This window comes from Micromonospora sp. AP08 (assembly GCF_008085935.1).
In the GTDB taxonomy this organism is placed as follows: Bacteria; Actinomycetota; Actinomycetes; order Mycobacteriales; family Micromonosporaceae; genus Micromonospora; species Micromonospora chersina.
The window spans coordinates 228,131-343,473 of the sequence record NZ_VSEZ01000001.1 but is presented as its reverse complement, the minus strand read 5'-3'; the positions used below and the strand labels follow the sequence as shown (position 1 = coordinate 343,473).

The following is a 115,343-nucleotide window of genomic DNA, read 5'->3' as shown; positions in this document are numbered from 1 at the left end:
ACATCCACAAATGGCAATAGAGGAATGCGCAATGTCGCTGGCCGTCACCCGCGTCCGGGCGTGTCGTCCTCGGGTGAGGGCTACGCCAGATAGGCCGTCCGCACCGGCTCGCCGAGCACCGCCTGAGCGGCGGGCACGTCTGCGAGGCGGGCGGCGAGGGTGGCAGTCGCGAGGCGCTCCGGCAGGGCGGTGCTGAACTTGAGCCCCTCCAGGGCCTTGTCGTTGACGTCCGGCAGGCAGACCCGTCCGGCAGCGTCCGCCATCGCCTCGCGCACTGTCTCCCGGTCCACGTCGGGACGCAGCCGGATTGAGGCGTCGTCGTACCGCTGGGTCGGGTCGGCCAGCTCACTCAGCGTGGAGATCAGCGTGGCGTTCGCGCGGAAGCCGGCCCACGTCCACCACCGCACCTCGCCGTCACGGTCCCGGACCACCAGCGTGCCCCCGGGGTGCACCAGCGAGGCGAACTCCTCGCGCAGACCAGCCAGCCGGCTGACGGCACGGCCGGTCAATGCGACCGGCGGATCGGCCCCGAGCAGCACGTCCCGCATGGCGCGGACCATCCGGTACGAGCGTCCCTGCGGCACTCCACCCGTCATCCAGAGCGCCTTGCCGCCGCCCTCCGCCGCCTCGACGAAACACCGGTGGCGCTTCCAGTCGATGTAGGTGACTCGCCAGCTCCGGCCCGCAAGCAGCAGTAGCCGCGGCCCCTGCACTTTCGCGGTGAGCAGCGCCGGATCGGTGCGACCGATCTCGGTACGCCCCGACAGCACGGTGAACTGGGGTGGTGCGGTGAATACCGCCAGCATGTCCATGAAGTGCCGCCGGCCGAAGCGGACTTCCGCCTCCGGTCCGATGAAGAGCATGCCCGAGTCCGAGTCGAGGTAGCCCCGGTCGAGAAGGTGACGCACGATGACGTCGGCGGTCTTGTCGAAGGGTGGCAGGTCGTTCCACTCGTGCCGCCAGAGCTGATCTCCGAACCGGTGCTGTTGCAGCGAGAGCGCGAGCACCTGCTGGGCGACGATGTGCCGTGGCTCGGGCGGCGGCACGACCTCCTCGACCCAGCCCTGAGCCCACAAGTGGAGCAGCCCGGCCGCCTGCAGGAGTCCGTCGCCGTCGAGCGCGAGGAAGAGGCAGTTCCGGGTGCTGCCGGGGCGACGGCCGGTCCGGCCGATCCGCTGCAGGAAGGCGGCGACGCTGCGGGGTGCGTCCACCTGGATCACCCGGTCGAGGTCTCCGACGTCGATGCCCAGCTCGAGAGTGCTGGTGGCGACGATGACGCAGTCTCGTTCCTGCGCGAACGCCTCCTCCGCGCGACGCCGCTCGTCGACCGAGAGCGAGGCGTGCGACAGGAACGTGGTGACGTCGAGCGCCCGTAGCCGCTGGCCGAGTTCCTCGACCAGTGCCCGGGACTCGCAGAACACCAGCCGCTTCTCGCCTCGGTGCAGTGCGGCGATCACCTTTGCGGCGTTGTGCACCGAGCCGACGTAGTCCAACTCGACCTCGCCTGCCGGTCGAGCGTTGGACGCGGCGGTGGCGGGTGCGGCATCGGGTGCGACGACGCGCGCCGGCCGCCGGTCGCGGCCGGATCCCTGCAACCAGGTCAGCAGTGCATCGGGATTGCCGACGGTCGCGGAGAGTCCGACTCGCTGGACCGGCCGGCCGGTGACCCGGCTGAGCCGCTCCAGTACGGCCAGGAGGTGCCAGCCCCGGTCGTCGCCGGCAAAGGCGTGCACTTCGTCCACCACCACGGCCCGAAGCCCGCGGAAGAACTCGTCGTGGTCGACGGTGCTGCTGACCAGCATCGACTCCAGGGACTCGGGGGTGGTCAGCAGGACGTCCGGTCGCTCCCGGAGGATCCGACGCCGCCGCGCCGTCGTCACGTCACCGTGCCAGAGGGCCGCTCGCCGCCCCAACCATCCGGTGTACGTCTCGAGCCGGGGCAGGAGGTTGTTCAGCAGGGCCTTGAGCGGGCACACGTAGAGCAGCGAGGTGCCCGACCAGTTCGCCCCCTCCATCCGAGAGAGCAGCGGGAACATCGCCGCCTCCGTCTTTCCGCCTGCGGTGGGGGCGAGGAGGAGGGCGTCCTCGCCGTCGAGCAGCGGCCGCACCGCCGCCTCCTGCAGGGGCCGCAGCCCCGGCCACTGCAGCGAGTTCACCACGTGGTGCAGGACGACCGGGTGCAGCAGTTCGGCGGACACCTAGACGTCCAGGGCGATCTCGTCGGCGCTGGTCGCGTTGCGCTCCACGTCGGTCATCTCAGCAGCGGAGAGGGTCAGCGCGTAGTGCTTTCGTGGGTCGAAGTCGGCGAACTGGTCGACCCGGTCGAGCACGTCCCCCACCAGCTTCTTGAGGAACAGCCGCGGTGCCACCCCGACCTTGCCACCCAGCCCTCCGGCGACCGCCCGCGCCAACTCCCCCAGGTACGCGTCGTCCACCAGGGCACTGACCCGCTCCGGCGCGGCGGACCCGTCCGCGTACAGGTCGCGCACCCGGCCACCCAGCTCGACCAGCGAGTCGACGGTGAACCCGGACAGCCGGATCTGCACGGCCCGCGGATTGTCGAAGCGCGGATCCGTGCTGAAGTCCACCGCGAGCCGCTGCGCGAGCGGGGCGAGCCGCTGCACACCCTGGGGCCCCTCGTAGAAGGCCGGGGTGCCGGTGATGACGAGGTAGAGCCCAGGGAAGCGGCCGGAGTGCACTTCGTCGATGAGCTGCCGCAGCGCGTTGAGCGCCTTGTCCCGAGCGTCGGAGCGCACCCGCTGCAGCGTCTCCACCTCGTCGAGGACCAGCAGCAGACCGGGGTGGCCGCTGTCACGCAGCACGGCGAGCAACCCTTGCAGGAAGCTGAGCGCCGCGAAGTGGTCGAGGTCCCCCCGTACGCCGGCGACCCGACGAGCCGACGCGGCGACGTGCGGCTGACCACCGAGCCAGGCCAGCACGGCGTCGGCCGTGGCCGGATCACCTCCGAGGCTCGCGGCGCGGTAACCACGCAGCGCGGCGGCGAAGGCGGGTGCGCTACGGCTGACCTCGGCCAACCGCTGGTCGAGCAGCACCCCCACCGCACGGTCCAGCGCCTCCGCGTCCTCGGGTGACACCTCCCCGGCCGCGAGGACGTCCTCTTCGAGGGCGTAGAACCAGCCGTCGACGACCGGCCGCAGCGCGCTCGGCGGGAACGTGGCGGTGGTCAGGCGCTCGGTCAGCCGTCGGTAGACGGTCTCCAGCTTGTGCAGCGGCGTCTCGTTCTCGGAGATCTGCACCTCGGCGGTGGCGAGGTTGGCCCGCTTGGCCCGCTCGGCGATCCAGCGCGTGAAGAACGTCTTGCCGGATCCGTACTCGCCGCGGATCGCCTTGAACACCGAGCCGCCCGCGGTGACCGTCTCCAGCTCCTCACCTACCGCGCCGGCGAACCGGTCCAGCCCGACGGCGAAGAGGTCCAGGCCCGCCGAGGGGACCGCTCCCCGCCGCAACGCGTCGATGACCTCGCGCCGCCGGGCCGGACTGACGCCGCTCACGCCACCCCTTCCGGCAAACCGAACTGGGTCCGCAGGAGCGCGACGTCGAGCCGGACGGTGCGTCCGTCGTCGATCACCGACAGCACGGGGTAGTTGTCGACGTTGAAGATGCGCTGCAGGGTGTTGACGAAGCCGACCGCTCGGGCCGGCAACTCCCCGGCCTGCTGCGCGAGCACGGCGGCGGACAGCACACCCTTCGCCTCAACGAGTGCCCGCATCGCTGCCGCGATCTTTACGCGGTCGACCTTACGGGGGGTCAGGCTGTGCTGCGCCTTGAAGAGTTCTGTCTCGAGCAGAGCAGTCACGAGATCGCCGCCGTCGGCCACCGGCGCCGCGGAAGCCGGCGCCACTTCCGGCATGTCGAACAACGCCGCCTCTCCCGCGACCACCGGCGCCTTGCGACGGGGTTTCACGGCGGGGACCGGAGCAGGCGCCGACTTGGCGACAGGTGTGCTCGCCTGCCACCACTCGGGTCGGCGTCCCTCGACCGGGGCCCAGCCCTGAGGAACGTCGGCGACGTTGGGCAGCAGGTAGGCCAGCAGTGGGATGGTCACTTCGGCCAACGAGGCCCCGCCGTGATAGCCGGCCTTGGTGGGACGGTAGCGCCGGAGCGGGTCCCAGAGCGCGATGATCCGGTTCCCCTCGGCCACCACCCGCGGACCGCTCAGTTCCACCTCGCCGGGGCCGGCAGGCCCGGGGCCGGTGCGGTGCCGGGTCGAAGCGGCGTCGGCGGCCTTGACGTACTCGCCGCCACGTTCGAGCACGTGGCCGTGGTCGCTGCTGATGACGACGGCCCGGCCGGAGGATCGGGCGAGGTCCAGCAGGCTCCGCAGGAAGCCGAGGTCGCCGAGCTGCCAGCCGGCCTCGTCGCCCTCCCGGCCGCGGGCCAGCGCGTCATCCACCGTGTTGATCACCACGGCGACCAGGCGCGCCGCGCTGGCAAGCGCCTCGCTGAGGTCACCGGCGAGCACCTCGCCGGCACCGCCCCGAGCCGGGCCCTTGTGGAAGATCCGTGCGTCGTCGCCCCACCGCCCCTTGTCGAACATCTGCCGCTCGGTGGCCTGGGTGCCGAGGCGCAGGGCACCCGCGAACAGCGAGGTCCGCGACACGGCCGTCAGGGTCGGCAGAGCAGCCACGATCCCCCGGCGGTGGCCGGCGCCCCCGCTAGCCACCGGGTCGTACTCGACCCAGTGCTGGGACAACTCGTCGGCCAGTTCGACCCCGACTGCCGCGCTCATCCCGTCGAGCACGACCAGCAAGACCGGCCGGTCCGCGCGGACCAGCGGATCGATGACCCGGGGAAGCAGGTTCTCGACCGTCAGGAGATCACCGTCGTTGCCCGGCCCGGCCGTGGCCCAGGCCGCGAGCCGATTCGCGAAGGCACCGTCGAGGTCCCGACGCCGCTGCTGCGCCCGCTCATGGACCGCACGGAAGGCGCGCCGCAGCTCGGGGTGGACGTCCTCGCCGGCCCAGACGTGGTTGAGCGCCAGGTCGACCCAGCCCCACTCGGCGATCTGCCGCTGCACCCCGTCGGCGACGCTGGCAGGCGGCTCGACCGTGGTCCCCAGCCACCGGACGAGCCGCTGGGCCATCCGGACCCGCCGGAGCCGCTCCGCCTCCGCCTCGGCCAACCGGTGCCCGGCCAGACTGTCGACCGCGATGTCCAGGGTCGGGTCGGCCGGGTCCGTCAGGCCGGCGAGGAGCGCCCGCGCGGCGTCGCCAACGCGCTGGGTGAAGCCCGTACGCAGGATGGGGCTGTGAGCGGCGCTGCCGGCGGCGTTGAACAGGATGAGCAGCTGCTCGGCCCGGTCCAGGACGGCATGCCCCTGCCGTCGGACGTCCGCATCGCGGTCGGCCAGCATCGCGCCGACCACCTGCACGGCCGCGTCGGCGAGCCCACGTACCGCGCCATCGTCGTCGAGGTTGCCGAAGTACTGGTCGACGCGTCCCTGGGCCCGCACAGCGTCGGGCGTGTCGGTGGTCCAGAGCGCATCGCAGACCAGACCCAGCGGCAGCGCGTCCGCGCCCCGGCCGGCAGCAACCAGGGCGAAGAGCGCCCGGGCGGGACGGCCGAACTGCTCGACCAGCCAGCGCCCCAGACCGTCGCGCTCCTCCTGCCGGAGCAGGCCGAACGCCTCCACCGCCCCAGGCTCGACGCTCCACCGCAGCAGGGTCGCCACGTCGAGGTCATCGGGGTCGTTCCCCCGCCGGTCCAGGCCGAGCCGCACGGCGGCCAGGTGCCGGAGGGCGATGTCCCGGGTCAGCACCTTGGTGGTGAGCCTGGGCCATCCGCCCGGCGGCATCGCGTCGAGCAGGGCAGGGCCGGCCCACCGCTCGCTCTCCAGAGCCGTGTCCGGCACCTGAGCACCGAACGCGTCGACGACCAGGTCCCAGGGCTCGACGGTGATCACCTGCTGCCGGAAGATGCGGCTGCGCACCCCGGAGCCGAGGCCGGTCCCGGGGATGTCGGTGAGCACCACCAGCACCTCGTCGCCACGTTCGGCGACGAGGTGCTCCCAGAGGGCGAGCGGCGAGACACAAGGCACGACGCGGGCCTGGCGGCCGCCGGGCAGTGGCAGCACCGGTTCGTGCGGCCAGGCCGGCTCCGCGCGGACCACCATGACGGGGTACGGGTCCCCGTTGCGGTGCCGGTCGAGCTGCTGCGCCACCTTCTGGGCCAGGGCCGCAGGGCTGATCCGCAGCGCCTGAGCGAGCGCGAGTGCCTGAGTCACGGCACGATTCTCCAGGTCACCTCGATATTGGCTCCGACGTGGTCGCGGGCAAACGCCCGCAACTGCTCTATAGCCCGGTCCATCTCGGCAGCCGGAACCGAGATCCGACCACTCGGCAGGTTGCCATCGCCCTTCGATACGTGCCGGAAGTCCTCGTCGGACCTGGAGCGGATCTCGGGCCGGTCGTCGATGATCTCGGGCGGGTAGACAGTCTGGGGTTTGCTGGTGGCGCGCTTGAGCAGCGCGGTGGCGTCCATCTGCGCGCGGCGCAGCGCCGGGGTCAGTGGTGCGGTCAGTTCGTCCGCCTGAGCAACCCGACGAAGCTCTGCGAGGATCGCCTCGGCCTCAGCCGCGTAAGGCTGCGGCAGGCCGGCGACGATCTCGAAGGTGTCCCAGGGGGCGGCGGCGAGCGCGGCTGCCACCTGGGCGGCGCTGCTGATGCTCTTGCCGGTCCGATCCGCCGGACCAGCCAACTCCGCCCGCGCGAGCCGTTCGACAGCTTCCTTCGCCGACCGCCCGGTCCCCAGGGCCTCAAGCAGATCGGCGGCAGCACGAGCCGTGGCGAAGCGGCCAGACTCCCGGTCGAGCCCCAGCCGGTTCGAGTGCTGCTCGAGCCGGTTCGCCAGCGTGTGCGCGGCCTCCCTGTGCCGGGACGCCGCGGTAGCCAGATCCCGACCGAAGAGCGCGACCAGTCTGCCCCGCCGCAGTGCGAGCGGCTGGAAGCCGAAGATCGCGGCAGCACGCGCCCGTGCCTCATCCCAGTCATCCTCGCTGGGCAGGCTCTCCTCGCGCAGGGTGTGGTCGGCGGTGAGCTTGCCCAGGTCCGGTGCCGGCATCACCTGGCTGCCGTGCAGGTAGAACGCCCGGTCGGTCTGCTCGGCGAAGGTCGCTACCACGAGTTGCGCGACGATGGGGTCCAGCCCGCGCGGCTTCGGCTCATCGATCCAGCGCAGCAGGTCCGCTACCCGCAGCTCGCCGGCGATGCCCTCGCTCGCGGCCTTGTGCTGGAAGTGCTGGACCCACTCCCCCTCGATGACGAACGCCGCCTCGTGCATCGTGCCGAGCTTCAGAGGATTGGCGATCCGGCGCATGGTCTGCCGGTGCGCCCGTTCCACCTCGACCCGCCCCTCCGGCGACTCGACCGCCCGCTGGACGTACCCGAAGACGGTCTTGACCTCGGGGAGCCGCACCGGCTCGCCCTTGCGGTCGGGGTCGAAGTCCGGGTGGGCCGGATACTGCTGGGTGAGCATCTGGTCGCCGATGCTGCGCAGCGCGTCGTCGAACGTCGCGCCCATCGGGAGCTTCGGCTCGAGCGCCCGGGTCAGCGAGTGGAGGTGGTCGTCGAAGCCGAGCTGCACGTCGGTCGGCTGCTTGGCGGCCAGCCCGTACGCCTGGCGCAGCACGCCCTGCATCTTGGCCAGCAGCGCGCTGCGCTGGTTGGTGAGCGCGGCGTGGGCGCGCCGCCGGTCGTCGGGGTTGAGGTGTTCGGCGTGGCTGTCGAAGCGCTGCCCTTCGAGCAGCTTGTCGATGATGACCAGCTTGCCCAGCTCGTTGCGGCGCTCGACGGTCAGCGCGGCCGGGATCCAGCAGACGGTACGGGCGTTGCTCCTGCTGAGCAGGTCCTGCACCCGCTGCCGGTCGTCGGCCGGCCCGTGGCTGCCGTCGTCGAACGGGTAGTCGACGATCATTCGCCAGCCGGACGGGTCGTTCGGATGGAACGCCTCGTCGCGGATGTCGTTGGGGTCGCGGACGTTGCCGTAGACCAGCTCGATGACGCGCCGGCTGCCCCGCCAGGTCAGCCCGGCCTCGGCGAAGAACGAGTCGCTCCACGGCACGCCGAGCTGCTTCCAGAGCAGCCGCTGGACGATGTGCTTGCGCGCGCCCTCGTTGTCGTAGTGCTTGGCGGTGGCGAGCACGCTGTCGACGTCGACGCCGACCAGCTCCAGCGACACCACCGGATCGTCACCTTCCCCGATACGGATCTCGGGGAACTGACCCGCCCAGTCGGCGAGCTTCCGGTTGACCTGGGCAACCTCGCCGCCCGGAATCGGGCTCGTGATGCTGCCGTGGTTGAGCGCGGAGAGACGCCGGCCGGTGAGGTTCCGCAGGGCCGGGACACTGGGGGCGAGGGCGGCCAGCAGCAGCGTCTTGATCAGCCGGTCGTCGCCGGTGAAGGCGCGGATGCGACCGGCTACCTCCGGGCTGAGCTGGTCTCCTCGGCGGGCGGCGTCGAGGTCTTCCTCGGCGAGCCCGTGCTGGCCCAGCAGGTGGGGACGCAGCTTCAGGTCGTACAGCTTCTGGGCCATCTCGAACTCGGCCTTGAGCTTCTCGGTGAAGGGCTGGTCGCCGCCGCTGCTGATCACGTCGTAGAGGTCGCCGAGCGGAACGAGCTGGCCCAGCCGCAGGGTCTCCCGCCGGTCGACCAGGAGCTGCCGCATGAGCTTGAGCGCGGTGCGGGACCGCTGCAGGGCGCTGGAGACGTGCACCAGGGTCGAGATGAAGGCCGGGCTGAACGGGTACGTAGACCGGAACGCGTCGATGTCGGCACCGCTGCCGGAGTCGCTGCCGAGCAGGGTGTCGAAGACCTCCCGGCGTACCTTGGTGGTGCTTTCGAAGGCGCACGAGATCGCCTGGCCGGCCTCGGCCGTGACGGGCTTGAGCAGGCGCCGGCGGGCGATCTCGGGGAGGTTCCGGTCCTCCAGCTTGATCACGTCGAACCGGCCGCTGGCCAGGTTGAGGGTGTCCTGGTAGCTCAGCTCGTTCGCGCCGACGACCTCCTCGCCGACCAGTTCCCGCAGGTCCCGCTGGCGGGCGATGAAGCTGATCACGGGGATCGGCCGGCGGGTGTCGCCGCCCTCGACGAAGTTGGTGATCTTCTGGATCTCGCGCGAGACGAACTGCTGGTCACCGATGGAGTTGGCCAGCCAGAGGATCAGCTCGTCGAGGAAGAGGATCAGGCCGTGGTAGCCGAGTTCCTTGGCGTGCCGGCTGATCTCGGTGAGGCCCCGGTCGAGCGAGATGAAGGCCTCGGCATCCTCGCGGGCGTTGCTGAAGAAGCCGACGTTCCAGCTGGTCAGCAGGTCGTTGACGAGCGTGCGGCGCAGCTCGTCGGAGTAGGCGCCAGCAAACGCCTGGTCCAAGCGCTCGGGCGCCCAAGTCTCGGTCTCGCCCCACTCGTCCTCGGCGTCCCCGCCGGGCAGGCCGGCGATGAACTGGGCGTCGCCGATCTTCTCCCGCAGGGAGGCGGCCTGCTCCAGCAGCGCGTCGGTGCGGTGGACCGCCGGGATCGGCGCCTCCGGGTGCAGTGCCCGCACCCGGTCGACGTAGCCGCCGAGCACCCGCTGCTCCAGGGAGCGGGCGTCGAGCAGGTGGTACGGGATGAGCAGGAACTTCCGCCCGTCCAGCCAGACGCTGTGCTTGGCCACCAGTGGCGCCAGCTCGTCCCGGCCGCGGGCGGCCGGCTCGCCGCGCAGCAGCGCGTGCAGCACCGCCATGAAGTGCGACTTACCGGAACCGAAGGAGCCGTGCAGGTACGCGGCCTTGGAGGCGTGCGCCTCGACCGCGGAGCGGATCAGCCCGAGCGCCTCGTCGAAGTTCGCCAGCAACCGATCCGTGACGACGTAGTCGCGGAGGGTGGCGTCGGCGTCGGCGACACTGTCGGAGAGCTTGAGCACGAAGTCGCTCACGCTCGTGCGCTCCGGGATGTCGATGAACTCCCGGAGCAGCGGCGCAGGGCTGGGCGAAGACATGCTGCATACCGTACCGATCAGCCCGACACCGGTTGGGGCAGGATCGCAGCGTGGAAGACAGGATGGGTCTGTTGGCGGATCCGGCGTAACCGGATATTGTGCCCAGTCAACGTATCGTGGGCAGGCAACGGCTGATCATGGGCTGGACAGCAGATACCTGGCGCGGTAGGACATCACTAGGCCCGCTCGCATCGCATGCCCTCCCGCCATCCACGGGGCGGCTGCGCGTCGCGTTCGTCTCCTGCACGGGCCTTGGCTCGGCATTCACGGAACCAGCGGCAATGAAGAGGTTGGCTGATGCACGTCGACAGGATCGAACGGTCCATCGGAAAGCTGATCGACGAAATCTCGAATGCCGAGATCCTGCTTCCCGAGATTCAGCGCGAATATGTCTGGAAGCCGACACAGGTCGCCAAGCTGATGGACTCCATCTACCGGGGCTACCCCTTCGGTTCCCTGCTGTTCTGGGAGACCGACGACGCCCCGGAGACCCGAGAGATGTTCGTCAACGGGCCCGAAGCGACGCCGTCGAAGCCCCCGCTCTTTCTCCTCGACGGCCAGCAGCGCCTGACGTCCCTGCACCGGGTATTCACTGATCACCCGGAGGCACAAGTCGTCTTCCATGTGGAGAACCAGAAGTTCCAGAACCAGAGCGCGGCCACCCAGCGCGACCCGAAGTGGGTCAAGGTGGCGGCCGTGCTCGATCCGAAGGCCAGCATGCTGCGGCTAACCAAGCGGCTGCTCGACGCGGGCTCCACGCTGGAGGACCACGAGATCGAGGATCGACTCAGCAAGATCAAGGAGCTGCGCAACCGCCGGTTCGTCATGGAGGTCCTCAAGGGCTTCCCGTACGAGGAGGTCGCGGAGATCTTCGTTCGGGTCAACAGCGGCGGTCGCCGGCTGGGCACCCTGGACCTGGCGATGGCCACCCTGTCCACGCGCTGGAAGGGGGTGCTGGCCGAACTGCAGAGCGAGTCGGAGCACTGGCTCCGCCGCGGCTACGGGCACATCGACGTCAACTTCCTGTCCCGGGCGCTGGCAGGCGTCGTCCTGGGACGTGGTCTGTCGGTGTGGTCCCACAGCAAGCTGCGGCAGACCAGCGACACGGATCTGGAGCGGGGTTGGGAGGTAGTCAAGCGCGGCCTTCGACGGTTGGTTCCGCTGCTGCAGACACACCTCCAATTGACCCGGTCTGACCCGCTGCCCTCGATGATCGTGCTGATTCCGGTAGTCGTGCTGCTCGGTGAGCGCATCGAGGACACCGTGGACCCGGAGACCTCGAACGGGATCATCTACTGGCTGCTGCTCGCCACCATCCGGACCCGCTACAGCGGTTCCACCGACACCAGGCTCAGCCAGGACATCCGCGCCGCCCGGCAGGCTGACCCGGTCCGCTCGCTGCTGGAAGGGCTCAACGTCGAGAGCTCCCGCGCCGAGGTCACCGAACGAGCGCTGCGCGGCCGGACGAAGGAAAGCCCCTACTTCTTCCTCAGCCTGCTAGTGGCCCTGGCCCGGGGTGCTCGCGACTGGTGGTACGGCAGCGACATTCTTCCTGGCACCGAGGACGCGCCGAAGCTCGAGCACCACCACGTTCATCCGCCATCCACTCTCGACGACCGTCGTTTCGACAAAGGCCTGGTCAATGATCTCGCCAACCTGGTGTTCATCTCCGCCCAGGCCAACAAGAAGATCAACGGCCGGAGCCCGGCAGAGTACTTCCCCAGCCTGAGTGACGACGAACTGCGGGCACACCTCGTGCCGCTCGACGAGCCGCTGCGGACTCCAGACGGCTACCAGCGGTTCCTCAACACGCGCCGGGCCCTCCTCGCGGAAGCGATGAACGCCCTCCTGGACCGCTTCCGGCCGCCATTCCTCGATGAGGGGCCTTCCGAGAACGCCGACCCGAGCGCCGGCCTGTCTCTCGACCTGGCCCTCTACGGCAGCCTCCGCGACGGTGGCCGGATCGTGTTCACCGCATCCGGCGACGGCATCTCCTGGACTGGCTGGGCCAGCATGGCCGAGCTGGACAGCGCCATCGAGTCCGCGCGGATCGCGGGCATCGACAGCGATGTGACGATTGCCGGCGAGTCCGTCCCGGTCGAGATGATCGAGGATTCGTTGCAGGTACACATCGGCCCGTTCCTGGTCACCGGAACGCCGGAGGAATGGCGGACGGTCTTTGACCGGGAGCTCGACACATCCCAGCCACTCTCCGCGCTTCCCCGGATCGAGGCGAAGCAGTGGGACGGCGAACCCATCAGATTCCCGATCACCAGCACTGACTGACCCGCGCACGCACTTCTCAGAAGGGGATTTGATGGCCAAGGCATGGATCGTGCGAGCCGGGCGTGACGACAGCTACGACGCACTCGCCCTCGACAAGAACCTGATCGCGGTCGGTTGGTCTGCTGCGGGAGACCTCACGACGACCACCAGCCCCAGCGAGATCCGCGAGCGGGTCCGGGCCGCCTACCCGGACGTCGAGCGGCGCGCGGCGGAGAACTACGCGATCCAACTGGTCGCGTTCCGGTCGAGGATGTCCGAGGGTGACATCGTGCTGTTCCTGCGACGGACCAGCCCCGATGTTGCCGTCGGCCGCGTGGTCGGGCCCTACGAGTACCGGACCGACCTGCCCTCGGGAATCCGCCATGTGCGGTCGGTGCATTGGTCCCGCACCGACCTTCCTCGGGCGTCGGTGGAGCACGAGGTGCTCGGTCTGCCGTCGCTGACGACCGTCTACCGGATCAACCAGGCCGACAGCGTCGCCCGACTCGAGCGACTTCTGGGCTTCGACACGCCAGCGACAACGCTTCCCGACGCTCCCGTCACCGCCGCTCCACCCGACCACGACGACGGCTCTGCACCGTTCACGAACCTCCGGCGAAACCTGAACTACGCACGTAGTCTTGCCACCGCCGGCCAACACCTGGACCAGCTCAAGGTGGGGGCGTTCGAGGTCTCGGACGTGTTCCGGGCGGCCTGGGTGCAGAGCGTCGCCGCGCTCGACCACTGGGTCCGCCAGGAGATCCGGGCCCGGATGCTCAAGTTGGTTGCCCAGCCCGCGGCGCAGAAGCCGAGAGCGTTCGCGGCTTTTCAGATCTCGCTCGGGCTGGTCGAGCAAGTCCAGCTCGGCACGAAGACGCTCGTGGAAGCCCTCGATCAGCAGCTACGCGACCAGGGTCACCTGGTTTACCAGAACCCGGACAAGATCCGGGAGGGCTTCGGTCTCGTCCACGATGTCAAGGGCTTCTGGGACCGGGTGGCGCGGGTGCTCACGGAACAGAGCGGAGACGGGGTCACCTTAACGGGCAAGGACGCGCAGGAGCAGCTCCGGCAGATCGTGCAGCGCCGCCACAAGATCGCCCACGAGTACGACGAGGATCCTGATGACCCCACTCGGAAGCGCCACATCGACGGGGCCGGCACCACGCGGACGATCGACTACATCGAGCAGGTAGCCGCCGCGATGCTGGACGTCCTCAACACGCCCGAGCCCGGCGCCGGGTGAGCCTTGGCCGCTTCGCCCACGATTCAAGTCTGATACCCGGAAGACTGCCGCCCTCCGCCTACCGCCACCCGGCGTGGTGGGCCAACGGTGACCGGTCGCACCAGCACAGCCGATCGTGGGGAGATGCGGGGTACACCGCACACCCCGACCTCGCCCGCGGAGTGGTCCGCTTCGTCCCCGAGCCGCGGAGGTCATACTGACGGAAGGCTCCTCAGATGCGCGGATGCGCTTCCTCGATCCGCTCCGCCCGCACGTACGACAGGAAGTCTGTCCGGTCCGCGGGATCGAGTGCCGCGAACGCGGCGTAGGCCAGTTTCCGTGCGTGCGGCGTCTCCGCAGCGAGCAATCCGATGATCGCCGCCCAGGCGAGGGAGACCAGGTGGAAGGCGCGGTCTTCGCGCAAAGCCGGGAGTCGGCTCAGCTGGTCCAGCCTGGTCGCGGCCTCGTCGTCCGCCCGGGCGCGGTCGACCAGTTCGAAGACGGCCTTGCCCCGGTACGGACCTCCCTGCGCGGCCAGGTTCGCCAACTCCTCGTTGCTCATCTGCCGTACCGGAGGGACCGGAAGCTGGGGCGGACGCGGCGCGGTCATGGATCGACTCCGAAAATTCTCGAATACTCTTCGCGGATCGCCTGGTTCAGGCGATCGACCGACTCCTGGTCCCCGATCGATCTAGCGTAGTCGATCTCCCGCTGATAGGCGCGGACCTCGTTCTCGTACCGAACGACCGGGTCCTCGAACCAGCCTCTCATACCGGCCCATCCCGCAGCGTGGTCGTCGTGCAGATGCTGCATCTCGTGCAGCAGCGCGCCGTAGGAGGCGTCGGGATCGATGATGAGGTGGCCCGGACTTCCCGGTCCGGGTGCCGGACCGTAGGCCAGAGCATCCGAGCGGAAGGTGATCTCGACCCCGAGGTCACGCGCCTCCTGGATGGCCGCCTCCCACTCCGCGGGGTGAGTCTGTCGGGCCGGGCCCCACTTGCGAAGCGGATCGGCATCGGCGTGAAGCAGGTGGTTGGCGCGGTCCACGGCAGTTGACGGCGCCGCACTACCGGGTGCCGAGCGCCGCACAAGGGCTTTGAGATCCGCGATGAGCTGTCGGAGGCGACGCAGGATGGGGGTCAGTCGCCGCAGGCTCTCGATCAGTGCGTGCAGCAGGCGGGTGATCCGGGCCGCCCACTTACCGGCAAGGGCGGTTACCTGCGTGACCACCCACGGGGTGGCCAGTCCCAACGTCAGTCCCTCTTCGGCGAGCCACTCCCACAGTCGCACCGCCAGCACCGACACGAATTCCGCGATGAGGTCACGAACCAGCCCTCGCACCATCGCAACCAGCAGTCCTGCGCCGGTGGTGACTTCCGCCATGGCGCTGGCAGCCCTGCTGAGCGCGGTCAGGGCAGCCAGGTGCCGGCTGTGGGTTTGCCGGTAGGCCTCGGCGGCAGCCCCGCTCCAGTCCGCCACCTGTCGGCCGACCCTGCCCTGGAGGTCGGTGCCCGCCTCTGCCGCAGCCTTGGCGATGTTCTGCCACGTCTGTGCGTAGGCCGTGATCTGATCAGGGTCGCCGGCCAGTTCGTCCAAGGCGTCGGACAGGGGCTTCACGTGCTCGATCAGCCAGCCCACACCCCACGCCACCAACTGCCCGAGCGGGTCGGTGACGACGGCGAGAGCGTCCATCGAGGTCGCGAATCCGCCGATCGCCACATCGATCCAGCCGCCGGAGGTGTAGCCGGCCATCAGCGCGTCGATGTCTTCAGCGATATAGATCCCGCTGAAGGCCGTCGTGCTGTCCTGGGGAGCGGCGATCAGCGGGGGTGCCTCACTCACCGCGTCGCACCACCGAACAGGCCTGCCGCATGATCGTCGCCCCGCTCGTACCGGTCGGAGACCGTACGCAGTCCGTCAGCCGCCCGCTGCAACGCGCGGACCGTCTCGCCGAGGCTGTCGGCGGTGGCATCCTGCAACGGATGAAGCAGGCTCGGGATCAGCTGACAAAGCCGGCCGTACGCATCACGCCCCAACTCGATCGACACCGCGGCGCGCCGGCACTCGTCGACGGCGTCGGCGGTCTCGTCGACCGCCGACGCGTGGGCCCGCAGCGAGCTGGTGTCGACCTCGAAGCCGGCGGTCACCACACACCACGTCGGCGTGATGAAGGACCATCATCCGACTCCTCGGGCGGCTCCGGAAACCGGCTGGCATAGCTGGCTACCACCGCCCGCCCGGTCTCGGAGTCAACGCCTACGGTCTGCGCCGCCACGTCGGCCACCGCGCCGGCGAGCCGAGCCTGCGCCCGGCGCATCGTCGCCATGATCTCTGCCGAGATCCGCGCGGCGGGCCAGTTCCGAACCCGCTCATCCAACCTCAGCTCGGTGACGACCCCGGAGGCGGCCACCGTTACCCTGACCGCGCCGTCGGCGCCCGCGGCGGAGGCGGTCAGGTCAGCCACCCTCCGCGACATCTCCTGAGTCTGGGCGGCACGTTCGCTCACCGAGGCAGCCCAGGAACTAACCCAGTCCTCGGCCGCGTCCGCGTCCATCACTGCTCTCTCCCTCCCCCGCGCAACGAGCCCGTTCGGGTACGTCAGCTCACTGAGCTACGCCGGCACGACGGACTCCGGTCGCCTCATCGCGGGGATGTGCGGGCCGTGGCCATTGCGATAGACCATGCGGAAGCCCAGGTGCTGCGCCAGCGGCGCCCAGCGGGTCGCCCGCACCAACTGTTCGACACTGTTGGCCTTGCGGGCGTTGGCGAGCCGGTCGACGAGAACCGTGTCGAACGCGGCTGACTCCACCCAGTCGATGGTCTTGGTGAACCCACACACCATCGTCGCTCCGGTCCGCTCCAGGATCTCGACGAGGGCAGCATCGGAGATGCGGAGAATGGTGCCGCAGTCGAAGTAGAGCTGCTTACCATCGCATCGATCCTGCATCCATTCGACCAGCTCGGTCAGATCGAGCTTCTGGTTCCGGGACAGGCACAAGGTGCCCGGGCCGCCGTCTATCGCGAAGATGCCGACGTTGTACGAGGCGTACTTCTTGGACAGCCACTGGTCGAGGTAGAAGCGCAGCTCGTCCGGTGTTGCGACATCCCGGTGGATGAAGCGGATCCGGTTCAATCGCTCGAGCATCTCCAACGTCGGTAACACCGAGCCGCGTTCGGTCAGGTCATCGCCCCACTGACCCTCCACGCAGAACACCCTGCCGGGCTTGTCCACGTCGCATCCCCTCGTACGTCATGGAGGATCCAACCTAGCGAATGCATCGACGTCGAGCCATCCCGAGGATTGTCAGATTTGACACTCAGCCTGCCCGTGCGGCTGAAGGCACCCCTCCCCTCAGGGTTCACACAGCGCCGTCCCGAACAGCTCGGCCCATGTCGCCGGCGAGTCATCACCGGACAGCAGACGAACCTTGCTTTCGGCGCAGATGTCCCGCCACAACGGATCCACCCTGCCGGAAACCACCAGCACGGCGATCGCCGAAACCTCGCGGACGGCCAGGCGATGCCGGTATTCGAGCACCTGGCCGAGGCCGAGGCGTAGCTGCTCCACGTCATTGCCGCCGACCACGCTCTTCACCTCGGCGATGAACTGCCGCCCCTCGGCGTCCCGCCACGCGAGATCCACCGGCACACCGTGCAGTCCGGCTCCGCCTCGCAGGCCACTGGCGGCGAGGTGGTCGATCACCAGTCGGCAGAGCCGGTCATGCTCGTCGACCCCGGCGCGGTACGCCTCCGCGTCGAACGATCGCTGCAGCGGCAGGTCGGCAGGCACGGTCACCCCGTTGTACGGGCGGTCGAAGCCTTGCACCGCGGCCGGCTCACTGCCAGTCTCGACCTCCGTCAGGCACTCGGCCGCCTGCCACGCCCGACCCACCACCTCGGGTCGGTAGCGACCCTCGAACGAGAACGGCCCGGCAGCCACCCAACAGGCCAGCAGCCGCAGTCCGGCGATCACCGGTGGCTGCCGCAGCAGCCAGAGCGCGGTGTCCAGGTCAGGGCAGCGGACGAGAAGCTTCTCCTCGGCGAGGGTTTTCGTGCCGTCCTCCAACACCTCGATGCCGTGCCGCTCCCACTCCTCCAGGTCGAGGATCCCGGCATCCATGGCGAGGCCCACCGGTGCGGCGTGCAACCGCAGCCATACCGCCTCACCCGACTCGTACAGCCCGAGGATCTCCAGTACTCCGACCGTCAGCCGCAGCACCGGTGCGCTGTCGTCCAGGCGCGACAGGATCCAGTACCTTCCGGCGGTGCTGGCCGCCTCGGGCACCACGGTACGAGCGACCCAGCCGGCGAGCGCCCAGGAACGGCGGCGGCTCTCGTCCAGCCCAGCCGACCAGGCATCATCGATGTCGACCGGCGACGGATCGACCGGTGCCGCGGCGGGCTCAGCGAAGACCCACGCGGCAAGGTCGGCAGGATCGAGGAGTTGCCAGAGCCGGGACCGACGGGACGCCAGCATCTCGGCCACCTCGTCCACGTCGGCGGCATTCCACCAGCTCTCGACGTCTGGTGTCTCCGTCGATTCGATCACCGTTTCCACCCCTCGAAGTCGTCGGGTCAGCGTGCCCGCCGGTGCCGGCGCACGTACGTGAAGCCGTCGCGAAGTGGCCGGTCGACGACCTCGGCGGCGCGGATCGCCTCGCGGTGCGCCTCGATCTGCTCCGCCGAGGCGTGCGCACCCGCCGGCAGCCGCCGTACGAAGCCGTCCACCCAGTGGTCACGGCGCGGCGATCGGGCCTCCTGCCGGTGGTCCGGGTGCGGGGCGAGGCTCACCACTTTCGGGACGTAGCGCAGGAGCTCGACGCGGGACTCACCGGCTCGCGGCGGATAGCTGGGCAACCCGTTGCGGTCCAGGCTTCCTCGTACCCTCCCGATTCGCCGCTCACGAATCAGGTCCTCCACAGCGGGATGGATGCGACCCACGCGGCTTTGCGGCAAGCCCAGCTCACGGCAGTTACGTACGAGCGCCTTCTCGGCCAGGATGGCGCTCCCGTCAGGGCTGAGATGGCCGAGCTTACGCAGCGTCCGCATGACCCATCCCGCGTCGGAGAGGTCGGGCACCCCGGCCCCCTGCTCCGCTCCCGGCGCAGTTTCCCGGACGACCACGCGGATGTCGTAGCGGTGCCGGTAGGTCAGTTCGTCGACCCGCTCGGGGCGAGGCAGTAGGTCGGTACCGGCCAGAATCGCATCGTCACCCGGACGCCAGGTGAAGCTGACCAGGGTCCCCGGAAGCAGACCCGGCGGCCACACCACGCCATGCAGCTCCCACCTTCCGCCAACATGCCGGATCAACACGTCGCTCTCAGCCCGCTCGTCCTGCTCGGCGTGACCCGGATGATGGACAGCAAGCCGGAGGCGGCTGTCAGCGGCGGGCGGTGTCGTCATTCCAGCGGGAATGGCGCACCAGCCCCCGTTGATCTGGGCCCGCCCTACCGCCGCCGTCCACCGAAGTTCCCCGGCTTTCGAACCCGCGGGACTCCACTGCCCAGCCTCGGCTAGCCGTGGCAGCTGAGCCCGCGACTCTGCCGTCTCACGCAGGTCCTCGGAGATCTCATCCGCCAGTGACTTCACCGCCTGCGCGCCACCGGTCTCACGCCCGGCTTCAAGAACGACCGCTGCCAGGCGTTGTGCCGCGGTCGAACCCCGATGTGGTCCGGGGCAGCGGTCAGCGTCGACGAAGGTCTTGCCAGATCGCGCGACCAGCGCAGCGAGCAGATCACGTGTGCGTTGCGACACCGGAAACCCCAAGGCATCGGGTACGAGCCCGGCAGCAACCACATACCTCACGACGGAAGCCGCCCGCTCGTCACGACAGGCAATGTGTACGTTCGACAGTTCGCCACCCAGGTCCAAGACACCACGACACGTCGCGTGGAGCCAGGCGTCATGCTCGTTGACCGCGTGGTCGGCCCCGGTGCCCAGTTCGCCGTACTCCGTCACCCAGGCGAACCCGAATCGCCCCTCGCCGCGGTACGCGAGGTCCACCACACCGATGACCCGCGCCAGGTCGGTCGGCACCTGCTTGAGCAGGTCGGGACAGAGGAAGGCGGCCCGCTCGTGCCCGCACCGCGCCAATTCCGTCGACGACACTCCTTCGACAGGGCGCGCATTCGGCGCGAGCGGCTCTGCTGCGGGCAGTTCCACCGCCGCCAGCCGGAACCGCACCGCTTCCCCGATCGACGACACACAACCAGCCCGGCGCTCGCAGTCACGCCGTTGCGGGCATCCTCTCCGGTGCTCCTCGATCGCTCGGTCGACGTGTCGTGCCAGGTCGGAATCGCTCTTGCGGACCGCCCGGGTCGCCTCGGCCAGGCAGTCTGATCGAAGCTTCGGCATTCCCCGTGCCCGATGGATTCGGGTGGCCTGAACTTGCAGGTCCTCCACCATCAGTTGGGCCTCGAGGCAGCGCGCGCTGGCCCGCGCATGTGTCTCGCCAGCCCGTCGCAGACGTGTCGAGACCTCCTTGCCGCGCCCGCTGCTCGGGTCGGCCTGAAGTGACCGGTACGCGCGCTCAGTCTCCGCCAGGATTTCATCAGCGCAGGCTGCCCACTGTTCGGCCACGGCCGGGTGCGCCAGCGCTTCGTCGTACTGCCAGCGGTTAACGTCGGCCATAGCTTCACGCGTGAAGTCCGCCTGGCTCAGTTTCCGCAGGCGCTTCACCTCGGCAGGCACTTCCGGCGCGACCGGCTTCTCATGCAGGCGCAGCCAGGCCCAGATGTCGGTGGCCGGCGGGTCAAGATCGACGAGACGTAGCCCCCGACGGCGAAGCACCTGGGCGAGCGCCGCGTCGAAGGTGCTGCCGGCAACGTCACAGACCACCTGCGTCGGCAAGGACTCCGGCCGCGAGTCAGCGGAGGCCTGCTCGCCCCGGACATGCCGGCGAGAGGCACGGAAGCTCTCGGACGCTTCCACGCGCCGGAGCGCCAACTCATCGCGGGTGCGGCTCAGCGTCTCGGGGGCCCGGCCGCCGGTCAGTTCGGCGATCCGGACCTCGATCTCGAGCAGCCCCTCCGCGTATCTGATGGCGGCGATGGAGGCGGGCTCACCGGCACGCCGGCGGTAGAGCTCCTGCTCGGACGGGGACAGCTCCTTCCCCTCGGCGACGGAACGGTGCAGCGCGGCGAGCCACACCATGTCCCGGGGCAGCGGGCTGGCCGGCCGGTGCGTCTCAGGCTGCGCTCTCGCTGAGGTTCCGGCGGCCTTCGCCTTCGGGGCCACGCTCTTACCGGATCCCACCGACCCGCCGTAACAATGACCGCAGAGCAGACGGGACCAGTCCCCACCGATGGTGACCACCGAGCTGGACATGTTGGTGCGCTGGCACCTCGAACAGCGGAAGGTCAGCGGCTTGTTGAGGGTGTACCGCTGCAGTTCCCCCAGCGTGGGGTGCACTTTCCTGATCTGGTACCCGGAGGGGGGCCGTGATGCCATGCTGCCTTCCACGACAACGAGACTTCTCACGTACGGGTGTCCCTGACCCGCCCCTCATGAGCAGGGCGGGTCAGGGGCCAGGAGCCGGTGGTTCAGTTGTCAGGCCACCGCAATCGAGGGTTTCAGTCCTTCTCGTCGCGTTTCTCGTCGTCCCCGCGCCAGCGGAGCCCTCGCTCGGCGATCCGGCTGGAGAGCTTGCCCGTCGCCCATTTGGCACGGCCGAGCGTGTCGTTGCCGAGGCGCACGGCAGCACCGACGCCGTCTGCCCCTGTCTCGAGCGCCTTGTCCCGCGCCTCCATGGCCGCGTCCGTCCATCGTCTCGCCTCCGATGACTGGCGAGCGCCCTCGATCCCGAGCCGCCCGTGGAACTCGACGATGGCGACCGAGACATGGTTGCTCGACTTCACCACAGCCGGGGAGTCCAGCGGATTCAGCAGCACCTTGGCGTTGGCTCTGCCCGCGGCCGCTTCCATGCGGGCCAGCAGGCGCAAGGTGCACCGGGAGATGAGTTCGAGCCGGTTCTGCCGGGCAGTCCTCAGCCCGAGGCGATGCCCGTCCAACTCCCCGGGCGACGCGTCCAGCACGCGATCGAGTTCGAGCACGGCGATCGCGTCCTGCAGCTGGAAGCAGCGGGCCAGGACAACGAGCCACTCCTGTCCCTTGGACTCTGCTTCCCTGGCCGCCTTGGCGAGATCACCGATCGTGGTCTTGCGCTCCAGCTTCTCCGCGAGCGCGTCGAGCTGACGCAGCGCGTACGCCTGGGTTTCTGCGATCGTCGCCGGCGCGCCCTGCACCTTTGACCACGTGACCTCGTCGACCCGGCCCCTCGCCTCTCGGATGGTCATGGCCTCCTCGAGGACGAAGCCCACGCCGATCATGCGGGCCAACACGGCGTCCTTCTGGGCGCGGAGCACATCGTCGACCTTCTCGTCGATCTTGGCGAGATAGTCGGTGATCTCTTTCATGCTCTGTTGCATCGCAAGCTGCGCCATGATCCCCGCTGCACCGGCCAGCAGCGCCGGATTGCCCGCGATCGCGCCGGGCCCCTTCGAGATCTGGAGCCACTTCTGGATCGAGCCCGGATCCCCCACCATCGCGTGGCTGACCCCTGGGGTCTTGGTCGGCATCAGACCGAACTTGTGGACAGTCTGCGCGGACTCCTTGGTCAGCTGCACCCAGCGACCCGAGTGGGCGGCGATCTCGGAACCCGCCTGTGCCGCTGCCGCCCCGGCACTGAGGACAGACCCGAGCCGAGGCAGTCCGAGGTCCGTCGACGGCAGTTCCTCAGCGACGAGGAAACGTTCGACGGCCGTCGGATCTCCGATGACCGCCAGTCCATCGCCGTCACTGATCAGCTGAATCTCGTTACCCATTGTCGGCTCCTGACGTACGGAAGGGGTAGGCAGCGACGCCCTCTGCTCTGTTCACTGCTTCGCCTTCCGGCCGCGGGTGGCCTTGGGCGGGCGCCACGAGGTCAAGGTCTCGTCGGTGAGGTGCAGGCGGTTGGTGGTTTCGGCGAGGAAGCCGGCGTAGATGTCCGCCGGCGAGGCACCCCACTCCGGGTCGAACTCGCCGTGCCACTGGCGTACCCAGGGCAGGATCTCGCGCAACCCCGCGACCAGCGGAAGCAGCCGGTCGGCGGCCCAGCCGTCCTCCTGCTCGCGCGCGACGATCAGGGTGGCGAGGGCCTGGGCCTGCTCGCGGTGGTCCCAGCCGGCCCAGCCGACCAGCAGGGACGGGTCACCGTCGCGGCTGGCACCCGGGTACGAGACGAACCGCTCCTTGGGCACGTCGAGCTTGCCCCGGTGCCGCCAGAAGCTGGTCTTGAGGAAGTCCGCCGAGGTGTACTTCGGCGGCACCGGGATCTGCTTGCGGAACTCCCGCTTCGCCGCCTCGTCAGGCAGCGCGTCCTCCTGCCGCTGCAGGTCCCACACGTGCTCCCAGTCGGCCCGCTTGGACAGGCCGGAGTCCTTGTAGCGCAGCGCGGCCAGGTGCGGCACGTGCTCGTCGGCGACCAGGTCGGCGATCACCTTGCCGAGATCCTGACCGGGCGCGTAGATGCCGGCGACGGTCAGCACGTCATCGTCGCGGCGCAGCTCGTCGGCGAGCTGGGCGGTGGTCAGCGGGCGCGGCTGTTCGAGGCCGTCGACGTGGTGGTACCACAGCTCCCGCGCCTCGCACCGGTCCAGCAGCCAGTCGCGCAGCGCCTTCGCCTGCATCGCGTCCCAGCCAGCCGTCTCCCAGGTGCGCTTGTTATCAGGCCGCTCGATCAACCCGATGTTGCGGTTGCCCTCGATGACCGCGATCCGCCCCTCCACGATCGCCCGGTACTCGTCCGACCAGTGCGCCGGTAGCTCGGTGATCGGCGTAGAACCGAAGTCCCGGAACCAGCGCGTCTCCACCTCGCCGTCCCTCATCATGCGGGCCAGCACGATCTCGAACGCCCGCTCCCCCAGCTTCAACTCCGGCGCAGAACCGGCCGGGGCAGTCAACTCCTCGTCCAGCAGCCCGTAGAGCGAGTAGACCTGCCAGTCCAACTCCTCCTGCAGCGCGATCATCCGCGCCCGGACCGAGCGCCACTCCCGCTCGGCGGCATGGAGCCGCTCGCGGGTGGGTACGCCAGAGGCAGCGACCGCAGCCGGAGTGAGCGTCGCGAGGCGCTGCGCCAGGCCGTCGATCTCCCGACTGAGTCCAAGGGGGTACGCCGACGGCAGCGGAAAGGCTTGTAGCTTGGCCGCAGCGAACTCGTAGAAGTCTCGCCACTTTTCGCCCTTGGAGTAACCACCGCCGGGTCCGCCCTTGTTATGGCTAACCTGCTTGAGCCAGAAGCAGGCGGTCGAGCTATTGAGCACCCCGAGCAGCCGCAGGTGATCGTCCTCCGACGCACCCTCCGAGAGCTTAATCACGGGCGCGGTCTGCTTGAACACCTTGTTGCCACGGTCCAGGACAAAGTGGTTGTGGGTTGCCACAAAAGCGAAGGAGATAGAGAGTGGAACGCGAAGCTTGCTGGCCGTTAGGCGGCCGTACTCACTCCAGCGAAGTCCGCCGCCAACCTTAGTTTTACCTCCAAACAGAATGCTGTTGGCGAGCACATTACGCGCCGGCCACAAATATTTGAGGACCGGGATATCTTGCTCCACAGCCACTGGACGAAAGTCGCTGTCGTATGGGAAGACCGCCACCTCGCCAAGGGCGATCCCCCAGTCTCGAAGCAGGTCTCCCTCGATCATCGGTCGAGTTCGACCAGAATCCAGGGAGCGCCGCCCTGCAGCCCTAGGAGGAAGGAGATAAATCTCATCGCCAAGCGTGAAGCATGTAATACCAACGGAGTCGGCCACGCTTCCCAGCGACACGAGCCCACGCCCTTCAATCGATTGCTGGACATCGCTCGCACCACCTCCACTAAGACTCCAGGGATGACTGGCCAACTTCCGACGCTCAAGATCGATTACACTTACCCACTGGCTTTCAGAGCCGGGCAGCTTGGTTTGCCGGGTGATCGCCTGCCAAACTTCGCCCTTGCTGGGATCAATCGGCACGCCGGGCTCCCCCCGGATGCCCATGACCGTGCGGATCGTGCCAGCCCGTCCTCGGTTGGTGTTGCGGCCGATGAGAATGACGGTCGGGGTGCCGTGTCCAGGGATGTACGAGCCGGATGTGTCGATAACGTGGGTCAGGTTAACGTCGACGGCGAACAGCTTTTCGATCATCTTCTTGCCGAACTCGCGCTTCATGAACGAGTTGGCCGTGATCTGCCCGACGTGCCCCGCACCCTTGCCCTCTCCGTCGCCTGGCTTGGCAAGCTGGAAGAATCGCTGAGCGAAGGGCACCGACAGGGCGTACTTGCCGGAGCACGCGTCGTACATCTCGCGGTAGGCCTCGTTGAGGCCCTTGTCCTTCACGGTGATGTAGGGCGGGTTGCCCACCACGACGTGGTAGCGGCCGGGGCTGAGGATGCCGGAGTACTCCTGCACGTCCTCGGTCGCATAGGCGAACTCGGTCATCGGGTCCTCGCCGAACAGCATGTCCTGCCGCCGCTTGATCAGCGAGTCGCCGACCGCTAGGTGCATCGGGAAGACGTACCCAGCCGAGTCGGGAAGGGCCTTGACGCCGCTGGCGCGGAGGGCGGCGACGAGGAGGCGGAAGCGGGCGATGGCCACCGCGAAGGGGTTGATGTCGACGCCATGGACGGCGTCGAGGGCGAGGCGCACTCGCTCGTGGGGGTCGCGGTTGGGGGCGTGCCGCTCCCATTCCTTCAGCAGGCGGTGGAAGGCTCCGAGGACGAAGTGGCCCGATCCGCAGGTCGGGTCGATCATCTTGACCACGTCGTGACCGAACTCTTCGATCGCCGGGGTGAGCGTCAGGTCGAGGATGAACTCCTCGACGAACTCCGGCGTCTGGAGCAGCGCGTAGGTCTTCTTGGCGTACTCAGAAAGGTCCTGATAGAGGTCGCCAAGGAACCGTGTGTCCCACAACTCGTCGCGGAACTTGTGCACCAGGTCGCCCTGCTCGGTGCGCCGGCGCCAGAAGCCGATCAGCTCCCTGGCCGCGTCGTGCGAGAGCGGGATCTGGTAGAGCGGGTTGTGCCGCTTGTCGAAGAGCGACTTGCCGGCCTGGGTGCTGGCGATGGAGTCAAAGCCGTGGTGCAGCCAGTCGCGCAGGGTCTTGTCGGGCTGGTCGCGGAAGAACTGCGCCTCGGCCTCCTCGGCGAGGACCAGGCGGTCCCCCGCACCGGCCAGGTAGGGGTCCGGCAGCAAGCCGTTGTCCTCGCAGAAGCGTACGAAGACGGTGCCGAGCACCCAGGCGACAGCCACCTGAGTGACCCGCTCGTCCCGCCAGGCCGCCCAGGTGGCGGCGGTACGCCCGACCTTGAAGGCGTGGTCATACTCGCCGCGCAGGCGGAGGCGCACCTCCTCGACCGACTCGGCCTGCTCCCGCAGGTCCTTTTCCAGGTTCTTGACCTGCTTCTGCAGGTCGGACAAGAGCAGCTTCCGGTCGATCACGCGAGAACTCTAGTCGTCCCGCTCACGGGACGCAGGTACCCGTAAGGCCCAATCTGCCTGACAGGTCGCTACCTACGGCTCCCGCATCCAGGTCTTCGGGTCAGTGACGAAGACGCCCTTGCCCTGCTGGCGTCGGATCACCCGCAGCGCTTCAAGACGGACGTATGCCAGCTGCACGGTTCCGTAGCTGACGCCGTAGTCGGCGCGAGTCTGTGCGACCGACGGCAGTCGGTCGCCTGGCTTCAGCTTCCCCGATTTGACGTCGGCCATCACGTCGGCGGCGATGCGGAGGTATTCGGCTGATTCGGGCATGTCACTCCTCGCGTGGCAACCCGAATTCGATCACAACTCGAATGGCTAAACAACGTGCTTTGACTTCCCTGTGTTCCCTAGTTATGTTGGAGCGGAACCGCTTCTCGCGTGGCAACGAGTTCGGTTCATCCCCCTGGTCGGGGCGGGTGCGCGTGCCCGTCCCGACCCACCGAACTGCTTCGCTGCCGTACCGCTGATCTCAAGCTGCGGCCGCGGAGCGGGCGGGTCGTCCGCGGCCAGCGTGCGGACGGCCCGCCCTTCCAGACCCGCCGCACCGACCCTCCGCGCTTCCGCCTGCCCCGGAAAGGACCGACGTGACCCAGGTGTATCGATCCGGCCAGCTCTACGGGACCGGCCTGCCGGCCCGGTTGACCCCGCACGAGGTGCGGAACCGCACGTTCGACCCGCGCCGCCGGGGCGTCGACCACGATCAAGTACGTGAGTTCCAGGCCCTGGTCGCCGACGAGCTGACCGACCTCCACCGGCGGGTACGCCTGCTCACCGAGGAGAACGACCGGCTGAAGCGGGCGCTGCGGGACTGGCAGACCATGCACGCCCGCGAGTGCCGGCCACCGAACCAGGGTCACTGGTAGCGGTGCGACCGCAACCGGGTGACCTGCTGCGGATCGACGGGCGCGCCTCGGTGCAGTTCGCCGGTGACCGCGCCCTGACCTTCCGCGTCGTCTCGGTCTGCCCCAAGCCGACGTACACCGGCTGGGTGTGGCTGACCGGCTACGTCATCGACCGGCGCGGCCAGGCGATCGACCGGCGCGAGATCTTCGTCCAGCTGGCCGGCCTCCACCGCGCCACCAGCACCCCGGCCCCGAGCCGCTCTCGCGTCTCCCGCCCCTATGCTTCCGCGCATGACCAAGGTGACGGCGGAGCAGCTCGCGACGGCTCGGGGCTGCGTGCTCGGGCTGATGCTCGGTGACGCGATCGGCGCGACCGGAGGAAACGTGCCTGCCAGCGGGACGCTACGAGCCACCAGCGCCGGCCAACTCGCCTGCTTCACCGTCGAGGGCATCATCCGAGCCAACATCCGAGGCACCCACAAGGGCATCTGTCATCCGCCCAGCGTGGTGCGGCACGCGTACACCAGGTGGGCGGCGCTGCAGGGCATCCCAGGGATCAAACGCTGGCAGGAGGAAGACTGGCCGGACGGCTGGCTCGCCCAGGTGCCGGCGCTGGCGGTCCGGCGAGGATCCGCGCCGGCCACGGTTTCCGCCCTGCAGGCCCAGCCGATCTGGGGCGCCGAAGACCTCACCTGGCACAGCACAGGGGCACACGCGCTCACCCGCATCCTGCCTGCGGGCCTCAACAGATGGTGGGGGCCCGAGCCGGGACGATTCGCGGCAGAGGTTGCCTCTACCACGCACGGGCCCGAGGCGGCAGACGCCGCCGCTCTGGGCGCAACAGTGGTGGCGAACCTCGTCAAAGGTCAGACCATCGATAAGGCGACGGAGCTGGCACAGCGGGAGTGTCAGTCGTTCACAAAGGTCATGACGGGGCTGCCGCTCTCGGCGGCCCTACACGCCGCACGGGACCAGCCACGGCAGCTCCAGGTCCTGACTCAGCTCGTGCCAGATTCCAGAGCCGCGTCGGCGTTGGCCGGAGCCGTCTACGTCGCCCTCTCCTATGCCGACCCCGCCCAGCTCCTCGACGCCCTGATGTTCGCGGCCTCCGTGCCGCACGGCAGGCACGTGGCCGTCGCTGCGGGGGCTTTCCTTGGCGCCGCGCACGGTGTCGAGGCCCTCCCCGTCGGCCTGGTCTCGCGACTGGAGCTGGCCTGGGTCGCCGACGTGCTCGCGCGGGACCTTCTCAGCGAGTTCCTGGACGGGCCGTCCGGCAGCGGCTACGACGACCCGCCCGATCCGCGGTGGTGGGACCGCTACCCCGGCTGGTAGCCAGGCAGCCGCCAGCGGGCACCGGTCAGCAGAATCTCGTCGGGCAGAGCCAGCCCGGCACGTTGAAGTCATCGTCATCGTTGTGCGGCCTCGACGGGAGCTGTCCGCCGTCGTTCCCGTAGGGGCGGCTGGTTCGCGGTGCCTGCTTGACCGTCACGACGATCAGACGGCCGACCCGGAGAGACTGGCCTGCGGAGGGAATACTGCCGACAGTGACCGAGCTGAACTCGTATGCCTGCTTCAGCCCCGCTCGGGCCTTGGTCTCCTCGGCTGGCTCCCAGCCGTCGATCAGGTACTTGTCCACGGGATCGCTTGCGTACTTCGGCGCCTGACCCTTCGCGTATCGGAACAAAACGAGTTCGCTCATCCCGGCGAGCGCCCCCTTCGGCTGCACCAGCGTGTCGGCCGGCTTGCCCTTGGACAGGCTGGGCATCTTGGGATGCGCGGTGAACCAGACGGCCTCCTCGTTCTTGAGCACCAGTACGGTGACCTCGGACCCTGGCGCGACCGGCGAGCCGGCGGGCGGCTCTGTCGCCACCACGGTCCAGTTCTTCTCGACGTACACGTGCCGATCGAGCGGCGAGGCGTCCTGCAGCGTCGAGCGCAGACCCGCGCCACGGATCAGGCTTGCGGCGGCGTAGGGCTCGCTCCCGACCGCATCGGGAACGATGGGAAGCGCGAAGGTGGATGGCGACGTCGACGGCGTTGGCGACGGAGCCGATGAGGTCGCCACCTGCAGCGCTGACGCGCGGGTCGTCTCCTGCTCCGCGAACACGGCGGGATAGACGGCTGCCCCGAATGCGACGGAGGCCAGCGCGACGAAGCCGGCACCGAGGGCCCTGGCAGTCGACGGTGCGTGTTCACTGCCGCGACGCAGCAGCCAGGTGGCAACCACCGACAGTCCCCAGACCGCCCCGATGACCGGCGCCAAGAACAACCCCACCAACACGGCCACCACTACCCAGGCAGCCCGACCCGGATCCTCGTTCTTCCCCACCAGAATTCGCCCCTCTTGCTGCCAGAACTCGGAACCGACCGAGCGCGGAGCAAGATCCTAATCGCGTGGCCTCCCGGAGCCCAGAGCTAAGTGAGGACGTTGCTGCGATGGGCGTTGACGACCCAGGCGTCCGGGAGGGCGATCCACTCGTTGTCGCCCACCCGCACCACGGCACCGTCCAGCTTGGGCAGCGTCGCCGGGTCCTCCATCGGGCAGAGCAACCACACGTCACCCGAACCAGCCCGCGCCATATCGGCCAGCTCGTAGAGCCGCTCCATCGCCCGGTACCGGGCCAGCACCGCCGCGTCGTGCAGCAGCACCGGCCCCGCGTCGGCGCTCAACTGCGCCCGCAGCGCCGGCACGGCCACCTGCCACGCCTGCTCGACGTACTCCCCCAGCTTGATGGCACCGCGGGAGCCCGGCTCGGCGATGTCGGCGCCGACCACGGTCTCCCAGGTGGGCTTCGGCTTCGCGTCGACCAGGCCGCGCAGCTCCCGCAGGAACACCGCCGCCACGCTGACCGGTCGGGCGTCGAAGCGCCGGACCAGTTCCTCGCGGGCCGGCGCGTACCGGTTGAGGCGTACCGTCAGTGCCCGGAACCCGCCCGCGGACCTGGCCCCCGTCAGCCGTTCCTCGGCCCGCATGGCCGCCGCCAGCTCCGGCGACTCCGCTGCCCACCGGCTCGGCGCGTTGGTGGCCGAGGGGCGCCGCTGGATGATCGACATCGAGGACGAGCCGGCGCGGGGCGGCGGCGCGAGATAGTGGCCGCGGTCCCAGCGCAGCTCGAAGCCCGCCTCGGCGAGCAGCCGGTCCAGCTTCGGGTGCGGTGGCAGGGGCGCCAGCTCGGGGAAGCGCGCCGAGACCCGCTGTTGCACAAGCTCCGGGCTGAGGGCGCGCTGATTCTCCGACGCCGGTGGCACCACGCCCGCCTGGGCGAGCCGCAGCGCCCGTACCGGGTCGAGGTCGCGCGGGTAGAGCTCCAGCCGCGCGGTGGCGGCGGCGCGCTCGGACGCCACCGCGGCGAGCAGGACCCGCCGCCGCTCGTCGATCACGTCGGCCGCGCCGCCGGGCGCGTTCACCGTGGCGAGGGTACGCATGACCGTGGCCGCGCTGGGCAGCACGTCGCTGGCGGCGAGCCGGTCGGCGGCCTTGCCGAGCGCGTCGGCGTAGTCGAGCAGCGCGGGCGCGGCCGGGGTGTCCGGCGCGTCGTCCTCGCCCGCCTCGAGGGCCACGAGGAGCCGGTCGCCGCGCGGGTGTGGCTTGCCGTCGATGTCGGCGCGGGCGTGCCGGCGCAGCAGCAGCCGCGGCTCCTCCTCGAGGGCGTCGATCTCGACGGCGGCCCGCACGGCGGCGACCGCGACGGCCAGCCGCAGATCGTCGCCGGTGCGGACCGAACCGCGGCTGGTCAGCAGCGCCGTGGCCAGCTCGGCGGCGCCCATCACCCGGCCGCCGTCGCGCAGCAGCTCGATGATCTGGGTACGCACGCTGCCCACCACGGGAAGGTCGTGCCAGCGCTTGCGCTGCTTGCCGAGGATCTGGGCGATCCGGCCGGGGGTCACGCCGACGGTGGTGGCCACCAGCGGCTGCTGCGGCCAGAGCGGCAGGGCCGGCAGCGCGCCGGACTCGTCGGGCAGGTTCAGCAGCAGCCGGGTCGCCTCGACCTCGGCGGTGTTGCGGCCGTTCTTCGCCGGCACGAGCAGGGTCGCGATCGCGTCGAGGCCGACGCGTACCAGCTCGGCGTCGCCGGTCCCGGCGGCGGTCTCCGTGGCCACCTCGGCGGTGGCCGCCTTGCGGGCGGCCGCCGAGGTCGGGATGGTCTCCCGCTCCCCCAGCCGGTTGCGCCACTCCTTGACCCGGCGTTGCAGCTCCTTGCGGGTCTTGGCGCCGAGACCGGGCAGCGTGGCGAACGTGTTGTTGCCCACGGCGAGCAGCTCACCGACGGTGCTGGCCTCCACCCGGTGCGCGGCGGAGACCGCCCGCGGCGTGAGACCGGCGGCCTCCAGGGCGGTCGCGCGGGTGGCCTTGGCGGCGGCCTCCTCGCGGGCCTGCTCGGCCGCCTTCTCGTCCGGCTCCTCGGCCTCGATCTCCGGGTGGTCGGAGCCGACCGGGGCGCTGGCGTCGGAGCGGCGGAACACCTGCTGCCAGGCGTCGCGCATGTCCTTGAGCGAGGCGAAGCGGCGCCGGTGGTCGCGGTGCAGGGCCTGGTGGAAGAACTCCACGAGCCCGTCGCGGACGGCCGGGTCGAACGCCTCGGCGGCCAGCACCGGCGGGCCCTCGGTGAGCTGCGGCTCGGTGCCGCCGTCGCCCCAGACCGGCAGCTCGCCGGAGGCCATCTCGTGCAGGGTGACGGCGAGGGCGTACCACTCGGCGTGCTTGTCGTAGACCTGGCGGCTGGCGGTGCCGAGGAACGGGTCCAGGTAGCGGGGGGTGCCGGCGGCGAGCTCCTTGACCGAGACCCCGGCCAGGGAGAAGTCGAAGAGCACGAGCTGGCGGGTGCGGTTGGGGCGGACCCGGATGGCGATGTTGTCCGGCTTGATGTCCCGGTGGTAGACGCCCTCGCCCTCCAGGTAGTCGAGCGCGCCGAACAGGTAGTCGCTGTAGGTCTCCAGCTCGTCGACGGTGAGCCGGCCCTCGTCGCGCAGCTTGCGGGCCAGCGTCAGCTCGCCGGCGTGTTCGAGGACGATCACCGTACGGTTGGCGACCTGCAGCGGCTCCGGCCGGGCCAGCCGGATCACCCGGGAGTCGGTGAGCGGCCGGAGCACCCGGGCCTCATGGGCGAGCCGGCCGGCCTTCTCGTCGGAGAGACCGACCTTGAGCACCTCATCCCGGCCGGTGCGCTCGTTGTGGGCGAGGAACGCCCGGCAGGTCGAGCCGGTTCCCAGCCGCTTCTTGATCTTCCATTCCGCGACCCGGTCCCCACCGCGGGCTTCCAGCGGGTCGGTCTCCTCCGGCTCGGGTTCCTCCGGTTGCACCGAGGCGGGCGGCGGTGCGGTCAGCTCGTTCTCGACCTCTTCGAGCATCTCGACGAAGTCGGCGACCGTGGTGAGGCGCTGGGCGGGCACCGGGGCGGTGGCCGCCTGGATCAGCTCGTCGGCGAACTCGCTGATTCCATCGGTCACCGACGAGGGAAGCAGGCCGTTGTCCCGGGCGATCCGGGACAGCAGTTCCTGGCGCTTCGCGGCCGGCGGCTGACCGGTGAGGATCAGGTACGCCAGGGCGCCCAGCCCGAAGACGTCCATGGCGACCGGGTCCGGCCGGGGCGCGGTCAGCTCCGGTGCCAGGTACGCCTCGGCGGAGCGCTCGATGTGCGAGGCGGCGTGCGAGGAGAGGGTGGCGGGGTCCCCACTGCTGCCCCCGGCCGAGTCGGCGGTGCGGGTGGCGGTCTGCCAGTCGCTGAGCTGCAACTGCGGGACCAGCCACGCCTCCTCTTCGCTGCCGCCACGGCGCTTCGGCCCCGGGGTGACCAGGACGCTGCGGGCGGATAGAGCACGGTGGTGCAGCCGGCGCCCGTGTGCGTACGCGACCGCCTCCGCGAGCTGCCGGATCATCGCCAGCCGGCTGAGCGGCTCCAGCTTGTCGCCGTACTGGGCGATGTAGTGGTCCAGCCGCATCGACCGGGGGTCGTGGCGGAAGATCAACGCCGGCCCGGCCTCGTGCGACTCCATCGAGTCGACCCGCACGATGCCCGGGTGGTTGACACCGTGCAGGACCGTCATCTCCCGCTTGGCGGCCCGCTCGATGCTCGCCCGCTCGGCCTGCACGGCGTTCCGCTCGACCAGGTAGATGCGGATGCGGCGGCGTTCCCGCTCCAGGTCACGGTGGCGGGCGTGGTGGTCCTGCCAGGTGGGGCCCAGGTCGAACGGCCGGGGCTCCAACTGCCACGACCCGACCTCGTAGTGCTTGCGGCTACGCGCGATGCCGACCGCCTCGAGCAGGTCGGGCAGGGCCGCGGACAGCTCCTTGGTGACCCGCTGCTTCTCGTCCTGCGGAGGGCGCGTCAGGAGTGCGGTGATGGTGGGCAGCTTGCCGGGCTGATGCCCGGGCGCCGGCTCGGGACCGTAGATGCCATGCAGGTGGTGGTCGGAAAGCTGGACGTTCAGGCCCGGCTTGGACAGGAACACGGCAGCCTGGACGAACGGGATCTTGACCGGCGATCCCTTGCGCTGGTTGGCGGCGACCTGGAGCAGGGACTTCAGCTTCTTCGCCTTGGCGTCGGCGAGGTGCAGCGGGTTGTCGAACGTCCGCGTACCGCCGGGATTGTGCAGGATCCAGTTGGAGCCGCTGGAGATCAGGCGGCCGGTCAGGCTCTTGATCTCGATCAGGTAGAGCCCGCCCGGTCCCGCCACCAGCAGGTCGACCTCGTAGGGGTGGCCGGTCTGGGCGGTGAAGGTGAAGTTCGACCATGCCCGGTAGGGCTCGCTGTCCGGCAGCAACGCCTGGACGTGTGCGAGCGCCTCCCGCTCGTGCGTGAACTGCGACGGGGTGATCGTCGTCCACCGGCCTTCCTGCATGACGGAGATCCTAGGCCCACTCCCCGGCGTCCCGGTGAAGCCAGGTCAGGGGCACGATCCTCGACCCCGATCCCGCCGCCCGCGCGGCTGCCGTCCGCCGCCGTGTCGACTTGTTAGCGTGGGACGGCGGAGCACCGGCGGGTGCCTCCGCACACCCCTCACCCGACCGCACGGCCGGCACCGCAACGGCCGGGCGACGCGCGGCTGCTCGACGGAGAGGGGTGCGATGACCGGGACGCCCGACGACGACGTCGGCTCGCGCGGCGGCGAGACGGACGACACCGGCCCGGCGGCCGACACCGGCGAGCCGGCGCCGAGCGGGCAGGTCCCGGACCGGCGGGAACAATGGCTCACCCGTGCCCGGGAACTCTGGGCGGTCATCTGGCGCGGGGCGAAGCGGTTGTGGACGGCGGTCCGGCCCATCCTGGACCAGATGCGGTGGCAGGAGGCGGAGGCCTCACCCGTGACGCTCGTCGACCGGCGGGTGGCGCCGACCCTGCTGGTGCCGGCGCTGGGGCAGGTGTACCACTTCGTCGTCCGGGCCACCTTCACCTGGTCGTCCGACAACGCGCGGCCGGAGCTCTTCGGCTGGTACGTCGACCAGTTCCAGCCCCAGGCAATGCAGCGGCTGCGGCGCCTCGCGGTCCGGTGCGCCGCGGAGATCCCGCCGGATCTCCCCCGGGCCTTCGCTCTCGCGCTGGACGATGCGATGACCGGCGACGACGCGCTCCCCTGGGGCTACGGGCGTGGCGAGGTCACGTTCACCTGTGAGCCCGACGTGTCGGTCTACCTGGATGAGCCGGTCCGCAAGCTGCTCCAGCCGTACTGGGACAAGCGCATCGCCCTGGAGTGGAAGCGCGACCTCGAGCGCCGGCGCGCGGAGTACGCCGAGGAACAGCGCGGACGCCGGCCGGCGGACGCACAGGACGGCAGCGCCGAGCCAGCGGAGGCACAGGACGGCAGCGCCAAGCCGGCGGACGCGCACGACGGCGACACCGGGCCAACGGACACGCAGGACGACGACACCGGGCCAGCGAAGGCGCAGGACGACAGCACCGGGCCGGCGGCCGGGATGCCGGAGGCGCTCCGGGAGGAGCGCCCGCCGCGCCAGCGGGAGGCCGGGGCGGGCGGCGCGCGGCGGCGGCCCGACTCCCCGGCGGAGCAGTTCTACCCGCTCGAACCCTTCCCGCAGCCGCCCGCTCCGCGTCCCGCCCCAGGCCAGCGGCCGGCGACGGGGCAGCCGGGCGAGACCACGCCGGCGCCGGGCAACCCGGACAGCCCGGGGCCGCCCGACGCCTGAGCCGGTCGATCCCTGACGCGGGTCAGGCGGCGAGCGACGCGTACCGGCCGGCGCGGTCGAGCAGGCTGTCGTGGGTGCCGGACTCGACGATCCGGCCGTGGTCGAGCACGGCGATCTGGTCGGCGTCGCGGACCGTGGAAAGGCGGTGCGCGATGGTGACCACGGTGCGACCCCGGGCCAGCTCGTCGAAGGCGCGCTGCACGGCGCGCTCGGTCTCGGTGTCCAGCGCGCTGGTCGCCTCGTCCAGCACCAGGATCCGCGGGTCGCGCAGCAGCGTGCGGGCGATGGCCAGGCGCTGCTTCTCGCCGCCGGAGAACCGGTGGCCGCGGGAGCCGACCACCGTGTCGTAGCCGTCGGGGAGCGCGGCGATCAGGTCGTGGATCTGCGCGGCGCGGGCGGCGGCCTCGATGTCGGCGTCGGTGGCGTCCGGCTTCGCGTACCGGAGGTTCTCCCGCACGGTGGCGTGCAGCAGGTAGGTCTCCTGGCTGACCACGCCCACGACGGCGGCCAGGTCGGCCAGGCGCACGTCGCGCAGGTCGACGCCGTCGACGGTGATCCGGCCGGCGTCGGGGTCGTGCAGCCGGCTGATCAGCGCGGCGAGGGTGCTCTTGCCGGAGCCGGTCTCCCCCACCAGGGCCAGGCTGGTGCCGGCCGGGACCTCCAGGTTGACGCCGGCCACGGCGGCGGTGTCGCTGCCCGGGTAGCTGAAGGTGACGTCGGAGAAGCACAGGTGGCCGCGGACCCGGGCCGGGTCGAGGGGCACCGGGCGCGCCGGGTCGGCCACCTCGACGGGCAGGTCCAGGTATTCGAAGATCCGGGCGAACAGCGCCATCGAGGCGGTCAGCGAGACGCCGACGTTGAGCAGGCCCATGAGCGGCCGGAACAGGGTGCCCTGGAGGGCGGTGAAGGCGACCAGGGTGCCGATGGTGAGCGTGCCGGCGGTGCCGGGCAGGCCGGCGCCGAGGTAGATGACGGCCGGGATGGCCGCGAAGATCACCGTCATCGAGGCCATCCGCCAGCGGCCGGCCAGCTCCGACCGCAGTTCCAGGTCGACCAGGCGGGCCGAGGACGCGGTGAACCGGTCGACCAGGGTCGCGCCGGCCCCGAGGGTCTTGGCCAGCTGCACGCCGCTGATCGACAGCCCCTCCTCGATGGTGACGTTGAGGTCGGCCAGCTCGCGCTGGCGGCGGGCGGTGATCTCCCGGCGCAGCCGGGCCACCCGCCGGGTCAGCCAGATGGCGGGCGGCAGCACGACCACCGAGACGAGGGTGAGCCGCCAGCTCAGCGCGACCATGGCGATGACCGTGGCGACCACGGTGGTGAGGTTGGCGGCGATCGACGTGGCCGTGGAGGTGACCACGGCCTGCATGCCGCCGATGTCGTTGGTGATCCGCGACTGCACCTCGCCGGTGCGGGTGCGCACGAAGAAGCCGATCGACTGGCGCTGGAGGTGGGTGAAGACGTCGGTGCGCAGCCGGTGCATGACCTCCTGCCCCACGCGGGTGGAGATCCAGGTCTGCGCCACGCCGAGCACGGCCGTCACGGCGGCCACCCCGACCATGCCCGCGACCAGCCAGGCCAGCAGGGTCAGATCCCGCTCCGGGAGGGCCCGGTCGATCACGGTACGCAGCAGGAACGGCGACGCCATCGCGATCACGGACGACGCCACGATGATCGCCACCACGGCCGCGAGGGGGCCGCGATGGTCGGTGAAGAGACCGCCGATCCGGCGCAGGGACACCTGGCGGGCCTGCGCCTTCTCGGCGGCGGTCACGGAGGTCCGGCCGCCACCGCGGCCGTCTCGGAATCCGTCCAAGGGGTGCTCGCTTCCGTCGGGGATATTGCTGAGGTTACCTCATCATGAGGTAGCAACAGCATGTGCTGCTACCGTATTCCGGTGACCGGCAGCGACGACGAGGAGAGCCTGGCCGAGACGTTCTGGGCGGTGGCCCGGCGGCTGCGCCACCAGTCCAGGCGCACCCTCGAGCCCTGGGAGATCAACCCGGGGCACGCCCGGGCGCTCGCCGTGCTCATGCGGCACGGCGCGGTACGGCTCAGCACGCTCGCCGAGCACCTGCGCATCGCGCCCCGCTCCGCCACCGAGGTCGTCGACGGCCTGGCGGAGCGCGGGCTGGTCGAGCGGCGGCCCGACCCGGTCGACCGGCGGGCCACGCTGGTCGCGCTCACCGGTGAGGGCGAACGGGTCGGCGAGGCCATCCGGGTGGCCCGGGCCGCCGAGGCGGAACGGTTCTTCGGCGCTCTCGACCCCGCGGACCGGACGGAGCTGACCCGGATCCTGCGCCGGTTACGCGACGACTGACGCGGCGGACCGGGCCGGTCGGCAGCGGGGCGGGAGGTCAGGTCAGCGCAGGCCGGCGGCGATGGCGTCGACGAGCAGTGCGCCGATGGTGCGGGCCAGGGTGGCCTTGGCCGCCGCCACGTCGAGGCCCATGGCGTCGCGCATCATCGCCCAGGCCGCCCAGGTGCAGGCCACGGTCAGCGCGTCCAGCAACTGCTCGCGCCCGGAACCCGCCTGCGCCAGCTCCGGCTCGAAGGCCAGCTCGGTCTCGTGGCGGACCCGGGCGATGGCCGCGTCGCGGTTGCGCCGCAGCTGCGGCGAGAACGGTTCCCGCAGCGCCGAGGCGCGCGCCGAGGGGGCCAGCACCTCCAGCATCTCGGCCCGCTGGTCGCAGAACTCCGCGATCCGCCTGGTGAGCGGCAGGTCCGGCGGGATCGGCCGCCAGAGCGCGTCCAGCCGCTCCCCGACCAGCCGCCCCGTCGCGGCGAACAGGGTTTCCATGTCCTTGAAGTTGGTCCACAGGGTGCGCAGCGACACCCCGGCGCGCTCGGCGATCCGCTCCCCGGTGGGCCGCAGGTCGCCCGCGTCGATGAGGGCCAGATGCGCCTCGACGATGGCGGCGCGGGTCCGCTCGGCCCGCGCCGACCGGCCGTCCACCCGCGCCGGCGCGTCGGCGTCCACCTCGATCATGCGACTGCCCCCTGTGCGTGGCTCCGTGGCCCGCGCGACCCGCCCGCCCCGGTGGCGTCGCGCCGGACGGCGCAACTCTACGTGCGCGCCGCCGGGCGGCCGTCATCGCGGTGACGGCCGCCCGGCCCGTGGCGCCGGTCAGGTGGTGGGGATGGCGTCCGCCGGCGGCGTGGCCGGCGGCTCGGTGAACTCGGCGACGGCGGCGTCGCCGTCGTCGGTGGTGTACGTCGGGCCGAAGTACGCCTGCGCGCCGTTCTGGACCTTGTTCAGCCGCACCCCGCTGTAGCCGGCGTGCACGTCGTCGCTGTAGCGGAACGGGGTGAGGCCCGGCCCGCGGAAGCCGCCCTTCTGCACGGCCTCGACCAACTTCTCCCGGGTCGGGTCCTTGCCGGCGGCGAGCAGCGCCTGCACGAAGGTGTACGCCATCGAGTAGCCGTAGATCGCGTTGCCGTCGACCGGGTTGGCCGAGTTGTACTGCTGGTGGATCTTGGTGAACTCCTGGATCCACGGGTTGGTCTTGTCGCCCACCATGGGCAGGTAGTTGTCGGCCACCATGCCCTCGAGGATCACCTTCTTGTCGCCGAGCTGGTTGGAGAGCGTGGTGTAGTCGGCGCCCACGTTGGACACCACCCACTGCGCCCGGAACCCCTGCCCGGCGGCCTGCCCCATCGCGAGGGCCGTGAAGCCCGGGATGCTCGCCGAGATCACCACCTGGCAGCCGGCCGCCTTGAGCGCCCCGATCGCCGGCCCGACCTGCTGGTTGGTGGTGGTGTAGGTCTGCTTCGCCGCCACCGCGCCGAGGACCTTCTCGACCCCGGCCAGGGAGTCCCGGCCGAAGTCGTCGTTCTGCCCGAAGTGGCAGACCTTGGCGCCGGGGAACTGCTGCTTGACCCAGGTGGCGAGGATCTTGCCCTCGACGGTGTAGTCGGGCTGCCAGCCGAAGGTGGTCGGGTACTTGTCGGGCTGGTTCCAGTTCCGGCTGCCGGAGGAGACGAAGAGGTCGGGCACCTTCTGCGTCTTGACGAACTCCAGCACGTTGGTGTGGGTGGGGGTGCCCAGCCCGCCGAGGAGCGCGAACACCTTGTCGTCGAGCACCAGCTTGCGGACCACGTTCTCGGTGTTGGCGGGGTTGTAGCCGTCGTCCATGACCTTGTAGACGATCTTCCGGCCGTTCACCCCGCCCTTGCTGTTGACGTGCTCGAAGTACGCCTTGGTGGCGGCGGAGATCTTCGAGTAGCCGGGTGCGGCGGGACCGGTGAGCGGCTGGTGGGTGCCGATGACGATCTCGGTGTCGGTGACGCCGGGGACGTTCTCGGCGGCCTGTTTCGCGTCGTCGGCGCAGGCCGGCACGGCGGCCAGCAGGGCGAGGCCGGTGGCGGCCGCGAGTATGCGGCGGGTGGTGGGGCGCATGGTTCTCCATTCCGGTGCGGCGGTGCGAACGGGCGGGTGGAACGGAAGGTGGTCAGTGCTCCGGCGCGCGGCGGCGGGCCCGCAGCCGGGCGGCGAGGGTGCGGAAGGCGCCGTGCAGGCCGCCCGGGGCGGCGAGCATGACGACGATGAGGATCAGGCCGAACACGGCCAGCGCGAGGTTGCCCTCCAGCCGCTGGGCCAGGCCGGACGGCAGGCTGAAGGTCTCGGTGAGCAGGCTCGGGAGGTCCTGGAGCGCGACCAGCAGCACCGCGCCCCAGACCGCGCCGGCGAGGCTGCCCAGCCCGCCGATCACGATCGCCATGAGCAGGAACAGCGACAGTTCCAGGGGGAACTTGCCGGGCGCGACGGTGGCGGTGAGCACGGCGTACACGCCGCCGCCGAGGCCGGCGCAGCCGGCGCTGACCACGAAGGCGAGCACCTGGGTGCGGGCGACGTGGATGCCGGCGAGCCGGGCGGCCACCTCGTCGTCGCGTACGGCGCGCAGCGACCGGCCGAACCGGCTGCGGACCAGGTTGGCCAGGAGCAGCACGGTCAGCAGCGCGGCGAGCAGCGCGATCCAGGCGAGCCACCGTTCCGGCTGGAAGTACGCGCCGAGGAACGCCGGCGGGGTCTCCGCCGGGAAGCGCAGCCCCTGCTCGCCGTTGAACACGTCGGTGAAGATCGTGCTGACGGCCGGCACCAGCGTGGCCACCGCGAGGGTCACGCCGGCCAGGTACGGCCCGCGCAGCCGGGCCGCCGCCAGCCCGATGACCAGCCCGGCCAGCGCGGTCGCCGCCAGGGCGGCCAGCAGCGACAGCGGCAGGATCCACCGCCCCTGGATCGCCCGCTCGTCGAATGCCCGCTGCACCAGCGCCACCGTGTACGCGCCGGTGGCCATGAGCGCCCCGTGCCCCAGGGAGAGCTGGCCGTTGAGCCCGACCAGCACGGTGTAGCCGGCGGTGACGCAGAGGAACGCGCAGACCCGGGCCACCTGGAGGTTCTGGTAGGGCGCGAGCTGGTTGGTGAGCAGGACGACCAGGGTGCCGGCGAGCACCGCGACGGCCAGGTGACGCAGCAGGGTCGACCCGCGCGCGCCGGCCGTGGCGGGCGCGCCGGGCAGCAGCCGGCGCAGCGGGGATGGCCCGGCGGGCCGGTCCACCCCGGACCGGGCGGTGGGGCGGGTGGCGGTCACACGTGCCTCGCTCTCGCGCTGGAGAAGAGCCCGCCGGGGCGGACCAGGAGGACGGCCAGCAGCAGCACCAGGACGGCCAGCGGGGTGGTGTCCGGGCCCAGGTAGCCGGTGACGTACGAGAGGATCAGGCCGACCAGCAGGCCGCCGACGACCGCGCCGGCCGGGCTGTCCAGGCCGCCGACCACGGCGGCGGTGAACGCGACGACGAAGACCAGGTCCATGGCGTGCGGGTGCAGCCCCAGCCCGGTGGGGACGACCAGCATGCCGGCGAGCGCGCCGACCGCGGCGGCGAGGGCCCAGCCGAGGGTGAGCATCCGGCCGACGTCGACGCCGAGCAGCCGGGACACCTCGGGGGCGAACGCGGCGGCCCGCATCCGCAGGCCGATCGGCGTGCGGGTGAACAGCAGCGCCAGCAGCACCACGACCACGAGCACCGCGCCGAGCACCCACAGGTCGTACGGGGAGAGCGCGGCGACCCCGCCGACGGTGAGCGCGTCGGTGTCGAACGGGGCGGGCGCCGGCCGGTAGCCGTTGCCGAACACCATGCCGAGCACCGCCTGGATGAGCAGCACCAGGCCGAGCGCCACGATGACCTCGTTGAGCGGGTTGGCGTGCCCCACGAAGCGCATGAGCACCCGTTCGACCAGCGCGCCCAGCAGCAGGCCGGCGAGCACGGCGGCACCCAGGCCCACCCAGTAGGAGCCGGTCGCGGACGCCACCGCGTAGCCGACGTACGCGGTGGCCACGGCCATCGCGCCCTGGGCGAAGTTGACCAGCCGGGCGGCTCGCCAGATGAGCACCAGGGCGAGGGCGAACGCGGCGTAGACCGCGCCCGTGGACAGCCCGCCGAAGGTGAGGAACAAGAACCGGTCCAATGCGGATCCTTCCTGCTCGCCGGGCCGTCAGAACCCGAGGTACGCGTGCCGGAGCCGGGCGTCGTCGCGCAGCCGCGCCGCCGGGGCGGCGGTCACCACCCGGCCCAGCGACATCACCACGCCCTGGTCGGCGACGGAGAGGGCGCTGCGCACGTTCTGCTCGACCAGCAGGACGGTGAGCCCGTCGTCGCAGAGCCGGCGCAGCAGCGCCATGATCTGCGCGGTCACCTTGGGGGCGAGGCCGAGCGACGGCTCGTCGAGCAGCAGCAGCCGGGGACGGGCGATCAGCGCCCGGCCGAGGGCGAGCATCTGCCGCTCCCCGCCGGAGAGCTGGTGCCCGGCGTGCCGCCGTCGGCGGGCCAGGGCCGGGAACAGCTCGTACACCTCGTCCTGGGCCCGCCGGGCGTCGGCCCGGTCGCGGCGCCAGAGCCCGCCGAGGCGCAGGTTCTCCTCGACGGTCAGCTCGGCCACCACGCCCCGGCCTTCGGGCACGTGCGCCAGGCCGCGCCGGACCAGGCGCTCGACGCGGACGCCGCGCAGCTCCGCGCCGTCGAAGCGGATCCGGCCGCCGGTGGGCCGCAGCAGACCCGACAGGGTACGCAGCAGTGTCGTCTTGCCGGCCCCGTTGGCGCCGAGCACGGCGGCGATGGTCCCGGCGGGCACCGCGAACGTCACGTCCCGCAGCACCGGCACCGGCCCGTAGCCGGCGCTGACGGCCTCGACCTCCAGTATCCCGGTCACGATCCGGCCCCCGCCGCCTCGGCCGGCACGTCGGCGCCCAGGTACGCCTCGGTGACCAGCGGGTCGTCGCGGACCTGGTCCGGGGTGCCGGCGGCGATGACCCGGCCGAAGTCGAGCACCACCAGCTCCTGGCAGACGGACATGACGAGGTCCATGTGGTGCTCGACGAGCATCACCGAGCAGGCGCCGCCGGCCCGCTCGGGCAGGGTGCGGACCAGCTCGGCCAGCTCGGCGACGTCGTCGGCCCCGAGCCCGCCAGCCGGCTCGTCGAGCAGGAGCAGCCGGGGCCGGGCGATCAGGGCGCGGGCCAGGGCGACCCGTTTGCGGACCGCGTACGGCAGGGTGGCGGGGGCCGCGCCGGCGTGCGCCGCCACCCCCAGCTCGGCGAGGAGGTCGTGGGCCTCCCGGCGCAGCCGTCGCTCGTCGCGGTCGCTGCGCGGCAGGCCGAACAGGGCGGTGGCGAAGCCGGCCCGGGCCGCGTGGCTGGCGCCGGCCACCACGTTCTCCAGCACGGTGAGCCCGGGGAACAGGCCGACGCCCTGGAGGGTGCGGGCGATGCCGAGCCGGGTCAGCCGGTGCGGGCGGGGCCGGAACGGCCGGCCGTCCAGGGTGAGCGATCCGCTGGTCGGCGGGACGAAGCCGCAGACCACGTTGAACAGGGTGGTCTTCCCGGCGCCGTTGGGGCCGATCACGCCGACGATCCGGCCGGGTGGGACCCGCAGCGAGACGTCGTCGAGGGCGACCAGCCCGCCGAACCGGACGCCGACGCCGTGTAGCGCCAGGTCGATGCCGTCCACGGGGGTGGGGGGTGGGCTCATCTTCACCTCGGGAGAGGACGCGGCGTCGGGGGTGCGCGGTGCGGCTCGGGCGAAGCGGGGAAACTTATTACACCGGGAGTGTACTTTTCGGCGAGGGTTCGTCAATGCCTCTCAAAGGCCACGGTGATATCGACGGGATCACGATTCCGCGGCGCGCGGGGAGTTGCACCCGCCGTGCAGGATCGGCGCGGCTCAGCCGGCGGCCGGGGCGGGCGCGCGCAGGGTGCGTACCTGGCCGGTGCGCGGCCCGCCGGGCAGCCAGTCGAAGCAGATCGGCAGCCCGTCGACCCGGGCGACCACCTCGGCCCGGCCCGCCGCGTCGACGGTCAGCACCTCGCCGGCGCCCCAGTCGGCCAGCCAGAGCCGCCCGTCGTGCCAGCGGGGCGACTCGCCGAAGGCGAGTCCGTCGACCAGGATCTCCGGTGCGCTCACGGCTGGCTCCTCAGCAGGTCGCGGGAGCGCCGGAGGAACTCCCGTTCGGCGGCGTTGTCGGTGCGCGCGATCGCCGCGTCGTACGCGGCCACGGCCTCCGCGGGCCGGTCGAGGCGGCGCAGCAGGTCGGCGCGGACCGCGTGCAGCACGTGGTAGCCGGCCAGGTCCAGCCGGTCGACCTCGGCGAGGGCGGCGGCCGGACCGGCCACCTCGGCCAGCGCCACCGCCCGGTTCAGCGCCACCACCGGCCCGGGCGCGTGCGCCACGAGGTGGTCGTAGAGGGCGAGGATCTGCCGCCAGTCGGTGTCCGTGGCGGTCGCCGCGTCGCTGTGCACCGCGTTGATCGCGGCCTGGATCTGGTACGGGCCGGGCCGGCCCCCGCCGCAGGCAGCGCCGCACGAGGGCCTGCCCCTCGACGATCAGCGCCCGGTCCCACCGGCCCCGGTCCTGCGCGCCCAGCGGCACGAGCGTGCCGTCCGGCGCGGTCCGGGCGGCCCGCCGCGCGTCGGTGAGCAGCATGAGCGCGAGTAGCCCGAGCACCTCCGGCTCGTCCGGCATCAGCTGCGCCAGCAGCCGGCCCAGCCGGATCGCCTCGTTACACAGCTCGTCCCGGACCAGCCGCTCCCCCGCGCTGGCGGTGTGCCCTTCGGTGAAGATCAGGTAGACCACGGCGAGCACGGCGCGCAGCCGGTCGGGCAGGTCGGCGTCCCGGGGCACCCGGTACGGGATGCCCGCGTCCCGGATCTTCGCCTTGGCCCGGACCAGGCGCTGCGCCATGGTCGGCTCCGGCACGAGGAAGGCCCGGGCGATCTCGGCGGTGCTCAACCCGCCGAGCAGGCGCAGGGTCAGCGCGACCCGGGCCGGGACGGCGAGCGCCGGGTGGCAGCAGGTGAAGATGAGGCGGAGCCGGTCGTCGCGCACGGGCCCCTCCTCGGCGGGCGGCTCGGGGGCGTACAGCAGGGCGGCCTGGGCGTGCCGGTCGGCGCGGGACGCCTCGCGGCGGCGTCGGTCGAACGCCCGGTTCCGGGCCGTGGTGATGATCCAGCCGGCCGGGCTGGGCGGTGGCCCGTTGACGGCCCACCGGTCGACCGCGATGGCGAACGCCTCCTGGACCGCCTCCTCGGCGAGGTCGATGTCGCCGAGCAGGCGGACCAGGACGGCGACCGCGCGGCCGTACTCCGCGCGGAAGGCCCGTTCGACGTCGGTCGGCCCGGTCATGCCTCGCCCTGGAACGGGCGCACCTCCACCGGCAGGGTGGTGGCCAGGGCGTACCGGCGGCCCCAGTCGAGCGCGGCGTCGAGGTCGGGCGCCGTGATGATGGTGAAGCCGCCCAGGTATTCCTTGCCCTCGGCGAACGGGCCGTCGGTGACGAGCACCTCGTCGCCCTTCGGGCGGAGCACGGTGGCGGTCTCCGGGGCGTGCAGCCCGTTGCCGAACACCCAGCAGCCGGCCTCCCGCAGCTCCCGGCCGATGGCGTCGACCTCGCGCATCACGCCGGCCAGGAACTCCGGGTCCGGCACGCCGCCGCCGGCCGGCTGGTACATGCTGATCAGGTACTGCTTCACGGGCTGCCCCCTCGTCCGGCGGCCGGTCTCTCCCGGCCCCTCCACCCTCCACACGAACCGGGAGCCCGCGGATCGACACGCCGGCCCGACAGATTTCCCGGACCCAGGTGTTGATCGACCGTCGCCAGCGCCCGACACTCGGGGCATGGCACGAACCGTGGCGGTTCCGCTCGCCCCCGGGGTCTGGCGCATCCCCACCGTCGGTCGCGCCATGGTCAACTCCTACGCCTTCGTCGACGACGACGGTTCGGTCACGCTTGTCGACTGCGGGGTGCGACGGGCCCCGGCCCGCATCGTGCGCGGGCTGGCGGCCATCGGCAAGACCCCCGCCGACGTGACCCGGATCGTCCTGACCCACGCGCACGCGGACCACGCCGGCGGAGCCGCGGAGCTGGCCCGGCGCACCGGCGCACCGGTCGCCGCGCATCGGGCCGACGTGCCGTACGCCGAGTCCGGCCGGGTGCCGCCACAGGGCGGCGGGAACACGGTCGGGCGTTTCCTCACCCGCCTGGCGGGCGGCCGGTTCCCGGCGGTCGCGGTGGCCCGGCCGCTGGCCGACGGCGATGTGCTCCCTGTCGGCGGCGGCCTGCGGGTGGTGCACACCCCGGGCCATTCCCCGGGGCACGTGTCGCTGCTGCACGAGCCGACGCGGGTGCTGGTCACCGGGGACGCGCTGTTCAACGTGGCCGGCGTGCGCTGGCCGGTGCGGTCGTTCTGCACCGATTTCCGGATGACCCAGCGGACCGCGCACGTGCTGGGCGAGCTGGACTACGACGTGGCTGCCTTCACCCACGGGCCCGAGGTCACCGACCGGGCCCGCGAGCAGGTCCGCGCCTTCCTCCGCCGCCTGGGCTGAGCCGCCGCCCCGTCACCGGGTCGCGCCCATCACCCTACCCACAGGACAAAGAAAATCTTCCATATGTCTATTGAAAAGTTTCTCCGTCCTGTGACCTAATGTTGACAGTTCCTTTCGTCACTCTCCCCAACCCCCAGGGAGGAAAGATGAACCGTCCCCTGCGATCGGCGCTGCGTACGGCCGCCACGGCCCTGCTCGCCACCGTCACCCTGGCCGCCTCGGCCGTCGTCGGCGCGACACCCGCCAGCGCCGCGCCGGCCGGTCTGCCCGGCATGGACGTCTCCAGCCATCAGGGCAACGTGAACTGGTCCGCCGCCTGGAACAACGGCGCCCGGTTCGCGTACGTGAAGGCGACCGAGGGCACGTCCTACACCAACCCGTACTTCGCCCAGCAGTACAACGGCTCCTACAACGTCGGGATGATCCGCGGGTCGTACCACTTCGCCCTGCCCGGCAACTCCAGCGGCGCCACCCAGGCCAACTACTTCGTGGACCACGGCGGCGGCTGGTCCAAGGACGGGAAGACGCTGCCCGGGGCGCTCGACATCGAGTACAACCCGTACGGCGCCACCTGCTACGGCCTGAGCCAGGCGTCGATGCGCAGCTGGATCGCGTCGTTCGTCAACCAGTACTACGCCCGGACCGGCCGGTGGGCCACCATCTACACCACCACCGACTGGTGGAGCACCTGCACCGGCAACACCTCGCAGTTCGCCGCGAACAACCCGCTGTGGATCGCGCGCTACTCCAGCAGCGTCGGCACGCTGCCGGCCGGCTGGGGGACGTACTCCTTCTGGCAGTGGTCCTCCTCGGGCGTCTTCCCGGGCGACCAGAACGTCTGGAACGGCACCCTGGACCGGCTCAAGGTCCTGGCCTGCAACGGACCCTGCTGACCCGCTCCGGTGGCGGGCGGTGCGTTTCGGCCGGCGTCCCTGACGCCGTGACCGGGCCGCCGCCCACCACCGGCGGCGTCCGTCCCCGACGAGGAGGCCCCGATGTCCGTCCCCGTTCCCCGCCGGGCCGTGCTGCGCGGCGCGGTCCTGCTCGGCGCCGCCGCCGGCGCCACCGCACTGACCCAGTTCGGCGCCGGCCGCGACGCCCGGGCCGTCGCCACCCGGATCGACCAGCCGACCATCGCCAACTGCGCGACCTGGGGCGCCCGCCCGCCGTCGTCGGCCGTGAGCGTGGTGCAGAGCCGGCCCAACAAGATCATCATTCACCACACCGCGTTCCCGAACACCACCGACTACAGCCTCGCGCAGGCCTACCGGAACTCCCGCGACATCCAGAACCTGCACATGGACACCAACGGCTGGCTCGACTCCGGGCAGCACTTCACCAACAGCCGCGGCGGCTACCTCACCGAGGGCCGCCACGGCAGCCTGTACGGGCTGTTGCACGGGCAGACCATGGTGCAGGGCGCGCACTGCGTCGGGCAGAACAGCCAGGCCATCGGCATCGAGAACGACGGCACCTACCTCGACGTGCAGCCCCCGCAGGCGCTCTGGGACAGCCTGGTGTGGTTCTGCGCCTTCACCTGCCAGCAGTACGGCATCCCGCCGACCGAGATCTACGGGCACAAGGACTTCAACTCCACACAGTGCCCCGGCCTGCTGCACGACCGACTCCCCGAGTTGCGCAGCACCGTGGCCGCCCGCCTCGGCGCCTGACCGGACCCTGGACACCTTCCGTTCGCCTCGGACGGAAGGTGTCCGGCGTTTCAGCGCTCGCTTATATAAGCTGGATCTGATAGAAAGAGGGGGTGCACGCCTTCGACGTCCTCGGGGACCCGGTGCGCCGCCGGATCCTGGAGCTGCTCGCCGAGGGTGAGCAGCCCGCCGGCACGGTCGGCGCGACCGTCCAGCGGGAGTTCGGCATCAGCCAGCCCGCCGTGTCGCAGCACCTGAAGGTGCTGCGGGAACACGGCTTCGCGACCGTGCGCGCCCAGGGCGCCCGCCGCCTCTACGCGGTGGACCCGGGCCCGCTGCGCGAGCTGGACGAGTGGCTCGCCGGCTTCCGCCGGTTCTGGACGCCGCCGCTGGCGGCGCTCGCCACCGAACTGGCCCGGGGCCGGCGCGAGCGGCGGCTGCGCGAGGGCAACTCCGAGGAGAGGAACGCACCATGATCGACGTGACCGGGCAGATCAGCGCCGTCGAGCGCCGGCTGGGCACCCGTACGCTCCCCGCCGGCGAGGCGCGGGTCATGACCATCAGCCAGACGTACGACGCGCCGGTGGAGGACGTCTGGGACGCCTGCACCAGCGCCGAGCGGATCCCCCGCTGGTTCCTGCCGATCTCCGGCGAGCTGAAGCTCGGCGGGCGCTACCAGCTGGAAGGCAACGCCGGGGGCACCGTCGAGCGCTGCGACCCGCCGCACAGCTTCGCCGCGACCTGGGAGTTCGGCGGGGAGGTGAGCTGGATCGAGGTGCGGCTCACCGAGGCCGGCGCCGGACGTACCCGGTTCGAGCTGGAGCACGTCGCGCACGTCGACGACGCGCGGTGGGCCGAGTACGGGCCGGGCGCCGTCGGCGTCGGCTGGGACGGGGCGCTGCTCGGGCTGGCCTCCCACCTCGCGGCCGACGGCTCCGGGATCACCCCGGACCAGGCCGTCGCGTGGATGGGCTCGGACGAGGGCCGCCGCTTCATGACGGAGGCCAGCGCCCGCTGGACCGAGGCGAGCATCGCCGCCGGCACCCCGGCCGACGAGGCCCGCGCCGCCGGCGACCGGACAACCGCCTTCTACACCGGCGCCCCGACCCCCTGACTCCCCCGCCGATCGTGCCCGTGCCGCCGACAGGCACGGGCACGATCGCGCGGTCACGCGGGGTGGAACTCGTGCACGACCTCGATGCGGCCGACGAGGTTCGCGTTGAGCAGCGGCACGTCCTCGGCGGGGATCCAGAGTTCGCGGATCTCCCGTCCGCCGACCTGCTGGACCGGGTAGCGGTCGGCGAAGTCGCGCCGCACCGCGAACCGGGTCACGTAGCCGACGCCGGACGCCGGGACGTTCCAGTCCCGGGCGATCAGGACGGCGTACTCCTCGGTGAGCACCGGGTAGAAGATCGGCTGGTCCGGGAGGCGGGGCGGCCACGCGCGCCAGCCGGACGCCTCCACCAGGGCCAGCTCCTCCGGCCCGGTCGGCCGCCACAGCGTGATGGTCTCCACCGCCTCCTCCTTCCACCTCGGGTCGGGGCAGGCTACCGGCGGCGGCCCGGGCGCCGCGAGGGGATTCGGAGGTGTGGCGGCCGAGCATGGCGCGGAGGGCCCTGCTGGGCGGGTGGAAGGGGTTCGACCATACTGGCCCGCCATGGACCTGGATGATTACCAGCGTGGCGCCCTCCGTACCGCCGCTCCGCGTGACAAGAGGAACGAGCTGCTCCACCTGGTGCTCGGGCTGGTCGGCGAATCGGGTGAGATCGCCGAGAAGTTCAAGAAGTGGGTCCGAGACCTCGACAGCGACGAGACGCGGATCGACCGGGCCGACATCGCCAAGGAACTCGGTGACGTGCTCTGGTACGTGGCGGTCCTCGCCGACTACCTCGACCTGTCGCTGGACGACATCGCGACGGCCAACCTGGCCAAGCTGGCCAGCCGCCAGGGTCGTGGCGTGCTGGGTGGCAGCGGCGACAACCGCTGAGCCGGGGTGATGCGGCAGCGCGCTGTCGGTGCCCTCCGGCAGACTGTCGATCATGGCGATCCGATCCGTTGCCGAGCTGACCGCCGCCGTCCACTCGGGAGCGCGGGTGAGATACCTGCACTTCTGGGGGCACCGCCCGCAGCGGGACGGCAGCGTCGGCGCCGGCTGCCTGAGCCAGTGGTGGCCCGCGCCTTTCACGGTGGACGACCGGACGTACGCCACCGCCGAGCACTGGATGATGTGGCACAAGGCCACCCTCTTCGGCGACGACCAGGTCGCCGAACGGGTCCTCGACGCCACGCACCCGCACCGGGCCAAGACGCTCGGCCGGCAGGTCCGCGGCTTCGACGAGGCGACCTGGGCGGCCCGCCGCTACGACATCGTGGTGGCCGGCAGCGTGGCCAAGTTCGGCCAGCACGAGGAGCTGGGCCGGTTCCTGCTCGGCACGGGCGAGCGCGTGCTGGTCGAGGCGAGCCCGCTGGACCGGGTCTGGGGCATCGGGCTGGCCGCCGACGACCCGCGCGCCGCCGACCCGGCACGGTGGCGGGGCACGAACCTGCTCGGCTTCGCCCTCATGGAGGCCCGCGCCGCCCTCCGCGGCGCAGCGGGATGACTCTGGCGGACGTCCGCCGCATCGCGGACCGGCTACGGCACCCGGAGACACCCCGCACGGGCGGGTGAAGCGGCGCCGCGGCGCCCGGGCGGGTAACGTGCAGCGGCGTGACCGCCGCACCGTACACGCACTGCTCGTTCTGCGGCACGGCCTACCCGGCGGAGGCCGGGTGGCCGCGCGTCTGCCTGGCCTGCGGGGAGACGGTGTGGCGCAACCCGCTGCCCGTGGCGGTGGCGGTGCTGCCGGTCCGCACCCCGGACGGCCTCGGCGTGGTGGTGGTCCGCCGGGACATCGAGCCGGCCCGCGGCCAGCTCGCCCTCCCGGGCGGCTTCATCGAGTACGGCGAGGAGTGGTCCGAGGCGCTCGTGCGCGAGCTGCGGGAGGAGACCGGCCTGCTGGCCGAGGCCGACGAGGCGCGGCTGTTCGCGGTGCACGGGGCGCCGGCCGGCGGCACCATGATGGTCTTCGGGGTGCTGCCCGAGCGGCCGGTCGGTGACCTGCCCCCGTCGGCGCCGACCGAGGAGGCCACCGAGTGGCTGGTCCTCACCGAGCCGGTCGAGCTGGCGTTCTCCACCCACACCCGGGTGCTGGCCGACTTCCTCGCCGGCCAGTCCGCCGACTGACTGACCCGGTGACCTGACCGGACCTCGGGCGACGCCACGAAAACTCCTATTGGTTGAATAGGAAAGGCAGCGTCGCCGAGCCTCCGGAGGTCACCCGTGTCCCACGCCGAAGCCGACCACGACACCCGCCGGAGCCGGCAGTGGCTCGCCGGGCAGGCCCGCGGCGCGGGCGTCGACCGCGACCGGCTGCTGGAGCTGGGAGCGGCCATGGCCGCGCTGACCGCCGCGGCGGACGAGCGCGAGCCGGTCGCGGTGGCCCCGGCGCCGGTCGGCGTCGACCCGGGTACGCCGATCGCCAAGCCGCTGCCCGCGGAGCTGTTGCGCCCGCTGGACACCAACGCCGAGATGCGCTGGACGGCGCTGGCCGGGCAGGGGTACGTGGTGCCGAACGATCGGTTCTTCGTCCGCAACCACACCGTGACGCCCCGCCTGGACGCCGACACGTGGCGGCTGCGCCTGTTCGGCTCCGGGCTGCGGGGCGCCCCCACCCGGGACGCCCCGGTGGAGTTCAGCCTCGACGAGCTGCGCCGGCTGCCGGCCGAGGAGAGCACCGCGCTGCTCGAGTGCGCCGGCAACGGCCGGCGCTACTTCGCCGAGCAGCAGGACGACCCGGCGCCGGGGGTGGCCTGGGGGCTGGGCGGGGTGGGCGTGGCCCGCTGGCGGGGCGTCCGGCTGGGCACCGTCCTGCGCCTCGCCGGGCTGCGGGACGACGCCGTCGACGTGATGCCCGAGGGGCTGGACCCGGACTACGTGACCGGCGGGGTCAACCTGGGCCCGGTACGCCGCCCGCTGCCGATCGCCAAGGCCCTCGACGACGTGCTGCTGGCGTACGAGATGAACGGCGAGCCGCTCCCCGCCGACCACGGCTTCCCGGTCCGGGTGGTGGTGCCCGGCTGGATCGGCATCTCCTCGATCAAGTGGGTGGGCCCCGTCGAGGTCTCCACCACTCCCCTGTTCTCCCCGTGGAACACCCGGTTCTACCGGATGTTCGGCCCCGGGCACCCCGCTGAGGGCACGGTGCTGGGCGCGCAGCCGGTGAAGAGCGCGTTCGAGCTGGCCTGGGACGCCCGGGTGCCGGCCGGCGCGGACCTGCTGCTGCGCGGTCGGTCCTGGTCGGGCAACGGTCCGATCGACCGCGTCGAGGTGGACACCGGCGACGGCTGGCGCCCCGCCGACCTGGTCGCCGCCGACCGGGGCGGCCCCTGGCAGCGCTGGACGGCCCGCTGGCGCCCCCCGGCACCGGGCCGCTACACCCTCCGCGCCCGCGCCACCGACACGACGGGCGCCACCCAACCCACCCGCACCCGGGCCAACACCCTGGCCTACCTGTTCGACGCGGTGGTCCACCACCCGATCACGGCTCTCTGACCTAACCCGACGGTTGCCCCGGCACTCCGGTGCCGGTGGTCACCACGTCGTGATCAACCCGCTGGGAGCGTGAGGTAGGCGGGTGGGACCGTGTCCGTGAGCCAGACGCCGTTGGCGCTGCGGTAGAAGGCGTAGCCGTTGGCGGCCATGGCAGCGGCGTCGACGGTCAGGATCACCACCGCGCCGGCCCGGCGGGCGCCCACGCGGCGGGCGGTCTCCACGTCCGGGGACAGGTGCACGTGGTGGCGGCGGCCCCGGTGGAGGCCCTCGGCCCGGATAGCGGGAAGCGTCGTCTCGCTGGTGCCGTGGAAGAGCCGGTCGGGCGGCACGTCCGGGGCCAGGCCCAGGTCCACGGGGACGGAGTGGCCCTGGCTGGCCCGGATCCGGTCGACCCCGTCGGGTCCGCGTTCGACGGCGAAGCGCTGCTTGTCGTTGCCGGCCACCACGGCGTCCAGGTCGGCGCGGGTGATCCGCAGCGCGGCGAGCAGGTCGGCGACCGGCACCCAGCCGGCCCGGTCGAGCGTCAGGTGGAACCGGTCGGGGCGGTGGCGCAGGGCCAGCGACATCCGCTTGCTCACCCGGACCAGGTCACGATGATCCACCTGGACAGTGTGAGCCACCGGTCGGGGGCGGTCGACGGATATCAGCCGGTGGCGGCCGAAGCGGCGCTCACCATCAGCCCCGCGGCGTCCACCACCTCGAAGTCGCTGCCGCGCAGGCCGGCGAGGGCGTGCAGGGCGTCGTTGTCCCAGCGCGGGTCGGGGGCGCCGGAGAGGAACCAGGCCGAGCCGTGGTCGGCGACGACCAACCCGTACCGCTGCATCGCCTCGGCGACGATCCGGGCCTGCCGGGGCAGCCGGGACAGGTCCACCGAGCGCTTGAGTCGCAGCCGCTGGCCGAGCTGCGGCAGCGCCGGGTCGGTGGCCGACGAGGCGGAGTGGGTGGCCGGCCAGGTCCAGCCGGTGCGGGTGCGCGGCACGGTCACCCGGATCGCGTGGTCGATCCGGCCGGCGGCCACCTCGTCGTAGCGGACCAGCCCGGCCAGGATGGACAGTCCGGCCGCGTCGGCAGAGGTCCAGCCCGCCCGCCGCAGCCTATTGGACCGCAGGTCGAAGACCGCTCCCGAGCCGGCCCGCCAGCCGGCGCCGGACCGGTGCGCGTCGAACAGCTCGTACGCCCGGCAGGCCGCCCGGTCCCAGACGATCACGTGCCGGTCGCCGGCGCCGTCCGGTCCACCCTCGACCGCCGCGTCCGGCGGCACCGGGTACGGCCCCGGGTCGCTCTCGTCGGCGTATCCGAAGGTCACCGGGACCCGCCGCTGCCCGGCGGGGACGACGGTGACCGGGATGCCGATCGGCGCGCCCTCCCACCGGCCGGAGCCGAAGTCGGCGTGGACGGTGGCGCCCCCGCCGATCGCGCCGATCATCGCCGCCGACCGCGGGTGCACGGGCAGCCGGGCGACGTCGGCGTGCCAGACGTTGTCCGCCGGGAAGACGGTGCACGGCCGGGCGCTCGGGCCGGGCCGGCCGCCGAGCCCGGCCCGGGCGGCCGGCACGGGCGACGGGACGGCCGGCGGGGCCGGTGCCGCGCTGGCCGGGCCGATCGGCGTCGGCGCGGTAGCCGGCGGGGTGGCCGGGTCGGAGCAGCCGGCGGCGACCAGGGCGAGCACGGCCGCGACGGCGGTGGCGCGGCGGACTGACGGGCGGGCCATTCCGCGCATCCTGCCCGAGGGCGGCGTCCGGCGGCAACGGTCGGCCCGGTCCATGGGCGATCGCCGGCGACCGCCGGCACCAGGAGGCGGCGCACCGGGCGGTCAGGCGGTCCCGGCCGGGTCAGGCGGCGGCGCGGTGGGCCGGGGGCCGCCGCCGGAGGGACGGGTCGGTGAGCGCGGGCGGGGACCAGACGCCGTCCGGCTGGTAGAGGTTCGTGCCGGGCGGGACGATCTCGTCGATCCGGTCCAGCACCGCGTCGTCGAGGGTCAGCGCCGCGCCCTTGAGCAGCCCCTCCAACTGGGTCATGGTGCGCGGCCCGAGGATCGCCGAGGTGACCCCCGGGTGCGCCACGGTGAACGCGACGGCCAGCTCGGGCAGCGAGCAGCCGACCTCCTCGGCGAGCGCGACCAGTTCCTCGACGGCGGCGTACTTGGCGGCGTTGCCGGGCAGCGCCGGGTCGAACCGGTCCGGGTTGCGCGCCGGCCGGCCGGCGGTGAGGTCGACGGCCACGCCCTGCCGGTACGCGCCGGACAGGAAGCCGGAGGCGAGCGGCCCCCACACCAGCACGCCCATGCCGTACCGCTGGCAGACCGGCAGGACCGCACGCTCGATCCCGCGCGCCAGGATCGAGTACGGCGGCTGCTCGGTGCGGAACCGGCCGAGCGCCCGCCGCTCCGCGAGGTGCTGCGCCTCGACGATCTCCTCGGCGGGGAAGGTCGAGCAGCCGAACGCCCGGATCTTGCCGGCCCGGACCAGGTCGGTGAGCACCCCGAGGGTCTCCTCGACGTCGGTGGTGTGGTCGGGCCGGTGCACCTGGTAGAGGTCGATCCAGTCGGTGCCCAGGCGGCGCAGGCTGTCCTCGACGGCGCGGACGATCCAGCGTCGCGAGTTACCGCCCCGGTTGGTCCCCTCCCCCATGGGGAAGTGCACCTTGGTGGCCAGCACCACGTCGTCGCGCCGGCCCCGCAGCGCCTTGCCGACGATCACCTCCGACTCGCCGGCCGAGTACATGTCGGCGGTGTCCACGAAGTTGATCCCCCGGTCGAGGGCGGTGTGGACGATCCGGGCGCAGTCGTCGTGGTCGGGGTTGCCGACCGACCCGAACATCATGGTGCCGAGACAGTGGACGCTGACCTGGATGCCGGTGCCGCCGAGGACGCGGTAACGCATGTGAGGGCTCCCTGGGATGACGCCGCGCTGACCGGGCGGCGGCCGGTGCGGTCACCGTAGGAGTTCGAGCGTGCTCGAGGTCAACTCTCCGCCGCTGCCTCCCCGGCCTGCGCCAGGTAGCCGGCCGCCTGCAACTCGAACAGCTCCCGGTAGAGGCCCTCCTGGGCCATCAGCTCGTCGTGGTCGCCCTGCTGGATGAGCCGACCGTGGTCCATCACGAAGATCCGGTCGGCGTGCCGGACGTTGGCCAGCCGGTGGGTGATCAGCACGACGGCCCGGTCGGGGTGGCGCCGCAGGTGCTGGAAGAGGGCGTGCTCGGCCCGCGCGTCGAGCGCCGCCGACGGCTCGTCGCAGATCAGCAGCCGGGCGTCCCGGTAGAGACCGCGGGCGGCCACGAGCCGCTGCCACTGCCCGCCGGAGAGGTCCTGGCCGTCCTTGAACTGCCGGTCGAGCAGCGTGTCGTACCCGAACGGCAGCTCGGTGATCATGTCGTGCGCGGCGGCGTCCCGGGCGGCGTCCTCGATGTCCGGCCCCGGCCGGTCGGCGGGCCGGTCGTGCCGGCCGATCCGGATGTTCTGCCGGGCGGTGAACGGGAACCGCCACCAGTCCTGGCTCATGACCGCCACCTGGGCGGCGGTCTGCCGGGGATCCAGCTCGGCGGTGTCCACCCCGTCCCAGCGGATCAGCCCGGCGGTGGGCCGGTAGAGGCCCGCGATGAGCTTGGCCAGGGTGGTCTTGCCGGAGCCGTTCTCCCCCACCAGCGCGATCACCTCGCCCCGCCGGACGGTCAGGCTGACCTCGTCGACGGCGGCCGCCTCGGTGTCCGGGTAGCGGAGGCTCACCCGGTCGAGGTCGATCCGATCGAAGCCGTCGACGGGCCGGGTGCCGCCGGTCGGCACCCGGCGCCGGGCCCGGTCCAGGAAGTCCCGGTAGTCCTGGTAGTAGAGCGCGTCCTCGTAGAGCGAGTTGGTGGCGAACACGGCGGTGCGCACGCCGGCCCGAGCCGACTGCAACGCCAGCAGGGCGGTGGCCGCCGCGGCGAGGGCGACCACACCGCTGAGCAACAGGCCGCCGAGGACCGCGTAGAGCCCGAAGGCGGCGACCCCGGTGACCGACAGGCCGACCGCGCGGGTCATCGTCTGCGCCCGGGCCAGGCGCAGCTCGGCGCGGGTCTCCAGGCTCATCACGCGGTGGAACTCCGCGAGCAGGAACTCCCGCATCTGGTACGCGCGGATCTCGGCGGCGGTGTGCCGGTGGGCCATCAGGTCGCCGAGCATCCACTTGCGGCGCTGCCGGGTGACCCGGGCCAGCCAGTCGAGGTGCTGGCGGCGGGCCATCCGCACCGCGGTCACCGCCTCCGGCGCGGCGGCGGCCAGCAGGCAGGGCAGCAGCAGCGGATGGATCACCGTCACGGCGGCGGCGGTGGCCGCGACGCCCACCACGCCGGTGACCAGGTTGACGGTGTCGGTCACGATGGCCCCGGCCTCGGCCAGGCCCCGGTCGCGTGCCCGCACCATCTCCTCGGCGAACCCGGCGTCGTCGAAGGCGGCCAGCTCGACCGCCGAGGTGGTCTCGAACAGCCGCAGCTCCACCGCGTGGTTGATCTGCGGGATGAGCCGCGCCTGCGCCCAACCCGCGGCGACGGTCAGGGCGCCGCGGGCGGTCACCGCCGCTGCCGCCACCGTCAGGGCGGGAACCGCCGCGCGGATCCGGTCGGGCGTGGGGCCGGCGGCGAAGAGCTGCTGGAGCACCCCCGTCGTGGCGAGCAGGCCCAGCGTGGTGAGCACGCCGGCGGCGACGTTGAGCCCGATCGAGGTGAGGGTGTCCCGCCGGCTGGTCGCCCAGGCCAGGGCGACGGCCTCACGGACCAGGGCGGGCAGCCGGCGGGCCACCGCCCAGAAGCCGGTGTGGGCCAACTCCGTGGCCCGGTGCATCCAGTGCGGGTCTTCCAGCTCCGGCAGCGCCGGTCCGTCCGCCGGCTCGTCCTGCTCGGACGGCGGACGCGGGCCGATCACCGTGGTCATGGCACCTCCTCGGCGGGGCAGGCAGCACCGGAGCTTACTTTCCGCAGTCAGCCACTGTCTGCCCGTGACCGGCGTGTCGAACATCCGTCCCAAACGCGTGTCGCACCGGCGGTTCGCGGCTCCCGAGGGGTGGGCGATCTCGGGTCGCGTCGCGCGTACCCGTCCCGGGTGGCAGGCTGGTGGGGTCGCCGGCAGCGGGGCGACGCCGGCCCGCCGGCAGACCCGTCGTGAAGGAGAAGATCGACCCGATGGCTGTGGACATCACCACCACGGACGAATGGCAGGCCCTGCGCAAGCACGCCGAGGCGATGCGCGGCACGCACCTGCGGGAGCTGTTCGCCGCGGACGGGCAGCGGGGCGACCGGCTCACCGGCGAGGTCGCCGACCTGCACGTGGACTACAGCAAGAACCTCGTCACCGACGAGACGCTGGGCCTGCTGACCGCGCTCGCCGAGCGGGTCGGGCTGACCGACCGGATCGCCGCCATGTTCGCCGGGGAGCACATCAACTCCACCGAGGACCGGGCCGTGCTGCACACCGCCCTGCGGGTGCCCCGCGACGCGTCGCTCACCGCGGACGGCCAGGACGTGGCCGCCGACGTGCACGCCGTGCTGGACCGGATGTCGGCCTTCGCCGAGCGGGTCCGCTCCGGCGCCTGGCGGGGTCACACCGGCGAACGGATCAGCACGGTGGTCAACATCGGCATCGGCGGCTCCGACCTCGGGCCGGTGATGGCGTACGAGGCGCTGAAGGCGTACCGGGACGCCGGCATCACCTGCCGGTTCGTGTCCAACATCGACCCGACCGACATCCACGACAAGACCACCGACCTGGACCCGGCCAGCACGCTGTTCGTGGTGGTCTCGAAGACCTTCTCCACGCAGGAGACGCTGGCCAACGCCGACCAGGCGCGGCGCTGGCTGCTGGCCGGCCTGGACGCCGACGACAGCGCCGTGGCCCGGCACTTCGTGGCGGTCAGCACCAACGAGCAGCGGGTCCGCGACTTCGGCATCGACCCGGAGAACATGTTCGGCTTCTGGGACTGGGTGGGCGGGCGCTACTCGCTGCCCTCGGCGGTCGGGCTGTCGGTGATGCTGGCGGTCGGGCCGGCGCGGTTCCGGGAGCTGCTGGATGGCTACCACGCCGTGGACGAGCACTTCCGGAGCACACCGGTGGCGCGGAACGTGCCGGCGCTGCTCGGCCTGCTCAACGTCTGGTACACCGACTTCCTCGGCGCGGAGACCCACGCGGTGCTGCCCTACTCGCAGTACCTGCACCGGTTCCCGGCCTACCTCCAGCAGCTCACCATGGAGAGCAACGGCAAGTCGGTGACGCGGGACGGCCGGGCGGTCACGTACCCGACCGGGGAGATCTTCTGGGGCGAGCCGGGCACCAATGGGCAGCACGCCTTCTACCAGCTCATCCACCAGGGCACCCGGCTGATCCCGGCCGACTTCATCGCGTTCAGCCAGCCCAACCACGACCTGGGCGACATGCACGACCTGTTCATGTCGAACTTCTTCGCGCAGACCGCGGCGCTGGCCTTCGGCCGCACCCGGGAGCAGGTCGAGGCGGAGGGCACCGCGCCGGAGGTGGTGCCGCACCGGGTCATGCCGGGCAACCACCCGACCACGTCGATCATCGCGCCGAAGCTGACCCCGGCGACGCTGGGCCAGCTCATCGCCCTCTACGAGCACATCGTGTTCACCGAGGCCGCGGTCTGGGACATCAACCCCTTCGACCAGTGGGGCGTGGAGCTGGGCAAGGTGATGGCCAACCAGCTCGCGCCGAAGCTCACCGGGAGCGAGCCGGACCTCGGCGACCTGGACTCCTCCACGGCCGCGCTGATCCGCCGCTACCGCCGGCAGCGCGGCCGGGACTGACGTACGCCCGCGGCCTCCGACCCGAGATGGTCGGAGGCCGCGCGGTCAGCCGCGCAGCAGGTCGGCGTGGGCGGCGCGGAGCCGGGCGAGCGCCGGATCGCCGGCCGGTGCGCGGCGGTCCAGCTCGGCCCACACCTCGGCGAGGGCGTCGGTGAGCCCGCGCAGCTCGGCGGCGTGCCGCCGGCTGCTCTGCCGGTGCAGCTCCTCCAGCCGCCGGGACCAGCCGGCGCTGATCGCGGCGATCCGGTCGGCGTCGGCGCGGGCCTGCGCCGCGGTGCGCGCCGCCGCGGCGGGCACGATCGCGGCGACCGGGCGCGGATCGCCGTCGCGGGTGACGACGGTGACGGTGTCGGTCAGCTCGGCGAGGGAGACGAGCTGGGTGAGCCGGGTGCGGACCTCGCGCAGCGGCAGGGCGCGCGGCTGGGGGGACCGGTCGGCCAGTGCGGGGACAGCCATGGACACATGTTGACGTCCGGGTACGACAGAACCGCGCCGGGTGACCGGCCCGAGGGTCAGCCGGCGGCCGTCCACTCCGGCGCGAGCACCGACCAGACCTCCATGTCGGCCCGGCCCTCCGGCGCGGGGGCGGCCCCGCGCAGCACCCCGTCGCGGCTCATGCCCAGCCGCCGGGCCACCGCGATGCTGCGCTCGTTGCCGGCCTTGGTGACCCACTCGACGCGGTGGATGCCGCGGTCCCGGACCGCCCAGTCGATGATCACGCGGGCCGCCCGGGTGACCAGGCCCTGCCCCTCGGCGCCCGCCTCCAGCCAGCAGCCGGCCTCGCACACCCCGGTGGTGGTGCTGAGCGAGACGAAGAGCACGCCGCCGACCAGGGTGCCACGCTGCCAGATGCCCCAGATCCCGCCGTCGTCGCGGGCCCACCGGTCGGCGTAGTTCTGGAGCACCCGGCGGGCGGACTCGGCGTCGGTGGCCACGAAGGACGCGCCCACCCATGGGGCGATGTGCTCCCGGCAGCGGTCGAGGTTGGCGAGGAACTCGTCGGCGTGCCACGGCATCAGCTGCCGCAGCTCGGCGTCGTCGGTCAGAGAGAGGGCGAACACCCGAGCAACCTACCGGGCGGGGACGCCCGAGGGCGCCCCCGCTGCATTGGTCAGGGGTGCATCTCGTACGCGCCGGCGAGGGCGACCACCCGCTGCCACACGCGGGCGGTGCGGTCGGCGTCGACGACCGGCCGCCGGAGGTGGGCGAGCGCCCAGGCGGCCTGCGCCTCCGTGGTGGCCGCCTTGCCGTGCAGTTCGGTGGCGTACCCGGAGAAGTCCCGGACCAGCAGGTCGAAGATCTCGTCCAGCAGGTCGGCGTCGAGTCCGGTCAGCTCGGCCTGCTCCAGGATCAGCTGGCCGTAGACGACCAGGGCGAAGAGCTGGCCGACGGTGAGCAGGAAGTCCAGGTCCCGCTGCTGGGCCTCGTCCGGGGCGTGCGCGGCGAGCAGGGCGGTCAGCCCGTCGGCCTGCTCGCGGAACCGGGCCACGTTGGGCAGGTGGGCGTGCGCGTCGTAGGCGGCGCGCCAGTCGTGGAAGCGGATGGCGCCGAGGCCGCGGGCCGGGCCCTGCCGGAACAGGAACTCGTCGTCGGCCGGGTCCTGCCGGGTCGGCACGGGCGGGTGCTCGGCCGGCCGGAACAGGTAGTTGGGCATGAACTTGAGGATCAGCGCCAGGTTGACGTGCACCGTCCCCTCCAGCTTCGGCAGGCCGCGGATGTCCTTGGCGGCCTTGTCGAAGTAGGTGTCGGCCTCGAAGCCCTTGGCGGCGATCACGTCCCAGAGCAGGTCGATGACCTTCTCGCCCTCGGTGGTGACCTTCATCTTGGTCATCGGGTTGAACAGCAGGTACCGCCGGTCGTCCGGGCCGGCCGAGCGGAAGTAGTCCACCGCCCGGTCGCTGAACAGCTTCATGGCCACCAGGCGGGCGTACGCGTCGGTCAGCTCGCGGCGCACGTGCGGGAAGTCGGTGACCCGCCGGCCGTAGAGGATCCGGTGGTGGGCGTGGGTGACCGCCTCGTACATGGCGTGCTCGCAGATGCCGATGGAGGCGGTGCAGAGGTTGAACTTGCCGACGTTGACGGTGTTGAGCGCGGCGTCGAAGGCGGCCGGGCCGGTGTGCAGCACGTCCTCGGCGCGCACCGGGTAGTCCTCCAGGCGGAACTCGCTGACGTACATCTGTGCGCTGACCACGTTGCGAACCAGCCGGTACGCCGGGTGCCGGCTGTCGGCGGCGAAGAAGACGTACCCCTCGGGGCCCTCGACGTCGGCGCGGCGGCCGAAGACGGACACCAGGCCGGCGACGTTGCCGTTGCCGATGTAGTACTTGCCGCCGGTGGCCCGGAAACCGCCGTCGGCGTCGGGGGTGAGCAGCAGGTCGGTGGAGTAGATGTCGGCGCCGTGCGGCCGCTCGGAGAGGCCGAACGCCATGACGTGGCCCTCGTCGAGCAGCGCGGCGGCGCGGGCCCGGGCGGCGGCGTTGCCGCTCTGCCAGACCGGCCCGAGGCCGAGCACGGTGACCTGCCAGGTGTACCAGTAGCCGAGGCCGTAGAAGCCGAGGATCTCGCTGAGGGCGGCGTTGCGGGCGGTGTCCCAGCGCTTGTCCGGGTCGCCGCCGCCGTCGGCGGCCGGGGTGAGGAAGGTGGCGAAGAGCCCCTCCTTGGCGGCGAAGGCCAGGAAGTCGGCGTACCACTCGTGGTGGTTGTAGCTGTCCACCAGGGCCTGCTTGCCGCGGGACTCGAACCAGTCGATGGTGGCGCGCAGCAGCCGCCGGGAGGCCTCGTCGAGGTGGGCGGGGTCGTAGCGGTGGGGGTGGAACAGCAGCGGGTCGGTCACGGCTGAGCCTTTCCGAGGGAGTCGAGGGAGTCGAGGGTGTCGAGGACGTCGTCGAGCCAGGCCAGCACCATCCGCTCGTACGCGATGCCGCCGCGCAGCACGACGTGCTGGAGCGCCGCGCGGGCGTCCCGGGCGGCGGGGGCGGGGAAGTCGCGGCGCTCGCCGGCCAGGTAGCCGGCGAGGGTGGCCTCGTGGTCGGCGCGGTAGCGCTCGACCTCGGCGACCAGTGCGGCGCGGCCGGCCGCGTCGTCGAACGCGGCACCGCGGATCTTGACGGCCAGCTCGTGCCGGACCGCCTCGGGCTGTACGGGGGCGCGCAGCCAGGTGACCATGGCGGAGCGCCCGGCAGGGGTGACCGACCAGATTTTCTTGTCGGGCAGCCCCTCCTGGCCGATCTCCTCGGCGGTGAGCCAGTCGTCGTGTTCCATCCGCTTGAGGACGCGGTAGATCTGCTGGTGGGTGGCGGTCCAGAAGCGGCCGATCGAGCGGTCGAAGCGCCGAGCCAGCTCGTAGCCGGAGGCGGGCTGCTCCAGGAGCGAGACAAGGATGGCGTGCTCCAGCGACATGCCGGCCATCCTCCTATGCAACGAGTTGCATAGCAAGCCCCCGGCTCGGGTCAGCGGCGGCCCAGGCGGGCGGCCAGCTCGGCGCGGAGCCGGTCGACGCCCTCGCCGGTCAGCGCCGACACCGGGACGGCCTCGGGACAGGCGCGGCAGAGCGCGGCCACCCACTCCGCGGGCGCCACGTCGATCTTGTTGAGCGCCAGCAGCTCGGGCACGTCCCCCGCGCCGATCTCGTGCAGCACGCCGTGCACCGTGGTGATCTGCTCCAGCGCGTCCGGCGCGGCGGCGTCCACCACGTGCAGCACCAGGTCGCTGCCGCTCACCTCCTCCAGCGTCGAGCGGAACGCGTCGACCAGCTGGTGGGGCAGGTGCCGGACGAACCCGACGGTGTCGGTGACGGTGTAGGTGAGGTCCCCGGTGGAGATGCGCCGGACCGTCGGATCGAGGGTGGCGAAGAGCACGTCCTGGACCTGCGCGTCCGCCCCGGTGAGGCGGTTGAGCAGGGCGGACTTGCCGGCGTTGGTGTAGCCGGTGATGGCGACCGACGGCACCCGGTTGCGGGCCCGCCGGCCGCGGTTGCGCTCCCGCCGCCGGGCCAGCTCGCGGACGTTGCCCCGTAGGCGGGTGGCCCGCTGCCGCAGCCGGCGACGCTGGGTCTCCAGCTTCATCTCACCGGGGCCCCGGACGCCCATGCCGGCGCCGCCGGCCATCCGGCCGCCACCCACGCGGGACAGCGCGCGGCCGTCACCGCGCAGCCGGGGCAGCTGGTACGCGATCTGCGCCAGCTCCACCTGCACCCGGCCCTCGCTGGTGCGGGCGTGCTCGGCGAAGATGTCCAGGATCAGCGCGGTCCGGTCGACCACCCGCACGCCCGTGCGTTCCTCGAGGTTGCGCACCTGGCCGGGGCTCAGCTCGCCGTCGGCGATCACCACGTCGGCGTGGGTCCGCTCGGCCACCGCGGCCAGCTCGTCGACCTTGCCGGAGCCCACGTACGTGGCCGGGTCCGGCCTCGGGCGGTTCTGCACCACGGCGTCGGCGACGGTCAGCCCGTCGGTGTCGGCCAGGCGGGTCAGCTCGGCCAGCGAGGTGTCGCTCCCCGGGCCGCTCCCGTCGCCGTCCTCGGGATGCACCGCCACGAGGACGGCGGTCGGCCGCCGCCCCGCCGTCGCGGCGCCCGCGCCCATCAGCCACGTCCCGGCCATCGCCCACCCCATCTCTCCGGAGGGGCTCGATCTACCCGGGCGGTGGCGGACCATGCCCATCGCCAGGTGGCGCGGGCAGGTGCTCGCGCAGCGCGGCCGTGGCGGTCAGATGATGAGGTGGGTCCAGTAGGTGAGCCACACCGCGAACAGCGCGCCCTGGAGCAGCGCCAGCCCGGCGGTGAGCCAGCCGTCGAGGCCGGGCCGGCGGGCCCAGCGGGCCAGCACCAGCGCCACCGGGAACGCGGCCAGCAGGTAGCGCAGCAGGCTCTTGTACACCGGCGGGCCCATCGACAGCGGCACCAGCACCACGATCACCGTGTAGACCAGGTACGGCCAGTCGGCCCGCCGGCGCAGCCCCACGGCCGCCACGGCCAGCATCGCCACGGCGATCCAGACCCGCAGCGCGTCGGCCGAGTTGTCGCCGACGAGCGCCGACCCGGCCACCCCGAGCGGGTTCTGCACCTTGATCCCCCAGCCCTTCTCCTGGGCGTGCTGGTAGGCGAACCAGTCGCCGCTCTGCCAGCGACAGAACGCCATGAAGGTCAGCCAGCCGGCCGGGACCAGCAGCAGGGGCCAGCCCTCCCGCACGTAGCGCGGCAGGCTGCGGGGATTCAGGCGCCAGCCGTGCTGCCGCAGCAACACGAGGGCCAGCGGGATCACCACCACGAAGCCGACCGAGCGGCTCATCGCCAGGAAGTAGCCGACGATCCCGACCACCAGCCAACGGCGCTGCTCGGCGTACCAGAACGCGGCCAGGGCGAGGCAGACGAAGAGCGACTCGGTCAGCGCGGCCTGGAACAGGAACGCGGTCGGCAGGAGCAGCAGGTAGCGGACGGCCCGCCGGCCGTCGGCCGGGTCCTCGTCGCCGAGCAGCCGGGCCCCCAGCCGGTACGCGAACCACAGCTGGAACAGCAGCGCCACGTTGGCGACCAGCAGCAGCGCCCAGGCGGTGTGCCCGCCGAGCAGCGGCGCGAGGGGCCGGGCCAGGAACGGGTAGAGCAGCGGGAAGCCGAAGTCCTTCCACGGCCGGTCCAGCGGCAGCCGGGCCAGGTGCTCGTAGAGGAACGAGTCCCAGGCGAACCAGAGCGAGACCCAGCGGTGCGAGGAGATCCGGTCCTGCTGGACCCGCATCATCGCCTCGTCGGCGGGCGGCGCGCCGGGCACCCCGTCCCAGGCGGTCAGCACCAGCACACCGACCAGGCTGAGCACGACCTTGGAGCCGACGAAGACGGCGAGCACGAAGCCCCAGGGCGCGGGCACACGGGCGGCCAGCCGCCGGCCCGGGGACGTGAGCCGGGCGCGTCGGCTGGGCCGCAGGTCGGTGCCGGGTACGTCCGCGGTCCCGGCCCGCCGCTCGTCCGCCATCCCGCTCCCACCGGTCGCCCCGCGACCGACCCCCGGACCGGGAAACCCGCCCCGCATCCCCGTTCCGCCCCGGTTCACACCCGCCGGGCCCCGAACGGGTGACCCGGGCGTCGCGCGTGGCGGGCGCAGGTGAGTCGGGCGGCAGGACGGGTAAGGGCGCTGCCGCATCGGCAGGCTGGCGGCGGGGGGCGCGGACGGCATGGGTGACGGCAACGGGACCGTGATCATCGGGGCGGGGCCCGCGGGGCTGACCGCCGCCTACGAGCTGCTGCGCCACGGCGAGCCGGTCCGCGTCTACGAGGCCGACGACGTGGTCGGCGGGATCAGCCGCACGGTCGAGCGCGACGGGTGGCGGTTCGACATCGGCGGCCACCGGTTCTTCACCAAGGTCTCCCGCGTGGAGGACTTCTGGCACGAGATCCTGCCGGACGAGGACTTCCTGCTCCGGCCCCGGATGAGCCGGATCTACTACCGCGGCGCGCTCTACGACTACCCGCTCAACGCGGGCAACGCGCTGCGCAACCTCGGCCTGCGGGAGGCGCTGCGCTGCGTCGGCTCGTACGGGCGGGCCCGGCTACGCCCGCCGAAGGACCAGTCGCACTTCGAGGGCTGGGTGTCGGCCCGGTTCGGCTGGCGGCTCTACTCGATCTTCTTCAAGACGTACACCGAGAAGGTCTGGGGGATGCCGGCCGACCAGTTGCAGGCGGACTGGGCCGCCCAGCGGATCAAGAACCTGTCGCTGTCCACCGCGGTGCTCAACGCGCTGCTGCCCAAGCGCAACCGCAAGGACGTGACCAGCCTGATCGAGGAGTTCCAGTACCCGAAGCACGGCCCCGGCATGATGTGGGAGCGCTGCACCGAGGAGGTGGAGAAGCGCGGCGGCACGGTGCGCACCAACACCTGGGTGACCGAGGTGCACCGGGACCCGGCGGGGCGGCGGGCCACCGCCGTCACGGTGGTCGACGCCGACGGCGAGCGCACGGAGCCGGCCGACCACGTGATCTCCTCGATGCCGATCTCCGCGCTGGTGCGGGCCATGCGGCCGGAGGCCCCGCCGGAGGTACGGGCCGCGGCCGACGACCTGCGCTACCGGGACTTCCTGACCGTGGCCCTGGTGGTGCCCGAGGAGTTCTCCTTCCCGGACAACTGGATCTACGTGCACGACCCGGCCGCCAAGGTGGGCCGGATCCAGAACTTCGGCTCCTGGTCGCCGTACCTGGTCAAGGACGGGCGGACCTGCCTGGGCCTGGAGTACTTCGTGTTCGAGGACGACGAGATGTGGCGGACCCCGGACGCGGACCTGGTCGCCTTCGCCACCGCCGAACTGGAGCGGCTGCGCCTGGTCCGGCCCGGCTGCGTGGAGGCCGGCTACGTGGTCCGGATGCCGAAGGCGTACCCGGTCTACGACGAGCGCTACCAGCACAACGTGGACGTGATCCGCGGCTGGCTGGCCCGGGAGGTGCCGAACGTGCACCCGGTGGGGCGCAACGGGATGCACCGCTACAACAACGCCGACCACTCGATGCTCACCGCCATGCTGGCCGCCGAGAACATCGCTTACGACGCCGGCCACGACGTCTGGACGGTCAACGTCGAGCAGGACTACCACGAGCAGCGGACGCCGTCGCGGCACGGCACCGGCCGGGACGCCCCCCTCATGCCGGCCCGCCGGTAAGGCGCGGGCGTGAGGGTGGTCATAACGGCTGGACGGCCCCGGCCGGCCTCCTGCTAGCCTTCTCGGCAGGTCATGAGCGCCAGCGTCAAGCCCCGGCTCGCTGGCCGGCAACCCTCCTCCGCGGTGGGGTGCCCCGGGTGAGGACCAGGCACCGGCAGCCGCCGGTGCAAGCGTGGCCTGGTACCCAGGTCATCACCGACCAGAGGGAACCATGTCTGCTCAGCTCCGCACCCCGCCCGCCGACGGCATCGCCTATCCGGCGCGGTTCGCGCTGGTCAAGCGGCGGCACGTCGACCTGATGCGGGTGTGCAGCGACGCCTGTCGCCGCGCCGACGCGCGCTGAGCGCCACTCCCCCACCTTCCGCACCATCCCTTTCCGGCTCGCCCGCCCCGGGCGCGCCGTCGGCGGCGTGCGCCCACGCCGCCTGAGACCCTGGAGAAACCTGTGCGAATCCGTTCCGCCCTGACCCGCGCCGCCGCGCTCGGCGCCGCCGCCGTGCTCGCCGCCACCGCCCTCACCGCCTGCGGTGACGACGGCGCCACCAGCGAGGCCGCCAACCCGTACGGCCTGCTCCAGGCCGGCGTGCTGCGGGCCGGCACGCTCACCGACGCCCCGCCGAACGTGTACCTGAAGGACGGCAAGTTCACCGGCTTCGACAACGACCTGCTGACCGCGGTCGCCGCGAAGGCCGGCCTCAAGGTGGAGTTCGTGGGCACCGACTTCTCCGCCCTGCTCTCCCAGGTCAACAACCACAAGTTCGACGTGGGGAGCTCCTCCATCACCATCACCGAGGCCCGGAAGAAGACCGTCGACTTCGGCAACGGCTACGACTTCGGCTACTTCGGCCTCGACGTGCCGGCCGGCTCCCCGATCACCGGCTTCGACCAGCTCGCCGGCAAGCGGGTCGTCGTCGTGCAGGGCACCGTGCAGGACGACTACGCCACCCGGGAGAACCTGAACCCGGTCCGGGTGCCCGACTACAACGGCGCGGTCAACCAGCTCAAGGCCGGCACGGCCGACGCCTGGATCGCCCCGGCCGAGATCGGCGACAAGTCCGCCGCCGACAGCAGCGGCAAGATCACGGTGGCCGCGAAGCAGCTCAGCCCGGCCCCGACCGCGTACGCGGTGGCCAAGGGCAACGACAAGCTGCGCGAAGCGCTGAACAAGGCCCTCGACGAGGTGATCGCCGACGGCACCTGGAGCAAGCTCCAGGCGCAGTACTACCCGGGCCGGCCGATCCCGGCCGACTTCAAGCCGGGCAGCGGCACGGTCGCCGTGCCGTCGCCGTCGGCGGCTTCCTGACCGGAACGATCGATTCGAGCGGGGCGGATGGAGACATGGATCCACTGAGCACCCTGTGGGAGACCTTCTTCGACTGGGACTCCATGCGCGAGGCGCTGCCCGAGATGCTGACCGTCGGGCTGCCCAACACGCTGATCCTGGCGGTCTCCGCCGCCCTGCTCGGCTCGGTGCTGGGCATGCTGCTGGCCGTCGCGGGCATCTCGCGTACCCGATGGTTGCGGTGGCCGGCCCGGGTCTACACCGACGTGTTCCGCGGCCTGCCGGCGGCGGCGACCATCCTGCTCATCGGCGTCGGCCTGGCGCCGCTGGGCATGCAGGTGTGGGGCCCGAACCCCTACCCGCTGGGCGTGCTGGCGCTGTCGCTGATCGCCGCCGCCTACATCGGCGAGATCTTCCGCGCCGGCATCCAGAGCGTCGAGGCCGCCCAGCTGGAGGGCGCCCGGGCCCTCGGCTTCTCCTGGGGCGAGGCCATGCGCCTGGTCATCGTCCCGCAGGGCGTACGCCGGGTCCTGCCGGCCTGGGTCAACCAGCTCATCGCGCTGATCAAGGACTCCAGCCTGGTCTACTTCCTCGGCCTGGTGGCCAGCCAGCGGGAGCTGTTCCGGATCGGCCAGGACTACGCGGCCACCACGGGCAACGAGTCCGCGCTGCTGCTGGCCGGCCTGTGCTACCTGGTGCTGACCGTGCCGCTGACCCACGCGGTCAACTGGATCGACCGGCGGCTGCGGCAGGGCCGGGCGGTGGCCGCCCCCGACCTCGACGTCGAACTCGACCCGGCCGGCGCGCCGGCGCCGACCGGAAAGGACCCGCGATGAGCACCGCCACCACCACCGCCACCTCGGTGAGCCTGGCCGTCCGGGACGTGCACCTGGCCTTCGGGCGCCACCAGGTGCTGCGCGGCGCCGACCTGGACGTGGCCCGGGGCGGGACGGCCTGCGTCATCGGCCCGTCCGGGTCCGGCAAGTCGACGCTGCTGCGGACGATCAACCGGCTCATCGAGCCGGACCGGGGCGACGTGCTGCTGGACGGGCGCAGCGTGCTGGGCGACGACCCGGACGCGCTGCGCCAGCGGATCGGCATGGTGTTCCAGCAGTTCAACCTCTTCCCGCACATGACCGTGCTGCGCAACCTCACCCTGGCCCTGCGCAAGCTCAAGAAGCTGCCCGAGGACGAGGCCGTGCAGGTCGCCCGCGCCCAGCTCGACCTGGTCGGGCTGGCCCACAAGGCCGACGTCCGGCCGGCGCAGCTCTCCGGCGGCCAGCAGCAGCGCGTGGCCATCGCCCGGGCCCTCGCGCTGCGGCCGCAGGTGATGCTCTTCGACGAGGCCACCTCGGCGCTCGACCCCGAACTGGTCAAGGGGGTGCTCGGGGTGATGGCCGACCTCGCGTCCGCCGGCATGACCATGGTGGTGGTCACCCACGAGATGGGCTTCGCCCGCGAGGTGGCCGACACGGTGGCCTTCATGGACGCCGGCGTCGTGCTGGAGGCCGGACCGCCGGCCGCCGTCTTCGAGGCGCCGGAGCACCCGCGGCTGCGCCGCTTCCTGTCCCAGGTGCTCTGACCCGACCGGCCGGGTTCGTCGCTGGCGCGGACGGTCCGGTTACGACGATCAACTCCGGGGTAGGAACCCCTGCGGCCGGAACGGAGATTCCGTGGGTGCGCCGGTCCGTGAGGGGGAGGACCGCGCCGGTGCGCGACTGGTGGAAGGCCGCCGTGGGGCGGCTGCGACAGGCGTGGGTGCCGGTGGTGGAGGCCGCGCTCGCTGCCACCGTGGCCTGGTTGATCGCCGCGCGGCTGATCGGCCACCCGGACCCGTTCTTCGCGCCGAGCGCGGCGCTGATCGTGCTCGGCGAATCGCGGGGCCGGCGCGTACGGCAGACCATCGAGCTGGTGCTCGGGGTGGCCGGTGGGGTGCTCGTCGCCGATCTGGTGGTGCACGCCCTCGGCCCGGGCACGGCGACCATGCTCCTCGTCCTGCTGCTCACCCTGGGCGTCACGGTGGCGGCCGGGGCGAGCAGCACCCTGGTCATCCAGACCACGGTCTCCGCGCTCTACCTGGTGGTGGTCGCCGCGCCGAAGGGCCAGTTCACCCCGTTCCGGTTCGTCGACGCGCTGATCGGCGGGGCGGTCGCCCTCGCCGCCAGCCAGCTCGTGGTGGCCCGGGACCCGCTGGCCCCGCTGGTAGCCGAGGCCCGCCGCACGTACGCCGACCTCGCCGACCTGCTCGACCGGGTGAACGCCGCGCTGGACCGCTGTGACGTCGGGGCCGCCCAGGCGGCGCTGGACCGGGCCCGGGAGGTGGACGGCTGCGTGGAACGCCTGCGGTCCGCGGTGGGGGCCTGCGCCGAGACGCTGCGGCTGCGGGTCCGCCGCCGCCGGCACCTCGGCCAGCTGGAACAGGTCGAGTCCACCACCCGGCAGCTCGACTACGCGGTACGCAACATCCGGGTGCTGGCCCGCAACGCGGTCACGCTGGCCCGGCTGCACATGGCCGCCCCACCCGAACTGGGCGCGGCGATCCGCTCGCTCGCCGAGGCGGTACGCGCCGCCGGCGCGGCGCTGGCCACCGACCTGACCGGTCAGGGCGCAGACCGGCACGCCACCCGGGCCGACGAGGCGGCACTGGCTGCGGTCCGGATCGGCGCCGACCTGCTGAAGGCCGACCCGCCACTGCCCGTCGTCATGATCGTCGGGCAGATCCGCGCCACCGCGATCGACCTGCTGCGCGGGGTCGGCGAGGACGGCGGGGCCGTGCTCGACCGGGTCGACGAGGCACTCGGCCTGCCGACACCGTCCTGACCGGCCCCCCGGACCGCGCCACCCCGCCGGTCCGGACGCGCCGCTACACCTCGCAGCGGTCGGACAGGGCGTAACGGGTGAGGACCACGTCGCCGATCTGGCGCACCTCGACGACCCGGGCGCGGCGCCCCGGGTGCCACGGGAAGCGGCCGTCCCCGACGAACCGGGGCGCCCGGCGGTCGCCCACGAAGAACGGCGCGACCACCAGGTGCAGCTCGTCGGCGACACCGGCGGTGAGGAACTGGCGGTGCACGGTGCCACCGCCCTCCACCATGAGCCGGCCGACCCCACGCCCGGCCAGGTCGGCGAGGACCGCGTGCGGGGTGACGGGGTCGCCCGCGTCGACCACGGTGGCCACCGCGCCCACCTGCTCCCGGGCCTTCTCCACCACGCCGCTCGGGCAGTAGACCAGCTTCGGCCCGTCGCCCATCGTGAAGAACCGGGCGGCCGGGTCGAGGTCGCCGCTGGCCGTGACGGTGACCTTCGCCGGGGACGGCGGCAGGCCCCGGGCCACCCGCTCGGCCCGCCGCCGCTCGCTGCGCACCAGCAGCCGCGGGTCGTCGCGGCGGACCGTGGCGGCGCCCACCATGATCGCGTCGGCGGTGGCCCGGACCGCGTCGATCCGGTCCAGGTCGGCGTCGTTGGACAGCAGCAGCCGCTCCGCCGTGGCGTCGTCGATGTAGCCGTCGATCGACATGGCGCAGCTGAGCAGCACGTACGGCCGGCCGGTCACGGCACGAAGGGCAGGTCGAGGGCATGGTCGGCGCGGGTCACCTTGGCGGCCAGGTAGCCCGCGTTGGCCGGGGACAGGTGCACGCCCGTGAGCACCTGGTCGACCACCGTGACGCCCAGGCGTTCCAACTGGGCGGCCTTGTCCGGGTTGTTGCTGAGCAGCGCCACCCGGGTCACGCCCAGCGCCGCGAGCATCTGCGCGGCCACCGTGTAGTCGCGCTCGTCGGCGCCCCGGCCCAGCGCCACGTTGGCCTCGTAGGTGTCCAGCCCGCCGTCCTGGAGGGCGTACGCGTCGAGCTTGGCGTAGAGGCCGATGCCCCGGCCCTCCTGGCGCAGGTAGAGCAGGTAGCCGCCGGCGTCGGCGATCCGCTCGACCGCCTCGCGCAGTTGCGGGCCGCAGTCGCAGCGCTGGCTGCCGAAGACGTCCCCGGTCAGGCACTCGCTGTGCGGGCGGACCAGCGGTGGGGAGGCGTCCGGGTCCCGCCGCTCGCCGAGCCCGATGGCGAGGTGCTCGCGGCCGTCGACCAGGCCGTGGAAGGAGTGCACCCGGGCGCTGGTCACGTACCCGTCCGGGAACCGCAGGGGGACCGTGACCTCAGTCCGGACCGTCGCGGTGGGCAGCGTTTCGTCCAATGCATCTCCTCAGTCCGGGCTGCCGGACGCACCGGCAACGCACACCTCGCACCCTCACCGTAGGTGGGATCACCGACAGTCGCCGGGCTGCGCGGTCGGACGCCGGTGGACCAGCAGCACCGCGGCGCCCGGCAGGCTGGCCACCAGGACCAGCGCCCCGTAGACCGTGCCGGTGGCGACGCCCTGCGCGGCGGTCAGGCCGGCCGCGGCGAACGCCCAGGCGGCCACCCCCTCCCGCGGGCCGAACCCGCCCACATTCAGCGGCAGCCCCATGGCGAGCAGGGCCAGCAGGGTCAGCGGCACCAGGCGGGACAGCGGCGCGTCGGCGCCCGCGGTGCGTGCCGCCACCACGAAGGTGGCCAGGTGCCCGGCGACCACCACGGCCGAGGCCGCCACGACGCCGAGCCAGGTGCGCCGGGCGAGCAGCCCGGCCCGGACGTCGGCGACGGCGGTGCGCGCCGCCCGGGCCCAGCGGGACGCCCCGGAGCGAGGGACGGCCCGGGCCATGAGCGCCAGCGCCAGGGCGACGGCGGCCAGCCCGGCGGCCACCGCCGGCAGGTACGGCCGGACCGGGGACGGCAGCGCCGCCAGCACGGCCACCGCGATGACCAGCTGGACCACCTGGCCGGCGGTCCGCTCCCAGACCACGGCGCGGACGCCCCGGGCCACGTCACCCGCGTCCCGGCCGTGCCGGACCGCCCGGTGCACGTCGCCGAGCACCCCTCCGGGCAGGGTGGAGTTGAGGAAGACCGCCCGGTAGCAGTGCGCGACCGCGGCCCGCAGCGGCAGCCGTACGCCCAGGCCGCCGGCGACCAGCGACCAGCGCCAGGCGCCGCAGACGGTGGTGACCGCGCCGATGCCGAGCGCGGCGGCGAGCGCCGGCGCGTCGATCAGCCGCAGCCCGGCCAGGAACGGGCCGGTGCCCACCGACCAGACCAGCGCGGCGAGCACGGCGAGCCCGGCGAGCGGGCGGGCCCAGGCCCAGAACGACCGGGGCGGCGCGGGCGCGGCGGCCGGGACGGGCCCGGCGACGGCGGCGTGTGACAAGAGCGGTCCTCCCTCGGTCCATTCGTTGTCACGTACCGCCGGCCGCCACGGTTCACCCGGCGAGCAGGTCGGCGTGGTCCAGCACCACCCGCAGCCGGCCGTCGGCCGCCTGGGCGAGCCGCCGCTCCCGGTAGGCGTCGACCACCCCGGCCAGCTCCGGCCGCTCCTCGACGGCCGCGTCGAGCCAGCCCACGAGCCACTCCGCGGTGAGCGCGGCCTGCTCCGGGCCGAGGCGCCACGGCGTGGGCCGGACCCGCACGGGTACGCCCCGGCGGCGGAAGGCCGCCACGGTGACGTCCACGGCGTCCGGGCCGAGCAGGGCGCGGCCGGCAGCCGTCCGCCGCTGGTGGGCGTTGAACGCGGCCTCGAACTCGGCGTCGAGCGGGTCGGCGGGGGTGAACCGGACCCGGCCCAGCACGGTGATCGCGAACAGCGTCAGGTGGCCGGCGCAGGCCGCCACGATCCGCTCGATCTCCTCGGCGGTGAGCATGTCCAGCAGCGCCGAGGCGGTGACCAGGTGGGCGTCGGCCAGGTCGGCGGCGCCCAGCCGGGTGATGTCGGAGCCCCGGACCAGCACGGTGACCGGGCTGCCGTCGGCGGCCACGACCGGCTCCGCGGCGGCCCGGGCGCGCAGGTCGGCGTCCCGCTCGTGCAGCACCCAGCACTGCGGGCCGGGCAGCCGCGGGGCGAGCCACCGCGCCATCGACCCGGTGCCGCTGCCCAGGTCGTGCACGACCAGCGGCCGGTCGGCGGGCAGCCGGCGGCGGACCGCGTCGAGCAGCTCGGCGGAGCGGGCGGCCGCGTCGGCGGGCTCCCGCAGCCGCAGCCAGTCCGCGAAGTCGGGGGGTAGCAGTGAGGTGGTCATGCCGCCGTGGCCTCCTTGAGCGCTGCCGCCAGCCGGTGCGCGGTGACCGGCCAGCCGGTGAGGGTGTCCCGCCGCTGCCGGGCGGCGCGGCGCAGCCGGTCCCGCAGGTCCGGGTCGGTGAGCCAGCGGCGCAGCGCGCCGGCCAGCGCGGCCGGGTCCGCCGGGGGCACCAGCAGGCCGGGCCGCTCGCCGTCGGGGCTGCGCCCGAGCGTCCCGGGCAGGCCGCCGGTGTCGCTGGCCAGCACCGGTACGCCGCGCGCGAGCGCCTCGGTGACCACCATCCCGTAGGTCTCCCGGCGGGACGGGAGCACCAGCAGGTCGGCGGCGGCGTACGCGGCGGCCAGGTCGTCGCCGGTCAGTGGGCCGGCCAGCCGGACCCGGTCGGCGAGGCCGGTGTCGGCGAGCCGCCGGCGCAGCCGCGCCACGAAGTCGGGGTCGCGGGTGAGCGGGCCGACCCACTCGCAGGTCCAGGGCAGGTCGGCGACCCGGCCCAGGGCGGCGGCGAGCACGTCGTGCCCCTTGAGCGGGGTGACCGCCGCGACGCAGAGCAGCCGGGCGCCGGCCGGCGAGCCGGGGGCGAGCGGCGCCGGGTCCACCCCGGGCGGGGCGGCCGCCACCCGGTCGGCGGCCAGCGGGTAGCGGTCGAGCAGCCGGCGGCGGGTCCACTCGCTGGTGGTGACCACGGCGGTCGCGGCGGCCAGCGCCCGGGCCTCGACGTCGTCCTCCAGCGGCAGGTGCACCAGCACCACGAGGCGCAGCCGCCGGGCGTGCGGGGCCAGCACCTCCGGCACGGTCGAGGCGGCCAGCCCGTCGAGCAGCACGGCCGCGCCGTCGGGCAGCGCGGCGAGCACGCCGGCCAGCGCGGCCCGGTCCGCCGCACCCGGGTGCGGCCAGCCGCCCGGCACCGGGTGCTCACGCACCGTCCAGCCGAGCGCGGCCAGCCCCTGGCAGGCCCGGCGGTCGTACCCGTTGCCGCCGCTGGGGCTCGCCGGGTCGTCGATGTCGCCCGGCAGCACCACGTGCACGACGGTCATCCGGTCACAGCGACCGCTCGTAGCTCGCCCAGGCGACGTGCGACTCGTGCAGGGTGACCGTGATCCCGGCCAGGCCACGCGCCCCCGCACCGAGCCGCCCGGCGTGCACCGCCTCGGCCAGCCGGTCGGCCACCGTCCGGGCCAGCACCTCGGTGGTGGTGTTCACCCCGGCGAAGTCCGGCTCGTCGTCCAGGTTGCGGTAGGTGAGGGCGCCGAGCACGGCCCTGAGCTGCTCGGTGGCCAGCCCGATGTCGACGACGATCCCGTCGGCGTCCAGCTCCGGCCGGCGGAAGGTGGCGTCGACGACGAAGGTCGCGCCGTGCAGCCGCTGGGCCGGGCCGAACACCTCGCCGCGGAAGCTGTGGGCGACCATCATGTGGTCCCGGACGGTGACGCTGAACATGTCACTCCTCGTCGTAGGTGATGAGCTGGCAGAGCGCGGGGAGCCGGCCCGAGGCGAGCCGGTCCAGCACGTCGGGCAGGTCGGCGAAGCGGGACCGGCCGGTGATCAGCGCGTCGAAGGCCGGGTCGGCGAGCAGGTCAAGGGCCACCGCCAGCCGATCGGCATAGCTGCGGTCGGCGCGCCGGGGCGACACGGTGCCGACCTGGCTGCTGCGGATGCCGAGCCGCTTCGAGTGGAACGCCCCGCCCAGGGCGAGGGTCACCGGCCGGTCGCCGTACCAGCTCAGCTCCAGCACGGTGCGCTCCGGGCGGAGCAGCTCCAGGGACCGTTGCAGCCCGTCGGCCGTGGCGCTGGCGTGCACCACGAGGTCCCGGTCGCCGGCCGCGTCGGCGGGCAGCGCGAAGTCGACGCCGAGCGCCGCGGCCACCCCGGCCCGGGCCGGGTCCGCGTCGACCAACTCGACGCGCACGCCGGGGAAGCGGGCCAGCACGGCGGCCACGCAGCACCCGACCATGCCGCCGCCGACCACGGTGACCCGGTCGCCGACCAGCGGCGCGGCGTCCCAGAGCGCGTTCACCGCGGTCTCCACGGTCCCGGCCAGCACCGCGCGGGCCGCCGGCACCCCATCGGGTACGACCACCACGGCGTCGGCCGGCACCACGTACGCGGTCTGGTGCGGGTGCAGGCAGAAGACGGTACGCCCGCGCAGCTCCCCCGGTCCCTCCTCGACGGTGCCGACGCTCAGGTAGCCGTACTTCACCGGGGCCGGGAAGTCGCCCTCCTGGAACGGGGCGCGCATCGTGGCGTGCTGGTCGGCGGGGACCCGACCGGTGAAGACCAGCGTCTCGGTGCCCCGGCTGACACCCGAGTAGCGGGCGCGGACCAGCACCTCGCCGGGGCCGGGCGGGGCGAGCGCGACCGGGCGGAGCTCACCCTCGCCGGGGGCGCGGAGCCAGAAGGCGCGGGCCTCACCGGTCACGAATTCTCCTCTTTTCCGCATCCGGACCGAACCGGACGGCCGATTTACCCGTGATGACTGGCAGGGTTGTCGATCATAGACACGGAGGCAGGGTGTCCACGGTTCGAAATGGCCCGTTGGTCGGGTTGATCGTGCAGTTCGTCCTGCTGGCCGGGCTCGCCGGCACGGTGGGCGTCGGCGTGGCGGGCTGGCTCGCCGGCCTCGCGTACGCGGGGGTGCTCTGCGGGCTGCTCCGGCGCGGCCTGCGGGCGGCCGGCGCGGAGCGACTGGGTCCCGCCGACCGGGTGACGCTGGCCCGGGCGCTGCTGGTCGGCGGAGTGCTCGCCCTGGTCGTCGGCGGCGGGCCGGCGCCGGTGGCCGTGCTGGTCCCGCTCACCGCGGTGGCGCTGGCGCTGGACGCGGTGGACGGCCGGGTGGCGCGGCGCACCGGCACGGTGAGCGCCCTGGGCGCCCGCTTCGACATGGAGGTCGACTCGTTCCTGCTCCTGGTGCTCAGCGTCCACCTGGCCCCGTCGGTCGGCGCCTGGGTGCTGGTCATCGGCGGAATGCGGTACGCCTTCGTGGCGGCGGCCTGGCCGCTGCCCTGGATGCGCGGCACGCTGCCGCCCCGGTACTGGCGCAAGGTGGTGGCGGCGGCGCAGGGCGTGGTGCTCGCGGCGGCCGCCAGCGGGCTGCTGCCGCCCGCGGCGACCGCGGTGCTGGTCGCGGGCGCGCTGGCGCTGCTGGTCGAGTCGTTCGGCCGCGACGTGGCCTGGCTGTGGCGGCACCGCCCGGCCGCCCCGGCGACCCGACCCGTCCCAGCCGTCGAGGTCGTCCCGGTCGCCGCACCCGCCACCGCTCCCGCTGTGAGCACGGTTCGGGCTCTGGACGTCCGACCCGTCGCGACCGGCCTTCCCGCCCTGGGCATCGGATCACCCGCGACCGCCCTGCCCGCCCTGGGTGTCGGGCCCGTCCGGCGCGCCACGGGCTCCGTCCCCTCCTGGATCGCCGGCACCGGCCCGGCCGACCTTCCGGCGCGGGTGGCCGGTCCCCCGGCGGCGGGCCCGGTGCGACTCGCGCCCGTCGGCGCGCCCGGTCCCGGCGCACGACCGGTGGATCCACCCACGCGTCCGGTGCCGGTGGCCGTCCGAATCGTGGCACACCAGCCGGCCTGACCCCTCCCCCTCGCCGAAGGACACCGCCGTGGCACTGCGCACCCGTCTCCGCCGGCCGGCCGGGCCGGCCACCCCCGCCCCGGGCTCCGAGGCGCCCGGCCCGCCAGAGGAGGCCATACCGTCGGATGAGGCGGCGGTGCCCCGGACCGCCTCGCGTACCCGTCGGGTGGCCGGCACGGTCCTGACCGGGCTGGCCGCGCTGCTCGTGGTGGCGGCGCTGGTCGCGCCGGACCGGCTGGCCGACGTCGGGCCCGCCGCCGTGCTGCGGATCCCGGTGGAGGGCGTGGTCGCGGTGGCGCTGCTGCTTGTCCTGCCGGACCGGGCCCGCCGTCCGGCCGCCGTGGCGCTCGGCGTTGTCCTGGGCCTGCTGGCCGTGGTCAAGCTGCTGGACACGGGCTTCCGGGTGGCCCGGGACCGGCCGTTCGACGTGCTGCTCGACTGGCGACTGTTCGACGACGGCTTCGGCTACCTGACCGACTCGGCCGGCCGGGCCGGCGCGGTCGCGGCGGCCGTCGGGGTGGTGCTGCTCGTGGCTGGTCTGCCCGTGCTCCTGGCGCTCGCCGCGCGGCGGCTGGCCCGGCTCCTGGCGCGGCACCGCACCGGCGCGGCCCGGGTGGTCGCCGTGCTGGCCGTGGTGTGGCTGGGCTGCGCCCTGTTCGGGGTACGCCTGTCCGCCGGCGTGCCGGTCGCCGACCGGTCGGCGACCGGCCTGGTCGCGGCGCACGTCGGCCAGGTCCGGGCCGGCCTGCGTGACCGCGCCGCGTTCTCCGGGGAGATGACGGCCGACGCGTACCGGGACGTGCCCGGCGACCGGTTGCTGACCGGGCTGCGGGGCAAGGACGTGCTGGTCGCGTTCGTGGAGAGCTACGGGCGGGACGCCGTGGAGGACCCCGCGCTGGCGCCGGGCGTGAACGCCGTCCTCGACGACGGCTACCGGCGGCTACGCGCGGCCGGCTACGACGCCCGCAGCGGCTTCCTCACCTCGCCCACCTTCGGCGGCGGCAGCTGGCTGGCCCACGCCACCCTGCTCTCCGGCCTGTGGATCGACAACGACCAGCGCCACCGCGACCTGCTGGCCGGGGACCGGCTCACCCTCAACGGCGCGTTCCACCGGGCCGGCTGGCAGACCGTCGGGGTGCTGCCCGCCGCCACCCAACCGTGGCCGGAGGGGAAGTTCTTCGGCTACGACCGCTACTACGACGCGGAGAAGCTGGCCTACCAGGGGCCGAAGTTCAGCTACGCGCCGATGCCCGACCAGTACACCCTGGCCACCTTCCAGCGGCGGGAGCGGGACCGGCCGCACGCCCCGCTGATGGCGGAGATGCCGCTGGTGTCCAGCCACTCCCCCTGGTCGGCGATCCCGAAGCCGGTCCCCTGGGACGCGGTGGGCGACGGCAGCATCTTCCACACGGCGTCCACCAGCACGGGCGGCAGCCGGGACGTGGTGCAGCGGGACACCGCGCAGGTCCGCGACGACTACCGGCACTCCATCGAGTACACCCTCGGCACCCTGGTGTCGTACGTGCTGACCTACGGCGGGGACGACCTGGTGCTGGTCTTCCTGGGCGACCACCAGCCGAACGCCACGGTGACCGGCGAGGGCGCCGGCCGGGACGTGCCGATCACCATCGTGGCGAAGGACCCGGCCGTGCTGGACCGGGTCGCCGGCTGGGGCTGGCAGGACGGGCTGCGCCCCGGCCCGAACGCGCCGGTGTGGCGGATGGACAGCTTCCGGGACCGCTTCCTCGCCGCCTTCTCCCCCGCCCACTGACCCGATCGAGCGCCCGGGGACGCGGCACGCGGGCCGCGTCCCCGACGGGCTCAGGCCGCCCGGCGCCGGTCGCGGGCCGTCCGGCCGGTGCTCTCCCGGAACCCGGCGCGCCGCGCGCCGCCCCGCGCCAGCCGCATCGCCCGCCGCGCGGTGACCATCGGCTCGCACGGCGCCGTCGACCCGGCGCAGAGCAGGCTGGGACAGCGTCCCGTGGCGTCGGGCCGGTGGGCGGCGGCCACGTCGTACGCGGCGCGCCACAGCAGCGGATCGGTGACGTCGTCCGGCAGCACGGCGTCCAGACTGGACCGGAATCGTGTCGTCTCGGGCACCCCGTTCCCCCCTTCGTGGTGGCTCCCGTGTTCAGTGACCGCGAGGGCCCGGATCAAACCTCCCACCGGCGACGGTGGACCGACCAGCGGCGTGCGTCACGCCGGGTACGCCCGGGTCTCCGCGGCCTTGACCGCCGCCCAGACCTCCTGGCCGGGGCGCAGCCCGAGGTGGGCCGCCGCGGCGGGGGTGACGTCGGCGGCCACGGCGACCGGCCCGGCGAGCTGGACCCGCAGGTTGTCCCCGTGCCGCTGCACCCCGGTCACGGTGGCCGCCCAGACGTTGCGCGGGCTGCCGTCCGGGCGCGTCGGGTGCAGCGCGACGGCGGCCGGCGGGAACGCGACGAACGCCTCCCCGCGTACGGTGTCCGCGGTGGTGAGGGTGAGCCCGTCGACCGTGACGGCGTGCCCGTCGGCGTGCCCTCGGTGCAGGTTGAGCCCGACGAGCCGGGCCACGTAGTCGGTGCGGGGCCGGGCCGTGACGGTCGCCGCGTCGCCCTCCTGGACCACCCGCCCCTGCTCGACGATGACCAGCCGGTCGGCGAGCACCAGGGCGTCCAGGGGGTCGTGGGTGACCAGCAGGGTGGCCCCCGGGTGCGCGCCGAGGTGGTGCTGGAGTTCGGCGCGGGTGTCGAGCCGGGTCCGGGCGTCGAGCGCGGCGAGCGGCTCGTCGAGCAGCAGCAGGGTGGGCTCGACGGCGAGCGCGCGGGCCAGCGCGACCCGCTGCGCCTGCCCGCCGGAGAGCTGGCGCGGCCGGCGCCGAGCCTGCTCGCCCAGGCCGACCCGGTCCAGCCAGCCCTGCGCCCGGGCCCGGGCGGCCCGCCGGTCGGCGCCCCGCCGGCGCGGCCCGAACGCCACGTTGTCCAGCGCGCTGAGGTGCGGGAAGAGCAGGTAGTCCTGGAACACCACGCCGACCGGGCGCCGCTCCGGCGGGGTCCACACCCGCCGGTCGGGGCGGTCGAGGTCGGCGCCGCCGAGGGTGAGGTGCCCGGCGCTGAGCGGGTGCAGCCCGGCGAGGGCCCGCAGCGCGGTGGTCTTGCCGGCCCCGTTCGGGCCGAGCAGCGCCACCACCTCCCCGGCCTCGATGCGCAGCCGCACGTCGAGGTGGAAGGCGCCCCGGTCGGCGACCAGGTGCGCGTCGAGCAGAGGCGCGGTGGTCACGTCACACCGACCCAGCGGTCGCGCAGCCCGGCCAGGATGGTCACGGAGACGGTGAGCAGGATGAGGCTGAGCACGATGGCGGCCTGCACGTCGGTCTCCAGCGCCAGGTAGACGGCAAGCGGCATGGTCTGCGTCCGCCCCGGATAGTTGCCGGCGAAGGTGATGGTGGCGCCGAACTCGCCGAGCGCGCGGGCCCAGCACAGCACCGCGCCGGCCGCGACCCCGGGGGCGACCAGCGGCAGGGTGACCCGGGTGAAGGTGGTCCAGCGTCCGGCGCCGAGGGTGGCCGCCGCCTCCTCGTAGCGGGCGTCGGCGCCGCGCAGCGCGCCCTCGACGGCGATGACCAGGAAGGGCATGGCGACGAACGCCTCGGCCAGCACCACCCCGGCGGTGGTGAACGGCAGGGTCACCCCGAAGGTGGCGTCCAGCCAGGACCCGAGCAGGCCGCGCCGGCCGAACACCAGCAGCAGCGCCACCCCGCCGACCACCGGCGGCAGCACGAGCGGCACGGTGACCAGCGCGCGGACCAGCCGCCGGCCCGGGAACTCGACCCGGGCCAGAAGCCAGGCCAGGGGTACGCCGAGCGCGACGCAGAGCAGCGTGGCGGCCGTGGCGGTCTCCAGGGACAGCCGCAGCGCGGTGAGCACGCCGGGCTGGGCCAGCCGCCGGGGCAGCGTGGTCCAGGGCGCCCGGACCAGCAACCCGGCCAGCGGCAGGACGAGGAAGAGCAGCCCGAGACCGGCGGGGAGCAGCAGGGCCAGCGGCACCCGCTGCCGGCGGCGCGGAGGTGGGGTCACCGGTTCGGCGGGGCCTGGAACCCGGCGGCGGTGAGCACGGCCAGGCCGGCGTCGGAGCGGACGTGGTCGACGAGGGCGCGGGCGCCGTCCGGGTTGCCGGCGTGCTTCAGCACCACGATCGGGTAGTCGTTGACCGCCCGGGCGGACTCGGGGAACTCGACGGCGGCCAGCCCGGCGGCGGCGCGTACGTCGGTGCGGTAGACCAGCGCCGCGTCCACCTCGCCGAGCTTCACCTTGGACAGCGCGCCCTTGACGTCCTGCTCCAGGGTGGCCGGGGTGAGCCGCACGCCGGCCGCGTCGAGGGCGCTCTTCGCCGCCGCGCCGCACGGCACCTGCTCGGCGCAGAGCGCCACCTTCGCCCCCGGGCGCGCCAGGTCGGCCAGGCCACCGACCCGGTCCGGGTTGCCCTCGGGCACGGCGATGACGAGTTGGTTGCGGACCAGCACGGCCGGCGGCCCGGCGGCGTCACCCGCGTCGGTGACGGTCTTCATGGTGGCCGGGGAGGCGGAGGCGAACACGTCGGCCGGCGCGCCCTGGGTGATCTGGGTGGCGAGCGCCGAGCTGCCGGCGAAGTTGAGGACGACCCGGGTGCCGGGGTGGGCCGACTCGAAGTCCCTGCCGAGCTTCGTGAAGGTCTCGGTGAGCGAGGCGGCGGCGAACACGGTCACCGTGCCGCCCTGCTCGGCGCCCGACTCGTCGTCGGCGCCGCCACAGCCGGTCAGGGCCAGGCTCAGCGCGGCCACCCCGGCCAGGGCGGCGCGGATCGACCGTACGGTCACGGGCTGGTCCTTCCCTTCGGGGCGGGCGCGCGCTCCACCACGACGGTGGTCGACTTGATCACGGCGACGGCGACGGAGCCGACCTGGAGGTCGAGGTCGTCGACGGCCTCGCGGCTCATCAGCGACACGATGCGGAACGGCCCGGCCTGGATGTCGACCTGGGCCATCACGGTGTCCTTGACGACGGCGGTGACGATGCCGCGCAGCCGGTTGCGGGCCGAGGAGAGCTCGGGATGGCCCGGGGCGCGGACGAACGCGGCCAGATCGGCCCCGTCGAGCACCCGGTGGCCGTGCTCGTCGCGGGTGGCCGGCAGCCGCCCGGCGTCGATCCAGCGGCGGACCGTGTCCGCGCTGACCCCGAGCAGTTCGGCGGCCTCGCCGATCCGGAACACCGTCACGCGGCCACCCTAGCGGCCCGCAGGTGCGGGTGTGAAGCGGCCCAGCCCCTCGCATCCGCCAGGAACGAGGGGCCGGGCCGGTCGTAGCTGCGCCGCGTCAGTCGTCCGCCGGCGTGAGCCGGACCCGGCGGAGCAGCTGGGCGTTGAGCGCCACCACGATGGTGGAGGCGGACATCAGCACCGCGCCGACCGCCGGGCTGAGCGCGACGCCCGCCCACGCCAGCACGCCGGCCGCGAGCGGGATGGCCACCACGTTGTAGCCGGCCGCCCAGGCGAGGTTCTGCCGCATCTTCCGGTACGACGCCCGGGACAGCCGGATCACGCCGGTGACCCCGCGCGGGTCGGAGCTGGCCAGCACCACCCCGGCAGACTCGATCGCCACGTCGGTGCCGGCCCCGATGGCCACGCCCACGTCGGCGCGGGCGAGGGCCGGGGCGTCGTTGACCCCGTCGCCGACCATGGCCACGGTCAGCCCGCGGGACTGGAGTTCGGTGACGGCCTTGTCCTTGTCGGCCGGGAGGACCTCGGCGAAGACCTCGTCCACGCCGGGGCGGAAGCCCAGGTCGGCGGCGACCGCCTCGGCCACCGGCCGGGCGTCCCCGGTGATCATGACGATCTTCTTCACCCCCTGCTCGCGCAGTTCGGCGATGGCCGCGCGCGCCTCGGGGCGCACCTCGTCCTCGAGGGCGAACGCGCCGACCACCTCGGGGCGGCCGTCGTCGGGAAGCCGGACCAGGTGCAGCACCGCGGCGCCCCGCCGGGACCAGCCCTCCGCCGCCCGGGTCAGCTCGGCGGGCACGTCGGCGCCCAGTTCGCGCAGCAGGGCCGGGCCGCCCACCGCCCAGTCGGCGCCGTCCACCGTGGCGCGTACGCCCCGGCCGGTCAGCGAGCGGAAGTCCCGGGCCGTCGCCCCCAGGCCCCGATCCTGCGCGGCGGTGACGAGCGCCCGGGCGAGCGGGTGCTCGCTGTCCGCCTCGACGGCGCCGGCGAGGCGCAGCGCGCCGTCCTCGTCCAGCCCACCCGTGGCGGCCACCCCGGTCAGGGTGTGCCGTCCCTTGGTGAGGGTGCCGGTCTTGTCGAACAGCACCGCGTCGACGGTGCGCATCCGCTCCAGGGCGAGCCGGTCCTTCACGAGGATGCCGGCGCGGGCGGAGAGCGCCGTGGAGAGTGCCACGACCAGCGGGATGGCCAGCCCGAGGGCGTGCGGGCAGGCGATCACGAGCACCGTCACGGTCCGGATCACGGCCTGGTCGGTGTTGCCGAGCACCAGCCAGGCCACGAAGGTGGCCAGACCGGCGACGGCCGCCACGTAGAACAGCAGCGCCGCGAACCGGTCGGCGAGCACCTGCGCCCGGCCGCCGGAGGACTGCGCCTGGGCGACGAGGCGGCCGATGCCGGCGAGCGCGGTGTCCTCGCCGACGGCCTCGACGCGTACCCGGAGGGCCGAGTCGGTGGCCACCGTGCCGGCGACCACCCGGTCCCCGACGGCGCGTGGCACCGGCCGGGACTCCCCGGTGATCATCGACTCGTCCAGTTCGGCGGCGCCGTCGACGATCCGGCCGTCGGCCGGGACCCGGCCGCCGGAGCGGACCAGCACCAGGTCGCCGACCCGCAGGTCCGCCACCGGCACCCGGTGCACGGCGCCGGACTCGTCGAGGCGTTCGGCGTCGTCGGGCAGCAGCGCGGCGAGCGCCGCCAGGGCCCCCTGGGCCTGCCCGATCGCCTTCATCTCCTGCCAGTGGCCCAGCAGCATGATGGTGACCAGGGCGGCCAACTCCCACCAGAAGTCCAGGTCGAACAGGCCGAGGCTGGTGGCCAGCGAGGCCAGGTAGGCGACGGTGATCGCCATCGAGATCAGCAGCATCATGCCGGGCGCCCGGTCGCGCACCTCACGGACGCCGCCCACGAGGAACGGCCAGCCGCCGTAGAAGAAGACGACCGTGCCCAGGACCGGGCCGACCCAGCGGACGCCCGGGAAGTCCAGCGAGTAGCCGAGCCAGTCCATGACCATGTGGCTGGTCAGCACGATCGGCACGGTCAACGCGAGGCTCAGCCAGAACTTCCGGCGGAACTGCTCGGGGTCGTGCCCGGCGTGCTTGTCGTGCCCGCCGTGCTGGCCGTGCCCCGCGTGCTCGTCGTGCTCCGCGTGCGGTTCGTGGTCCGCGTCGTGGTGCCCGTGTTCGTGTTGCATCGAACCCCACCTCCGCCGCCACCATATACCCCTAGGGGGTATTCGCCAACCCGCGGTCCCGGCGTGACCGGTGACCCGGACACGCGGGGGCCTCGCGGGTTAGCCTCGGTGCACGGCCGGCCCAGGGAGCGAGATGAGCGAGCAGAACACCCGGACGGTGCTGCCGGCGGCGTTCTTCGGCCACGGCAACCCGATGAACGCGCTGGAGGTCAACCGCTACACCGCCGCCTGGCGGGAGTTCGGCCGGTCGGTGCCCCGGCCCCGCGCCATCCTGGTCGTCTCCGCGCACTGGTACATCGGCGCCACCGCGGTCACCGCGATGCCCCGGCCGCCCACCATCCACGACTTCTACGGCTTCCCGCAGCAACTCTTCGACGTGCGCTACCCGGCGCCCGGCCTGCCGGAACTGGCCGAGGAGATCAGCGACGTGGTGCACCCCACCTGGGTCGGCGCCGACCTGGACTCCTGGGGCATCGACCACGGCACCTGGTCGGTGCTGACCCACGCGTTCCCCGACGCCGACATCCCGGTGGTGCAGCTCAGCATCAACGCGTTCAAGCCGTTCGACTACCACCTCGACCTCGGCGCCCGGCTCGCCCCGCTGCGCGAGCGCGGCGTGCTCGTGGTGGCCAGCGGCAACGTGGTGCACAACCTCGGCGGGGTCGACCCGCGGCTGACCGACGAGGGCTTCGACTGGGCGCGCCGCTTCGACGACGCCGCCCGGGAGACGGTCCAGGACGCGCCGACCGAGGCCGCCCGGCTGGACGGGCACCGGGACTTCGGCCTCGCGGTGCCGACCCCGGACCACTTCATCCCGCTGCTCTACCTGGCCGGGCTGGCCGGCGCCGCCGGGGACCGCCCCGAGGTGCTGGTCGACGGGTACGCGTACGGGTCGCTGTCGATGACCGCGTACACCCTCGGCCCGCGCTGCGGGGGCGAGCCGCCGCCGGGCGGCGCCCCGTCGCTGCCCGGCGGCGTGCCCGCGGACTCCGCCAACATCTGAGGCGTTCTCAGCGTGCCGATCGGGCCCCCACGCTGGAGCCGCCGACCGGCCCCTTGCCCTGCCACGGCCAGCGGCCGTCCAGCTCCACCTCCAGCGAGAAGCTGAGGAACGTCCGGACCAACACGATCAGCGCCAGCACCCCGACGCTGGTGAAGGTGGGCGACACCGCCACGGTCCGGATGATGTCCCCGCCGACCAGGAACTCCAGGCCGAGCAGGATGGCCCGGCCGACCCCCTGGCGGTACGCCCGGTAGTGGTCGACGACCTGCCGGGTGCGCCACCAGCGCAGCGCGAAGACGACCGTGGCGACCGCGACGCCGACCGCGATGACCAGCACCCCGGCCAGGTCCAGGAGCGTGCCGATGTGCTGGATGATCTCCTTCGTCGGCACCCGACACCCCCGTACCGCCGGCGCCATCCCGCGACGGCCCCGCGCGGGCCGTCCGCAGCACCACCCTGTCGCATCACCGCCGGCGGCGGGCGGCTTCCGCCCGAGCCCGCCCGGACGGCGGGCCTCGCCGGCATTCGCCTACCACCGCCCGCCGCCGCGCCTAGGGTGGAAATCGGACCGGACCGTCCCGCCGCCGGCGGGTGGTCACCGACGGCACCTGGCGAGGAGCGGACGTGACGCAGCCGGAAGAGGACCAGGAGAAGAGCAAGAAGACCGACGACGTGCTGTACTCCGCGGACGGGGACCCCCACCACAACCTGGCGCAGGCGCCGCAGCCCGACGAGCACCTGCCCGCCCGGTTCCAGCATGACGGCGAGACGGAGACCGTCGGCGACGAGTGAGCCTGCCGCTCAGGGTTCCGGCGACCGGCCGGTCCGGGCCGCGGGGACATCGGCGGCCGGCGGGCCGGCGGCCGGCGCAAGGGCCGGCAACTGGCGGTCGTGCAGGCGGCTGAGCAGCGCCAGCGAGGTGATCGCGCCGACCAGCGCCAGGAACATGTCCCACTGGGTGTCCCAGACGTCGCCCTGGGTGGCGAGGAAGTCGTCGGCCGCCGATCCGCCGGCCAGCGCCGCCCACCACTCGATCATCTCGAAGAGGGCGCTGAAGGCCAGGCAGGCGCAGACCACCAGCGGGGCGAGCCAGCGGCTGCCGCGCAGCGGCGACCGGCGGACCAGGATCTCGCGGACCAGGATCGCCGGCACGAAGCCCTGCGCGAAGTGGCCGAGCCGGTCGTACGGGTTGCGGGACAGGTGGAACGTCTCCCGCGCCCAGTCGCCGACCGGCGTTCGCGCGTAGCTGTAGTGGCCACCGACCACGAGGATCAGCGCGTGCGCGGCGAGCAGGCAGCAGAGCAGGGTGGTCAGCGGGAACCGGCGCCAGGTGACCAGCACCAGCGGGACGCCGACGAGCACCCAGACCGTCTCCAGCAGCCAGGTCAGCCGGTCGTACGGCCGGATGCCGGAGGCCACGAGGGCGGCGAGGACCAGGACCAGCAGCGCCGGTGGGACGAATCTCCGTGCTCGGGACACCGGCGACCGCCTGTTCACGTCTCACCCGGTGCGGCCCGGCGCCGTCCGGAGAGGCCGACGATAGCGGGCGGTGGGGGCGCCGTGGGACGCCCCCACCGGGCGGCTCAGTCCTGGGCCTGCCAGCGGTAGAACACCGTGGCCACCGAGTCCTGCGGGCCGCGCCACTCCTCCGGCCGGTACGGGCTCACGTAGGGGGCGAGGTCCTGCATCACCTTCGCGAAGACCGGCTTGGCGTCGTGGTTGTTCCGGGTCGCCTCGGCCGCCGACGTCTCCTGTTCAAGCAGGTGGACGTAGACGTCGTCGATCGAGTAGAGCCAGCGTCCGGTGACGCCCAGTTCGGTCGGCAGCGACCCGGCGTCCGACTCGCCGAAGACCCGGGCCACGTCCGGTTCGGCGCCGGGCTTGATCCGCCCGACGATCACGGTCAGCGTGGTGTCCGCGGGCGGCTCCCCCTCCGGGGCCCAGTGGTAGAACTCCTTCGCCACCGAGTCGGACGGGTTCTTCCAGTACCTCGGGTACGGCGTCACGTACGGGCCGATGGCCTCGGCGATCTTCTGGAACGCGGGCAGCCCCCGGGTCTGGCCGGAGATCCTCGGGTCCTGCTCGCGCTCGATGACGTGGATGTAGAGGTCGTGGTGGGACAGCAGGATCCGCCCGATGACCCCGAGGTCCTGGGGCCGGGTGGCCTGGTCGTAGTGGCCGAAGACGTCCCCGACGATCTTGTCGCTGCCGGGGACCATGTGGCAGACGATCACGTTCCGGAAGACCATGGCTGCTCCTTGGTGGATTCGAGTGGGCGGTGGCGGGCTCAGGCGGTGAAGGTGACGGGCAGCTCCAGCAGGCCGCGGAACGGCGACGCGGCCGGCAGCCGGCGCACCTCGTCGACGGGCACGCCGAGCCGCAGCCCGGGCAGGCGGCGCAGCAGCGCGGCGAGCGCGATCTGCGCCTCCATCCGGGCCAGCGAGACGCCGAGGCAGTAGTGCACGCCGTGCCCGAAGCCCAGGTGCGGGCCGCGGACCCGGCGCAGGTCCAGCCGGTCCGGGTCGGTGAAGTGGGCGGGGTCGTGGTTGGCCGCGTTGATCGCCACGCCGACGATCGACCCCTGGGGGATGCAGACCCCCTCGTACTCGACGTCCTCGGTGGCGACCCGCGGGCTGGCCACCGGCAGCGGGCCGTCGAACCGGAGCAGCTCCTCGATGGCCGCGGGCAGCAGCTGGGGCGTGGCGCGCAGCAGTTCGAACTGCTCGGGATGGGTGAGCAGGGCGAGCACCGCGTTGCCCAGGAAGTCGGCGGTGGTCTGGTGCCCGGCGAACACCAGCAGGAACGTGGTGGTGACCAGCTCGGCCTCGGAAAGCGTCCCGTCGCGGTCGACCGCGTCGATGAGCGCGCCGATGATGTCGTCGGCCGGGTCGTCGCGCTTGGCACGGACCAGGTCGGCGAAGTAGTGGTGCAGGCGGAGCTGGGCCTCCTGCACGGCCGCCCGCTCCTCCTCCGGTGGCCGGCGGGTCGAGCCGGAGGTGCGGATCACCTGGGTCCAGTCGAGCACCCGGTCGTGGTCTTCCGGCGGCACCCCGAGCAGCTCGCAGATGACCGTCATGGGCAGCGGGATGGCGAAGTCGTGCATCAGCTCGGCCTGGCCCTGCGGGAGCATCTTGTCGATGAGGTGGTCGACGACCTGCGCCACCCGCGGCCGCAGCGCCTCGATCCGGCGGGGCGCGAACGCCTGGGACACCACCCGGCGCAGCCGGGTGTGCTCGGGCGGGTCCGAGTTGAGCATGTTGCGGTTCAGGCCCTCCGAGTTCGGGCCGAAGATCCGCAGGTAGTGCTGCCCGGGGCCGTAGAGGTCCTTGGACAGCCGCGGGTCGGTCAGCGCCGCCCGGGCGTCGTCGAAGCGGGTGATCAGCCAGGAGTCGAAGCGCGGGGAGCTGACCGGGCACACCGGCCGTTCGGTACGCAGCCGCGCGAAGGTCGGGTAGGGGTCGGCGGCGAACCCGTCGGTGTAGAGCTCGCCCGCCGGCACGGCGTCCTCGGTCATCGGTCCTCCTCCGGTGTGCCGCCCACGCTGTGCAGCACCTGGTAGGTGTGCCGCTGGGCGGACTCGCGCAGCTCGCGGATGATGCGCAGCAGCCGGTCCCGGTGCTCGCTGCGGCCGAAGGCGTCCAGCCGCTCCCGGTCCGCCCAGTCGCTGATGATCAGATAGCTGCGCGGGTCGTCGGCGTCGCGGACCAGGTCCTGGTGCAGGCAGCCGTCCAGCGTGCGGATCTCCTCGGCCGCGGTGCGCCACTCCGCCTCGAAGCGCTCCTCGCAGCCCTCCCGGGTGCGCATCGCCAGCACCGTGCGCACGCGGGTCATCGGGCACCGCCGAAGACCAGGCGCAGGTGCTTGCGGAGCGCGTCGGGGTCGACCGGCTGGCTGCGGAACCCGACGTGCCCGTCCGGCCGGATCAGGTACAGCCCGGTGCCGGTCACCCCGTACACGGCGCGGAACCGGCCGTCGGCGTCGCGCACCGCCGGCGGGGCGAGCAGCCGCGGCTCGGCGGCGTCCGGGCTGAGCAGCAGGTACGCGTCGACCTCCTCGGCGGTCTGCCGCCGCACGTCGGCGCAGAGCTCGGCGATCGCCCGCAGCGCCGCCTCGTCGGCCGACTCGTCGGCGTAGACCAGCAGCGTGTGCCGGGTGCCGCGGGTCAGGTCGCGCAGTCGCAGCGGGTGGCCGACGCCGCGCCGGAGCAGGCCGTCCACGTCGGGCGCGCGGTCGCCGGGGCGGGGCGCGTCGCGCAGGGCGTCCGGATCGGACAGGGTCTCGCCGACCAGCGGGCTGCCCGCGTAACTGAGCAGCATGGACATCTCCTGGAGGAACTGCCGCTTCAGGTCCTCGCGGTCCAGTTCGTCGGTGAAGGCCATCCGCACCGCGCGGCCGACGATCTCCTCGCCCTCCGGCCGCCGCTCGGTCTCGTAGCTGTCCAGCAGGCCGGGCGCCGCGAGCCCGCGGACCGCCAGGCCCAGCTTCCAGGCCAGGTTCCAGGCGTCCTGGATCCCGGTGTTCATGCCCTGGCCGCCGGCCGGCGGGTGCAGGTGGGCCGCGTCGCCGACCACGAACACCCGGCCGTCGCGGTAGCGGTCCACGATGCCGTGGCTGATCCGGAACACCGACGACCAGCGTAGGTTCGAGGCGCGGGTGCCGGGCGGGGCGAGGTGGTCGAGGGCGGCCTGGACGTCGGCCAGGGTGGGCGCGCCCAGCTCCGCGCTGAACCCGGGCGGCGCGTCCTGCCCGCCGGTCTGGGCGAAGAAGCGGGGCGGGGCCAGGGTGGCGATGCGGTACCGGCGCTCGCCGCGCAGCGGTACGCAGACCAGCATGCCGTCCATCCGGCCGTCGGTCTCGTGCAGGAACCGCAGCAGGTGACCGTCGGGCATGTCCCAGTCCACGTCGACGTCGCCGAGCATGAACAGCTGCGGGAACCGGCCCAGCCCGCCCGTGAAGGTGAGCCCGAGCAGTTCCCGCACGCGGCTGTGCGCGCCGTCGCAGCCGACCAGGTATCTGGCGCGTACCGTCTCGGTGCCGCCGTCGGCGGTGGTGACGGTGGCCGTCACACCGTCGTCGTCCTGGGTGAAGTCGACCAGCTCGGCGCCGCGCTGCGGGCGTACCCCGAGCGTGGCCAGCCGGGCGGTGAGGATGCGCTCGGTCTCGTACTGGGGCAGGCCGAGGTGCGCGTACGGCAGGCCGGGCAGCTCCCAGCTCATCCGGTGGGTCTCCACCCCGTTGACGAAGACCATGTTGCCGGTCAGCCAGATGCCGGCGTCCATGGCTTCCCGGACGACGCCCTGCTCCTCCCAGATCTCCATGGTGCGGCAGTGCACGCCGATCGCCTTGTCGGCCTGGCCGGCCGGGGTGGCCAGCTTGTCGATCACCCGGCAGTCGATGCCCCGCCGGGCCAGCTCGACGGCGGCGGTGAGCCCGGCGGGCCCCGCCCCGACGACGAGTACGTCCGTTTCCCTGTGCACGTCGGCCTCCCTGCCCGTGGTGGGTTGTCGCCTGCCGCCCGCGTCGGGGACGACGTGGAACAGGCGGCGCCGGATGTCGAGAAGGAACGGCGCGATCGGCCCGGCCTGCGCGGAGGCGTGGGCCGGGTCGGCGATCCAGCGGAGGAACTCCGCGGCGCTGTTCCACTCGGCGAAGATGTGGTGCACGTCCGACCCGGGTTCGCGCAGCAACTGCTCGCGCCGGTACCCGGGTATCCCGGCCATCCGCGCCCTGACCACGGGGTAGCCGCGATGGAACTCGGCGAGCCGGGGCGCCGGCACGGTGAGCTCCACGTCCACGTAGACCGTCGAGTCGCCGGTCCCGTCCTCCCGCAGCACCGGGTAGTCGGCCGGGCCGGCCGGCTCGGTGAGCGGCCGGACCAGCTCGGCCAGCCGGGCGGCCACCGGCCCGTCCCGGTACGCGCCCAGCGCCGCCTCGTCGGCCCACTCGGTGACGACGACGAACCCGCGCGGGTCCAGGGCGTCGAGCAGCAGCTCGTGCCGGAGGTTGCCGGGCAGGCCGCCGATCCGCCCCGCGATCGTGCCCCACGCCGACCGCACGGCGGGCTCGCAGCCCTGACGCGCGCGCATCCGGAGCATCGTCCTGATCATGAGGTCCCCTTCGACGGCCTGCGGGAGACGGTGGAGCTGTCGCGGCCGGTGCCACCCGGACCACCACGTCGTCGCGCTGCGACCCTGCCGGAGGTCGCGTCAACCCGCCGTCACCGGCGACCCCCGGAACGTCCCCTCCCGGTGACGCCACCGCGACGGCCGACCCGCTCGGGAGCCTCCTTGCCACGCCGGTTAACTGGTGTTCTACTTAAGCAGAACAATCGGTGATGGCCGTAGCGCGGGCGAGGAGGATCGCCAGGTGATCAACTTCCATGTCGACCGGTCCAGCAGCGTTCCCGCCTACGCCCAACTGGTGCGGCAGGTGCGCGAAGGGCTACGGATCGGGACGCTGCAGCCCGGGGACCAGCTCCCCACCGTGCGCAGCGTGGTGACCTCGTGCACGGTCAACCCGACCACGGTGCTCAAGGCCTACCGGGAGCTGGAGCTGTCCGGCCTGGTGGAGGCGCGGCAGGGGGCGGGCACCTTCGTCAGCGGAACGCTCGGCAACGCGGATCCCCATGTCATGGCCCGCTTGCGCAGCAGCCTGGCCCGGTGGCTCGGCCAGGCCCGCGAGGCCGGCCTGGAGGACGAGGACGTCCAGGCGTTGCTCGCCTCGGTGATCGTGGACCACTCGGCACGCAGGGCCCACGCCGGCGGCGACCGGACGCAGGCGGAACCGGCACCGGGCGCCCGGTTCCAGAAGGAGGAGGGCGCCGCATGAGCGAGCAGTCCATCGCCGTGGACGCCCGCACCGTGAGCAGGCGCTACGGCACCGTCTGGGCACTGCGGGAGTGCAGCTTCCAACTGCCCGCAAACCGCATCATCGCGCTGGTCGGTGCGAACGGTGCGGGCAAGTCGACGCTGATGAGCATCATCGCCGGCACGTTGGCGGCCAGTTCCGGATCCATACTGGTCCACGGTCGACCGGTGGTGAAGGGCAGGTCCACGCACGGGGGTGGATCTGCCGGGAGCCGGGTCGCGATCCTGGCTCAGGACAAGCCGCTGTACCGGGACTTCAGTGTGTCGGACATGCTCCGCTTCGGAAGGTCGACCAACCGCGTGTGGGACCAGCGGCGGGCGGTGTCATGGCTGCGGCGCTTCGACATCCCCCTGGACCGCCGCTGCGGGAAGCTCTCCGGCGGCCAGCGGGCGCAGGTCGCGCTGGCGGTCGCCCTGGGCTCCCGCCCGGCGGTGCTGCTGTTGGACGAACCCCTTGCGAACCTGGACCCGGTCGCCCGCACCGAGGTGACCGGCGAAATCATGGCGGAGACCGCGGACAGCGACATGACCGTCATGCTGTCGACCCACATCATCGCCGAGCTCAGTGGCGTCGGTGACCACCTGCTGCTGCTCGACGCGGGCCGGCCCGTGCTCACCGGCGACGTCGAGGAGTTGCTCGACTGCCACGTGCGGCTGACCGGACCCCGCGCGGAGCAGCCACCGGGCCCGGGCGCGATCGTCCAGGCGCAGCACACCGACCGCCAGTCCACGTTCATCCTCCGGCAGCCGCCACCCACGGCGCATGCCGTCGTCGCCCCCGGCTGGACCGCCCGGCCCATCACCCTGGACGAGCTGATCCTGACCTACCTCAGGGCATCGTCCACGGCACACGATGAACTGGACACAGCAGCATGAGCCCGGCCACGCGAGTGCCCGCCCCCGCGAACAGCCAGGACGATCTCGGGTCCGCCGGGGGTGTCCGCGGCCTGCTGTGGCTGACCTGGCGTCAGCACCGGTGGACCCTGATCGGCACGCTCATCCTCGCCGCGGTCCTGGTGGGCTGGATGACCTACCTGTCCATGGAACTGACCGACCTGTGGCACCAGTGCCACGAGACGTACTGCCCGGAACACTCCCCCCAGGGCGAGCGGCTCGCCGGGTCCTCGAGCCTGGTCCTCACCCTGGGCGCCCTGGCACGGGTGGTGCAGTACATGCCGCTGCTGATCGGCGTGTTCATCGGCGTTCCCCTGCTGGCTAGGGAGCACGAGCAGCGAACCCTGCTGCTCGCGTGGAGCCAGGACGTCTCCCCGACGCGCTGGCTGTGGACCAGGCTCGGCCTCCTCGGCCTGTTCGTGACGGCGGTGACCGCGGCCGTCGCCGGCGTCAGCGACCACCTGGCGCACCTGGAAACCCAGGTCGCCCCGGTGACCCTCTTCGACTACGTGCCGTTCCTGAACACCGGCATGCTGCCGGTCGCCACCAGCATCTGCTGGTTCGCGATCGGCGTCGCACTCGGCGCCGCGATCAAACGCACGCTCCCCGCCGTGTTCGGCGTGATCGCGGGCTTCATCGGCCTGACCTACCTCGTCCAGTGGCGCTACCCCACCCTCATTGAGCCGCTGACCGTGCACCTGCAGATGGACGGGTCGGACCGCGGCCCGCTGCGCGACAACGCCCTGGTCGTCAAGGGCGGCATGGTCGACTACGGCAGCGACGGACCATCCGGCGCGTTCGACGCCTCCGGGCGCCAGCTCAGCGGCGTCGAGCTGCAAAACCTCTGCCCGCCCGACAACGACGGCGGCAAGATGCTCTCCTGCCTCTCGAATCTCCATCTCCAGCAGCACGTGCAGTACCAGCCGGGCAGCCGGATCCCGGAATTCCATCTGATCGTCGCGACCGGCTATCTGGGCCTGGCCGCGGTGGCCCTCGCCGCCGTCTGGTGGATCGTCCGCCGCACCGACCTCAGCGCGGGCTGATCCCGGCCACCGGGAGCTCCGCTCCCTCGGCGATGATTCCGCCGTCGAGCAGGGCCGGCACCGCGCCGCCCCCGCCGCCTGGACGCCGTCCGCGCGGGACCCGGTGAGCGTGTCCGATCTCGACCAGCTCCCCCGCTGGCCGGCGCCGGTAAGGCGCACGGCGCTCGCCGTTTCCGCTCGGCCGGCGCGGTCGGCGGGCCGGGCTTCCGTACCGTGGGCGGGGTGAAGATCTGGGACCGGCTCGCCGGCACCGCCGCCGACCTGGGGTTCGTCGTCGCGTTCCTGACGGCGCTCGCGGTCGAGGCGGTCGCCATCGCGCAGACCTGGGGCGCCCGGTACTGGCTGTTCGGCGGGCTCGCCGCCGTGGCGGTGTGTGTGCTCGCGCTGCTGCGCCGGTGGCACCGGGGCTGGCTGGCCGTCGCCGGGCTCGTCGCAGTGGCGTCCACCGTGCTGGTCGCCCGGCTGGCCCACCTGCCGGCCGAGCCGGGCCCAGCCATGGCGCTCGCGCTGGCGGTGCTGGTCGGCGCGGCGCTGCGTACCCTGCCACCGGTGCCGGCGGGCGCGGTGGGCGCCGCCGGCCTGGTCCTCGTGGTGGGCAGCCAGTTCGCCGCCCGCCCCTCCCCCTCCGGCATCTCCTCGGTGGCCGCCCTGAGCGGGCTGGCCTGGCTGGGCGCCGTCGCGGTCGGCCTCGCGCTGCGTCTGGTCGACGCCCGCAACCAGGCCACCGCCGAGAAGGTACGCCAGGACGAGCGGCTGGAGCTGGCCCGCGAGCTGCACGACGTGGTCACCCACCACATCACCGGCATCGTGGTGCAGGCCCAGGCCGCCCAGCTCGTCGCCGGCAAGCTCCCGGAGAAGCTGCCGGCCACCCTGGCCGGGATCGAGCTGGCCGGCTCGGACGCCCTCGCGGCCATGCGCCGGGTCGTCGGGCTGCTCCGCGACACCGAGGACGCGGCGCCCGCCTCGCCCGGCTCGGAGCAGCTCAGCGCCCTGGTCGAGCGGTTCAACCGGCACGGCCCGCCGGTGCGGCTGCGGATGCCGGAGCCGGCCGCGCAGTGGCCGCCGGAGGTGACCACCACGGTCTACCGGATCGTCCAGGAGTCACTGACCAACGTGTCCCGGCACGCCCCGCACGCCCGGTCGGTCACCGTGACCGTGGGCCAGGACGCGCAGGGCATCTCGGTGGAGGTGGTGGACGACGCGCCGCCGGGCCCGGCCCGGAAGGGCCACCGCAGCGGGTACGGTCTGGTCGGGATGCGCGAGCGCGTCCAGACCCTCGGCGGCACGCTGCGGACCGGTCCCCGCGCCGGCGGAGGCTGGTCCGTGCTGGCCACCCTCCCCCTCCCCTCCAGGACGGCACGATGACCATCCGGGTGCTGCTCGCCGACGACCAGGCGATGATCCGCGGCGGCCTGCGGCTGATCCTCGAGGACCAGCCGGACATCAGCGTGGTGGCCGAGGCGTCCGACGGCGTCGACGCCATCGCCCAGGCGCGCCGGCTGCGCCCGGACGTCTGCCTCGTCGACATCCGGATGCCCCGGCTGGACGGCATCGAGGTGACCCGGGCGCTGGCCGGCCCGGGGGTGCCCAACCCCATGCGGGTCATCGTGGTGACGACCTTCGACCTCGATGATTACGTCTACGGCGCGCTGCGCAACGGGGCGGTCGGCTTCATCCTCAAGGACGCCGGGCCGGCCCTGCTCGTGGAGGCGGTCCGCGCCGCGCACAACGGCGACGCGCTGGTCTCGCCGTCGGTGACCCTGCGGCTGCTCAAGCACGTCACCACGGCCGGCGGACCGGCCCGCGGGCGGCCCACCCCGAACCTCTCCGAACGGGAGATCGAGGTGGTGCGGGCGATCGCCCGGGGACGCACCAACCAGGAGATCGCCGCCGAGCTGTTCATCTCGCTGAGCACGGTCAAGAGCCACCTCTCCGGCATCCAGACCAAGCTGGGGCTGCGCAACCGCGTCGAGGTCGCGGCGTGGGCGTGGGAGAACCGCGTGGTGCAGAGCACCTGACCGGCGCCGTGGGCGGGACGGCTGTCTGCCGTGTCCCGGACCCCGGCCGCGCGGTGGACGGTGCTGCGGCGTGACACCCCGGTGGAGAACTCGGGCGGCTCAGGGAGTTGCGAGACGCCATGGCAGCTGCACCGACTGTTCCGGAATGCGTCCGGCAAGGATGTCGGCTAGCAGCGGGGCCAGTCCGAAGGGAAAGATGGTGTCGGTCGTGGACGCCAGTTCGTTGAGCGGCCACCACCGGTCCCCGGCGTGGTGGGTGCGTTCGAGCGCCTCCATGCGCCTCACGTCGACGTCGTGTGCGTCCACCCGGTGGTAGAAGAAGTCGTCGCGGAACAGGCCGCTGGCCCAGCCGAGATCGGCATAGCCAGCGCAGTGAGCGACCGGTCTACCGAGGCTGTGCGGGGTGACCATCAGGCCGATCTCTTCGTGGAGTTCGCGGGCGGCGGCGTCTTGCAGCGACTCCCCGTCGTGGACACCGCCGCCCGGGGTGACCCAGCCATGGCCGCGCTCGGGGACCGTGGGGTCGATCACGAATCGCAGGAGCAGGATCCGGCCGGTGCTGTCGAGCAGCAGAACCCGCGCGGAGCGGCGCCGGTACGGTTCCGTCTCGGACACGCAGCTCAGGGTACGAGATCCACAGCACGGCGGCGCAGGGCGATTGGATGCCACCCGGTCCTGGGACTGGCCGGGCTGCGGCGAGTCATGGGGTGTAGTGGGGGGACGACGCGTCGGGTGCGCGGACCGCGCGGAGCAGGAAGCCGGGCAGCGAGAGACGCCGACCGTCGGTCTCCGCGGCTACCTGGATCTCCTCGATCTCCGTGCCGATCCACTCCGGCTCGGCGAAGCCGGCCCGCAGCAGGTCCTCGGTCACGCCCCAGCCCTGGCCGTCCGCCAGCGAGACCGCCAGCACGAAGACGGTGGCGCCCGGCGCGGCGAGGCCCGGCAGCGCGGCGAGGTACGCGTCCGCGGCGCCGCCGCCGCGCCGGACGAGGCTGTGCAGCAGACCGGAGTCGAAGATCGAGTCGAACGGCGCCGACGGCAGCGACAGGCGCGTGGCGTCCTGGACCTCGAAGTGGACGGTGAGGCCCTCGCCGGCGGCCTTGGCGCGAGCCTGGTCGATCGCCACCCGCGAGATGTCGACGGCCGTCACCTGGTGGCCGTGGCGGGCCAGGGCGATCGCGAGGTCACCGGCGCCGCAGCCGATGTCGAGCACCTTCGGGCCCCTCACCCCGGCGTCGAGCACGGCCGCGAGGGCCGGCTGGGGACCGCCGATGTCCCAGGGCGGGCCGCCCGAGCCGGCGGTGTCGCGGTAGACCTCGTCGTAGTCGAGGTCGTAGGGCTCGTCGCTCATCGCTGACCCCCTGAACGGCCCGCTCGACTGGTCCGATCAGCATCCCACGTGGCCGTGGCCGCGTCAGCCGGTGCGCAGCGCGTCGGCGAGGGCGCGCAGGGTCGGGTTCAGGTAGAGGGTGCGCGGGTGCAGCCGGGGCAGCCCACGTTCGCGCACGATGGCGGCCATCCGCACGGCCGGGCGACCGCATCGGCGACATCACCGGTCGTCGACGTGGTGACCTGACCGTGACGTGGACAGTGGACGATGGGCCGATGCAGCTCACCCGGCGGAACCTGCTCGGCGTGACCGCAACGGCCGGCGTGACCGGCCTGGCCACCGGCTGCGAGCCGGAGCGGCCGGAGGCGGCCGGGCGGGCGGCGAGCGCCGCGCCGGCCCTGGACCCGGCGAGCTGGGACAGTGTGCGGGCCCAGTTCGCGCTCGACCGCGGCCGGGCGCACCTGGCCACCTTCGTCTTCGCGCCCCACCCCGCCCCGGTGCGCGCCGCGATCGCCGCGCACCGCGACGGGCTCGACCGCGACGCGATGGGCTACCTGGGCGCGAACGAGGAACGCCTCGACGGCGCGGTGCTCGGGGCGGCGGCCCGCCACCTCGACACCCGCCCCGACCAGATCGCGCTGACCGACTCCACCACCATGGGCCTCGGGCTGGTCTACACGGCGGTCCGGCTGCGGCCGGGCGACGAGGTGCTCACCACCGAGCACGACTTCTACGCCACCCACGAGTCGCTGCGGCTGCGCGCCGAGCGCGACGGGGTCACCGTCCGCCGGGTGCGTCTCTACCGCGACCCGGCGGTGACGACCGTCGACGAGATGGTCGGCAACCTCGCGGCGGCGGTGTCCGCCCGCACCCGGGTGGTCGCCCTGACCTGGGTCCACTCCAGCACCGGGGTGAAGCTGCCGGTCCGGCAGCTCGCCGAGGCGGTCCGCGCGCGCAGCCCCGAGGCGCTGGTGTGCGTCGACGGGGTGCACGGCTTCGCCGCCGACGCGGCGACACCGGAGCAGCTCGGCTGCGACGTGCTGGTCTCGGGCTGCCACAAGTGGCTGCTGGGGCCCCGGGGCACCGGGCTGGTCTGGGGCAGCACCCGGGCGTGGAGCCGGATGACCCCGGTCATCCCCACCTTCGACCGGCGCAGCATCGGCCGCTGGCTGTTCGCCGGCACGGGCGGGCAGCCCACACCGGCGGGGCCCGCGCACACGCCGGGCGGCTACCACAGCTTCGAGCACCGGTGGGCGCTCGCCGACGCGTTCGAGTTCCACCGGCGGATCGGTCCGGACCGGGTCGCCGCCCGCAACCGGGACCTGGCCGACCGGCTCAAGGAGGGCCTGGCCGGCATCCGCGGCATCCGGCTGGTCACCCCGCGCTCGGCCGAGCTCTCCGCCGGGGTGGTCTGCTGCCAGGTGCCCGACATCCCGCTGGGTGAGGCGGTGGGCCGGCTCCACGCCGCCGGCGTGATCGCCAGCAGCACCCCGTACAACCCGTCCTACCTGCGCTTCGGCGCGACCATCGCGAACCGCGAGGCGGACGTCGACGCCGCCGTGCAGGCGGTGCGCGGCCTGGTGTGACCCCGGCGCAGGTGTGCCGCCGGGTTTTCCGGGAAAGGCACGCCGGACGGGCCGGCGGGGGGCGACGGAGGTCAGGTGGGCAACGGGAGGCAGGATCCGGGCGAGCCGCGGGCGGGAACCGCCGATCCCCGGCGCGCGGCGGCCGAGGGCGACCGGCGGCAGCCCGGCGTCCACCACAGCGCCCCGACGATGTCCGACCCGGACGTGGTCCTTCAGATCCCCCACCTGCGGGTGGACGACGTCTGCGTGGAGGGCGACGATGTCGACGCGCACGTGTCGCTGCGCGCCCGGCTGGGCAGCCTGCTCCAGCTCGACGTCGGGGTGCAGGCCCGGCTGGGCACGGCCCGCGTCGACGTCCGGGGCGTGACGACGGAGGCGATGCTGGAGGTCCGGCTCGACGAGCTGAACGCCATCCTCGACCGGGCCCTGGGCACCGTCGACCGCAACCCGCAGATCGTCGAGGCGGTGGTCGGGACCGTCGACACCACGGTCGACCAGGAGGGCCGGACCGCGCAGCAGGCGCTCGGCCCGCAGGAGCCGCCGTCCCGGACGTTCCAGGAGGCGGCCGACGCCGCGGGTGGGGCGGCCGGCCCGCCGGGGCGTACGGCCTGGCGGCGCATGCGGAAGCTCACCGGGGGCGGCCGCCCGCTGCGGCGGGTGGCGGCACGGTTGCTGCCCCGCTCCGGCCGGCCGCCGGGGTGCGACGGATGAGCTACTCCAGCTCGGTGCGCGGGAGAAGGTCGGGCGACCAGCGGATGTCGTAACGCGGGTCGGCGACCGACTGGGCGAAGGCGGTCGAGGCGGCGGGCGAGCCGGCGATCCGCCAGTCCAGCTCCTTGTCGACCTCGAACCAGATGAGCCCGATGACGTCCCGGTGCTTCGGCAGCGCCCGGAAGGTCTCCCGGATCCACCGGGCCTTGTGGCCGCGGCCGTCGCTGGCGCCGGTCTCGGTGACGACCAGCGGCCGCCGGCTGAAGGTGCGGATCTCCGCGATGGTGGGGCCGAAGATGGCGTCGAAGGTCGAGTATTTCGACCACGCTCCGGTGCCGTAGTAGCCGGTGGTGCCCACCCAGTCGACGTAGTCGTCGCCCGGGTAGAAGCCGGAGAGGTTGCCGGTTGTCTTGCTCCACCGGGCGTTCGGGCTCCACACCCAGATGACGTTGGTGGCCCCCGCCCGCTCGAAGAGGTCGTGCACGTGCCGCCACGCGTCGACGTACTCGCCGGGCCGGTTGCCGTTGGCCTTCTCGCACCACGGGTACCAGTCGCCGTTCATCTCGTGGGCGAACCGGATGGCGACCGGGTAGCCGAGCGACTTCACGCCCTCGGCCCAGGAACGCAGGTAGCTGTCGAAGTGGCCGTCCACGATCCGCGAGAGCCGGTAGCGCGGTTGGGTGGACCGCAGCCGGTCGATCTGGCGGGCGGTCAGCTTCTTCTGCTTCCGGGCCGCCTGGTCCACGCGGTAGTCCCAGGGTTCCCAGCCCAGCATGGGCAGCATGCCGCGGTCCTTGATCCGGTCGAAGAGCACCCGGTCGAACCTGCCGGACTCCCAGCCCACGCCGAAGAGCATCACCTGCGGCTCGCGCCGGGCGGCCGCGGCGAACCGGTCCACCGCCGTGAAGTCGTACGGCCCCTTGTCGGTCATCAGGCCGAAGAACGCCTTGCCGGCCGGCGGGAAGAGCTCCGCGGCCGGTTGGAGGGGCGGGCCGTCGGCGCCGGCCGGCACCACGGCGCCCGATTCGGCTGTCGTCGGCGGGCGGGGCGCCGCGCCCGTCCCGCCCCCGTTCGTGGTGACCGGCGTGAGGGCGAAGGCGTAGGCCAGCAGCAGCGCGGCGATCGCCACCACGAGGACCCGCGGCCGGCTCAACCTCACCACGTCACAACCTTCTCCACCGCCACTGTCACCACTCGAACTCGGAAAGGTTATCCGGAATAATCCTTTATGTCCGGAGAACTAGCTCACAGCGTCGTGCGCGGGCGCATGTCGGGCGACCAGCCGAACCGGTAGCGGGGGTCGTTGACCGCCGTGGCGAAGGCTCGTGCCACGGCCGGCGAACTGACGATGCGCCAGTCCAGTTCCTTGTCCACCTCGAACCAGATGAGCCCGATGACATCCGGGTGGCGCGGCAGCGCCCGGAACATCTCGGTGATCCATTCGGCCTTGCGTCCCGTGGCGTCGGAGGCGCCGGTCTCGGTGACGACCAACGGTTTCCCGCTGAACGCGCGGATCTCGGTGATGGTGGGGCCGAAGATCTCGTCGAAGGACCGGTAGTCCGAGTGGAACCCGATGCCGTAGTAGCCCGAGAGGCCGACCCAGTCGACGTAGTCGTCGCCCGGATAGAACCCGGAGAGCTCCGGCGTCGAGTCGTCCCACCTGGCGTTCGGGCTCCACACCCAGGTCACGTTGGTGGCCCCGGCCGCCCGGAAGACGTCGTGCACGTGGCGCCACGCCCTGACGTACTCGCCCGGGCGGTTGCCGTTGCTCGCCTCGGACCACGGATACCAGTCACCGTTCATCTCGTGCGCGAACCGGATGGCCACCGGGTAGCCGAGTGACCTGATCCCGTCCGCCCAGGACCGCAGGTAGGGGTCGAAGTCCCCGCCCGCGATGCGGGACAACCGGTAGGTGGGCTGGTTCGACCGGAGCTGGTCGATCTCCCGGACCGGCAGGCCCTTCCTGCGGGCCGCCTCGTCCACCGTGTTGTCCCAGGGTTCCCAGGCCAGCAGCGGCAGCATGCCGCGGTCGCTGATCCGGTCGAACCGCGTCCGGTCGAACCTGTCGGTCCCCCACCACGAGCTGAACATCATCACCTGCGGCCGGTACCTCGCGGCCGCCGCGAACGCGTCCGCCGCCGTGAAGTCCTGCGGGCCCTTCTCGGTCATGACGCCGACGAACGCCTTGCCGGCCGGCGGGAAGAGTGCCGCGGCCGGCCCGGCCTCCGCGCGCCGGTCGGGCCGGGCGTCCTCCCGGTCTCCGAACACGGTGGCCGGCGCCATGGCGACCGCGTAGGTCAGCAGCGGCGCGCCGACCAGCACCATGAGGACCCGGGGTACGGTGAGCCTCATCAGTCCTCCGGCTTCGTGCGCGGGAGCATGTCCGGCGACCAGGTGACCTGGTAGCGGGGGGCGGCGACGGCCCGGGCGAAGGCCGCCGTCACGGCCGGGGAACTGGCGACGCGCCAGTCGAGTTCCTTGTTCACCTCGAACCAGATCAGACCGATGATGAACGGATACCGGGGCAGGGTCTGGAAGGCCTCCGTGATCCATTCCGCCTTCCGCCCGATGTGATCGGAAGCGCCGGTCTCGGTGACGACCATCGGTTTCCTGCTGACGGTGCGGATCTCGGCGATGGTCTTCTCGAAGACCTCGTCGAAGGAGAGGTACGGCGCGAAGTCGTACTTGCCGTAGTAGCCCGTGACGCCCACCCAGTCCACGTAGTCGTCGCCCGGGTAGTAGGTGGAGATCGGGGGGGTCAGGTCGGTGTACCTGACGTTCGGGCTCCACACCCAGGTGACGTTCGTGGCGCCGGCCGCCTGGAACACGTCGTGCACGTGGCGCCAGGCCTTCACGTAGTCACCCGGCTGGTTGCCGTTGACCAACTCGCACCACGGGTACCAGTAGCCGTTCATCTCGTGGGCGAAGCGGATGGCCACCGGGTAGCCGAGCGACCTGATCCCCTCGGCCCAGGACCGCACGTAGGTGTCGAACTCTCCGCCCGCGATCCGGGACAGCCGGTAGGTGGGCTGAGCGGAGCGAACCGCGTCGATCTGCTGGGCGGTCAGCTTCTGCTGCCGGGCCCGTTCGTCGAGGCGGTAGTCCCAGGGTTCCCAGCCCAGCATCGGCATCATGCCGCGGTCACGGATCCGGTCGAAGAGCGCCCGGTCGAACGTGGCGGACGCCCACCCCTCGCTGAAGAGCATGACCTGCGGCTGGTGCCTGGCGGCCGCCGTGAACCGGTCCACCGGCGTGAAGTCGTGGGGACCCTTGTCGGTCATGACACCGATGAACGTCTTTCCCGCCGGCGGGAAGGGTCCCCGGGGTCGGGGCGCCTTCGCTTCCGCCGTCACCGTCCCGCCGCGGCGCTCGGAGGTGGCGGTGGGCGCCACGGCGAAGGCGTACGTCAGCAGCAGGGCGCCGGCCAACACGAGCACGATCCGCGGAAAGGTGAACCTGATCATCGCAGCGCCTCCTCGACGGCGACCCGCGACCTCGGCGGGTGGACCTCCTCGGCCTCCGCAGGAGCGGGGGCGGGCACGGCCGCCTCGTCGTCCTGCCGGCCGGCCCGCAGGTTCGACACGAGCGCGATCAGTGGCGGACCGAGACCGGTCAGGAGGGTCAGGACCGGCCACACCCGCAGCAGGGGCGAGCTGTTGTCCAGCACGAAGCTCGCCCCGAGCAGACCGGCGGAGACGCCCGCCCAGCAGAGGTGCAGCCGGAACGTGCGGAACGACTCGATGGTGCGCAGCTTTCCCTTGGCGGTCACCACGAACCCGAGTTTGCGGCGCAGCAGCGCCGTGAACCCGGCGGCCACGTAGACGGGCCCGGCGAACAGCGCCAGCGCCATGCCGACCAGACCGATCTCCTCCCGTTCGTGCGGGGCGATGTTGAAGCGGCGCAGCCAGAGCCACAGCACGAACCAGGTGCCGAAGGTCGAGCCCCAGAGCACCGACCACACGGTGACGTCGAGCTGTGCCGAACCGATCCCGGTGAGCAGGTACATGGCGGTGGCGAGGTTGCCCAGCAGCAGGCTGACCGCGACGCTCGGGTAGTAGAACTGGAGCAGGCGGTACTGCCAGCGGCGCCGGAACGGCAGCTCGCGCGGCGCGCGCAGTTCGCGCCGGACGAGGATCTCGCAGATGCCGGCCGCCCAGCGCTTCTGCTGGTTGAAGTAGTCCGCCCAGGAGGTCGGGCCCTCGCCGATGGCCACCACGTCGGGCGTGTAGACGCCCTTCCACTTGTTGCCCGTCTCGGGATTGGTGGCGGCGTGGATCCGGATGCTGGTCAGGTGGTCCTCGATGATCGAGTCCTGGTAGCCCCCGATGGTCCGCCAGGCCGCGGGCCGGTAGAGGTGGCCGGTGCCGGTGAGCAGCGGGGCGTCCAGCCCGTTTCCGCCACGGGCGATGAGGCCGTTGTAGAGGTACTGCTGCACGGAGGCGCCGTGCGCGACGAAGTTCTGGTGCATGTTGCCGTACACCTGGGGGGTCACCACGAAGGCGACGTCGGGGTCGCGGAAGTAGCCCAGGGTGCGTTCGAGGAAGTTGGGCAGCGGCACGTGGTCCGGGTCGACGTTGGCCACCACGTCGTACCGGTTCTCGTGCTCGGCCCGCCAGGCGTTGTGGTTACCGGACTTGGTCCGGGCCCGGAACTCGCCGCCGGGCTGGTTGTACTCCGGCCGGCCCTTGCGGCTGAAGTGGTGGACGCCGAGCCGCGCGGCCATCTCCTTCACCGCGGGGTCGTCCCCCTCGTCGAGGATCCAGACGTCCACCTGGCCGCAGTAGACGAGCTGGCGCAGCCGGCGCAGCGTCCGCTCCGCCACGTCGAGCGGCTCCTTGCTCGGCACGATCGTGGTGAGCAGGGCCACCCGCAGGCCGACCGGCGGGTCGACCGGCACCGGGTCCCGGGCGTGGAACGCGAACACCCACACCACCACGTTCTGGGCCAGGCGGATCAACTCGACGCCGACGACGACGCAGAAGGCCAGCCGGGCCGCGATCGTCTCCCAGCCGCCGGGCCCCACCACGCCGGGGCCGGGAACGTGTTCCGGCAGCAGCAGCCAGCCGACGAACAGCAGCCCGGCTGCGCTGTTGACCAGCACGAGCAGGGTCAGCACCAGCCGCGCCGCGGGCGAGGCGGCATGCCGGAACTCCACCGCCGCCCCGGCGTGCCGCGGGGCGACCAGCGGCCCCGCGGTGGCGCCGCACCTGGCGTACGCCAGGCGGGCCCGGATGTTCAACTGCCGCCGGTCCGGTCCGTTCCGGGCGGGCGGTCCGGGCGGGGCGGGCGCCTGTGGGCGTTTGCCCGAGGTGCCCGGTGTGGTGGTTCGGGACGGACGTGTGTCGGCGGCGATGGCCACATTTCCCCCATGGTGCTCTCGCCACGAACCCGACAGAGGTCGATCCTGCGCGGGCAGTGGTTTTCGGAAGGTACGGATCGGTCAGCGGGCGGCGCGCTCGTCCACCAGGAGGGCGACGGTGAACCCCTCCGGGTGCCAGACCTGCGCCACCCGGTATCCCGTTCTGAGCAGCCGCTCCGTCGCGTCGCCCACGCGCGGCACGGGATCCGTGCGGTCGCCGGGTCGGATCACCCACAGCCGCCGGACGCCCCACAGGCAACCGGCACAGCCGTGCCCCGGCGCCGCGGCGAGCAGGTCCGTCGGCCGCCGGTCGGCCGGCAGGTAGCGGGCCACCAGGGTCCGGGCGTCCGCGTCGCCGTAGACCGCGCCGTCGCCGGGCAGCCGACGGGCGCCGACGATCTCGGCGACCTCGCGGGTGGCCTGCCCGTGCCCGTCGGGCGCGCGCAGGGCCGCCTGGGCCGGCGCGCCGATCAGGGCCAGCGCCGCGGTCACCGCCACCCACCAGCGGGCGCGCACCCGGGACAGCGCGGCCGCGGCCAGCGTCGCCCAGGCCGGCAACGTGAAGAGCAGGCCCGACGGTGACCAGACCGGCGTCGCCTGCGCCACGAGCAGCAGGCCGAGTGGCGGCACCACGGCCCAGGCCGTGCAGACCGCCGCCGCTTGGCGCAGCGGGAGGCTGAACAGCGCCAGCCCCAGCAGCACCGCACCCAGCGCGGCGACGCCGAACAACTCCCCGGGGGTCGCGGCGAGGGTCGACAGGTCGGGGCGGGCCGCTGGCGCGATCTGGCCGCCGGCGCGTACCCCGGACCAGAGCAGCGCGGCGGCGGGAAGCGCGCCGAGGACCGCGGCGGCCAGCCACCGGCCGGTCGCCCCGCGCCGGAAGGCGAGCACGACCCAGCCGTGCGCGACCAGCAGCAGGAGCGCCATGGCGTGGCACAGGCCCAGCAGGACCACGGCGCCGGCGTACGGGGCGAGGCGGCGCAGGCTCGGCCGGTCCATGGCGGGCAGCAGGAACCAGGTGGCGAGCACCGCGGCGAACAGGGCCAGCGCGTACGGCTGGGCCTCCTGGGCGTACCGGGTGACGCTCGGCAGCAACGCGAAGATCACTCCGGCCAGGACCCCAGTGCCCGGCGCGAACATCCGGGTGGCCAGCGCGCCGACGAGCGCCGCGGCCGCCGCCACGGCCAGCAGGGACGGTACGCGCAGCGCGAGGTCGGAGGCGCCGAACGCCGCCGCCCAGGCGCGCATGAGCAGGTGGTACGGCACGAGCGTGACGTCGCCGCCGGGCAACCGGTCCGGCCAGGGGGAGGTGGCGGCCCGCCAGGTCGCCAGCTCCGCCAGGCGCAGGCCGGGCGTGCCGGCTCCCACGACGCCGAGCGCCCCCGCCAGCAGCGCGGGCAGCAGCCAGGCGGCGAGCCGCCACCGGGAGGTGTCGGCCCGTGGACGGGGCGCGCGGGTCCGGGATCCGACCGCGCGGTCCTCGCCCCACGGGTCCTCGATACGGATGTCTCCCGCCCCGATCCGGGGCAGGACCATGGTGTCCGCGTCCATCATCGTTGACTCACGCATTCCTGTGGGTGCCGGCGACCGAGGCCCAGCCGTCCCGGCGCGACGCCGGACAGGCGTGGGCGCGACGGGTCCGGCCGCTGGTGCGACCGGTTCCCGGATGTCCCGGGCGAAGACTGGATGACACCGTGGAGCCTAATGAGCCATGTTCGGCATAACGCCTATATGCGACAAAGGGCGCGAAAGGATGAATCCGGGCAGTAGCGCTGGCGAGCCCCTTGTACGCCGGCCGCCCCGTCGGGGATTTCACTTCAGGGCGGGAAAGTTTGCACGGTCTGCAAGATCGGCGGCGCTCAACACCCGGTTCGTCGCGCGCCTCGCGGAGGTGCCTCCGGAGGCGCCCGCCCTCGCGGCCATCCGCGCGGCGCTCGGCGAGGTGATCGAGGAGATGCAGGAGGACCGCGAGCTGTGGTTGCTCCGGCGCGGCCACCTCCGTGCTGACGTTCTTCCGCAGCATGGGCGGCGCGATCGGGGTCAGCGCCCTCGGCGCCGTCCTGGCCAACCGGGTCACCCACCTGATGGCCGATCCTGGTCGGCGCGCCGCTGGCCCTGCTCGCCATGGTCGTGGTGCTCTTCATCAAGGAGAAGCCCCTGCACACGCTCAGTGGCGACGAGCGGCGGGCCCGGGAGGAGGCGGCGCAGGCCGCCGGCGTCACCCACTGACGAGCCGTCCGGACGGGTCCGCGCAGCCACCGGTTCCGGGGGCTGCGCGGACCCGTCCCCGGATGGAAGGATGACCCGGTGTCGTCGCTCGCGCTACCGCACGTGACCTTCCTCGGTGGACATCCGCGTCGCGCGGGCGAGACGGCCGGCCTGACCGCCGTCCTCGACCGCTCCGGCATCGACCTGCGCCGGCCGATCCGCCGGTTCCTGCGGCTCCCCTGGCCCGCCCTGCGCGGGCTGGACGTCCGCACCCCGGACCTGCTCACGATGGCGCTCCGATATGACGGCCTGCGCTCCGACGGCGCTTACGTCGACCTGCACCTGGACGAGGGGGTGTGCCGGTTGCACGTCGCCGGCGCGCCGGCGCCGGAGCTGCGGGAACGGCTCGCCGCGTGGGCGGCGGACGCGGCGGGTCCGGGCGAGCCGCTGCCCGGGACGCCCCCACCGCCGCCACGGCAGATGCGCGGCCCGGCCGACGTGGCCCGGATGTCCCTCGACATCTGGCGGGCCGCCGGCGCCGGCCGGGAGGCCGTCCCCGACCGGGGCACCCTGGCGTACCGGCTCGCGGTGGCCGAGGACCATCGCCACTGTGGCCGGTTCGCCGAGGCCGTCGCCCTGCTCGAACCCCTGGCCGCCGGGGCGAGCGCGGCGTTCGGGCAGCTCGACGAGGACACCCTGACCGTCCGCAACGCGCTCGCCCAGACCTACCTGGCCGCCGGGCAGGTCGACGACGGGCTGGACCTGCTGCGCGAGGTGGTGGCCGCCGCCGAGCACCGGCAGGGCGCCGACGGCGACCTCACCCTCGTCGTCCGGAACAACCTGGCCATCGGCTACCAGCAGGCCGGCCAGTACGCGCAGGCCATCGAGCTGCATGAACGCAACATCCGGCACAGCGAGCGCCGGCACGGGCGGCTGAGCCGGCAGACGGCCGGCCGGCGCAACAACCTGGCCGCCACCCTGGCGCTGGCCGGCCACCGGCGGCGGGCCATCGAGCGCTACTGGGAGGTCCTCGACGCGCTGTCGGACGGCGGCGCCCACGACGACACCCTGGCGGCCACCGCCCGGCAGAACCTGGCCATCCTGCACAACCCGTCCTGGCGGCCGTGACCGGTCACGGACGGTCGGCTGCGCCTGCCCGGCGGGCGCGCGGGACCACGTCGTCCTTGCGGACGATCGCGGTGACCTGCTCGCCGATCTCGCGGGTGAGCCGGTCGGGACAGGGCAGTCCGAGCCGGAGCGCCAGGTCCCGGCCGTACAGGTCGACCGCGGCCTCGGCCAGGTCCGCGTAGACCGCGACGGCCAGGCGGGCGCGGTGGCGTGCGGCGAGCAGCGCCACCAGGCCGACGACCAGGGCCGGCCACCAGAACGCCCCGAGGACGGCGTACAGCAGGCCCCAGCCGACCAGCCGGCCCGCCGCCCCGCACCGGTCCTGTGCCGCCGCCAGCTCGCTCCGCGCCTCGTCCGGGAGGAGCAGCCACAGGCGCGGCCATCCGGTCGCCAGGTCGATGCCGTAGCCGCGGTGCACCCGGACGTCCGCCGCGTGCAGCCGGTCGCCGACCCAGGTGGGGCGCGCCGGCTCCACGAGGCAGATCGCCGCCCGGCGGGCGATGGCCCGGCGCGTCCGGTCGCGCAGCGCGGTGTCGCCGGTGTCCGCGAGCAGCGCGCGTTCCGCGGCCAGCGCGGCGACGTCGGCCCGCTCCCACCGGTGGCGACGCCGGGCGACGAGCCGGCGCAGCACCGGCCCGGACCCGGTCAGGCTCCACGTCCAGGAGACGAGCACGCCCACCGACTGGGCGACGAGCCCGGCCGCCGCCGCGCCGAGCAGGAACGCGGCCGCGTCGATCAGCAGGCTCGCTCCCGATCCGCCGGCCCGCCCGGCGGCCAGCCCGTCCCACCAGGCCGCCAGGGCCCGCTGGTCCACGGCGTGCCGATGGCCCAGGACGGAGGCCACCACCCCCGCGGCGGCGAACAGAGCCCCCGGCAGCAGCGCCGCCGTCCAGCGGGTCAGCAGCTGCTTGCCCAGCTCGGCGACGAAGGCGTTCACAGCGCGATCCGGCGCTGCCCGAACGGCGCGCCGGTCAGCCCGCAGACCGGCCGGTCACCGTCGTCAGCGGAGACGGTCCGGGGACACGGCTGCGGGCTCGGGCAGCTCCAGGCGACGACCGTCGGATGCCCGCCCCCGCCGAGCCACGGCTCGAACCCGCGTGCGCCGAGGGTCAGCCCGTCGATGCCGTGGCGGGCGAATGCGTCGTCGAGCCGGTCGAGGTCCTCCCCCAGGCGCTCGTCCAGGCGGCCCCGGCCGACGGCGTCGGCGATCCGGTCGAGCACCTCGGCGACGCCGTAGCGCTCGGCATGCTCGCGCAGTTGCTCCCCGGCCGCCTGACGGCACAGCCGTCCGACGCGCTCCGCGACGAGTTCCAAGGCTAGTCCTCCGGCACCGGTTGGCTTCCGCTGCCACAGTAGTGACCCGGGCAAGCCGTCACCGTCCCTCAAGGTGGGTGTCGGCCGGCTTCCGCACACCGGTCGGGGCGGGCAGGATGGGCATCGGGGATCGTGGGCCGACGCCGGCGCACCGGAATCGAGTAGGCGATGTCGAGACGGACCACCAGCGCCGCCGTACGGCGGGTCACGGCGGTGACCGCCGAGTACGAGCGCACCGGTGACCCGTCCATCCTCGCCGGACCGGAGCTGTGGTCCGACGTGCACCTGCTCGCCGCCGAGGCCGGTGACCGCGGCGCCGGCCGGACGGCCGCGCGGGCGCTGGCCCGGCTCCACTGGTACCGCTACCTCGACCGGCCCGGGGTGGACGGCCTGCGGGAGCGCCGGGCGGCCGTCGCGCTGTTCCGGCAGGGGTGCCGCGACGACCCGGACGGGGTGCCCGAGCCGATCCGGGACGAGTACCGGGCGGACGACCGGCCCGCGGCGCCCCGCCTGTCCGACGTCCTGCTCAGCCAGCAGCAGGCGGACCGGGTCGAGGGGCTGCGGCAGCGGCACCGGGCCGGTTCCGGGAAGGCCCTGCGGATGCTCGTCACGCTGTACCGGGAATGGCTGCTGCCCCTGGCCCGTGAGAGCGGCGAGGCGGTCGCCCTGCTCCGCGCCGCGCTGCTGACCGACCTGTCCGAGGCGCTGGCGACGCTGGCCGAGGAGGGCGGTGACGGCGGGACCTACGACGAGGCCCTGGAGGCCGCGACGCAGGCCCTGGGTGCCACCTCGGCGCGGGACCCGCACCGGCCGCACCGGCTGGTCCGCCGCGGCAGCCTGTTCGAACTCTACTTCGACCGGGGCGCCGGCCCGCGGGCCCTGGAACTGGCCGTCGGCGAGTTCCGCCGGGCGGCGCAGCTCGGCTGGGCGCGCCAGCCTGTCGATCCCCGGGTGGTGGCCCGGCTCGGTGCGGCGCTGTGCCGGCTGCACGAGATACCGGAACACGCGTCGGTGGAGCTTCTGCTCGAGGCGACCGCGGCCTGGCGCGACGCGGTCCACACCACCGCGCCGCACCAGCCGGGGGCGGCGCCGGCCCTTCAGCGGCTGAACACCGTCGCCAACCTGCTGGCCCGCGAGATCGGTCCCGACCTGGCCGGCACCATCGTCACCGCGGCCGAACAGCAGGCGGTGCTCGACGACCTGCTGTGGCAGGCCGAGGAACTGGCCGAGCGGGGTGCGGTGGACGCCACGCCGCCGGCGCTGGCCGAGCGGTACGAGTCGGCCGTCGTGCTGGTCGCCGCGGTGCCCGGCTTCCACCCGGGGCGGCCGCGGGCCCTGCTCCTGCTGGGCGAGGCGGAGCTGGCCCGCTGGGAACACGGGGGCGACCTGTCGGGCGCGGCGCGCGCGGCGTCCTGGGCACAGCTCGCCCTGGACGCCGCCGGGCCGGGGCACCCGCTGCGGCGGCAGGCGCTCAACCTGCTGGCGGGCGCGGCCGCCCAGGCGGGGGTGCACGGTAAAGCCCCGGACCTCATCGAGGCCGCCCTCTCCGCCGCGCGTGCGGCGCTGGACCTGGCCGAGGAGCAGCCGGACAGGCGCCCGGAGCAGCTCGTGATCCTTGCCGGCACCCTGGCCGACGCCGGCTGGCTGGCCGACGACCCCGAGCTGGTGGACGAGGCCCTGCGCTACCAGCGGGAGGGGTTGGCGCACACCCCGGTGGAGCACGAGTCGTATCCGCTGCGGCTGATGCGGCTCGCCGGCATGCTGTCCCGCCGGGCGGCGATGGCGCCCGACGACGTGCTGCTCAACGAGGCCGTGGAGACCAGCCGCCGCGCCGCCGAGGCGCTGCCCGGTGACGACCCCCGCCGGGTCGGCTTCCTGTACAACCAGGCGAGCAGCCGGTCCCTGCTGGCGGTACGCCAGGCCGACGAGGCCGGCCTGGGGGCGGCCGAACGCATGTTCCGCGACGCGCTCGCCCTGCTTCCGCCTGAGCACCCGGACCAGCCCCGGATCGGCAGCGCGATCGCCGACACCCGGTACCAGCGGTACCGGCTCGGCGGGGACCTGGACGTGCTGGCCGACGCCGTGCGGCTGGCCCGGGAGGCGGTGGCGCAGACCCCGACCGGGCACCACTGGTGGCCGGTGCGGGCCCGGCTGCTCGCCCGGGCCGCGGCCGAGCTGGGCCGGTCGGGCAGCCCGGACGCCGAGCGAGCGCGGCGCGAGGCCATCTCGACGTACGCGGCCATCGCCGCGTCGCCGGGCGTGGAGTCCGCGACCCGGGTCGACGCCGAACGCCGGCAGGCGGAGCTGGCGCGGGAGGCCGGCGACCCGGCGGCCCGACTGGCCGCGCTGGAGCGTGCGGTCCGGCACCTGCCGGACTCGGTCGACCGGTCGTCGTCCGGTCGCCGACGGCTCGGCACGGTCGCCGCGCTGGGCGGGGTGGCCGCCGAGGCCGCCGCCGCGGCGATCGCGGCGGACGACGCCGACAGCGCCGTCGAACTCCTGGAACGCGGCCGGGGTCTGCTGTTCCACGAGGCCCTGGGGATCCGCGGTGGCCGGGTGGAGCTGCGCGCGGTCGACGCCGGGCTCGCCGCGGAACTCGACCGGATCGACCGGGAGCTGGCCGAGGCGGACGCCTACACCCAGGTCCGGAAGTTCACCGTCGAGGTGGAACGCCGGACGGGGTCCGGCGAGGTGGTGGCCAGCTCCACCAGGGACTGGGATCCCCGACCGGTCTGGCTGGCCCGGACCCGGCAGCTCGCCGCCGAGCGGGACCGGGTGGTCGAGCGGATCCGCCGGCTGCCGGGGTTCGGCCACTTCCTCCGGCCGCCGTCGATGCCGCTGCTGCGGCAGCGGCTGGCGGGGATGCCGGTCGTCGTCGTGACCACGCACGGCGACCGGGGCGACGCCCTGCTCGTCCCGGCGGACCCGGAGCGGCCCGTGCGGCCGGTGCGCCTGCCCGACCTGCGTAAGGTCACCGTCCAGCGGAGCGTCGCCCGCTGGTACGCGGCGGTGGCCGAGGCGACCGACCCGGCGGTGCCGTTCGACCGGCGCGCCGCCGCCCAGGAGGAGTTGCACCGCATCCTGACCTGGTTGTGGGGCGCCGTCGCCGGGCCGGTGCTCGACCTGCTGGCCCCCGTGGACGACCCGCCGCCGCGGATCTGGTGGTGCCCGGTCGGCGCGCTGGCCCGGCTCCCGCTGCACGCGGCCGGTCACCACCGCGAGCCGGGCGGCCGGCGTACCGTCCTCGATCGTGCGGTGTCGTCCTGGACGCCGACCCTCACCTCCCTGGCCCACGCGGCGGCGGACCGGCCGCCGCGGCCGGCCGCCGCCACGGCCGCCGTCGTCGGCGTGCCGACCGCGCGGGACCTGCCGGCGCTGTCCCAGGTACGCGCCGAGGTTGAGCAGGTGGCCGCGCTGATGCCCGGCTCGACGGTGCTGACCGGCACCGAGGTGGCGGCCGACGCGGTGGAGGACGCGCTGCGGGAGCACCCGATCGCGCACTTCGCCTGCCACGGCGAGGCGGATGCCGGCGTCGCCGCCATGCTGACCAGCGGGCTACGTCTCGGCGCCGGGGGCACGCTCAGCCCGCACCGGGTGGGCTCCTACCAGCTGGAACGGGCCGAACTTGCCTTCCTGTCCGCGTGCGGCTCCGCCGAGACGCACCCCCGGTTCACCGACGAGCCGCTGCACCTGGCCGCGGCGTTCCAGCTCGCCGGTTTCCGGGGAGTGATCGGCACGACGTGGCGGACCCCGGACAGCGCGCGGATCGCCGCGTCGTTCTACGCCGCGCTGACGGACGGCGGCACCCGCCCGCCGGACACCGCTGCGGCGGCCCGGGTGCTCGCCGACACGGTACGGGCCGTCCGCGACGAGTTTCCGGCCACGCCGACCCGGTGGGCCGGGCACCTCCACGTCGGACTGAACCGGTCGCTGTGAGCGCCCCGGCCGCCGGCGTCAGTCGACCGGTGGCGCCAGCGTGCGGCGCAGTTCCCGCTTGAGCACCTTGTGGCTCGGCCCGATCGGCAGCGCGTCGACGTACCGGACCTGGCGCGGGTACTTGTGGCGGCCCAGGTGCTCGCGGCACCAGTCGATCAGCTCCTGCTCGGCCGGCAGGCCCGGGCCGGCCGGGTCGGGCACGACCACGGCGCAGACCTCCTCGCCGTGCCGGGGGTCGGGCACGCCGATCACGGCCACCTGGCCGACCGCCGGGTGCCGGGCCAGGACCTCCTCGACCTCGCGCGGGTAGACGTTGAAGCCACCCCGGATGATCATGTCCTTCTTGCGGTCCACGACGGTGATGAAGCCGTCGGCGTCCTTGCGCCCCAGGTCCCCGCTGCGGAACCAGCCGTCGACCACCACCTCCGCGGTCGCCTCGGGCCGCCCCAGGTAACCGGCGAAGACGTTGTGGCCGCGGATGACGATCTCGCCGAGCTCACCGGTCGGCAGCAGCTCGATCCGGTCGTCCAGGTCGGCGCGGGCGATCTCCACCTCCACGCCCCAGACCGGGTGCCCGATGGTCCCGGGCCGGGTGCCGAAGTGCGGCTGGTTGGTGGTCGCCGTGGGCGAGGTCTCGGAGAGCCCGTAGCCCTCGAAGATCGTGGTGTCGAAGGCGGCGTGGAACCGTTCCAGCACGGCGACCGGCAGCGACGCGCCACCGGAGACGCAGAGGCGGAGCCGGGGCAGGGTGTCGCGGTCCCGGGCGGCCTCCAGCAGCGCCACGTACATGGTCGGCACGCCGTGGAAGACGTTCACCCCCTCGCTCAGCATGAGGTCGATGGCGGCCGGCCCGGTGAAGCGGCTCAGCAGCACGAGGGTCCCGCCGACGCGGAAGGTGCCGTTCATGGCCACGGTCTGGCCGAAGCTGTGGAACAGCGGCAGGCAGCCGAGCACCACGTCGGTGGACCGCGCGTCGTTGGCGTCGAAGACGTTGACGGTGGCGTTCATGACCAGGTTGAGGTGGGTGAGCAGGGCCCCCTTGGGCACGCCGGTGGTGCCGCTGGTGTACAGCAC

101 protein-coding genes, 1 pseudogene and 1 riboswitch (1 of these 103 cut by a window edge) are annotated in these 115,343 nt (G+C 73.1%); of the genes and pseudogenes, 36 read left to right on the top strand and 66 right to left on the bottom strand.

Going from position 1 to position 115,343, the window contains the following annotated elements:
• Positions 1-80: 80 nt before the first annotated feature.
• The 4 genes from FXF50_RS01535 to FXF50_RS01520 are packed head-to-tail and all read right to left on the bottom strand — an operon-like array spanning position 81 to position 9,993.
• Positions 81-2,198, bottom strand: coding sequence for a DEAD/DEAH box helicase (locus FXF50_RS01535; protein ID WP_148425379.1), 2,118 nt, complete (start codon positions 2,196-2,198; stop codon positions 81-83).
• Positions 2,199-3,512 carry a BREX system ATP-binding protein BrxD gene (brxD, locus tag FXF50_RS01530; protein WP_148425378.1) on the bottom strand — a complete coding sequence of 438 codons (1,314 nt, stop codon included), beginning with the start codon at positions 3,510-3,512 and terminating at the stop codon, positions 2,199-2,201.
• The gene (gene pglZ / locus FXF50_RS01525; protein WP_148425377.1) at positions 3,509-6,244 is read right to left on the bottom strand and encodes a BREX-2 system phosphatase PglZ; all 2,736 of its coding nucleotides are present in this window, start codon (positions 6,242-6,244) and stop codon (positions 3,509-3,511) included. Before pglZ ends, brxD begins: the two co-directional genes overlap by 4 nt.
• Positions 6,241-9,993, bottom strand: a complete 3,753-nt coding sequence (locus tag FXF50_RS01520; RefSeq protein ID WP_148425376.1) for a DUF499 domain-containing protein — start codon at positions 9,991-9,993, stop codon at positions 6,241-6,243. Before FXF50_RS01520 ends, pglZ begins: the two co-directional genes overlap by 4 nt.
• A gap of 297 nt (positions 9,994-10,290) precedes the next feature.
• On the opposite strand from FXF50_RS01520, the gene FXF50_RS01515 reads away from it, so the two are divergent.
• On the top strand, positions 10,291-12,279 hold the full coding sequence (locus tag FXF50_RS01515) for a DUF262 domain-containing protein (protein WP_148425375.1): 1,989 nt from the start codon (positions 10,291-10,293) through the stop codon (positions 12,277-12,279).
• Between the two features lie 31 nt (positions 12,280-12,310).
• The gene (locus tag FXF50_RS01510) at positions 12,311-13,501 is read left to right on the top strand and encodes a restriction endonuclease (protein WP_148425374.1); all 1,191 of its coding nucleotides are present in this window, start codon (positions 12,311-12,313) and stop codon (positions 13,499-13,501) included.
• Positions 13,502-13,712: 211 nt separating this feature from the next.
• Here FXF50_RS01510 and FXF50_RS01505 read toward each other — a convergent pair whose 3' ends face one another.
• From FXF50_RS01505 to FXF50_RS01460, 10 genes are all read right to left on the bottom strand, one after another.
• Positions 13,713-14,042: a hypothetical protein gene (locus FXF50_RS01505; protein ID WP_148425373.1), complete on the bottom strand. Its 330-nt coding sequence runs from the start codon at positions 14,040-14,042 to the stop codon at positions 13,713-13,715.
• Positions 14,043-14,086: 44 nt separating this feature from the next.
• Entirely contained in the window at positions 14,087-15,322 is a 1,236-nt protein-coding gene (locus tag FXF50_RS01500) for a WXG100 family type VII secretion target (protein ID WP_148425372.1), read from the bottom strand.
• Complete coding sequence (locus tag FXF50_RS01495; RefSeq protein ID WP_187399466.1) at positions 15,319-15,627, bottom strand: type VII secretion target; 309 nt, start codon at positions 15,625-15,627, stop codon at positions 15,319-15,321. Before FXF50_RS01495 ends, FXF50_RS01500 begins: the two co-directional genes overlap by 4 nt.
• The gene (locus FXF50_RS01490; RefSeq protein ID WP_187399465.1) at positions 15,624-16,034 is read right to left on the bottom strand and encodes a YbaB/EbfC family nucleoid-associated protein; all 411 of its coding nucleotides are present in this window, start codon (positions 16,032-16,034) and stop codon (positions 15,624-15,626) included. The genes FXF50_RS01495 and FXF50_RS01490 overlap by 4 nt, the downstream gene beginning before the upstream one ends.
• A gap of 57 nt (positions 16,035-16,091) precedes the next feature.
• Positions 16,092-16,712, bottom strand: coding sequence for a hypothetical protein (locus tag FXF50_RS01485; RefSeq protein WP_148425369.1), 621 nt, complete (start codon positions 16,710-16,712; stop codon positions 16,092-16,094).
• A 120-nt stretch (positions 16,713-16,832) separates the two neighbouring features.
• The gene (locus FXF50_RS01480) at positions 16,833-18,029 is read right to left on the bottom strand and encodes a hypothetical protein (protein ID WP_148425368.1); all 1,197 of its coding nucleotides are present in this window, start codon (positions 18,027-18,029) and stop codon (positions 16,833-16,835) included.
• Positions 18,030-18,055: 26 nt separating this feature from the next.
• Positions 18,056-20,941 carry a hypothetical protein gene (locus tag FXF50_RS29140; RefSeq protein ID WP_187399464.1) on the bottom strand — a complete coding sequence of 962 codons (2,886 nt, stop codon included), beginning with the start codon at positions 20,939-20,941 and terminating at the stop codon, positions 18,056-18,058.
• Between the two features lie 110 nt (positions 20,942-21,051).
• Positions 21,052-22,302, bottom strand: a complete 1,251-nt coding sequence (locus FXF50_RS01470) for a hypothetical protein (protein ID WP_148425367.1) — start codon at positions 22,300-22,302, stop codon at positions 21,052-21,054.
• Positions 22,303-22,353: 51 nt separating this feature from the next.
• Positions 22,354-25,932, bottom strand: coding sequence for a BREX-2 system adenine-specific DNA-methyltransferase PglX (gene pglX / locus FXF50_RS01465; RefSeq protein ID WP_148425366.1), 3,579 nt, complete (start codon positions 25,930-25,932; stop codon positions 22,354-22,356).
• A gap of 72 nt (positions 25,933-26,004) precedes the next feature.
• Positions 26,005-26,244 carry a winged helix-turn-helix domain-containing protein gene (locus tag FXF50_RS01460; protein WP_123242114.1) on the bottom strand — a complete coding sequence of 80 codons (240 nt, stop codon included), beginning with the start codon at positions 26,242-26,244 and terminating at the stop codon, positions 26,005-26,007.
• A gap of 314 nt (positions 26,245-26,558) precedes the next feature.
• On the opposite strand from FXF50_RS01460, the gene FXF50_RS01455 reads away from it, so the two are divergent.
• Genes FXF50_RS01455 through FXF50_RS01445 form a run of 3 tightly spaced genes read left to right on the top strand, consistent with a single transcriptional unit; the run spans position 26,559 to position 28,148 of the window.
• Positions 26,559-26,837: a DivIVA domain-containing protein gene (locus FXF50_RS01455; RefSeq protein WP_255509829.1), complete on the top strand. Its 279-nt coding sequence runs from the start codon at positions 26,559-26,561 to the stop codon at positions 26,835-26,837.
• 2 nt (positions 26,838-26,839) lie between these two features.
• Positions 26,840-27,175, top strand: coding sequence for a hypothetical protein (locus tag FXF50_RS01450; RefSeq protein WP_255509828.1), 336 nt, complete (start codon positions 26,840-26,842; stop codon positions 27,173-27,175).
• Positions 27,108-28,148, top strand: coding sequence for an ADP-ribosylglycohydrolase family protein (locus tag FXF50_RS01445; protein ID WP_222865962.1), 1,041 nt, complete (start codon positions 27,108-27,110; stop codon positions 28,146-28,148). Before FXF50_RS01450 ends, FXF50_RS01445 begins: the two co-directional genes overlap by 68 nt.
• 25 nt (positions 28,149-28,173) lie before the next feature.
• On the opposite strand, the gene FXF50_RS01440 is transcribed toward FXF50_RS01445, so the two are convergent.
• Both FXF50_RS01440 and pglW read right to left on the bottom strand, forming a co-directional pair.
• The gene (locus FXF50_RS01440) at positions 28,174-29,145 is read right to left on the bottom strand and encodes a PASTA domain-containing protein (RefSeq protein WP_187399463.1); all 972 of its coding nucleotides are present in this window, start codon (positions 29,143-29,145) and stop codon (positions 28,174-28,176) included.
• 86 nt (positions 29,146-29,231) lie between these two features.
• Entirely contained in the window at positions 29,232-33,656 is a 4,425-nt protein-coding gene (pglW, locus tag FXF50_RS01435; protein ID WP_148425363.1) for a BREX system serine/threonine kinase PglW, read from the bottom strand.
• A 226-nt stretch (positions 33,657-33,882) separates the two neighbouring features.
• Here pglW and FXF50_RS29135 point away from each other — a divergent pair, with 226 nt between their 5' ends.
• Positions 33,883-34,956 carry a hypothetical protein gene (locus FXF50_RS29135; RefSeq protein ID WP_187399462.1) on the top strand — a complete coding sequence of 358 codons (1,074 nt, stop codon included), beginning with the start codon at positions 33,883-33,885 and terminating at the stop codon, positions 34,954-34,956.
• A 22-nt stretch (positions 34,957-34,978) separates the two neighbouring features.
• On the opposite strand, the gene FXF50_RS01425 is transcribed toward FXF50_RS29135, so the two are convergent.
• Positions 34,979-36,730: an ABC transporter ATP-binding protein gene (locus tag FXF50_RS01425; RefSeq protein ID WP_255509863.1), complete on the bottom strand. Its 1,752-nt coding sequence runs from the start codon at positions 36,728-36,730 to the stop codon at positions 34,979-34,981.
• 102 nt (positions 36,731-36,832) lie between these two features.
• Between FXF50_RS01425 and FXF50_RS01420 the strand changes: the two genes are divergently transcribed.
• Positions 36,833-37,276 carry a MarR family winged helix-turn-helix transcriptional regulator gene (locus FXF50_RS01420; RefSeq protein WP_187399461.1) on the top strand — a complete coding sequence of 148 codons (444 nt, stop codon included), beginning with the start codon at positions 36,833-36,835 and terminating at the stop codon, positions 37,274-37,276.
• 42 nt (positions 37,277-37,318) lie between these two features.
• Here the strand turns inward: FXF50_RS01420 and FXF50_RS01415 are convergent, their stop codons facing one another.
• The 9 genes and pseudogenes from FXF50_RS01415 to FXF50_RS01375 all read right to left on the bottom strand — a co-directional run bounded on the left by FXF50_RS01415 (position 37,319) and on the right by FXF50_RS01375 (position 44,978).
• Positions 37,319-37,945 carry a TetR/AcrR family transcriptional regulator gene (locus tag FXF50_RS01415; RefSeq protein WP_148425361.1) on the bottom strand — a complete coding sequence of 209 codons (627 nt, stop codon included), beginning with the start codon at positions 37,943-37,945 and terminating at the stop codon, positions 37,319-37,321.
• A 138-nt stretch (positions 37,946-38,083) separates the two neighbouring features.
• The gene (locus FXF50_RS01410) at positions 38,084-39,355 is read right to left on the bottom strand and encodes an ABC transporter substrate-binding protein (protein WP_148425360.1); all 1,272 of its coding nucleotides are present in this window, start codon (positions 39,353-39,355) and stop codon (positions 38,084-38,086) included.
• Positions 39,356-39,407: 52 nt separating this feature from the next.
• On the bottom strand, positions 39,408-40,547 hold the full coding sequence (locus FXF50_RS01405) for a branched-chain amino acid ABC transporter permease (RefSeq protein WP_148425359.1): 1,140 nt from the start codon (positions 40,545-40,547) through the stop codon (positions 39,408-39,410).
• Positions 40,544-41,422 (bottom strand): branched-chain amino acid ABC transporter permease, encoded by an 879-nt coding sequence (locus FXF50_RS01400; RefSeq protein WP_148425358.1) that lies wholly within the window; start codon positions 41,420-41,422, stop codon positions 40,544-40,546. The genes FXF50_RS01405 and FXF50_RS01400 overlap by 4 nt, the downstream gene beginning before the upstream one ends.
• A 27-nt stretch (positions 41,423-41,449) precedes the next feature.
• On the bottom strand, positions 41,450-42,163 hold the full coding sequence (locus FXF50_RS01395) for an ABC transporter ATP-binding protein (RefSeq protein ID WP_148425357.1): 714 nt from the start codon (positions 42,161-42,163) through the stop codon (positions 41,450-41,452).
• Positions 42,160-42,981: an ABC transporter ATP-binding protein gene (locus FXF50_RS01390; protein WP_148425356.1), complete on the bottom strand. Its 822-nt coding sequence runs from the start codon at positions 42,979-42,981 to the stop codon at positions 42,160-42,162. Before FXF50_RS01390 ends, FXF50_RS01395 begins: the two co-directional genes overlap by 4 nt.
• Positions 42,982-43,173: 192 nt before the next feature.
• The gene (locus FXF50_RS29130) at positions 43,174-43,413 is read right to left on the bottom strand and encodes a hypothetical protein (RefSeq protein WP_187399460.1); all 240 of its coding nucleotides are present in this window, start codon (positions 43,411-43,413) and stop codon (positions 43,174-43,176) included.
• Positions 43,410-44,631: pseudogene (locus tag FXF50_RS01380) on the bottom strand (RNA polymerase sigma factor). The gene FXF50_RS29130 and the pseudogene FXF50_RS01380 overlap by 4 nt, the downstream one beginning before the upstream one ends.
• Positions 44,628-44,978 carry a YciI family protein gene (locus FXF50_RS01375; protein WP_091305648.1) on the bottom strand — a complete coding sequence of 117 codons (351 nt, stop codon included), beginning with the start codon at positions 44,976-44,978 and terminating at the stop codon, positions 44,628-44,630. Before FXF50_RS01375 ends, FXF50_RS01380 begins: the two are co-directional and overlap by 4 nt.
• Positions 44,979-45,123: 145 nt before the next feature.
• Between FXF50_RS01375 and FXF50_RS01370 the strand changes: the two genes are divergently transcribed.
• The 5 genes from FXF50_RS01370 (at position 45,124) to FXF50_RS01350 (ending at position 48,597) form a co-directional block, all read left to right on the top strand.
• Positions 45,124-45,834, top strand: a complete 711-nt coding sequence (locus FXF50_RS01370; RefSeq protein WP_148425355.1) for an MBL fold metallo-hydrolase — start codon at positions 45,124-45,126, stop codon at positions 45,832-45,834.
• A gap of 146 nt (positions 45,835-45,980) precedes the next feature.
• Positions 45,981-46,727, top strand: coding sequence for a lysozyme (locus FXF50_RS01365; protein ID WP_148425354.1), 747 nt, complete (start codon positions 45,981-45,983; stop codon positions 46,725-46,727).
• A 102-nt stretch (positions 46,728-46,829) separates the two neighbouring features.
• Positions 46,830-47,504, top strand: a complete 675-nt coding sequence (locus FXF50_RS01360) for a peptidoglycan recognition family protein (protein ID WP_148425353.1) — start codon at positions 46,830-46,832, stop codon at positions 47,502-47,504.
• Between the two features lie 92 nt (positions 47,505-47,596).
• Positions 47,597-47,959, top strand: coding sequence for a helix-turn-helix transcriptional regulator (locus FXF50_RS01355; protein ID WP_148425352.1), 363 nt, complete (start codon positions 47,597-47,599; stop codon positions 47,957-47,959).
• Positions 47,956-48,597 (top strand): SRPBCC family protein, encoded by a 642-nt coding sequence (locus FXF50_RS01350; protein WP_148425351.1) that lies wholly within the window; start codon positions 47,956-47,958, stop codon positions 48,595-48,597. The genes FXF50_RS01355 and FXF50_RS01350 overlap by 4 nt, the downstream gene beginning before the upstream one ends.
• A gap of 53 nt (positions 48,598-48,650) precedes the next feature.
• On the opposite strand, the gene FXF50_RS01345 is transcribed toward FXF50_RS01350, so the two are convergent.
• A complete protein-coding gene (locus tag FXF50_RS01345; RefSeq protein WP_148425350.1) occupies positions 48,651-48,998 on the bottom strand; it encodes a hypothetical protein in 348 nt (115 codons plus the stop codon).
• Between the two features lie 142 nt (positions 48,999-49,140).
• On the opposite strand from FXF50_RS01345, the gene FXF50_RS01340 reads away from it, so the two are divergent.
• The 4 genes from FXF50_RS01340 (at position 49,141) to FXF50_RS01325 (ending at position 52,074) form a co-directional block, all read left to right on the top strand.
• Positions 49,141-49,470 (top strand): nucleoside triphosphate pyrophosphohydrolase family protein, encoded by a 330-nt coding sequence (locus tag FXF50_RS01340; RefSeq protein ID WP_148425349.1) that lies wholly within the window; start codon positions 49,141-49,143, stop codon positions 49,468-49,470.
• Positions 49,471-49,522: 52 nt separating this feature from the next.
• Entirely contained in the window at positions 49,523-50,083 is a 561-nt protein-coding gene (locus FXF50_RS01335; RefSeq protein WP_187399459.1) for an NADAR family protein, read from the top strand.
• A gap of 107 nt (positions 50,084-50,190) precedes the next feature.
• A complete protein-coding gene (locus tag FXF50_RS01330) occupies positions 50,191-50,706 on the top strand; it encodes an NUDIX domain-containing protein (protein WP_148425347.1) in 516 nt (171 codons plus the stop codon).
• 96 nt (positions 50,707-50,802) lie between these two features.
• The gene (locus FXF50_RS01325) at positions 50,803-52,074 is read left to right on the top strand and encodes a sulfite oxidase (protein WP_255509827.1); all 1,272 of its coding nucleotides are present in this window, start codon (positions 50,803-50,805) and stop codon (positions 52,072-52,074) included.
• Positions 52,075-52,127: 53 nt separating this feature from the next.
• Here the strand turns inward: FXF50_RS01325 and FXF50_RS01320 are convergent, their stop codons facing one another.
• The 4 genes from FXF50_RS01320 to FXF50_RS01305 form a co-directional block, all read right to left on the bottom strand.
• Positions 52,128-52,676: an RNA 2'-phosphotransferase gene (locus FXF50_RS01320; protein ID WP_148425345.1), complete on the bottom strand. Its 549-nt coding sequence runs from the start codon at positions 52,674-52,676 to the stop codon at positions 52,128-52,130.
• Positions 52,677-52,717: 41 nt separating this feature from the next.
• Positions 52,718-53,785, bottom strand: a complete 1,068-nt coding sequence (locus FXF50_RS01315; RefSeq protein ID WP_148425344.1) for a hypothetical protein — start codon at positions 53,783-53,785, stop codon at positions 52,718-52,720.
• Between the two features lie 121 nt (positions 53,786-53,906).
• Positions 53,907-54,956 carry an aldo/keto reductase gene (locus FXF50_RS01310; RefSeq protein ID WP_148425343.1) on the bottom strand — a complete coding sequence of 350 codons (1,050 nt, stop codon included), beginning with the start codon at positions 54,954-54,956 and terminating at the stop codon, positions 53,907-53,909.
• 80 nt (positions 54,957-55,036) lie between these two features.
• On the bottom strand, positions 55,037-56,980 hold the full coding sequence (locus tag FXF50_RS01305; RefSeq protein ID WP_148425342.1) for an ABC transporter ATP-binding protein: 1,944 nt from the start codon (positions 56,978-56,980) through the stop codon (positions 55,037-55,039).
• 248 nt (positions 56,981-57,228) lie between these two features.
• On the opposite strand from FXF50_RS01305, the gene pgi reads away from it, so the two are divergent.
• On the top strand, positions 57,229-58,863 hold the full coding sequence (pgi, locus tag FXF50_RS01300) for a glucose-6-phosphate isomerase (RefSeq protein WP_148425341.1): 1,635 nt from the start codon (positions 57,229-57,231) through the stop codon (positions 58,861-58,863).
• Between the two features lie 45 nt (positions 58,864-58,908).
• Here pgi and FXF50_RS01295 read toward each other — a convergent pair whose 3' ends face one another.
• The 6 genes from FXF50_RS01295 to FXF50_RS01270 form a co-directional block, all read right to left on the bottom strand.
• The gene (locus FXF50_RS01295; RefSeq protein WP_148425340.1) at positions 58,909-59,319 is read right to left on the bottom strand and encodes a type II toxin-antitoxin system Phd/YefM family antitoxin; all 411 of its coding nucleotides are present in this window, start codon (positions 59,317-59,319) and stop codon (positions 58,909-58,911) included.
• A gap of 56 nt (positions 59,320-59,375) precedes the next feature.
• Positions 59,376-59,924: a GNAT family N-acetyltransferase gene (locus FXF50_RS01290; RefSeq protein WP_148425339.1), complete on the bottom strand. Its 549-nt coding sequence runs from the start codon at positions 59,922-59,924 to the stop codon at positions 59,376-59,378.
• Positions 59,925-59,974: 50 nt separating this feature from the next.
• Positions 59,975-61,696: an acyl-CoA dehydrogenase family protein gene (locus FXF50_RS01285; protein WP_148425338.1), complete on the bottom strand. Its 1,722-nt coding sequence runs from the start codon at positions 61,694-61,696 to the stop codon at positions 59,975-59,977.
• The gene (locus FXF50_RS01280) at positions 61,693-62,262 is read right to left on the bottom strand and encodes a PadR family transcriptional regulator (protein ID WP_148425337.1); all 570 of its coding nucleotides are present in this window, start codon (positions 62,260-62,262) and stop codon (positions 61,693-61,695) included. Before FXF50_RS01280 ends, FXF50_RS01285 begins: the two co-directional genes overlap by 4 nt.
• Before the next feature lie 50 nt (positions 62,263-62,312).
• A complete protein-coding gene (gene hflX / locus FXF50_RS01275; protein WP_148425336.1) occupies positions 62,313-63,461 on the bottom strand; it encodes a GTPase HflX in 1,149 nt (382 codons plus the stop codon).
• A 105-nt stretch (positions 63,462-63,566) separates the two neighbouring features.
• A complete protein-coding gene (locus tag FXF50_RS01270) occupies positions 63,567-64,826 on the bottom strand; it encodes a hypothetical protein (protein WP_148425335.1) in 1,260 nt (419 codons plus the stop codon).
• A 199-nt stretch (positions 64,827-65,025) separates the two neighbouring features.
• On the opposite strand from FXF50_RS01270, the gene FXF50_RS01265 reads away from it, so the two are divergent.
• The 6 genes from FXF50_RS01265 to FXF50_RS01245 all read left to right on the top strand — a co-directional run bounded on the left by FXF50_RS01265 (position 65,026) and on the right by FXF50_RS01245 (position 70,603).
• A complete protein-coding gene (locus tag FXF50_RS01265; protein WP_148425334.1) occupies positions 65,026-66,501 on the top strand; it encodes an NAD(P)/FAD-dependent oxidoreductase in 1,476 nt (491 codons plus the stop codon).
• A 68-nt stretch (positions 66,502-66,569) separates the two neighbouring features.
• Positions 66,570-66,680: riboswitch (SAM riboswitch) on the top strand.
• A gap of 32 nt (positions 66,681-66,712) precedes the next feature.
• Positions 66,713-66,844: a hypothetical protein gene (locus FXF50_RS29630; RefSeq protein ID WP_255509826.1), complete on the top strand. Its 132-nt coding sequence runs from the start codon at positions 66,713-66,715 to the stop codon at positions 66,842-66,844.
• 102 nt (positions 66,845-66,946) lie between these two features.
• On the top strand, positions 66,947-67,804 hold the full coding sequence (locus FXF50_RS01260) for an ABC transporter substrate-binding protein (protein ID WP_148425333.1): 858 nt from the start codon (positions 66,947-66,949) through the stop codon (positions 67,802-67,804).
• Positions 67,805-67,839: 35 nt separating this feature from the next.
• Positions 67,840-68,619, top strand: a complete 780-nt coding sequence (locus FXF50_RS01255; RefSeq protein WP_148425332.1) for an amino acid ABC transporter permease — start codon at positions 67,840-67,842, stop codon at positions 68,617-68,619.
• The gene (locus FXF50_RS01250) at positions 68,616-69,365 is read left to right on the top strand and encodes an amino acid ABC transporter ATP-binding protein (protein ID WP_148425331.1); all 750 of its coding nucleotides are present in this window, start codon (positions 68,616-68,618) and stop codon (positions 69,363-69,365) included. Before FXF50_RS01255 ends, FXF50_RS01250 begins: the two co-directional genes overlap by 4 nt.
• Positions 69,366-69,493: 128 nt before the next feature.
• Entirely contained in the window at positions 69,494-70,603 is a 1,110-nt protein-coding gene (locus FXF50_RS01245) for an aromatic acid exporter family protein (protein WP_148425330.1), read from the top strand.
• Positions 70,604-70,646: 43 nt separating this feature from the next.
• Here FXF50_RS01245 and FXF50_RS01240 read toward each other — a convergent pair whose 3' ends face one another.
• From FXF50_RS01240 to FXF50_RS01210, 7 genes are all read right to left on the bottom strand, one after another.
• The gene (locus FXF50_RS01240; protein ID WP_148425329.1) at positions 70,647-71,336 is read right to left on the bottom strand and encodes a dihydrofolate reductase family protein; all 690 of its coding nucleotides are present in this window, start codon (positions 71,334-71,336) and stop codon (positions 70,647-70,649) included.
• Positions 71,333-71,968: a GTP cyclohydrolase II gene (gene ribA / locus FXF50_RS01235; protein WP_148425328.1), complete on the bottom strand. Its 636-nt coding sequence runs from the start codon at positions 71,966-71,968 to the stop codon at positions 71,333-71,335. The genes FXF50_RS01240 and ribA overlap by 4 nt, the downstream gene beginning before the upstream one ends.
• A gap of 69 nt (positions 71,969-72,037) precedes the next feature.
• Positions 72,038-73,015 (bottom strand): lysylphosphatidylglycerol synthase domain-containing protein, encoded by a 978-nt coding sequence (locus tag FXF50_RS01230; protein ID WP_148425327.1) that lies wholly within the window; start codon positions 73,013-73,015, stop codon positions 72,038-72,040.
• A gap of 52 nt (positions 73,016-73,067) precedes the next feature.
• Positions 73,068-73,880: an SAM-dependent methyltransferase gene (locus tag FXF50_RS01225; RefSeq protein WP_148425326.1), complete on the bottom strand. Its 813-nt coding sequence runs from the start codon at positions 73,878-73,880 to the stop codon at positions 73,068-73,070.
• Entirely contained in the window at positions 73,877-74,914 is a 1,038-nt protein-coding gene (locus tag FXF50_RS01220; RefSeq protein WP_148425325.1) for a glycosyltransferase family 4 protein, read from the bottom strand. Before FXF50_RS01220 ends, FXF50_RS01225 begins: the two co-directional genes overlap by 4 nt.
• A 4-nt stretch (positions 74,915-74,918) precedes the next feature.
• On the bottom strand, positions 74,919-75,317 hold the full coding sequence (locus FXF50_RS01215) for a 6-carboxytetrahydropterin synthase (RefSeq protein WP_148425324.1): 399 nt from the start codon (positions 75,315-75,317) through the stop codon (positions 74,919-74,921).
• Between the two features lies 1 nt (position 75,318).
• Positions 75,319-76,296, bottom strand: a complete 978-nt coding sequence (locus FXF50_RS01210) for a zinc-binding alcohol dehydrogenase (RefSeq protein WP_148425323.1) — start codon at positions 76,294-76,296, stop codon at positions 75,319-75,321.
• Between the two features lie 92 nt (positions 76,297-76,388).
• On the opposite strand from FXF50_RS01210, the gene FXF50_RS01205 reads away from it, so the two are divergent.
• Together FXF50_RS01205 and FXF50_RS01200 are read left to right on the top strand one after the other, a co-directional pair.
• Entirely contained in the window at positions 76,389-77,450 is a 1,062-nt protein-coding gene (locus tag FXF50_RS01205) for a CDP-alcohol phosphatidyltransferase family protein (RefSeq protein WP_370464067.1), read from the top strand.
• A 28-nt stretch (positions 77,451-77,478) separates the two neighbouring features.
• Positions 77,479-79,221 carry a sulfatase gene (locus FXF50_RS01200; protein ID WP_148425321.1) on the top strand — a complete coding sequence of 581 codons (1,743 nt, stop codon included), beginning with the start codon at positions 77,479-77,481 and terminating at the stop codon, positions 79,219-79,221.
• A 50-nt stretch (positions 79,222-79,271) separates the two neighbouring features.
• On the opposite strand, the gene FXF50_RS01195 is transcribed toward FXF50_RS01200, so the two are convergent.
• From FXF50_RS01195 to FXF50_RS01170, 6 genes are all read right to left on the bottom strand, one after another.
• Entirely contained in the window at positions 79,272-79,550 is a 279-nt protein-coding gene (locus FXF50_RS01195; protein WP_255509825.1) for a hypothetical protein, read from the bottom strand.
• A 96-nt stretch (positions 79,551-79,646) separates the two neighbouring features.
• Complete coding sequence (locus FXF50_RS01190; protein ID WP_148425320.1) at positions 79,647-80,708, bottom strand: ABC transporter ATP-binding protein; 1,062 nt, start codon at positions 80,706-80,708, stop codon at positions 79,647-79,649.
• Positions 80,705-81,505, bottom strand: a complete 801-nt coding sequence (locus FXF50_RS01185; protein WP_148425319.1) for an ABC transporter permease — start codon at positions 81,503-81,505, stop codon at positions 80,705-80,707. Before FXF50_RS01185 ends, FXF50_RS01190 begins: the two co-directional genes overlap by 4 nt.
• On the bottom strand, positions 81,502-82,269 hold the full coding sequence (gene modA, locus FXF50_RS01180) for a molybdate ABC transporter substrate-binding protein (protein ID WP_187399486.1): 768 nt from the start codon (positions 82,267-82,269) through the stop codon (positions 81,502-81,504). Before modA ends, FXF50_RS01185 begins: the two co-directional genes overlap by 4 nt.
• 11 nt (positions 82,270-82,280) lie before the next feature.
• Positions 82,281-82,682, bottom strand: coding sequence for a molybdopterin-binding protein (locus FXF50_RS01175; RefSeq protein ID WP_148425317.1), 402 nt, complete (start codon positions 82,680-82,682; stop codon positions 82,281-82,283).
• Positions 82,683-82,779: 97 nt separating this feature from the next.
• Positions 82,780-84,873 carry a heavy metal translocating P-type ATPase gene (locus FXF50_RS01170; RefSeq protein WP_148425316.1) on the bottom strand — a complete coding sequence of 698 codons (2,094 nt, stop codon included), beginning with the start codon at positions 84,871-84,873 and terminating at the stop codon, positions 82,780-82,782.
• A 133-nt stretch (positions 84,874-85,006) separates the two neighbouring features.
• Between FXF50_RS01170 and ygiD the strand changes: the two genes are divergently transcribed.
• The gene (gene ygiD / locus FXF50_RS01165; protein WP_187399458.1) at positions 85,007-85,876 is read left to right on the top strand and encodes a 4,5-DOPA dioxygenase extradiol; all 870 of its coding nucleotides are present in this window, start codon (positions 85,007-85,009) and stop codon (positions 85,874-85,876) included.
• A gap of 7 nt (positions 85,877-85,883) precedes the next feature.
• Here the strand turns inward: ygiD and FXF50_RS01160 are convergent, their stop codons facing one another.
• Positions 85,884-86,267: a DUF1622 domain-containing protein gene (locus FXF50_RS01160; RefSeq protein ID WP_148425315.1), complete on the bottom strand. Its 384-nt coding sequence runs from the start codon at positions 86,265-86,267 to the stop codon at positions 85,884-85,886.
• A gap of 233 nt (positions 86,268-86,500) precedes the next feature.
• Here FXF50_RS01160 and FXF50_RS29125 point away from each other — a divergent pair, with 233 nt between their 5' ends.
• Entirely contained in the window at positions 86,501-86,668 is a 168-nt protein-coding gene (locus FXF50_RS29125) for a hypothetical protein (protein ID WP_187399457.1), read from the top strand.
• A gap of 9 nt (positions 86,669-86,677) precedes the next feature.
• Here FXF50_RS29125 and FXF50_RS01155 read toward each other — a convergent pair whose 3' ends face one another.
• The 5 genes from FXF50_RS01155 to FXF50_RS01135 all read right to left on the bottom strand — a co-directional run bounded on the left by FXF50_RS01155 (position 86,678) and on the right by FXF50_RS01135 (position 91,983).
• Positions 86,678-87,355 carry a DUF2238 domain-containing protein gene (locus FXF50_RS01155; RefSeq protein ID WP_148425314.1) on the bottom strand — a complete coding sequence of 226 codons (678 nt, stop codon included), beginning with the start codon at positions 87,353-87,355 and terminating at the stop codon, positions 86,678-86,680.
• A gap of 104 nt (positions 87,356-87,459) precedes the next feature.
• The gene (locus FXF50_RS01150; protein WP_148425313.1) at positions 87,460-88,125 is read right to left on the bottom strand and encodes a TcmI family type II polyketide cyclase; all 666 of its coding nucleotides are present in this window, start codon (positions 88,123-88,125) and stop codon (positions 87,460-87,462) included.
• Between the two features lie 38 nt (positions 88,126-88,163).
• Positions 88,164-89,390, bottom strand: a complete 1,227-nt coding sequence (locus tag FXF50_RS01145; protein WP_148425312.1) for a cytochrome P450 — start codon at positions 89,388-89,390, stop codon at positions 88,164-88,166.
• On the bottom strand, positions 89,387-89,707 hold the full coding sequence (locus FXF50_RS01140) for a putative quinol monooxygenase (protein WP_148425311.1): 321 nt from the start codon (positions 89,705-89,707) through the stop codon (positions 89,387-89,389). The genes FXF50_RS01145 and FXF50_RS01140 overlap by 4 nt, the downstream gene beginning before the upstream one ends.
• Positions 89,704-91,983: an FAD-dependent monooxygenase gene (locus FXF50_RS01135; RefSeq protein WP_148425310.1), complete on the bottom strand. Its 2,280-nt coding sequence runs from the start codon at positions 91,981-91,983 to the stop codon at positions 89,704-89,706. The genes FXF50_RS01140 and FXF50_RS01135 overlap by 4 nt, the downstream gene beginning before the upstream one ends.
• A gap of 259 nt (positions 91,984-92,242) precedes the next feature.
• Here FXF50_RS01135 and FXF50_RS01130 point away from each other — a divergent pair, with 259 nt between their 5' ends.
• The 5 genes from FXF50_RS01130 (at position 92,243) to FXF50_RS01110 (ending at position 96,697) form a co-directional block, all read left to right on the top strand.
• Positions 92,243-92,704 carry a GntR family transcriptional regulator gene (locus FXF50_RS01130; RefSeq protein WP_222865961.1) on the top strand — a complete coding sequence of 154 codons (462 nt, stop codon included), beginning with the start codon at positions 92,243-92,245 and terminating at the stop codon, positions 92,702-92,704.
• Positions 92,705-92,721: 17 nt separating this feature from the next.
• Entirely contained in the window at positions 92,722-93,618 is an 897-nt protein-coding gene (locus FXF50_RS01125) for an ABC transporter ATP-binding protein (protein ID WP_255509823.1), read from the top strand.
• Positions 93,615-94,679 (top strand): ABC transporter permease, encoded by a 1,065-nt coding sequence (locus FXF50_RS01120; protein WP_148425308.1) that lies wholly within the window; start codon positions 93,615-93,617, stop codon positions 94,677-94,679. Before FXF50_RS01125 ends, FXF50_RS01120 begins: the two co-directional genes overlap by 4 nt.
• Before the next feature lie 222 nt (positions 94,680-94,901).
• The gene (locus FXF50_RS01115) at positions 94,902-96,044 is read left to right on the top strand and encodes a histidine kinase (protein ID WP_255509822.1); all 1,143 of its coding nucleotides are present in this window, start codon (positions 94,902-94,904) and stop codon (positions 96,042-96,044) included.
• The gene (locus FXF50_RS01110; RefSeq protein ID WP_148425307.1) at positions 96,041-96,697 is read left to right on the top strand and encodes a response regulator transcription factor; all 657 of its coding nucleotides are present in this window, start codon (positions 96,041-96,043) and stop codon (positions 96,695-96,697) included. The genes FXF50_RS01115 and FXF50_RS01110 overlap by 4 nt, the downstream gene beginning before the upstream one ends.
• 99 nt (positions 96,698-96,796) lie before the next feature.
• Here FXF50_RS01110 and FXF50_RS01105 read toward each other — a convergent pair whose 3' ends face one another.
• Entirely contained in the window at positions 96,797-97,312 is a 516-nt protein-coding gene (locus FXF50_RS01105; protein WP_148425306.1) for an NUDIX hydrolase, read from the bottom strand.
• Positions 97,313-97,397: 85 nt separating this feature from the next.
• The gene (locus FXF50_RS01100) at positions 97,398-98,048 is read right to left on the bottom strand and encodes a bifunctional 2-polyprenyl-6-hydroxyphenol methylase/3-demethylubiquinol 3-O-methyltransferase UbiG (RefSeq protein ID WP_148425305.1); all 651 of its coding nucleotides are present in this window, start codon (positions 98,046-98,048) and stop codon (positions 97,398-97,400) included.
• 254 nt (positions 98,049-98,302) lie between these two features.
• Between FXF50_RS01100 and FXF50_RS01095 the strand changes: the two genes are divergently transcribed.
• Positions 98,303-99,613 (top strand): aminotransferase class V-fold PLP-dependent enzyme, encoded by a 1,311-nt coding sequence (locus FXF50_RS01095; protein WP_148425304.1) that lies wholly within the window; start codon positions 98,303-98,305, stop codon positions 99,611-99,613.
• Between the two features lie 75 nt (positions 99,614-99,688).
• Positions 99,689-100,324, top strand: a complete 636-nt coding sequence (locus FXF50_RS01090; protein ID WP_148425303.1) for a hypothetical protein — start codon at positions 99,689-99,691, stop codon at positions 100,322-100,324.
• Between the two features lies 1 nt (position 100,325).
• Here FXF50_RS01090 and FXF50_RS01085 read toward each other — a convergent pair whose 3' ends face one another.
• From FXF50_RS01085 to FXF50_RS01065, 5 genes are all read right to left on the bottom strand, one after another.
• Positions 100,326-101,486, bottom strand: coding sequence for a glycoside hydrolase family 26 protein (locus FXF50_RS01085; protein WP_148425302.1), 1,161 nt, complete (start codon positions 101,484-101,486; stop codon positions 100,326-100,328).
• Positions 101,487-101,569: 83 nt separating this feature from the next.
• Positions 101,570-102,676: a glycoside hydrolase family 26 protein gene (locus tag FXF50_RS01080; protein WP_255509821.1), complete on the bottom strand. Its 1,107-nt coding sequence runs from the start codon at positions 102,674-102,676 to the stop codon at positions 101,570-101,572.
• Positions 102,676-103,788 carry a glycoside hydrolase family 26 protein gene (locus FXF50_RS01075; protein WP_148425301.1) on the bottom strand — a complete coding sequence of 371 codons (1,113 nt, stop codon included), beginning with the start codon at positions 103,786-103,788 and terminating at the stop codon, positions 102,676-102,678. Before FXF50_RS01075 ends, FXF50_RS01080 begins: the two co-directional genes overlap by 1 nt.
• The gene (locus FXF50_RS01070) at positions 103,785-105,563 is read right to left on the bottom strand and encodes a glycosyltransferase family 2 protein (RefSeq protein WP_255509820.1); all 1,779 of its coding nucleotides are present in this window, start codon (positions 105,561-105,563) and stop codon (positions 103,785-103,787) included. The genes FXF50_RS01075 and FXF50_RS01070 overlap by 4 nt, the downstream gene beginning before the upstream one ends.
• A gap of 201 nt (positions 105,564-105,764) precedes the next feature.
• Positions 105,765-107,237, bottom strand: coding sequence for a glycosyltransferase family 39 protein (locus FXF50_RS01065; RefSeq protein WP_148425299.1), 1,473 nt, complete (start codon positions 107,235-107,237; stop codon positions 105,765-105,767).
• A 753-nt stretch (positions 107,238-107,990) separates the two neighbouring features.
• Between FXF50_RS01065 and FXF50_RS01055 the strand changes: the two genes are divergently transcribed.
• On the top strand, positions 107,991-109,019 hold the full coding sequence (locus FXF50_RS01055; protein WP_148425298.1) for a tetratricopeptide repeat protein: 1,029 nt from the start codon (positions 107,991-107,993) through the stop codon (positions 109,017-109,019).
• Between the two features lie 4 nt (positions 109,020-109,023).
• On the opposite strand, the gene FXF50_RS01050 is transcribed toward FXF50_RS01055, so the two are convergent.
• The gene (locus FXF50_RS01050; protein WP_148425297.1) at positions 109,024-109,956 is read right to left on the bottom strand and encodes a hypothetical protein; all 933 of its coding nucleotides are present in this window, start codon (positions 109,954-109,956) and stop codon (positions 109,024-109,026) included.
• On the bottom strand, positions 109,953-110,333 hold the full coding sequence (locus FXF50_RS01045) for a hypothetical protein (protein ID WP_148425296.1): 381 nt from the start codon (positions 110,331-110,333) through the stop codon (positions 109,953-109,955). The genes FXF50_RS01050 and FXF50_RS01045 overlap by 4 nt, the downstream gene beginning before the upstream one ends.
• Before the next feature lie 168 nt (positions 110,334-110,501).
• Here FXF50_RS01045 and FXF50_RS30085 point away from each other — a divergent pair, with 168 nt between their 5' ends.
• Complete coding sequence (locus FXF50_RS30085) at positions 110,502-114,269, top strand: CHAT domain-containing protein (RefSeq protein WP_148425295.1); 3,768 nt, start codon at positions 110,502-110,504, stop codon at positions 114,267-114,269.
• 18 nt (positions 114,270-114,287) lie between these two features.
• Here FXF50_RS30085 and FXF50_RS01035 read toward each other — a convergent pair whose 3' ends face one another.
• Positions 114,288-115,343, bottom strand: partial view of a long-chain fatty acid--CoA ligase gene (locus tag FXF50_RS01035; RefSeq protein ID WP_148425294.1) — the 3' portion only. The gene runs 486 nt beyond the window's last position; the window shows 1,056 of its 1,542 coding nt (coding positions 487-1,542); the start codon falls outside the window, past its right edge — the gene reads right to left on this strand; it ends in the stop codon at positions 114,288-114,290.

Coding starts and splice junctions, on each gene's coding strand:
- FXF50_RS01520 (WP_148425376.1), bottom strand. CDS start 9,993: ATGTCTTCGCCCAGCCCTGCGCCGCTGCTCCGGGAGTTCATCGACATC.
- FXF50_RS01515 (WP_148425375.1), top strand. CDS start 10,291: ATGCACGTCGACAGGATCGAACGGTCCATCGGAAAGCTGATCGACGAA.
- FXF50_RS01510 (WP_148425374.1), top strand. CDS start 12,311: ATGGCCAAGGCATGGATCGTGCGAGCCGGGCGTGACGACAGCTACGAC.
- FXF50_RS01505 (WP_148425373.1), bottom strand. CDS start 14,042: ATGAGCAACGAGGAGTTGGCGAACCTGGCCGCGCAGGGAGGTCCGTAC.
- FXF50_RS01490 (WP_187399465.1), bottom strand. CDS start 16,034: ATGGACGCGGACGCGGCCGAGGACTGGGTTAGTTCCTGGGCTGCCTCG.
- FXF50_RS01470 (WP_148425367.1), bottom strand. CDS start 22,302: ATGGGTAACGAGATTCAGCTGATCAGTGACGGCGATGGACTGGCGGTC.
- FXF50_RS01460 (WP_123242114.1), bottom strand. CDS start 26,244: ATGCCCGAATCAGCCGAATACCTCCGCATCGCCGCCGACGTGATGGCC.
- FXF50_RS01445 (WP_222865962.1), top strand. CDS start 27,108: ATGACCAAGGTGACGGCGGAGCAGCTCGCGACGGCTCGGGGCTGCGTG.
- pglW (WP_148425363.1), bottom strand. CDS start 33,656: ATGCAGGAAGGCCGGTGGACGACGATCACCCCGTCGCAGTTCACGCAC.
- FXF50_RS29135 (WP_187399462.1), top strand. CDS start 33,883: ATGACCGGGACGCCCGACGACGACGTCGGCTCGCGCGGCGGCGAGACG.
- FXF50_RS01420 (WP_187399461.1), top strand. CDS start 36,833: ATGTGCTGCTACCGTATTCCGGTGACCGGCAGCGACGACGAGGAGAGC.
- FXF50_RS01415 (WP_148425361.1), bottom strand. CDS start 37,945: ATGATCGAGGTGGACGCCGACGCGCCGGCGCGGGTGGACGGCCGGTCG.
- FXF50_RS01410 (WP_148425360.1), bottom strand. CDS start 39,355: ATGCGCCCCACCACCCGCCGCATACTCGCGGCCGCCACCGGCCTCGCC.
- FXF50_RS01390 (WP_148425356.1), bottom strand. CDS start 42,981: ATGAGCCCACCCCCCACCCCCGTGGACGGCATCGACCTGGCGCTACAC.
- FXF50_RS01370 (WP_148425355.1), top strand. CDS start 45,124: ATGGCACGAACCGTGGCGGTTCCGCTCGCCCCCGGGGTCTGGCGCATC.
- FXF50_RS01365 (WP_148425354.1), top strand. CDS start 45,981: ATGAACCGTCCCCTGCGATCGGCGCTGCGTACGGCCGCCACGGCCCTG.
- FXF50_RS01360 (WP_148425353.1), top strand. CDS start 46,830: ATGTCCGTCCCCGTTCCCCGCCGGGCCGTGCTGCGCGGCGCGGTCCTG.
- FXF50_RS01350 (WP_148425351.1), top strand. CDS start 47,956: ATGATCGACGTGACCGGGCAGATCAGCGCCGTCGAGCGCCGGCTGGGC.
- FXF50_RS01340 (WP_148425349.1), top strand. CDS start 49,141: ATGGACCTGGATGATTACCAGCGTGGCGCCCTCCGTACCGCCGCTCCG.
- FXF50_RS01335 (WP_187399459.1), top strand. CDS start 49,523: ATGGCGATCCGATCCGTTGCCGAGCTGACCGCCGCCGTCCACTCGGGA.
- FXF50_RS01315 (WP_148425344.1), bottom strand. CDS start 53,785: ATGGCCCGCCCGTCAGTCCGCCGCGCCACCGCCGTCGCGGCCGTGCTC.
- FXF50_RS01310 (WP_148425343.1), bottom strand. CDS start 54,956: ATGCGTTACCGCGTCCTCGGCGGCACCGGCATCCAGGTCAGCGTCCAC.
- FXF50_RS01305 (WP_148425342.1), bottom strand. CDS start 56,980: ATGACCACGGTGATCGGCCCGCGTCCGCCGTCCGAGCAGGACGAGCCG.
- pgi (WP_148425341.1), top strand. CDS start 57,229: ATGGCTGTGGACATCACCACCACGGACGAATGGCAGGCCCTGCGCAAG.
- FXF50_RS01295 (WP_148425340.1), bottom strand. CDS start 59,319: ATGGCTGTCCCCGCACTGGCCGACCGGTCCCCCCAGCCGCGCGCCCTG.
- FXF50_RS01280 (WP_148425337.1), bottom strand. CDS start 62,262: ATGTCGCTGGAGCACGCCATCCTTGTCTCGCTCCTGGAGCAGCCCGCC.
- hflX (WP_148425336.1), bottom strand. CDS start 63,461: ATGGCCGGGACGTGGCTGATGGGCGCGGGCGCCGCGACGGCGGGGCGG.
- FXF50_RS01270 (WP_148425335.1), bottom strand. CDS start 64,826: ATGGCGGACGAGCGGCGGGCCGGGACCGCGGACGTACCCGGCACCGAC.
- FXF50_RS01265 (WP_148425334.1), top strand. CDS start 65,026: ATGGGTGACGGCAACGGGACCGTGATCATCGGGGCGGGGCCCGCGGGG.
- FXF50_RS29630 (WP_255509826.1), top strand. CDS start 66,713: ATGTCTGCTCAGCTCCGCACCCCGCCCGCCGACGGCATCGCCTATCCG.
- FXF50_RS01255 (WP_148425332.1), top strand. CDS start 67,840: ATGGATCCACTGAGCACCCTGTGGGAGACCTTCTTCGACTGGGACTCC.
- FXF50_RS01250 (WP_148425331.1), top strand. CDS start 68,616: ATGAGCACCGCCACCACCACCGCCACCTCGGTGAGCCTGGCCGTCCGG.
- FXF50_RS01225 (WP_148425326.1), bottom strand. CDS start 73,880: ATGACCACCTCACTGCTACCCCCCGACTTCGCGGACTGGCTGCGGCTG.
- FXF50_RS01220 (WP_148425325.1), bottom strand. CDS start 74,914: ATGACCGTCGTGCACGTGGTGCTGCCGGGCGACATCGACGACCCGGCG.
- FXF50_RS01215 (WP_148425324.1), bottom strand. CDS start 75,317: ATGTTCAGCGTCACCGTCCGGGACCACATGATGGTCGCCCACAGCTTC.
- FXF50_RS01170 (WP_148425316.1), bottom strand. CDS start 84,873: ATGCAACACGAACACGGGCACCACGACGCGGACCACGAACCGCACGCG.
- ygiD (WP_187399458.1), top strand. CDS start 85,007: ATGAGCGAGCAGAACACCCGGACGGTGCTGCCGGCGGCGTTCTTCGGC.
- FXF50_RS01150 (WP_148425313.1), bottom strand. CDS start 88,125: ATGGTCTTCCGGAACGTGATCGTCTGCCACATGGTCCCCGGCAGCGAC.
- FXF50_RS01145 (WP_148425312.1), bottom strand. CDS start 89,390: ATGACCGAGGACGCCGTGCCGGCGGGCGAGCTCTACACCGACGGGTTC.
- FXF50_RS01140 (WP_148425311.1), bottom strand. CDS start 89,707: ATGACCCGCGTGCGCACGGTGCTGGCGATGCGCACCCGGGAGGGCTGC.
- FXF50_RS01135 (WP_148425310.1), bottom strand. CDS start 91,983: ATGATCAGGACGATGCTCCGGATGCGCGCGCGTCAGGGCTGCGAGCCC.
- FXF50_RS01120 (WP_148425308.1), top strand. CDS start 93,615: ATGAGCCCGGCCACGCGAGTGCCCGCCCCCGCGAACAGCCAGGACGAT.
- FXF50_RS01110 (WP_148425307.1), top strand. CDS start 96,041: ATGACCATCCGGGTGCTGCTCGCCGACGACCAGGCGATGATCCGCGGC.
- FXF50_RS01100 (WP_148425305.1), bottom strand. CDS start 98,048: ATGAGCGACGAGCCCTACGACCTCGACTACGACGAGGTCTACCGCGAC.
- FXF50_RS01095 (WP_148425304.1), top strand. CDS start 98,303: ATGCAGCTCACCCGGCGGAACCTGCTCGGCGTGACCGCAACGGCCGGC.
- FXF50_RS01080 (WP_255509821.1), bottom strand. CDS start 102,676: ATGAGGCTCACCGTACCCCGGGTCCTCATGGTGCTGGTCGGCGCGCCG.
- FXF50_RS01075 (WP_148425301.1), bottom strand. CDS start 103,788: ATGATCAGGTTCACCTTTCCGCGGATCGTGCTCGTGTTGGCCGGCGCC.
- FXF50_RS01065 (WP_148425299.1), bottom strand. CDS start 107,237: ATGATGGACGCGGACACCATGGTCCTGCCCCGGATCGGGGCGGGAGAC.
- FXF50_RS30085 (WP_148425295.1), top strand. CDS start 110,502: ATGTCGAGACGGACCACCAGCGCCGCCGTACGGCGGGTCACGGCGGTG.